Annotated in this window: 108 protein-coding genes, 3 tRNA genes, 1 other RNA gene and 1 pseudogene (1 of these 113 running past the window's edge); 86 read left to right on the top strand and 27 right to left on the bottom strand. The window is 64.8% G+C overall.

Annotated features, from left to right (window positions below; all coding sequences use genetic code 11):
- The 18 genes from C7389_RS11935 to C7389_RS11850 all read left to right on the top strand — a co-directional run.
- Positions 1-413 carry the 3' portion of a phage tail tape measure protein gene (locus C7389_RS11935; RefSeq protein WP_133591658.1) on the top strand. The gene continues 1,357 nt to the left of window position 1, outside the view, so only the last 413 of its 1,770 coding nucleotides appear in the window; the start codon falls outside the window, past its left edge; the stop codon is at positions 411-413.
- Positions 414-1,652: a DNA circularization protein gene (locus C7389_RS11930; protein ID WP_133591656.1), complete on the top strand. Its 1,239-nt coding sequence runs from the start codon at positions 414-416 to the stop codon at positions 1,650-1,652. It begins immediately after the preceding gene.
- 8 nt (positions 1,653-1,660) lie between these two features.
- Positions 1,661-2,776, top strand: a complete 1,116-nt coding sequence (locus C7389_RS11925) for a phage baseplate assembly protein (RefSeq protein WP_133591653.1) — start codon at positions 1,661-1,663, stop codon at positions 2,774-2,776.
- On the top strand, positions 2,773-3,300 hold the full coding sequence (locus C7389_RS11920) for a phage baseplate assembly protein V (protein ID WP_133591651.1): 528 nt from the start codon (positions 2,773-2,775) through the stop codon (positions 3,298-3,300). Before C7389_RS11925 ends, C7389_RS11920 begins: the two co-directional genes overlap by 4 nt.
- Positions 3,301-3,303: 3 nt before the next feature.
- Positions 3,304-3,708 (top strand): phage GP46 family protein, encoded by a 405-nt coding sequence (locus C7389_RS11915; RefSeq protein ID WP_133591649.1) that lies wholly within the window; start codon positions 3,304-3,306, stop codon positions 3,706-3,708.
- Positions 3,698-4,735, top strand: coding sequence for a baseplate J/gp47 family protein (locus tag C7389_RS11910; RefSeq protein WP_133591648.1), 1,038 nt, complete (start codon positions 3,698-3,700; stop codon positions 4,733-4,735). Before C7389_RS11915 ends, C7389_RS11910 begins: the two co-directional genes overlap by 11 nt.
- Complete coding sequence (locus C7389_RS11905) at positions 4,726-5,331, top strand: YmfQ family protein (RefSeq protein ID WP_133591646.1); 606 nt, start codon at positions 4,726-4,728, stop codon at positions 5,329-5,331. The genes C7389_RS11910 and C7389_RS11905 overlap by 10 nt, the downstream gene beginning before the upstream one ends.
- A gap of 3 nt (positions 5,332-5,334) precedes the next feature.
- Positions 5,335-6,555 carry a hypothetical protein gene (locus C7389_RS11900; protein WP_133591644.1) on the top strand — a complete coding sequence of 407 codons (1,221 nt, stop codon included), beginning with the start codon at positions 5,335-5,337 and terminating at the stop codon, positions 6,553-6,555.
- Between the two features lie 23 nt (positions 6,556-6,578).
- Positions 6,579-7,022: a hypothetical protein gene (locus C7389_RS11895; protein ID WP_211342511.1), complete on the top strand. Its 444-nt coding sequence runs from the start codon at positions 6,579-6,581 to the stop codon at positions 7,020-7,022.
- Complete coding sequence (locus C7389_RS11890) at positions 7,019-7,345, top strand: hypothetical protein (RefSeq protein WP_133591642.1); 327 nt, start codon at positions 7,019-7,021, stop codon at positions 7,343-7,345. The genes C7389_RS11895 and C7389_RS11890 overlap by 4 nt, the downstream gene beginning before the upstream one ends.
- Entirely contained in the window at positions 7,345-7,587 is a 243-nt protein-coding gene (locus tag C7389_RS11885) for a hypothetical protein (RefSeq protein WP_133591640.1), read from the top strand. The genes C7389_RS11890 and C7389_RS11885 overlap by 1 nt, the downstream gene beginning before the upstream one ends.
- On the top strand, positions 7,584-8,084 hold the full coding sequence (locus tag C7389_RS11880) for a hypothetical protein (protein ID WP_133591638.1): 501 nt from the start codon (positions 7,584-7,586) through the stop codon (positions 8,082-8,084). Before C7389_RS11885 ends, C7389_RS11880 begins: the two co-directional genes overlap by 4 nt.
- Complete coding sequence (locus C7389_RS11875) at positions 8,077-8,676, top strand: lysis system i-spanin subunit Rz (protein WP_162851723.1); 600 nt, start codon at positions 8,077-8,079, stop codon at positions 8,674-8,676. Before C7389_RS11880 ends, C7389_RS11875 begins: the two co-directional genes overlap by 8 nt.
- Before the next feature lie 172 nt (positions 8,677-8,848).
- Positions 8,849-9,265, top strand: coding sequence for a hypothetical protein (locus tag C7389_RS11870; protein WP_133591634.1), 417 nt, complete (start codon positions 8,849-8,851; stop codon positions 9,263-9,265).
- A gap of 229 nt (positions 9,266-9,494) precedes the next feature.
- Entirely contained in the window at positions 9,495-9,695 is a 201-nt protein-coding gene (locus C7389_RS11865) for a helix-turn-helix domain-containing protein (protein ID WP_133591632.1), read from the top strand.
- A 109-nt stretch (positions 9,696-9,804) separates the two neighbouring features.
- A complete protein-coding gene (locus tag C7389_RS11860; RefSeq protein ID WP_133591630.1) occupies positions 9,805-10,077 on the top strand; it encodes a hypothetical protein in 273 nt (90 codons plus the stop codon).
- Positions 10,078-10,131: 54 nt separating this feature from the next.
- A complete protein-coding gene (locus C7389_RS11855) occupies positions 10,132-10,383 on the top strand; it encodes a hypothetical protein (protein ID WP_133591628.1) in 252 nt (83 codons plus the stop codon).
- 8 nt (positions 10,384-10,391) lie between these two features.
- Positions 10,392-11,429 (top strand): AcrVA2 family anti-CRISPR protein, encoded by a 1,038-nt coding sequence (locus C7389_RS11850; protein ID WP_133591626.1) that lies wholly within the window; start codon positions 10,392-10,394, stop codon positions 11,427-11,429.
- A gap of 232 nt (positions 11,430-11,661) precedes the next feature.
- On the opposite strand, the gene nhaR is transcribed toward C7389_RS11850, so the two are convergent.
- Complete coding sequence (gene nhaR, locus C7389_RS11845) at positions 11,662-12,603, bottom strand: transcriptional activator NhaR (RefSeq protein ID WP_133591624.1); 942 nt, start codon at positions 12,601-12,603, stop codon at positions 11,662-11,664.
- A 129-nt stretch (positions 12,604-12,732) separates the two neighbouring features.
- Between nhaR and C7389_RS11840 the strand changes: the two genes are divergently transcribed.
- The 3 genes from C7389_RS11840 to C7389_RS11830 all read left to right on the top strand — a co-directional run bounded on the left by C7389_RS11840 (position 12,733) and on the right by C7389_RS11830 (position 16,076).
- Complete coding sequence (locus tag C7389_RS11840) at positions 12,733-13,080, top strand: HPF/RaiA family ribosome-associated protein (protein WP_133591622.1); 348 nt, start codon at positions 12,733-12,735, stop codon at positions 13,078-13,080.
- Positions 13,081-13,172: 92 nt separating this feature from the next.
- Positions 13,173-13,841, top strand: a complete 669-nt coding sequence (locus tag C7389_RS11835) for a Bax inhibitor-1/YccA family protein (RefSeq protein WP_133591620.1) — start codon at positions 13,173-13,175, stop codon at positions 13,839-13,841.
- Between the two features lie 510 nt (positions 13,842-14,351).
- Positions 14,352-16,076: a cation:proton antiporter domain-containing protein gene (locus tag C7389_RS11830; protein WP_133591618.1), complete on the top strand. Its 1,725-nt coding sequence runs from the start codon at positions 14,352-14,354 to the stop codon at positions 16,074-16,076.
- A 72-nt stretch (positions 16,077-16,148) separates the two neighbouring features.
- Here the strand turns inward: C7389_RS11830 and C7389_RS25450 are convergent, their stop codons facing one another.
- The 3 genes from C7389_RS25450 to C7389_RS11815 all read right to left on the bottom strand — a co-directional run bounded on the left by C7389_RS25450 (position 16,149) and on the right by C7389_RS11815 (position 19,366).
- Positions 16,149-17,660, bottom strand: a complete 1,512-nt coding sequence (locus tag C7389_RS25450; protein WP_246034729.1) for a universal stress protein — start codon at positions 17,658-17,660, stop codon at positions 16,149-16,151.
- Between the two features lie 6 nt (positions 17,661-17,666).
- Positions 17,667-17,972, bottom strand: a complete 306-nt coding sequence (locus C7389_RS25445) for a hypothetical protein (RefSeq protein ID WP_281275380.1) — start codon at positions 17,970-17,972, stop codon at positions 17,667-17,669.
- Positions 17,973-18,040: 68 nt separating this feature from the next.
- The gene (locus tag C7389_RS11815; protein ID WP_133591616.1) at positions 18,041-19,366 is read right to left on the bottom strand and encodes a hemolysin family protein; all 1,326 of its coding nucleotides are present in this window, start codon (positions 19,364-19,366) and stop codon (positions 18,041-18,043) included.
- Between the two features lie 660 nt (positions 19,367-20,026).
- Between C7389_RS11815 and C7389_RS11810 the strand changes: the two genes are divergently transcribed.
- From C7389_RS11810 to tilS, 3 genes are all read left to right on the top strand, one after another.
- Complete coding sequence (locus tag C7389_RS11810) at positions 20,027-20,983, top strand: TerC family protein (protein WP_133591614.1); 957 nt, start codon at positions 20,027-20,029, stop codon at positions 20,981-20,983.
- Positions 20,984-21,082: 99 nt separating this feature from the next.
- Complete coding sequence (locus tag C7389_RS11805; protein ID WP_133591612.1) at positions 21,083-22,051, top strand: acetyl-CoA carboxylase carboxyltransferase subunit alpha; 969 nt, start codon at positions 21,083-21,085, stop codon at positions 22,049-22,051.
- Positions 22,052-22,095: 44 nt separating this feature from the next.
- Positions 22,096-23,415 (top strand): tRNA lysidine(34) synthetase TilS, encoded by a 1,320-nt coding sequence (tilS, locus tag C7389_RS11800; RefSeq protein WP_246034726.1) that lies wholly within the window; start codon positions 22,096-22,098, stop codon positions 23,413-23,415.
- A 10-nt stretch (positions 23,416-23,425) separates the two neighbouring features.
- Here the strand turns inward: tilS and C7389_RS11795 are convergent, their stop codons facing one another.
- Both C7389_RS11795 and C7389_RS11790 read right to left on the bottom strand, forming a co-directional pair.
- On the bottom strand, positions 23,426-24,028 hold the full coding sequence (locus C7389_RS11795; protein ID WP_133591608.1) for a response regulator transcription factor: 603 nt from the start codon (positions 24,026-24,028) through the stop codon (positions 23,426-23,428).
- Positions 24,025-26,007, bottom strand: a complete 1,983-nt coding sequence (locus tag C7389_RS11790; RefSeq protein WP_211168271.1) for a sensor histidine kinase — start codon at positions 26,005-26,007, stop codon at positions 24,025-24,027. Before C7389_RS11790 ends, C7389_RS11795 begins: the two co-directional genes overlap by 4 nt.
- Before the next feature lie 195 nt (positions 26,008-26,202).
- Here C7389_RS11790 and C7389_RS11785 point away from each other — a divergent pair, with 195 nt between their 5' ends.
- The 20 genes from C7389_RS11785 to C7389_RS11690 all read left to right on the top strand — a co-directional run bounded on the left by C7389_RS11785 (position 26,203) and on the right by C7389_RS11690 (position 45,630).
- The gene (locus C7389_RS11785) at positions 26,203-27,207 is read left to right on the top strand and encodes a TRAP transporter substrate-binding protein (RefSeq protein WP_133591606.1); all 1,005 of its coding nucleotides are present in this window, start codon (positions 26,203-26,205) and stop codon (positions 27,205-27,207) included.
- Positions 27,208-27,272: 65 nt separating this feature from the next.
- Positions 27,273-27,977: a TRAP transporter small permease gene (locus tag C7389_RS11780; protein ID WP_133591604.1), complete on the top strand. Its 705-nt coding sequence runs from the start codon at positions 27,273-27,275 to the stop codon at positions 27,975-27,977.
- Entirely contained in the window at positions 27,974-29,260 is a 1,287-nt protein-coding gene (locus C7389_RS11775; RefSeq protein WP_133591602.1) for a TRAP transporter large permease, read from the top strand. The genes C7389_RS11780 and C7389_RS11775 overlap by 4 nt, the downstream gene beginning before the upstream one ends.
- A gap of 142 nt (positions 29,261-29,402) precedes the next feature.
- On the top strand, positions 29,403-30,056 hold the full coding sequence (locus C7389_RS11770) for a DedA family protein (RefSeq protein ID WP_133591600.1): 654 nt from the start codon (positions 29,403-29,405) through the stop codon (positions 30,054-30,056).
- Between the two features lie 85 nt (positions 30,057-30,141).
- Positions 30,142-30,567 carry a nucleoside-diphosphate kinase gene (gene ndk / locus C7389_RS11765; protein ID WP_133591598.1) on the top strand — a complete coding sequence of 142 codons (426 nt, stop codon included), beginning with the start codon at positions 30,142-30,144 and terminating at the stop codon, positions 30,565-30,567.
- Positions 30,568-30,651: 84 nt separating this feature from the next.
- Positions 30,652-31,782, top strand: a complete 1,131-nt coding sequence (gene rlmN, locus C7389_RS11760; protein WP_133591596.1) for a dual-specificity RNA methyltransferase RlmN — start codon at positions 30,652-30,654, stop codon at positions 31,780-31,782.
- Positions 31,779-32,582, top strand: a complete 804-nt coding sequence (gene pilW, locus C7389_RS11755) for a type IV pilus biogenesis/stability protein PilW (RefSeq protein WP_133591594.1) — start codon at positions 31,779-31,781, stop codon at positions 32,580-32,582. The genes rlmN and pilW overlap by 4 nt, the downstream gene beginning before the upstream one ends.
- 5 nt (positions 32,583-32,587) lie before the next feature.
- Positions 32,588-33,526, top strand: coding sequence for a RodZ domain-containing protein (locus tag C7389_RS11750; RefSeq protein ID WP_133591592.1), 939 nt, complete (start codon positions 32,588-32,590; stop codon positions 33,524-33,526).
- A 1-nt stretch (position 33,527) separates the two neighbouring features.
- On the top strand, positions 33,528-34,775 hold the full coding sequence (gene ispG / locus C7389_RS11745; protein WP_133591590.1) for a flavodoxin-dependent (E)-4-hydroxy-3-methylbut-2-enyl-diphosphate synthase: 1,248 nt from the start codon (positions 33,528-33,530) through the stop codon (positions 34,773-34,775).
- A gap of 36 nt (positions 34,776-34,811) precedes the next feature.
- Positions 34,812-36,125 (top strand): histidine--tRNA ligase, encoded by a 1,314-nt coding sequence (hisS, locus tag C7389_RS11740; protein ID WP_133591588.1) that lies wholly within the window; start codon positions 34,812-34,814, stop codon positions 36,123-36,125.
- Positions 36,112-36,756 (top strand): tetratricopeptide repeat protein, encoded by a 645-nt coding sequence (locus C7389_RS11735; protein WP_133591586.1) that lies wholly within the window; start codon positions 36,112-36,114, stop codon positions 36,754-36,756. The genes hisS and C7389_RS11735 overlap by 14 nt, the downstream gene beginning before the upstream one ends.
- Positions 36,757-36,759: 3 nt before the next feature.
- Complete coding sequence (bamB, locus tag C7389_RS11730; RefSeq protein ID WP_133591584.1) at positions 36,760-37,902, top strand: outer membrane protein assembly factor BamB; 1,143 nt, start codon at positions 36,760-36,762, stop codon at positions 37,900-37,902.
- 20 nt (positions 37,903-37,922) lie between these two features.
- Positions 37,923-39,251, top strand: a complete 1,329-nt coding sequence (gene der / locus C7389_RS11725) for a ribosome biogenesis GTPase Der (RefSeq protein WP_133591582.1) — start codon at positions 37,923-37,925, stop codon at positions 39,249-39,251.
- Positions 39,252-39,360: 109 nt separating this feature from the next.
- A complete protein-coding gene (hfq, locus tag C7389_RS11720) occupies positions 39,361-39,606 on the top strand; it encodes an RNA chaperone Hfq (protein ID WP_133591580.1) in 246 nt (81 codons plus the stop codon).
- A 54-nt stretch (positions 39,607-39,660) separates the two neighbouring features.
- Positions 39,661-40,806, top strand: a complete 1,146-nt coding sequence (gene hflX, locus C7389_RS11715) for a ribosome rescue GTPase HflX (protein WP_133591577.1) — start codon at positions 39,661-39,663, stop codon at positions 40,804-40,806.
- 14 nt (positions 40,807-40,820) lie between these two features.
- Entirely contained in the window at positions 40,821-42,077 is a 1,257-nt protein-coding gene (gene hflK, locus C7389_RS11710) for an FtsH protease activity modulator HflK (RefSeq protein ID WP_133591575.1), read from the top strand.
- Complete coding sequence (gene hflC / locus C7389_RS11705; protein ID WP_133591574.1) at positions 42,077-42,958, top strand: protease modulator HflC; 882 nt, start codon at positions 42,077-42,079, stop codon at positions 42,956-42,958. The genes hflK and hflC overlap by 1 nt, the downstream gene beginning before the upstream one ends.
- A 9-nt stretch (positions 42,959-42,967) precedes the next feature.
- The gene (locus tag C7389_RS11700; RefSeq protein ID WP_133591572.1) at positions 42,968-43,153 is read left to right on the top strand and encodes a DUF2065 domain-containing protein; all 186 of its coding nucleotides are present in this window, start codon (positions 42,968-42,970) and stop codon (positions 43,151-43,153) included.
- An 8-nt stretch (positions 43,154-43,161) separates the two neighbouring features.
- Complete coding sequence (locus tag C7389_RS11695) at positions 43,162-44,316, top strand: ATP phosphoribosyltransferase regulatory subunit (protein WP_133591570.1); 1,155 nt, start codon at positions 43,162-43,164, stop codon at positions 44,314-44,316.
- 3 nt (positions 44,317-44,319) lie between these two features.
- Positions 44,320-45,630: an adenylosuccinate synthase gene (locus C7389_RS11690; protein ID WP_133591568.1), complete on the top strand. Its 1,311-nt coding sequence runs from the start codon at positions 44,320-44,322 to the stop codon at positions 45,628-45,630.
- 140 nt (positions 45,631-45,770) lie between these two features.
- Here C7389_RS11690 and C7389_RS11685 read toward each other — a convergent pair.
- Both C7389_RS11685 and C7389_RS11680 read right to left on the bottom strand, forming a co-directional pair.
- A tRNA-Leu gene (locus C7389_RS11685) sits at positions 45,771-45,855 on the bottom strand.
- A 202-nt stretch (positions 45,856-46,057) separates the two neighbouring features.
- Positions 46,058-46,142 (bottom strand) — tRNA-Leu (locus C7389_RS11680).
- 164 nt (positions 46,143-46,306) lie between these two features.
- Here C7389_RS11680 and rnr point away from each other — a divergent pair.
- The 6 genes from rnr (at position 46,307) to C7389_RS11650 (ending at position 54,725) form a co-directional block, all read left to right on the top strand.
- Positions 46,307-49,108: a ribonuclease R gene (gene rnr, locus C7389_RS11675; RefSeq protein WP_133591851.1), complete on the top strand. Its 2,802-nt coding sequence runs from the start codon at positions 46,307-46,309 to the stop codon at positions 49,106-49,108.
- Positions 49,101-49,859: a 23S rRNA (guanosine(2251)-2'-O)-methyltransferase RlmB gene (gene rlmB, locus C7389_RS11670; protein ID WP_133591566.1), complete on the top strand. Its 759-nt coding sequence runs from the start codon at positions 49,101-49,103 to the stop codon at positions 49,857-49,859. The genes rnr and rlmB overlap by 8 nt, the downstream gene beginning before the upstream one ends.
- Before the next feature lie 80 nt (positions 49,860-49,939).
- A complete protein-coding gene (locus C7389_RS11665; protein ID WP_133591564.1) occupies positions 49,940-51,235 on the top strand; it encodes a nitrate regulatory protein in 1,296 nt (431 codons plus the stop codon).
- Positions 51,236-51,673: 438 nt separating this feature from the next.
- A complete protein-coding gene (locus tag C7389_RS11660; protein ID WP_133591561.1) occupies positions 51,674-52,933 on the top strand; it encodes a CmpA/NrtA family ABC transporter substrate-binding protein in 1,260 nt (419 codons plus the stop codon).
- Between the two features lie 38 nt (positions 52,934-52,971).
- Positions 52,972-53,919 carry a nitrate ABC transporter permease gene (gene ntrB, locus C7389_RS11655; protein WP_246034724.1) on the top strand — a complete coding sequence of 316 codons (948 nt, stop codon included), beginning with the start codon at positions 52,972-52,974 and terminating at the stop codon, positions 53,917-53,919.
- An 11-nt stretch (positions 53,920-53,930) separates the two neighbouring features.
- Positions 53,931-54,725: an ABC transporter ATP-binding protein gene (locus C7389_RS11650; protein ID WP_133591559.1), complete on the top strand. Its 795-nt coding sequence runs from the start codon at positions 53,931-53,933 to the stop codon at positions 54,723-54,725.
- Positions 54,726-54,841: 116 nt separating this feature from the next.
- Here C7389_RS11650 and C7389_RS11645 read toward each other — a convergent pair whose 3' ends face one another.
- Positions 54,842-55,735 (bottom strand): choice-of-anchor L family PEP-CTERM protein, encoded by an 894-nt coding sequence (locus tag C7389_RS11645; RefSeq protein WP_162851722.1) that lies wholly within the window; start codon positions 55,733-55,735, stop codon positions 54,842-54,844.
- Positions 55,736-56,345: 610 nt separating this feature from the next.
- Here C7389_RS11645 and cobA point away from each other — a divergent pair.
- The 3 genes and pseudogenes from cobA to C7389_RS11630 all read left to right on the top strand — a co-directional run bounded on the left by cobA (position 56,346) and on the right by C7389_RS11630 (position 61,293).
- Positions 56,346-57,128, top strand: a complete 783-nt coding sequence (cobA, locus tag C7389_RS11640; RefSeq protein WP_133591555.1) for a uroporphyrinogen-III C-methyltransferase — start codon at positions 56,346-56,348, stop codon at positions 57,126-57,128.
- Positions 57,129-57,158: 30 nt separating this feature from the next.
- Positions 57,159-58,373: pseudogene (locus tag C7389_RS11635) on the top strand (NAD(P)/FAD-dependent oxidoreductase); the annotation flags it as partial.
- A gap of 109 nt (positions 58,374-58,482) precedes the next feature.
- Positions 58,483-61,293: a nitrate reductase gene (locus tag C7389_RS11630; protein WP_133591847.1), complete on the top strand. Its 2,811-nt coding sequence runs from the start codon at positions 58,483-58,485 to the stop codon at positions 61,291-61,293.
- Between the two features lie 46 nt (positions 61,294-61,339).
- Here C7389_RS11630 and C7389_RS11625 read toward each other — a convergent pair whose 3' ends face one another.
- A complete protein-coding gene (locus C7389_RS11625) occupies positions 61,340-62,008 on the bottom strand; it encodes a cation efflux transmembrane domain-containing protein (protein WP_133591551.1) in 669 nt (222 codons plus the stop codon).
- Between the two features lie 107 nt (positions 62,009-62,115).
- On the opposite strand from C7389_RS11625, the gene cadR reads away from it, so the two are divergent.
- Genes cadR through C7389_RS11610 form a run of 3 tightly spaced genes read left to right on the top strand, consistent with a single transcriptional unit; the run spans position 62,116 to position 63,352 of the window.
- Positions 62,116-62,553: a Cd(II)/Pb(II)-responsive transcriptional regulator gene (gene cadR / locus C7389_RS11620; RefSeq protein WP_133591549.1), complete on the top strand. Its 438-nt coding sequence runs from the start codon at positions 62,116-62,118 to the stop codon at positions 62,551-62,553.
- The gene (locus tag C7389_RS11615) at positions 62,550-62,924 is read left to right on the top strand and encodes a cupin domain-containing protein (RefSeq protein WP_133591547.1); all 375 of its coding nucleotides are present in this window, start codon (positions 62,550-62,552) and stop codon (positions 62,922-62,924) included. Before cadR ends, C7389_RS11615 begins: the two co-directional genes overlap by 4 nt.
- A complete protein-coding gene (locus tag C7389_RS11610; RefSeq protein ID WP_133591545.1) occupies positions 62,921-63,352 on the top strand; it encodes a DUF6491 family protein in 432 nt (143 codons plus the stop codon). The genes C7389_RS11615 and C7389_RS11610 overlap by 4 nt, the downstream gene beginning before the upstream one ends.
- Positions 63,353-63,783: 431 nt before the next feature.
- Here the strand turns inward: C7389_RS11610 and C7389_RS11605 are convergent, their stop codons facing one another.
- The 3 genes from C7389_RS11605 to C7389_RS11595 form a co-directional block, all read right to left on the bottom strand.
- Complete coding sequence (locus tag C7389_RS11605; protein WP_133591543.1) at positions 63,784-65,193, bottom strand: TonB-dependent receptor; 1,410 nt, start codon at positions 65,191-65,193, stop codon at positions 63,784-63,786.
- Between the two features lie 76 nt (positions 65,194-65,269).
- Positions 65,270-66,091 carry a nitroreductase family protein gene (locus C7389_RS11600; RefSeq protein WP_133591541.1) on the bottom strand — a complete coding sequence of 274 codons (822 nt, stop codon included), beginning with the start codon at positions 66,089-66,091 and terminating at the stop codon, positions 65,270-65,272.
- 181 nt (positions 66,092-66,272) lie between these two features.
- Positions 66,273-66,806 carry a flavodoxin gene (locus C7389_RS11595; RefSeq protein WP_133591539.1) on the bottom strand — a complete coding sequence of 178 codons (534 nt, stop codon included), beginning with the start codon at positions 66,804-66,806 and terminating at the stop codon, positions 66,273-66,275.
- Between the two features lie 247 nt (positions 66,807-67,053).
- On the opposite strand from C7389_RS11595, the gene ffs reads away from it, so the two are divergent.
- Positions 67,054-67,152: signal recognition particle sRNA small type (gene ffs, locus C7389_RS11590), an RNA gene on the top strand.
- Between the two features lie 84 nt (positions 67,153-67,236).
- Here ffs and C7389_RS11585 read toward each other — a convergent pair.
- From C7389_RS11585 to C7389_RS11575, 3 genes are all read right to left on the bottom strand, one after another.
- Complete coding sequence (locus tag C7389_RS11585) at positions 67,237-68,127, bottom strand: ZIP family metal transporter (RefSeq protein ID WP_133591537.1); 891 nt, start codon at positions 68,125-68,127, stop codon at positions 67,237-67,239.
- A 130-nt stretch (positions 68,128-68,257) separates the two neighbouring features.
- Entirely contained in the window at positions 68,258-69,451 is a 1,194-nt protein-coding gene (gene cfa, locus C7389_RS11580; RefSeq protein WP_133591535.1) for a cyclopropane fatty acyl phospholipid synthase, read from the bottom strand.
- A 132-nt stretch (positions 69,452-69,583) separates the two neighbouring features.
- On the bottom strand, positions 69,584-71,023 hold the full coding sequence (locus C7389_RS11575) for a catalase (RefSeq protein WP_133591533.1): 1,440 nt from the start codon (positions 71,021-71,023) through the stop codon (positions 69,584-69,586).
- Positions 71,024-71,285: 262 nt separating this feature from the next.
- On the opposite strand from C7389_RS11575, the gene dnaX reads away from it, so the two are divergent.
- From dnaX to C7389_RS11535, 8 genes are all read left to right on the top strand, one after another.
- Positions 71,286-73,295: a DNA polymerase III subunit gamma/tau gene (gene dnaX, locus C7389_RS11570; RefSeq protein WP_133591531.1), complete on the top strand. Its 2,010-nt coding sequence runs from the start codon at positions 71,286-71,288 to the stop codon at positions 73,293-73,295.
- A gap of 48 nt (positions 73,296-73,343) precedes the next feature.
- Positions 73,344-73,667, top strand: a complete 324-nt coding sequence (locus tag C7389_RS11565) for a YbaB/EbfC family nucleoid-associated protein (RefSeq protein WP_133591529.1) — start codon at positions 73,344-73,346, stop codon at positions 73,665-73,667.
- Positions 73,668-73,671: 4 nt separating this feature from the next.
- On the top strand, positions 73,672-74,265 hold the full coding sequence (gene recR / locus C7389_RS11560; protein WP_133591527.1) for a recombination mediator RecR: 594 nt from the start codon (positions 73,672-73,674) through the stop codon (positions 74,263-74,265).
- 186 nt (positions 74,266-74,451) lie between these two features.
- Positions 74,452-75,045 carry a ubiquinol-cytochrome c reductase iron-sulfur subunit gene (petA, locus tag C7389_RS11555; RefSeq protein ID WP_133591525.1) on the top strand — a complete coding sequence of 198 codons (594 nt, stop codon included), beginning with the start codon at positions 74,452-74,454 and terminating at the stop codon, positions 75,043-75,045.
- 3 nt (positions 75,046-75,048) lie between these two features.
- Complete coding sequence (locus C7389_RS11550; protein ID WP_133591523.1) at positions 75,049-76,317, top strand: cytochrome b; 1,269 nt, start codon at positions 75,049-75,051, stop codon at positions 76,315-76,317.
- The gene (locus tag C7389_RS11545; RefSeq protein WP_133591521.1) at positions 76,314-77,066 is read left to right on the top strand and encodes a cytochrome c1; all 753 of its coding nucleotides are present in this window, start codon (positions 76,314-76,316) and stop codon (positions 77,064-77,066) included. Before C7389_RS11550 ends, C7389_RS11545 begins: the two co-directional genes overlap by 4 nt.
- A gap of 109 nt (positions 77,067-77,175) precedes the next feature.
- Positions 77,176-77,772: a glutathione S-transferase N-terminal domain-containing protein gene (locus C7389_RS11540; RefSeq protein ID WP_133591519.1), complete on the top strand. Its 597-nt coding sequence runs from the start codon at positions 77,176-77,178 to the stop codon at positions 77,770-77,772.
- A 65-nt stretch (positions 77,773-77,837) separates the two neighbouring features.
- Positions 77,838-78,284 carry a ClpXP protease specificity-enhancing factor gene (locus C7389_RS11535; protein ID WP_133591516.1) on the top strand — a complete coding sequence of 149 codons (447 nt, stop codon included), beginning with the start codon at positions 77,838-77,840 and terminating at the stop codon, positions 78,282-78,284.
- Positions 78,285-78,296: 12 nt separating this feature from the next.
- On the opposite strand, the gene C7389_RS11530 is transcribed toward C7389_RS11535, so the two are convergent.
- Positions 78,297-79,478 (bottom strand): glycosyltransferase, encoded by a 1,182-nt coding sequence (locus tag C7389_RS11530; RefSeq protein WP_133591514.1) that lies wholly within the window; start codon positions 79,476-79,478, stop codon positions 78,297-78,299.
- Positions 79,479-79,614: 136 nt separating this feature from the next.
- On the opposite strand from C7389_RS11530, the gene C7389_RS11525 reads away from it, so the two are divergent.
- Positions 79,615-80,112, top strand: a complete 498-nt coding sequence (locus C7389_RS11525; RefSeq protein WP_246034720.1) for a hemerythrin domain-containing protein — start codon at positions 79,615-79,617, stop codon at positions 80,110-80,112.
- Positions 80,113-80,131: 19 nt separating this feature from the next.
- Here the strand turns inward: C7389_RS11525 and C7389_RS11520 are convergent, their stop codons facing one another.
- A complete protein-coding gene (locus tag C7389_RS11520) occupies positions 80,132-81,391 on the bottom strand; it encodes a D-amino acid dehydrogenase (protein ID WP_133591512.1) in 1,260 nt (419 codons plus the stop codon).
- 209 nt (positions 81,392-81,600) lie between these two features.
- Here C7389_RS11520 and C7389_RS11515 point away from each other — a divergent pair, with 209 nt between their 5' ends.
- The 14 genes from C7389_RS11515 (at position 81,601) to grxD (ending at position 95,756) form a co-directional block, all read left to right on the top strand.
- Positions 81,601-82,602: a class 1 fructose-bisphosphatase gene (locus tag C7389_RS11515; RefSeq protein ID WP_133591510.1), complete on the top strand. Its 1,002-nt coding sequence runs from the start codon at positions 81,601-81,603 to the stop codon at positions 82,600-82,602.
- 6 nt (positions 82,603-82,608) lie between these two features.
- Positions 82,609-84,360 (top strand): autotransporter assembly complex protein TamA, encoded by a 1,752-nt coding sequence (locus C7389_RS11510; RefSeq protein ID WP_133591508.1) that lies wholly within the window; start codon positions 82,609-82,611, stop codon positions 84,358-84,360.
- A 68-nt stretch (positions 84,361-84,428) separates the two neighbouring features.
- The gene (locus tag C7389_RS11505) at positions 84,429-85,019 is read left to right on the top strand and encodes a chemotaxis protein CheD (protein ID WP_133591506.1); all 591 of its coding nucleotides are present in this window, start codon (positions 84,429-84,431) and stop codon (positions 85,017-85,019) included.
- Positions 85,020-85,186: 167 nt separating this feature from the next.
- Positions 85,187-85,477: a co-chaperone GroES gene (gene groES, locus C7389_RS11500; RefSeq protein WP_110528817.1), complete on the top strand. Its 291-nt coding sequence runs from the start codon at positions 85,187-85,189 to the stop codon at positions 85,475-85,477.
- A 49-nt stretch (positions 85,478-85,526) separates the two neighbouring features.
- The gene (gene groL, locus C7389_RS11495) at positions 85,527-87,170 is read left to right on the top strand and encodes a chaperonin GroEL (protein ID WP_133591504.1); all 1,644 of its coding nucleotides are present in this window, start codon (positions 85,527-85,529) and stop codon (positions 87,168-87,170) included.
- Between the two features lie 274 nt (positions 87,171-87,444).
- Positions 87,445-88,131, top strand: a complete 687-nt coding sequence (locus C7389_RS11490; RefSeq protein WP_133591502.1) for a response regulator transcription factor — start codon at positions 87,445-87,447, stop codon at positions 88,129-88,131.
- Positions 88,106-89,593, top strand: a complete 1,488-nt coding sequence (locus C7389_RS11485) for a sensor histidine kinase (RefSeq protein ID WP_133591500.1) — start codon at positions 88,106-88,108, stop codon at positions 89,591-89,593. Before C7389_RS11490 ends, C7389_RS11485 begins: the two co-directional genes overlap by 26 nt.
- Positions 89,594-89,778: 185 nt before the next feature.
- Positions 89,779-90,087, top strand: a complete 309-nt coding sequence (locus C7389_RS11480) for a DUF485 domain-containing protein (protein ID WP_133591498.1) — start codon at positions 89,779-89,781, stop codon at positions 90,085-90,087.
- Complete coding sequence (locus C7389_RS11475; protein WP_133591496.1) at positions 90,084-91,799, top strand: cation acetate symporter; 1,716 nt, start codon at positions 90,084-90,086, stop codon at positions 91,797-91,799. Before C7389_RS11480 ends, C7389_RS11475 begins: the two co-directional genes overlap by 4 nt.
- A gap of 72 nt (positions 91,800-91,871) precedes the next feature.
- Positions 91,872-91,947, top strand: a tRNA-Phe gene (locus C7389_RS11470).
- A 140-nt stretch (positions 91,948-92,087) separates the two neighbouring features.
- The gene (gene hemA / locus C7389_RS11465) at positions 92,088-93,341 is read left to right on the top strand and encodes a glutamyl-tRNA reductase (protein ID WP_133591494.1); all 1,254 of its coding nucleotides are present in this window, start codon (positions 92,088-92,090) and stop codon (positions 93,339-93,341) included.
- Between the two features lie 61 nt (positions 93,342-93,402).
- Entirely contained in the window at positions 93,403-94,482 is a 1,080-nt protein-coding gene (gene prfA, locus C7389_RS11460) for a peptide chain release factor 1 (protein ID WP_133591492.1), read from the top strand.
- A 72-nt stretch (positions 94,483-94,554) separates the two neighbouring features.
- Complete coding sequence (gene prmC, locus C7389_RS11455) at positions 94,555-95,331, top strand: peptide chain release factor N(5)-glutamine methyltransferase (protein ID WP_133591490.1); 777 nt, start codon at positions 94,555-94,557, stop codon at positions 95,329-95,331.
- 92 nt (positions 95,332-95,423) lie between these two features.
- Complete coding sequence (gene grxD / locus C7389_RS11450) at positions 95,424-95,756, top strand: Grx4 family monothiol glutaredoxin (protein WP_133591488.1); 333 nt, start codon at positions 95,424-95,426, stop codon at positions 95,754-95,756.
- Between the two features lie 72 nt (positions 95,757-95,828).
- Here the strand turns inward: grxD and C7389_RS11445 are convergent, their stop codons facing one another.
- The 7 genes from C7389_RS11445 to argH all read right to left on the bottom strand — a co-directional run bounded on the left by C7389_RS11445 (position 95,829) and on the right by argH (position 102,600).
- Positions 95,829-96,896 carry a nucleotidyltransferase domain-containing protein gene (locus C7389_RS11445; RefSeq protein WP_133591486.1) on the bottom strand — a complete coding sequence of 356 codons (1,068 nt, stop codon included), beginning with the start codon at positions 96,894-96,896 and terminating at the stop codon, positions 95,829-95,831.
- Positions 96,896-97,840: an HprK-related kinase A gene (locus tag C7389_RS11440; protein WP_133591483.1), complete on the bottom strand. Its 945-nt coding sequence runs from the start codon at positions 97,838-97,840 to the stop codon at positions 96,896-96,898. Before C7389_RS11440 ends, C7389_RS11445 begins: the two co-directional genes overlap by 1 nt.
- Complete coding sequence (locus C7389_RS25855; protein ID WP_162851721.1) at positions 97,807-98,016, bottom strand: HPr-rel-A system PqqD family peptide chaperone; 210 nt, start codon at positions 98,014-98,016, stop codon at positions 97,807-97,809. Before C7389_RS25855 ends, C7389_RS11440 begins: the two co-directional genes overlap by 34 nt.
- Positions 98,017-98,103: 87 nt before the next feature.
- Positions 98,104-98,718: a hypothetical protein gene (locus C7389_RS11430; RefSeq protein ID WP_133591479.1), complete on the bottom strand. Its 615-nt coding sequence runs from the start codon at positions 98,716-98,718 to the stop codon at positions 98,104-98,106.
- A gap of 267 nt (positions 98,719-98,985) precedes the next feature.
- Positions 98,986-99,876: a fructosamine kinase family protein gene (locus C7389_RS11425; RefSeq protein ID WP_246034719.1), complete on the bottom strand. Its 891-nt coding sequence runs from the start codon at positions 99,874-99,876 to the stop codon at positions 98,986-98,988.
- On the bottom strand, positions 99,873-101,159 hold the full coding sequence (locus C7389_RS11420) for a serine/threonine-protein kinase (RefSeq protein ID WP_133591477.1): 1,287 nt from the start codon (positions 101,157-101,159) through the stop codon (positions 99,873-99,875). The genes C7389_RS11425 and C7389_RS11420 overlap by 4 nt, the downstream gene beginning before the upstream one ends.
- Positions 101,160-101,166: 7 nt before the next feature.
- Positions 101,167-102,600 (bottom strand): argininosuccinate lyase, encoded by a 1,434-nt coding sequence (gene argH, locus C7389_RS11415; RefSeq protein ID WP_133591475.1) that lies wholly within the window; start codon positions 102,598-102,600, stop codon positions 101,167-101,169.
- A gap of 90 nt (positions 102,601-102,690) precedes the next feature.
- Here argH and C7389_RS11410 point away from each other — a divergent pair, with 90 nt between their 5' ends.
- Positions 102,691-103,722 (top strand): sensor histidine kinase, encoded by a 1,032-nt coding sequence (locus tag C7389_RS11410; protein WP_133591473.1) that lies wholly within the window; start codon positions 102,691-102,693, stop codon positions 103,720-103,722.
- Positions 103,719-104,480 carry a LytR/AlgR family response regulator transcription factor gene (locus C7389_RS11405; protein ID WP_133591471.1) on the top strand — a complete coding sequence of 254 codons (762 nt, stop codon included), beginning with the start codon at positions 103,719-103,721 and terminating at the stop codon, positions 104,478-104,480. The genes C7389_RS11410 and C7389_RS11405 overlap by 4 nt, the downstream gene beginning before the upstream one ends.
- 109 nt (positions 104,481-104,589) lie before the next feature.
- On the opposite strand, the gene ppc is transcribed toward C7389_RS11405, so the two are convergent.
- Both ppc and C7389_RS11395 read right to left on the bottom strand, forming a co-directional pair.
- A complete protein-coding gene (gene ppc, locus C7389_RS11400) occupies positions 104,590-107,340 on the bottom strand; it encodes a phosphoenolpyruvate carboxylase (protein WP_133591469.1) in 2,751 nt (916 codons plus the stop codon).
- Between the two features lie 28 nt (positions 107,341-107,368).
- Positions 107,369-107,887 carry a thioredoxin domain-containing protein gene (locus tag C7389_RS11395; protein WP_162851720.1) on the bottom strand — a complete coding sequence of 173 codons (519 nt, stop codon included), beginning with the start codon at positions 107,885-107,887 and terminating at the stop codon, positions 107,369-107,371.
- Between the two features lie 54 nt (positions 107,888-107,941).
- Here C7389_RS11395 and hemC point away from each other — a divergent pair, with 54 nt between their 5' ends.
- The 4 genes from hemC to C7389_RS11375 all read left to right on the top strand — a co-directional run bounded on the left by hemC (position 107,942) and on the right by C7389_RS11375 (position 112,270).
- Positions 107,942-108,895 carry a hydroxymethylbilane synthase gene (gene hemC, locus C7389_RS11390; RefSeq protein WP_133591465.1) on the top strand — a complete coding sequence of 318 codons (954 nt, stop codon included), beginning with the start codon at positions 107,942-107,944 and terminating at the stop codon, positions 108,893-108,895.
- A 30-nt stretch (positions 108,896-108,925) separates the two neighbouring features.
- On the top strand, positions 108,926-109,723 hold the full coding sequence (locus tag C7389_RS11385) for a uroporphyrinogen-III synthase (RefSeq protein ID WP_342773504.1): 798 nt from the start codon (positions 108,926-108,928) through the stop codon (positions 109,721-109,723).
- 293 nt (positions 109,724-110,016) lie between these two features.
- Positions 110,017-111,078: a uroporphyrinogen-III C-methyltransferase gene (locus C7389_RS11380; RefSeq protein WP_342773503.1), complete on the top strand. Its 1,062-nt coding sequence runs from the start codon at positions 110,017-110,019 to the stop codon at positions 111,076-111,078.
- 10 nt (positions 111,079-111,088) lie between these two features.
- Complete coding sequence (locus C7389_RS11375; RefSeq protein ID WP_133591461.1) at positions 111,089-112,270, top strand: heme biosynthesis HemY N-terminal domain-containing protein; 1,182 nt, start codon at positions 111,089-111,091, stop codon at positions 112,268-112,270.
- The last annotated feature ends 145 nt before the right edge of the window (positions 112,271-112,415 follow it).

Here is a 112,415-nt window from a genome sequence, read left to right as displayed (position 1 = left end):
AGCAGTGGGACAGGATTACCGGCGTGGTTAGCGCCGGCTATGACATGTTCCTGGCGACAGCCGGTTTCAACCCGCTTGCGATGATCATCAAGAACTGGGAGCCCATTGTGGCCTGGTTCAGCGGGCTGTGGGAGCGCATCCGGCCCTATGTCGATCCGATCATCAACGGCGCCGCGGCGGTGGGTAAGCGCCTCGGCCTGGTCAGCGACACCGCCCAGGCAAGCACCGGCGTCGGTTACGAAAACCTGGTGCAACAGACTGCCAGCACGCGTTCGCGGATTGAGGGCGATATGACGGTTCGCTTTGAGGGCGCCCCGCCGGGCATGCGCGTCGAACCGGCGGAAACCAATCAACCAGGCTTGTCGATAACCCCGCGCGTGGGCTATCGCAGCCTTGCAATGGGAGGGGCATAAATGGCGACATGGCGCGAGCGCCTGCTGTCCGCATCGTTCCGCGGCGTGCCCTTCGGCGTGGAACGCGAATCCACGCCGGTGGGGCGCCGCACGCAAGTGCATGAGTACCCCAAGCGGGATGAGGCCTATGTAGAGGACATGGGCCTGCGCCTGCGGCAATACAGTATTACCGGCTGGGTGGCTGGGGATGATTGCTTCGACCGCCGCGACGCCCTGCAAGCGGCGCTGGAGCAGGCCGGCGAAGGCGAGCTGGTGCATCCCTGGTACGGCCGGATGATCGTCACCGCCACGGACTGCACCGTCTCGCATGACAAGCGCGAGGGCGGGGTAGTGCGGTTCGACATGGTGTTCGTGTTCGGCCGGTCTAAGCCGGCCACGCCGACCGCAACAACGAACACGCAGAAGCGGGTGGAAACCGCCCGCTCCGCCGCCTGGGAAAGTGCCCTGGCGCGCTATCGAAAGGTGATGGACGCGGTGAATACCGCGCGCATCAACATCAACGCGGCCCGGAATGCGGTGTCGCGCATCGAAGCGGTGATCGCCCGCGAGTTCCGGCCGGTGGCGGATGTGATCAAGGGCGCGCAGGCGCTGGTGGATACCCTCATCAACGCGCCCGGCAATCTCTCCACGCTCTTTGTCAGCTACTTCGACACGTTGGACGGAACCACCTCCAGCAAGGGTTACGCCGGCGGGGTGGCGGCCATCGCGGCCAGCGCCATCGCTGCCGGCGAGCTGGAAGGCATCGCCGTTGCCGGCGGCGCCGACACGGTGGCCGCGGTGCAGGCCGCGGCCGACCTGGTGCAGGCCGCCACCTTCGCCGCCGCGGCGGCCGAGGTGGCGCTGCTGGAAGTCACCACGCCCCCGGCCGAGCTGGAGCCGGGCGGGCTGGATCAGCAGATCCTGCGCCCGCCGGAGCGCCCGGAAGTGCCGGTGGCGGATGACGTGATTGCCGCCCGCAACGCCCTGCGCGCCGCGATCTGGTCTGCCGCCCTGCGGGCGGATCACGGCCACTACCCGGCCCTGGTGGAGCTGCGCGGCCAAGTAGATCGCCACCTCACCGCCGTGGCCGCCTCCGGCGTGCGGCTGCAGCAGATTACCCCGCTCGATACCGTGCCGGCCCTGGTGCTGGCCTATCGGCAATACGGCGATGCAACCCGCGGCGGGGAGATCGTCACCCGCAACCGCATCGCCCACCCCGGCTTCCTGCCGTCCAGGGCGCTGCAGATCGCATCACGCTGAGGTGCCCCATGGCAGAGCTGGACCCCAACGCTGTCACCCTCACAGTGGACGGCATGGATTACGCCGGGTGGAAGGACGTCAGCATCAGCGCCGGTATCGAGCGCCAGGCGCGGGACTTTACGCTGTCGATCACCTGGAAGTGGCCGGGGCAGGATATCGAGATCCCGATAGAGCAGGGCGCCCGCGCGGAAGTGCGCATCGGCGCCGACCTGGTGCTTACCGGCTGGGTGTTCGCCACGCCCCGCCGGTACGACGCCCAGTCGATCACGCTGGGCATCAGCGGCCGTTCGCTTACCGCCGATCTGGTGGATTGCTCGGCCATCAACAAGTCCGGCCAGTGGCGTAATCAGAGCGTGCAGCAGATCGTTGCCGCGCTGGCCGGGGAGTACGGCGTCAAGGTGCGTAGCGAGGTGGCCGAGACTGCCGCCCTGGTCGATCACACCATAGAGCCGGGCGAAACGGTGTTCGAGTCGATCGACCGGCTGCTTACGCTCTCGCGCCTGCTATCGAGCGATGACGGCGCCGGCCGCTTGGTCATTGTCGAGCCGGGCAGCGCCGGCCTGGCGCACGACAAACTGGAGGCGGGAAAAAACATCCTGACCGGCGATGGCCCGCTGGACTTCTCCGGCGTGTTTTCCGAGTACCGGGTGATCGGCCAGCAGCGCGGCACCGACGAGGTATTCGGTGCCGCGGCCAGCGAAGTGCAGGCGTCTGCAACCGACCCCCGCACCGCTCGCCGCCGGGTGCTGGTGATCAACCAATCCGGCCAGCTCACCACCGCCCTGGCGCAGGGCCGGGCGAACTGGGAGCGGGGCAACCGCATCGGCAAAGCGCTGGCGTTTACCTACACCGTCCAGGGCTGGCGGCAGAGCAATGGCGCGCTGTGGGTACCCAACCTCATCGTCCGCGTGGTCGATCCGCTGATGGGGCTGGACAGGGACATGCTGATATCCGAGGTCACCTACGCGCAGAGCAGCGGCGGCACTATCGCCACGCTCACAGTAGCGCCGCCGGACGCCTTCCTGCCCGAACCGAAAGACCCGTACCGCAAGCGCAAGCTAAAAAAAGGCGGCAAGGCGGACAACTTCGAGTATCTGCTGCCGGCGGACTGGGACAAGGAATGAGCAGACTGCAAACCATGCTGACCCGCGGTGTCGTTGTGCTGGCCGCCGCCGGCCGCAAGCTCCAGGAGCTGCAGCTGCGGTTGATGGCCGGCGAGCCCAAGGGCGGTATCGAGCACCTGGAGGCCTACGGTCTCACTGCCCACCCGCTGCCCGGCGCCGAGGCGCTGGCGGCCTTCATGGGCGGGGACCGCTCGCACGGCGTGGTGCTGGTGGTGGCGGACCGCCGCTACCGCATCACCGGCCTGGAAGCCGGCGAGGTGTGCCTGTATGACGACATCGGCCACCGCATCCACCTCACCCGCGCCGGCATCGTGATTGATGGCGCCGGCCAGGCCATCACGCTGACGAATGCACCCGAGGTGCGAATGGAAACCGAGGTGCTGAAGGTCACCGGCGACATCCGCGACCGCTGTGACGCTGCAGACGGCCGGACGATGGCTGCGATGCGCGACATCTACAACGGCCACGACCACGCCGAAAACGACAGCGGCGGCCCCACGGACGAGCCCAATCAGAGGATGTAAGCCATGCAATTGGCAACGGAAACCGACCAGCGCACGTCGCTGGGTCGGGCGGTCGCTATCAGCCTTTTTACCTGGCGCCGGGCCAGTGCAGACGACCCGATAGACGACGCCGAGCGCTACGGCTGGTGGGGCGACAGCGTGCCCCGCGGCGCCGGAGATCGCATCGGCTCGCGACTGTGGCTGCTCCGCCGCCGCAAGCTCACTGCCGAGACTCTGCGCGACGCCGAAACCTACGCCCGCGAGGCGCTGCAGTGGCTGATTGACGACGGTGTGGCTTCAGCGGTGGAAATACAGACCGAGCGCTACGGCACAGACCAGCTACGCATGCGGGTAGTGATCCACGTTACCGCCAGCGGCCGGCTGGAATACAGCTTTGACGATACCTGGGGGGTAATCCATGCCGTTTGATACGCCTACGCTGCCGGTGCTGGTCGGGCGCGCGGCGGATGATCTGGCCGCCTCGGCGCTGCGCCAGTCTGATGCCGAGGTCATGGCCCGTGTGCATGCCGGCGCGGCCTATGGTCTGTATGGCTACCTGGACTGGATTGCCGCTCAGATCCTGCCCGACACCGCCGACGAGGAAACGCTGGAGCGGCAGGCGCTGCTGCGCCTCAAGGTGCCTCGCATTGCCGCCGTTGCCGCCTCCGGCGCCGCACTCTTCACCGGCGCGGCCGGCGCGCTGCTGCCGGCCGGCGCGCTGCTGCAGCACACCGATGGCCGGCGCTACCAGTTGGTGGCGGATGTCACCCTGGCCGGCAGCAGCGGCACCGCCGAGCTGGTGGCGGTGGATGCCGGCGCCGTGGGCAACCTCGGCGCGGGCGAAGCCCTCTCGCTGGTGTCGCCGGTTGTCGGCGTAGCAGATGCCTTCACGGTGGCTGCCGGCGGCCTGGCGGGCGGGGTGGATCAAGAGTCGGTGGAGTCCCTGCGCCAGCGCGTGATTCGCTCATATCGAGTGATCGCGCACGGTGGCGACGCTGATGATTACGTGACCTGGGCGGGCGAGGTGTCCGGCGTTACGCGCGCCTGGTGCGTCCGCCGCTGGATGGGGCCGGGCACGGTGGGGGTGTTCGTGATGCGCGACGACGATCCGGACCCTTTCCCGGATGCCGCCGCCCTGGCCGAGGTGGAAGCCTACATCCAGGCCGAGCGCCCGGTTACCGCGGAACTATACGTGCTCGCCCCGGTTGCCAAGCCGGTCACCTTCCAGCTGTCAGTCACACCCAACACGCCAGCAGTGCGCGCGGCCGTGGAGCGGGCACTGGCGGCGCTGATTGACAGCGAGTCCGACCTGGGCGGCTCGCTGCTCTGGACGCACATCCATGAGGCCATCAGCAGCGCAGAGGGCGAGACTGACCACACCTTGCTATCCCCCTCGGCCGATGTCACTGCCGCCGCGAATGAGCTGATTACATATGGGGGCGTCACATGGCTGTGAGGCGCACCGCGGCGGACTACGCCGCCCAGCTGCTCGACCTGCTGCCGCCCGGTCCCGCCTGGGAAGGGGAGGCCGGCGCCTCGGTGGCGCTGGTGCTCGCCACCCTGGCACAGGAGTTCGCCCGGGTGGATCAACGCGGCTACGACGCCCTGCAGGAGTCGGACCCCTGGTCCGTGCGCGAGCTGGTGCCGGACTGGGAGCGGGTGATGTCCCTGCCAGACCCCTGCCTGGGCACCTCGCCGGCCTTTGAAGATCGCCAAGCCTCGGTGCGCCAGCGCCTGGTCGCGGTCGGCGCGCAAACCCCGGCCTACTTCGTCGGCCTCGCCCAGCAGCAGGGCTACCCCAACGCGCGGGTGATCGAGCGCCGGGCGCCGCGCTTCGGCCATCGGCGTGGTTTCGGGGCCGCTCGCTGGGGCAACTGGGATGCGCAATTTGTTTGGGTGCTGCAGACCGGCGGCCGGCTTCAGGCGGGCCGCCGGTGGGGCGCCGCCAACTGGGGTGAGCGCTACGGCGCCAACCCCGCCAGCGGCTTGGAATGTTTGATCCACCGGTATGCGCCCGCGCACACCGTCCCGCAAATCGACTACACGGAGTAGCACATGGATTACCCCGCAAGCGTGCCAGGCGTCGGTCTGGTGGGCGGCAAATTTGTTGATGAGGATGCCGGCACCGGGCAGGTAGGGTCGCTGATCCCGGCGGCCTGGGGCAACGCGGTCACCGATGAGATTCTGTCGGTGATCCAGGCGGCCGGCCTGGACCCCGATGAAGGCGATGTGACCCAGCTGCTGGCCGCGATCACGGCCTTCCTTCGCGGCCGGGTAGTGCTCGGCGGCACCACCACCGGCGCTGCGCCAAGCTTCGCCCTTGCCCTGGCGCCCGCCCTCGCTGCTTACGCCGAGGGCGTTCGGCTGCGCGTCAAGTTCCACGCGGCTGGCAGTGGCGCGGACGTGCTCAACGTCAACGGGCTGGGCAACAAGTCAATCAAGCAGTACGACGCCGCCGGCACGAAGCAAGCGGCGGTGATCGCCGCCGGGCTTGTCGCGGATGTCGAGTATGACGGCGTGGATTTTGTTGTGCTTGATGCGCTGGCGCCTGGCGCTATACAAGGCGCGTTTAGCAATCTGAAGCTCTCTGCCGCCGGCACCGGCCCATCTATCGCAGTCAGTTACGACGACCTGGTGCTCGGAAATGGGAGTGGAGGCTACGTCTCAGAGCACAACGTAGCCGGGACGATTACGACGACAACAGTCGGAGCTGGAGGACTAGATGCTGGAGTGCTCGCCGCGTCGACCTGGTATTCGATCTGGCGTATCGGGAAGGCGGACGGCGCCCGAAACTGGTTGTTCTCGCTGTCTGCGACCTCGCCGACGATGCCGGCCGGATACACGCTAAAGGCCCGGATCGGGTGGTTCCGGACTGACTCCACCGCGAACAAGTATCCGCTGTCGTTTATTCAGAGCGGCCGCAGCGTCCGTTACAAACCCGCTGCCGGCTCAAATCTAACTTTGACGCCGCAAATGGCATCGGGCGTCGCCGGCACGATCGGAACAACACTTGTCGCTGCCGCTGTCGGGGCTTTCGTGCCTCCCACTGCATCAATCATAAAGTTGCAGACATACACCGGAGGGGGAGGCGCTGTCCAGGTCAATAGCAGTTCGGTTGCATCGATTACCGGCACAACGGGGTTTGACAATACGGTGCCCACCGGGGCAACGCCATCCGTGCAGGGTGAGTTGATGCTGGAGTCTACGAATATTTATTGGGCATCAAATTTCGCATCCAGTGCGATTTATTGTTCGGGTTGGGAGGACAATCTGTGAGTTATGCAATCCGGAAAGATGGTATGGGCTGGCGATCCGTTGCCGGCCCGGATGACGTTGGGGCTGATGAGCTTTTCAGCGAAACACTTCCGCCGCCCGATCTTGCGGCGGATCTGCGCCGGGCCGCCCTGGCGGCTCTGGCTGTGGAGTACGAGCGGCGCGTCAGTGTCATCGCCGCCCCGTATCCCGCAAGCGAGCGGGAAAGCTGGCCGATCCAGATCAGCGAAGCCCGCGCCCTGCTCGCCGATGCCGGCGCCGCAACGCCCTGGATTGATGCCGCCGCCGCCGCCCGCGAGCTGGACCGCGCCGAGCTGGCCGCCCGCATCGTCGCCAAGGATGAGGCCTACCGCCTTGTACACGGCGCACTCACCGGCGTGCGCCAGCGCATCGAAGATGCCATTACCGCCGCCGGCGACGACGTGGCCGCGCTGCAGGCAATCGACGTGACTGCCGGGTGGCCTGCATGACCCCGCCGGGCGAGTGGGACGGCCAGGAGCACCGCCGCGCACCGCCCCACACCCTCGCCGAGGCGGTGGACGTGATAGACCAGCAGCTGGCCAGGCGGCTGGATGAGCGCCTGGGCTCAATGGAAGACCTGATCCGGAGCGGCTTCCCGGACGGCGACCCCGCCGGCCACTGCCGCTACCACGAAGCCGAGATGGCGCGGATCGAAGCCCGTGCGGCCTTCTGGTCCAAGCTGCGTTTCGAGCTGGCCAAGTGGGGGCTGCTGGGCTTCCTCGGCTGGTGCGTGTTTGCGTTGTGGCGCGCCGCGCTGGTGGGGCCAAAGTGATGGACCAGGAACCCATAGAGCAAGTCAATCTGCGGTGGCGCTACCGCCGCCGCATCGCCTTCCAGTCCCTCTATGCAGTCTTTGCGCTGACGGCGGCCGTGCTGACGCTTGCCGTCAGCGACCGCGCCGGCCGCCTGGCTGACTTTGAGGGCTTTCTTGTCACCGTGGTCTGCGGCCTGCTCACCCTCACCGGGGCATACATGGGCGTGGCGACATGGTACGACGTCAAAGGACGACAATGAGTGAGTTCGGAGTGCCGCCGTTGGCGGCCATCAATCAAGCCCTGGCGCTGCTGCCGGCGGTCATGGACAGCCCCGCCGCGCGCGTGATGCTGCACGCCATCGGCTACCAGGAGTCCGGCTTTGTCCATCGCCGCCAAGTGCGCGGCCCGGCGCGCGGCTACTGGCAGTTCGAGCAGGGCGGGGGTGTGGCCGGCGTGCTGCGCCACCGTGCCAGCAGTGCCCTGGCGGCGGCCGTGTGCGCCGCTCGATGCGTGCCGACCACGGCCAGCGGCGTCTATCTCGCCCTGGATCAGGATGACGTGCTGGCTGCTGCTTTTGCCCGCTTGCTGCTGTGGACCGATCCGGCGCCCTTGCCTGCAATCGGCGACATCGATGCCGCCTGGGCGCTGTACGCCGCGCCCAGGCGAACCTGGAGCCCCGGCCAGCCGCATCCCAAGCGCTGGCCGGCGTGCTACCGGCAAGCCCTGGCCGACGTCGGCGCCCCCGCCCATGCTTGACGCCCTGGAACCCTACCGCACCGCCGCCCTGGCCGTTGCCGCTGGCCTCGCCCTGGCGGCGGCAGGCGCGGCCGGCTGGGCGGCCAACGGCTGGCGGCTGGGGCAAGCCCTCGCCGAGCAACGCGCCGAGGTTGCAACCGAGCGCCAGGCCGCGGCGGATGCGCGCACCGCCGCAAACCTCGCCGCCCGCGCCTGGGAGGCCGACACCCAGGCGCGCATCGCGGCAATCGATCAATCCGGATACCAGGAGCTATCCCAGCATGAGCAAGCCAATGCCGATCTGCGCGCTGCTCGCAGCGCTGGCGCTGTCCGCCTGCGCGTCGCAGCCGTCTGCCCCCCGATCCCAACCGCAGGAGTGCCCGGCACCGCCGACCGTGCCGGCCTGGGTGATGGAGCCGGAGCCGGACCCGCTGCCGCTGCTGGACAAGCTGATAACCCCGGTGCCGTCCTCGCCCCCGAAGCAGAGCCCGCTTACGACGCCCTCCGCGCCAGCCTCGGCCGGCACGCCGTAAAGCTGGCGGCCTGCCAACGCATCATCGCGGAGATGGGGCGGGGATACGCCCCGGTGCAGACGTCTGCAGCCGTCGATTAATGCGTGGGAGAGTAGGGCGCGAGTCCGGCCGCCAGCGCGGCACATGGCAGTGCCGTGTGAATATAAACGTCTTGCGCACGAACAATGTTCGTGTATAATTCAGTTCATGGATGCGCCACATCCACCACCAGCCGGCGGTGAGTAGCCGGAGAAGCCTCGAAAGGAGAATGCAATGTCGCTCATATCTGATTTCGCTATTTCAAAAAACGTGCGCGCAGCCGTTGAATATTTCGATGCCGCCGCCGACCTCGCCGCACACAAGTTGATCATTGATGGCCGCCTGGTTGGATTTGAAGATGGTTTTGTGCCGCCGTTTGAATACAAGGCTGCGGTGATCGAGCTGTATCGGGGGCTTGCTTACCAGATTTCTCTAGCGCTAGACCGCCCTGAATTCTCCGCATGCGAATCCTTCAGGGCTTGGCGCGAAGCTAGGGATAATGAAAAATTTGCGCCCTGTGGCTGGGTGCATAGGATCGTGAATCTTATGATGTATGCGCGCATTCAAGAGGATGGCGCGGACCTTATGGGTGATATTGAGTTCAAGTTGATAATGGGTTTTGTGCGGGAGTGGATGGAGAAATTTGAGTGATGAACAGAATATCGATATCGATTACTCAATACCCGTCAATGCCAGGGCGGTACCGTTGGTCCTTTGCGGTCGGGAAGAAAAAGTACGCAGGAGACGTTGCCGGCGGGGGGCCAGAGGCGGCAGCGGCTGAGGCGATCGACATCGCAAATCAGTACGGCACTAACGGCTATGCAATCTTTGCCCCAAAGGAAGTCCTGTGTCTAATACCGGCCGACATGCAGAGACGCGCGTGAAGCCATCCCCAGGCGAAGTGAAAGCCGCGCGCGAAGCGGCCGGGCTGACGCAAGCGCAGGCCGCTGAGCTCGTGCATGCGACGCCACGAAACTGGCAGCAGTGGGAAGATGCGACGGGTGGAACGAATGCCCGTCGTATGCACCCAGGGCTGTGGGAACTGTTCTCGATCAAGGTCGCTGGGAAAGGGGGAGGCTGAAAACATCTTGCATACGAACAATGTTCGTGTATAATTCAGTTCATGGATGCACCGCATCCACCACCAGCTGGCGGTGAGTAGCCGGAAAAATCTCGAAAGGAGATCGAAAATGGAAGGTACCGAAAAGCAAGTTAAGTGGGCGCAAGCAATCAAGGCTGAGCTGATGCCGGCAATCAATGCGCTGGCCGAAAAGTCCCGCAAAGCGGCTGCAGGAAACCCCGCCAATCTTCAGATCGTCGAGCAGGTGCTTGCTTGCCTCGAAGCCAAGCCGGCCAGCTGGTGGATTGACCGCCGCCCGTTTAAGGGTGATGGCAATGTCAATGCCGGCGCCTTCATAGACTGCTGGCGCGAAGCTGCTACCGAGATCATCAAGGGTAAGTAGTTTCTCGCCGCCCGGCGAGAGTCGGGCGGTCTTCTAACGATTAGGAGAAGATCCATGCAGGAAGCCACCATCATCGATCCCGACGGCGTTACGCGCAGGTACGCGCTAGACAGCTACGATGGCCGTCTTTTCGTCCATGCCGGTAAAGCGACAAACCGCCCGTACAAGCCTGTCTTCGCTGCCGGCTCCTACGACAACCCCTTTATCCTACACGGCGCACATGCCGCGTTTTGGCGCGATCCCGAAGCGGCTGCAAAAGCGCTGGCGGCCATGCCCCCTGACATCGCCTGGCGCGGTGCTTGGTGAGGTCGCGCATGCCGTCGCAATTCGAAAAGCGCACTTGTCGCCCCCGCGACCACCTCGAAGCCATCGGACGGCGCTACCCCGGCGCCTGGAAGGCCGCGGACGATTTTCGCGTCGACCGAGGTCAGGGCCTCCCGGACTGGGCGGACTGGTGCTACCTGCCGCTTGCCGCTGCCTACGCTATCGTCAGCGGCGGCGGCCCGAACAGGGTGCCGATCCGTCTCATGGCAGATGTCGGCGCCCTGGGGGCGCTCATGGCATGGCGCGTCACGCAGGGCATCTATCGGTTCGACCCGGCGCTGTATGAGCGTCTCATCGACACCCCGGTCAGCGGCGACATCCCGCACGAAATCCTTTACCGGTTGCCGGAGTGGTGCGTGTATGTCGAGACGCCCGGCTTGCAGATTGCAGCCAATCCGCTCCACGGATTTTTCGCGCACTTGGAAGATGACCCAAACAACGGGCGGGTCGAGCTGCGGCTTGTGCTCGATGCTGCGTCGGGGCTTGCCCCGCTGCCGCTGCATCTTGGCGCATGGTCGCTCGCCGAATCCATTCAGCGCATGATCGATACCGCCAGCGTGCAGGCGCTGGGTCTTGGTATGGGTGCGCTACCAGTCGGACAGGCTGATGCATTGCGGCCCGTCGTCGAGCCCATCATTTCGTTATTGCTGTACCTGTGCGCCGAGGCGGCAGAAATTGGCGCTGGTGACCGTCGGCCAGCCAACCCCATCCCCAAGCGGACTAAGCGTGGCTGGCGGCTTTTTGCGGCGGACAAGCCTACAAGTTGGGATGTCGGCGTCCGCATGGGCGCTGCGCTGCGTGCCGCTTATCATGCTGCAGAAACCGATGGCGGCGCCGCTCATGCCGGCCCGCGCGGCCATGTTCGCCGCGCGCACTGGCATACATTCGTGAGCGGGCGGCGGATTGATGATGAGGGTACGCCAATTCCGGCTGACCGTCGCCGGCGCGACGTCCGATGGGTGCCGCCGATCCAAGTAAATCTGCCTAATGTTGATGACATGCCTGCGGTGATCAAGCCGGTCAAGTGAGTCAGTCGTCGAGTGCGGTCAGATAAGACCTAGCCAATCACTCGCTGCTCTTGCGATTGATGGGCAGCATGCGGCCGCACTGCCCTTTGCCCTGATCAGTCCGTACGATCCCCGGCAAGCGATCTCCCCAAAAACTCCCCATCACTTCGTCAAATCCAATTGATAAAGGGGTGTTCGGTTCCCTCTCCCGGCACCATTTTCCCCTGCTTGTTTCCTCGGCGTTGTTGTGCCGTTAGCCAGCGCTCCGCTTGTTCGTCCGGTGCTGTTGCTCGCCGCTGGGCGGGTTTCCTTCCAGTTTTGGTGTGGCGGTGCCGATCGCGACAACTGCCGGATGCCTCAGTCGGCGCTCGACGGAAATCGCGTAGTAGGACTCGGTGACGTCCTCCGCGTCCCCGATGCGTTGCAAGCCGTGCTTGCTGCAGATCTGCTCGGCGAGCAGCGAGGCGGTAGGAAAGAGGCCGACGCCGGCTTCACCGAAGGCCAGCATCAGGGCGCTGTCGTCGAATTCGCCGGCGATGCGGGGCCTGACCCGTTGGGTTTCCATCCAGCGCATCAGCGGTCCGCGCACCGCTGCCTCCATTCCCGGAAGCAGCATGGGCGCGCCATCCAGACAGGCGGGGAAGGAGCCGTCCAGCGTTGCGGCCAGTGCGGGAGAGGCGAAGAAGCTGATGGAGGATTCGCCCAGGCGGTGGCTGTAACCGCGCACGTCCGTGTTGGCCGGCATCGGTGAGTCTGCCAGCACGACGTCCAGCTTGTGGATGGCGAGTTCGCCCAGCAGCCCATCCAGTTTGCCCTCCCGGCAGACGATGCGCAGCGGGTCGGTCAACGCCATGGAAGGGGCCAGCAAGAGATACGCGATGGCCTTGGGAACCACGTCCGCAATGCCGACACGAAAGGGAATGGCGCGGCCGGTAGAGCGGTTGCTCAGCGCCTCCTCAAGTTCGCTGCCGAGCCTGAAAATCTCCTCGGCGTAGCCGAGCACCATCTGGCCGGTTTCGGTGAGTGCGAGCCGCCGACCCTGGCGGCGGAAGAGGGTAATGCCCAGCGTGCTCTCAAGGGCTGCGATCTGGCCGGAAAGTGTTTGCGGCGCGAGGCCGGTACGTTCGCTCGCGCGCACGATGCCGCCGGCCCGGGCGACATTCCAGAAATGGTGAAGCTGCTTGTAGTTGAGCAATTTCTTAAAGTTCTATGAAAACGGATAAAGATTCTGTTGAACCTGGGTTTTGCCGAACAGTCTGAGACCCTAGCATCCGACAGGTTTTTCGGCCTGTTGGCAACTGCATCAGACATATAGGAGCTTCCCATGCGAATCGATCTGCGCTGTGACGGTTTCGACGAAACCTCCGGAATGCGGGATTATGTGGCGCGGCGGATGCGTTTTGCGATCGGCCGCTTTCGCGATCACATCCAGTGGGCCCGCATCAAGGTGGCCGATGTGAACGGTCCGCGCGGCGGCGCTGACAAGCGTTGCGTGGTTCAATTGCGGCTGCGCAATCTGCCTGACGTGGTTTTTGCGATCACCCAGATCGACGTGCGTTCTGCGGTGGATGAAGCGGCCGACCGCGTGGCCCGGGTCCTGGCCCAGCGCTTGCGGCGGCATCAGCGCGGTGAGCGCCCCCGGGCGCCGGCCTTGGCCTCCAGTGGTGTCTGAATGTTTTTTTAATGTTTCCTGAATCATATTTCCCGATCGGGGCGTCTCAGCTAGACTGAGGGCCTCAAATTCGCACAGGAGGTATTCCCGCCATGGAAAACCGTATGGCAACTCCCATGACCCGCGGCGAAGCCGCCGTCGTCTCGACGAACAAGGTCATCCGCAACACCTACATGCTGCTGGCCGCGACGCTGGCGTTCTCCGCTGTGGTCGCCGGTGCCTCGCTTGCCCTTCAGTTGCCTCACCCCGGGCTGATCATCACGCTGGTAGGCTACTTCGGCCTGCTGTTCCTGACGACCAAGTTCCGCAACAGCGGCCTGGGCGTGCTCTGCGTATTCGCGCTGACCGGCTTCATGGGCTATACCCTGGGGCCTATCCTGTCCGCCTATCTGTCGCTGCCCAACGGCAGCATGATCGTGATGCAGGCGATGGGCGGCACCGCGGCGATCTTCCTGGGCCTGTCCGCCTATGCGCTGACCACCCGCAAGGATTTCTCCTTCATGGGCGGCTTCCTGATGGTGGGTATCCTGGTGGCCTTCCTGGCTGGTCTGGGTGCGGTGTTCTTCAACATGCCGGGCCTCTCCCTCGCGGTATCGGCGATGTTCGTGCTGCTGATGTCCGGCCTGATCCTGTATGAGACCAGCAATATCATCCATGGTGGCGAAACCAACTACATCATGGCGACGGTGACGTTGTACGTCTCGATCTACAACCTCTTCACCAGCTTGCTGCACCTGCTCGGCGTGTTCAACAACGATTGATGCCGGCGTTCAGGTTTGCTGAATGAGAAGGCGGAAGTCCCTTGGGGCTTCCGCTTTTTCTTTTGGGCGGGCGACAGCAACGGCGCCCCCTTCTGGCCGGCCGGTCTCATCTCCGAGATTTCCGGTTCATGAAGGCAATTTCTGTGCGAACCCTTTTCGAGATGGTACTGTCTGGGAACCATCGCCAGGATGTATGAGCGTGTTGCTGCGGTCATGGGAAGGCCGGCCGCAGCGGGCCAAGCAACGTCGATAAGCGATTCGAGCGGTATCGAGGCGGGCATTCAGCTTCATGTTCCGTCGAGCCCTTGAAGGATTTTCTCCACCCAGGGCGCCGTGTCTGTTTTTCCTGCCGCCCGATTTCCAGTTACTGGCAAATTTCGCGCTGGCAGCGCCGGAAACCCCGAATTTGGTCCTCTGGGAGTTGGTTCTCCCGCGGCATGGATGCCGGTTCGGCATCCATCCTCTTGTCGTGTCCTGGCGTGGCCGATCACAACATTGGGAAAGCACTGAATGGAGCACAACATATCCCTGATCACTACGCTGGCTGCGGGTTTTGGCCTTGCGTTGATCCTTGGGTTCGTGGCCGAGAGCCTGAAACTTCCGGCCTTGGTCGGCTATTTGATGGCCGGTATCTGCATCGGACCGGCGACGCCGGGTTTCGTGGCCGATGTCGGTATCGCCTCGCAATTGTCGGAAATCGGCGTGATGCTGCTGATGTTCGGCGTTGGCCTGCATTTTTCGCTGGATGACCTGCTGGCGGTGAGGCGCATTGCCCTGCCAGGCGCTGTGGTGCAGATGGCGGTGGCGACCGTGCTCGGCATGGGTATGGCATGGTGGTGGGATTGGAGCCTGGGCGCCGGGCTGGTATTCGGCTTATCCCTGTCGGTGGCGAGCACGGTGGTGTTGCTGAAGGCGCTGGAGGCGCGTGGTGTGCTGGAGTCGATGAACGGGCGCATCGCCGTCGGCTGGCTGGTGGTCGAGGATCTGGCAATGGTGCTGGTGCTGGTATTGCTGCCGCCGTTGGCCGGGGTGCTCGGCGGCCACGCCAGCGGGGCGGCGGACGTTCCACTGTGGCGCACCATCGGCCAGACCCTGCTGCAGGTGGCGGCCTTCATCGCCTTGATGCTGCTGGCGGGGCGCCGCATCCTGCCATGGCTGTTGTGGCAGGTGGCGCGTACTGGGTCGCGTGAGCTATTTACGCTGTCTGTGGTGGCGGCGGCGGTCAGCATTGCCTTCGGTGCGGCCGAACTGTTCGGTGTGTCTTTCGCGCTGGGCGCCTTCTTCGCTGGCATGGTGATGCGCGAATCTGAGTTCAGCCACCGGGCGGCGGAGGAGTCGCTGCCGCTGCGCGATGCTTTCGCGGTGCTGTTCTTCGTCTCGGTGGGCATGCTGTTCGATCCCAAGGTGCTGGTCGAGGAGCCGGTGCACGTGCTGGGCGTGGTGGCGATCATCATCGTCGGCAAGTCGATCGCGGCGGCGTTGCTGGTGCTGGCTTTCCGCTATCCGTTGAACACGGCTTTCACCGTGGCGGCCAGTCTGGCGCAGATCGGCGAGTTTTCCTTCATCCTGGCCGGTCTGGGCATGCACCTGGGGCTGCTGCCGGCGGAAGGGCAGAGCCTGATCCTGGCCGGGGCGCTGATCTCGATTGCGGTCAATCCCTTCGTCTTTGCTGCGGTCTCGCCGCTGCGCCGCTGGGTGCTGAAGCGCTCGGAGCTGGCGCGCAAGCTGGAACAGCGTCAGGACCCGCTGGCCGAACTGCCGATGAGCACCGAGCGCAAGTACCTGGAAGGGCAGGTGGTGCTGGTCGGTTTCGGCCGTGTGGGACGGCGCATTGCACAGGCGCTGGACGCGCGCAGCATCCCGTATGTGATCGTCGAGCAGAACCGCGAGCGGGTGGAGGACCTGCGCAAGCAGGGCGCCATCGCGGTGTCGGGCGACGCGGCGGAGCCGGCGGTGTTGATCCAGGCGCACATCGCCCATGCGGCGATGCTGGTGGTGGCGACGCCCGATACCCTGAACGTGCGCCAGATGGCGGAAACCGCGAAGACCTTGAACCCCGGCATCGAGGTGGTGCTGCGCACCCACAACGAGGAAGAGGCGGTGCTGCTGGTGAAGGAGAAGATTGGCCAGGTCTTCTTCGGCGAAGAGGAACTCGCTAAGGGGATGACCGGCTACGTGCTGCAGCGTTTTGCGCCGCCGATTCCGGCGCATTCCGGCCGTTCCGGGCACAGCTGAGCACGGCTGGCTCAGCAACATGAAAAAGGGAGGCCCAGCCTCCCTTTTTGTTTCCAGCCAGGCGTTACCGGCTCAGCTTTCCTTGGGCTCGCGCACGATGAGGGTGTCGCAGGGCAGCCATTCGAGCAGGCGTTCCGCGGCGCTGCCGAGCAGGAGCGCAGTGAGGCCGCTGCTGCCGTGGGTGCCGAGCACCACCAGGTCCGCCGACTGCTTGCGCGCATAATGGGCGAGGCCGGTTTCCAGCGGCTGGTGTTCTATGGTGATGTCCAGCCGTGCGCGGTCCTCGGTCGTCAGCCCGCAGCCGTCGAGGAACTGGGCGCAGGCGCTGCCTTCAATTTCGCGGGCCATCTGCCGGTAGTCGATGCGGTCGGCAATGGCGCTCATCGGCACCTGGAAGGCGTGGTAGAGCGTCAGCGGCGTGTCGGGGAACAGGCGCAATGCGGTGAGCAGGGCGTGGCGGGACGAGTTCGAGAAGTCGCTCGCCACGACGATGCGCCGGTAGGATGCATGCGGCCGCTCCCGTACCACCAGCAGCGGTGGGGTGGTTTTGCGCGCCAGCCGTTGCACCGTGGAGCCAAGCAGGAAACGGCCGAAGGTTTCGTTGCGGGCAAGGCCTGTGATGATGAGGCCGCAGCCCTCCTGCTCGGTAGTGGCGTGGATGGCGTCCAGTGCGTCGCCGCGGGCGATGCGGATGTGCAGGCGCACTTCGCCCTGGCCGAGGTCCTGCTTGAGCTGGCGGTAAGCCGCCTGTTCGCGCCCGGTGTCGTTTTCGTCTTCCTGTGGACGCAGCAGCAGGTCTGGCGCCTGCTGAGGCTCCAGCACATTGAGGGCGATGAGTTCCGCATCCCAGTGCCTGGCGAGGAGAGCGGCGCGGTCCAGCGCCCGGTCGCAGCGGGCGCTGAGGTCGGTGCAGAGCAGCAGGCGCGTCGGCAGGCCGGTGGTCCGGTCTTGTTGTGGGTTCATAGTGTTCTCCTGGGTCCGGGTTGTCAGTGGCGAGAGAGGCGGGCGGCGAAGCCGTTTCTGCGCAGTATCCATTTCTCCAGTTCGGCAACGCAGAAGACCAGCATGCCGGCGGCGATGACCTTGCTCCATTCCTGCAGGCTGAGGCTGGCTGAGCCGAAGGTGGCCTTTGAGCGCCGGCGCATCGTTTACGCCGTCGCCGGTCATGGCGACGCCCTGGCCATCCTCCTGCAGCGCCTGTACCAGCCGCAGCTTGTGCTCTGGGCTGGCGCGGGCGAAGACGTCCACCTCCATCGCTACCCGGCGTAGTTCCGCCTCGTCCATCACCGTGACCTCGGCGCCGGTGAGGGCCGGCTTGCCCCCGCCTATCGCCAGCTGGGCGCCGATGGAGCGGGCGGTGTCCGCATGGTCGCCGGTGATCATCTTTACCCGGATGCCGGCGCGGTGGCATCCGGCGACCGCCTGGATGGCTTCCTCGCGCGGTGCGTCAATGATGCCGACCGGGGCGAGCAGAGTGTAGCCCCCGGTGACGTCGCCCATGCCCGGCGGGGCGGCCTGCGGTGGAGCGCGCTTGAGCGCCAGCGCTACAAGGCGCAGCCTCTGGGCGGCGGTATCGGTCGCCATGTGGCGTCAGTAATCGGCATCCAGCGGGCCTTTGCCCTGCTGCCCAGCCTGCCGGCCGCAGAGGTCCAGTATGCGCTCTGGCGTGCCCTTGACCAGGATGAGGTCTTCATCGGTGCCGATCCGGTGCAGGGTGGCCATGAAGCGGTGTTCGGATTCAAAACGAATGCAGTCAATGCGCGGCAGGGCGGCGGCTCCGGTGCCTTCCTCCATGCCGGCCTTGCGACCCATGACCAGCGGCGCGCCTTCGGTTGGGTCGCCTTCCACCCGCCAGGTGCCTGCCTCGTCGATCAGCCTGGCATCGTTGCATAGCAGCCGGTACGGATGGCCTCCGTCAGCACCCGCTTAATAAAACATTAAGATTTTGGAGCGGGGTGTCAGCGCTAGCTTTCGCGCGCCGGGCCGGGGTCTTCCGCGGCTGACTCCAGATCCGGCAGGCGGGTGGCGAGGATCTTGTCGATGCGCTTGCCGTCCATGTCCACCACCTCCAGGCGCCATTGCTCCCAGACGGTGATGTCGCCGGTTCGCGGCAGGCGGCCGAGCAGCCACAGAACCATACCCGACAGGGTGTGGTAGCGGCCCTTCTCCTCTTCCGGCACCGTCTTCAGTTCCAGCCGGTCCTTGAGTTCCGGCAGTGGAATCAAGCCATCCAGCAGCCAGGAGCCGTCTTCGCGCTGCACTGCCCAGGCGTCTTCCAGGTTGTGCGGGCGGAACTCGCCGGTCACTGCTTCCAGCACGTCCTGCAGCGTCACCATGCCCAGCACTTCGCCGTATTCGTCGATGACGAACATCATATGGGTGCCCGAGGTGCGGAACTGGTCCAGCAGCTCCATGCCGGTTAGCGATTCCGGCACGTACACCGCCGGCTGAAGCTGCGAGGACAGGTCGATCGAGCCACCGCGCAGGGTCTGGTTGAACAACTGCTTGGCGGCGACCACGCCGACGATGTTGTCCAGCCCGCCCCGGCAGACAGGGAAGCGGGAGTGCTCGGATTCGGCCACCCGCGCGAGGTTGGCGTCCAGCGGATGGTTGAGGTCCAGCCACAGGATGTCGGCGCGCGGCACCATCAGCGAGCCGATCTGACGGTCGTCCAGGCGGAACACATTGCGCACCATCTCGTGCTCGTGCTTCTCGATCACGCCAGCCTCCGAGCCTTCCTCCAGCATGGCGTGGATTTCTTCCTCGGTCACGCTGGGGCCGCCCTGGTCGCGTTTGCCGAGCAGGCGGAGCAGGGTGTCGGTGGAGATGGAAAGCAGGATCACGAAGGGGCGGGAAACGATGGCCAGCGCATTCATCGGGCGCGCCACCAGGCGGGCGATGCCTTCCGGCGAGATCTGGCCGATGCGCTTGGGTACCAGTTCGCCAACGACAATGGAGATGTAGGTGATCACCAGCACGACCAGGATGGTCGAGCCGATTTCGCTCGGGCGCTGGGGCAGCCCAAACTCCTGCAGCCAGATCGCCAGCGGTTTGGCGAGCGCGGCCTCGCCCACGATACCGTTGAGGATGCCGATGGAGGTGATGCCGATCTGGATGGTGGACAGGAAGCGGGTTGGTTCTTCGCCCAGCTTCATTGCGACAGCAGCGGCGGTATCCCCTTCCTCCGCCCGTTTCGCCAGCCGCGCCCGGCGCGCGGTAACCAGCGCGATCTCGGACATGGCGAAGACCCCATTCAGGATGACGAGGACGACGAGAAACACGATTTCCATCTGTGATTATCCGAAGTAAGGCTTCAGGGCATGGCGAGCCGCAGGCGCACCGGTGGTGCGGTCAACGAGTGAGGCGCGATGCATGGCGGGAGCGCTGGCGGAACGACGCAGCTGCGCAAGGGAGAGCACAGGCGAAAGACTGCCGCAGAGAGAAATCGCAGAGGACTTGCGGGGGCTACATCGCCCCGGCGTGTCGGAATCGGAGTATTTCGCAGAGGCCGCGATGGGGGCGGGAGGGGCGTCGACAACTGCCTTGACGCTGGCCATGGAGGGGGCCGGAGAATATGCCGCCGAGGGCGAACTTCGACTACTCATGGGGCGGGATCGGGGTATCCCGCGGCTCCTTTGTGTTGTTAAAGCTGCAAGCATCATGCCGTATCCGTTTTCCGCTGTCACCGTTCGGGGAGGATAGTTCTTGACGGCGCCCAGGGCTGCGGCGCTACACTCTCGACCGTTCAAGGGGAGTAGCTTTTCGCCGCAGTATCGTCATCACGGTGGCGCCGCGCCAGTTTCGCGGCCCCCCGGTACTGTGGGCAACGTGGTTGGTTGCGAGCAAGACCTTGCCGTAGGGCAAGGTGCGCGCGTCGATCCGTAACTCCTTCGACGAAAACGGCCTGTGTCCTCCGGACCCGGCCGTTTTTTCTTTCGTCGAGGTGTTGCATGGAATCGATAGGAACGTGGTGGATGTGGGCGGTGTTTGCCGTCGTGGTGCTGGCGATGCTGGCGATAGACCTGTTTCTCTTCAAGGGCGGGCATCAGCACAAAGTGTCGCTGAAAGAGGCGGCGGGCTGGTCCATCGCCTGGGTCTGCGTGGCGCTGCTCTTCAATGCCGGCCTGTGGTGGTATCTGGACGCCGAGGCCGGTCGCGCGCTGGCCAACCAGAAGGCGATGGAGTTCTTCACCGGCTACCTGCTGGAGAAGTCTCTGGCAGTGGACAACGTCTTCGTCTGGATGCTGATCTTCGGTTTCTTCTCGGTGCCGATCGAACTGCAGCGCCGGGTGCTGCTGTACGGCATCGTCGGCGCCATCGTGCTGCGTACCGGCATGATCTTCGCGGGCAGCTGGCTGATCAGCGAGTTCCACTGGATCCTTTACATCTTCGGCGCTTTCCTGGTGGTGACCGGGGCGAAGATGCTGTGGCTGGCCGACCACGATCCCGATCTCGCGAGCAATCCCGTCATCCGCTTCATCCGCAACCACTATCCGGTGACGCCGACGCTGGAAGGCGAGCGCTTCTTCGTGATGTGCGATGGAGTGCGCTACGCCACGCCGCTATTGCTGGCGCTGGTGCTGGTCGAGATCTCGGACGTCGTGTTTGCGGTGGACAGCATCCCCGCGATCTTCGCCATCACCGCCGATCCCTTCATCGTGCTGACCTCCAATATCTTCGCCATCCTTGGCCTACGAGCGATGTATTTCCTGCTGGCTGACCTGGGCAACCGCTTCTCCCTGCTCAAGTACGGTCTGGCGGTGATCCTGATCTTCATCGGCGTGAAGATGCTGATCGTGGAATGGTTGAAGATCCCGATCTTCATTTCTCTGGGGGTGGTCGCGGTGATCCTCGCCGTGTCGGTTTGGCTCAGCCTGCGCCGCAGCGCGGGCGAGGCGGCGCACTAAGCCGGGGCCGCGGGCCGTTCCGCCGCGCGCCGGTCGAGTTACACCGGCGCGCGGCAACGGCAGGTTACAATGGCCGACTTTCTTGCTGGGAAAGGTCAGATGAAGACCACCTTTCTGGATTTCGAACAACCGATCGCCGAGCTCGAGGGAAAGATCGAGCAACTTCGTTTCGTGCAGGACGATTCCGCTGTCGATATCTCCGAAGAGATCGCGCGCCTGGAGGCCAAGAGCCAGGCGCTGACCAAGGAACTGTACGCCAAGCTCACGCCGTGGCAGATCGCCCAGGTGGCGCGGCATCCGCAGCGCCCCTACACGCTGGACTACGTGCAGCACATCTTCACCGGCTTCGAGGAACTGCATGGCGACCGCGCCTTCGCCGATGACAAGGCTATCGTCGGTGGCCTGGCCCGCTTCAACGGCCAGAGCTGCGTGGTGATCGGCCACCAGAAGGGCCGCGACACCAAGGAAAAGATCGCCCGCAATTTCGGCATGCCGCGCCCCGAGGGCTATCGCAAGGCGATGCGCTTGATGAAGCTGGCGGAGAAGTTCGGCCTGCCGGTGTTTACCTTCGTCGACACGCCGGGCGCCTATCCGGGGATCGGTGCCGAGGAGCGTGGACAGTCGGAAGCGATCGGCCATAACCTGTATGTGATGGCCGAGCTCAAGGTGCCGCTGATCTGCACGGTGATCGGCGAAGGCGGCTCCGGCGGCGCGCTGGCGATCGCGGTGGGCGACCAGACGATGATGCTCCAGTACTCCACCTACTCGGTGATTTCGCCGGAAGGTTGCGCGTCCATCCTATGGAAGAGCGCGGAGAAGGCTTCCGAGGCGGCTGAAACCATGGGCATCACCGCGGCGCGGCTCAAGTCGCTGGGGCTGATCGACAAGATCATCAACGAGCCGGTGGGCGGTGCCCATCGCGATCATCGCGCCATGGCCCAAAGCCTGAAGCGGGCGCTCGGCGAGGCGCTGCGCCAGGTCGATTCCCTGTCGCCGGCCGAGCTGATCGAACAGCGCTTGGAGCGCTTGATGGGTTACGGGCGCTTCAAGGAACAGCAGGCAGCCTGACCGTAGCCGGGACGATGGCAGTGCTTGCTCCTCTGCCTGCACAGGTGCAGCGGGCGCTGGTGCAGGCCGGTGTCACCGAAGGAAGCAGGCTGTGCTGCGCCTTGTCCGGCGGGGTGGATTCCCGTGTTCTGCTCCATATCCTGACGGGCCTGCGGGCCCGTCTGTCTTTCCAGCTGACCGCGGTGCATGTGCATCATGGCCTCAGCCCACATGCCGATGCCTGGGCCGCCTTCTGCCGGGAACTCTGCGTCGCTGCCGGGGTGCGGCTGACAGTGCACCGGGTCGATGTAGCGCGCGACGATCCGGCCGGGCTGGAGGCGGCGGCAAGGCGAGCCCGGCACCGAGTGCTGATGGCCAGCGAGTGCGACTGGCTGGTCTTTGGCCACCATGCGGATGATCAGGCGGAAACCGTGCTGTTCCGCCTGCTGCGGGGTGCCGGGGTGCGCGGCGCCGCCGGCATGGCGGCCTGGGAAGCGCCCGCCGGACAGCAGCCGGGCCGCCTGCGCCCGCTCCTGGACAGCCGCCGTGCGGAGATCGAAGCCTATGCGCGCGAGCACGGACTGCAATGGGTCGAAGACGAGAGCAACGAGGATAGGCGCTACACGCGCAACGATCTGCGCCACCGCCTGCTTCCGGCGATGGAGGAGGGCTTTCCCGGTGCCGCCCGTACGCTGGCGCGTGCTGCCGCCAACTTCCGTGAAGCGAGCGTGCTGCTGGATGAGCTTGCCGCGATGGACGAGGCGGCATGTGGAGGCCAGTCCCTAGAGAGGGCGCAACTGCTCCGGCTTAGCGAAGCGCGCTGCGCCAATCTGCTGCGCTGGCAGGCGGGCCGCCTGGGCGCGGAGATGCCGGCGCGGGCGCGCTTGCTGGAGGTGCTCCGCCAGTTGCACGGCGTTGAGGCGGCGCGGGGTTTCCGGGTGGCGCTGGGCGCGCTTGATTGTTGCTGCTACCGGGGCAAGGTATGGCTGGAGCCGTCGGCTTCGCTGGCGGGGGCGACAGCCAGAGCGTGGGCAGGCGAGGCTGAGGTGCCGTGGCTGGGCGGGGTGCTGCGATTCTCACCGGCCCGGGGTGAGGGGCTTTCCGCGGCACGCTTGCAGGCTGCCCAGGCTTTGCGGCTGTTGCCTCGCTGGCCGGGGATGCGCATGCGCCTGGTTGCCGGCCGGCCCAGCAGGAGTTTCAAGAATCTGTGCCAGGAGGCGGGTATTCCCGTGTGGCAGCGGGAGCGTTTGCCGGTGTTGCAGGTGGACGGCTACGCCGCCTGGGTGGGCGGCATCGGCACTGCGGCGGAATTCGCCGCGGCAGCGGACGAAGACGCCGTCGCCGTTGAATGGCTGCCGCTTGTTCCGCCTGCAGGGGGGGGCTAAGCCCCGGGCCTCAGCGCAGGGCGGTCAGCATTTGCGCAAGCTCTACCGCCGAGCGCACTTTCATCTTGTCGAACACGCGGGAACGGTGGGCTTCCACCGTGCGCATGGAAATCGCCAGCTCGTCGGCGATCACCTTGTTGAATTTGCCTTCCAGGATCAGATCCATCACTTCGCGCTCGCGTGCCGTCAGTGTGGCCAGCCGGGCTTCGACGGTGCCGCGGTCGGCGGCGGCCTGGCGGTTCTCGTCGTCATGCGCGATGGCCTGCTCGACCAGGTCGACCAGGTCGTTGTCGTTGAAGGGCTTCTCGATGAAGTGATAGGCCCCCTTCTTCAGGGCGGCCACCGCCATAGGCACATCGCCGTGGCCGGTGACGAAGATGACCGGCAGGCGGTTGCCCCGCGCAAGCAGCGCCTCGAAGCACTCCAGGCCGCTCATGCCGTCCATGCGGATGTCCAGCACGATGCAACCGGGCCAGTCCGCCTGCCAGGCTTCCAGGAAAGCCTCGGCGCTGGGCCACAGCCGGGTGGCGACGCCGCGGGTCTTGAACAGCCATTGCAGGGCATCGCGGATGGCTTCATCGTCATCGATGATGTGCGCGCAAGCTTGGGTCATGTGGGGTCTATGGGAAGCGACAGGGTGAAGATGGTACCGCCCTCCGGGTTAGGCTCAAAAGCGAGGCGGCCATGATGGAGTTCGGCGATGGAGCGGCAGATGTTCAGCCCCATGCCCATTCCTTCCTGCTTGGTGGTGAAAAAGGGCTGGAACAGGTGGCTGGCGGTTTCGCTGTCGATGCCGCTGCCGCGGTCGGATACCCGCACGCTGACCATGCCGTTGGCGGTATCAGTGGAGACGGTGACGACGCGTTTGCCCGCGGGTGTCTCCCGCATTGCATCCATGCCGTTGCGGACGAGATTGACGATGATCTGCTCGATCATCACCGGGTCGGCGGCGACCTGGGGTAGCCGCGGCGCCAGTTCGGTGGCGATGCGCATGCGCCGCTTGCGTGCGTCCGCCTCGATGAGGCCGACCGCATCGCGGATTACCGCGTTGAGGTCCAGTTGCTCGCGCTTGGGCTCCGAGCGGCGGACGAAATCGTGCACCCGGCGGATGATTTCCCCCGCCCGGCGCGCCTGCCGGCCGAGCTTCTCGTGGATGTCGCGCAGCTCGCCACGGTCCACCTCGCCGGCGGAGAGGCGGTTGATGCAGCCGCTGTTGTAGCTGGCGATGGCGGCCAGTGGTTGATTGAGCTCATGGGCCAGCGTGGAGGCCATCTCGCCCATGGTGACCAGGCGGGAGGTGGCCTGCAGGCGCTCTTCCTGCTGATGGGCGAGGGCATGGGCGCGCTTTTGCTCGGTGATGTCCAGCACCGAGCCCATCCAGCCGGTGTGGCGGCCCTGGGCGTCGATCAGCGGCGCCTCGAACAGCAGCACGTCCAGGCGCTCGCCATTCTTGCGCCGGAACTTGATCTCGACGCCGTCCGGGGTCGAGCCCTTGTTCTGGATGCGCTCGTAGAGTTCGCGCCGGCGCTCGATGTGGTCCGGCTCCCAGTACGGCATCGGCGGCGGCTTGCCCAGCAGTTCGCCCGCGTCGTAGCCGGTCATGCGGCAGAAGGCGGAGTTGACGTAGGTGAGCCGGCCTTCGAGATCGCGGGCGCGCAGTCCGGTGATCAGCGAATCCTCCATCGCCTTGCGGTAGGCGGATTCCTCCAGCAGCGCCTGCTCTGCCGCCTGCCGTTTGGCGAGCTGGCGGCGAACCTGCCAGAAGCTCCACACCACGATGCCGCCCAGCAGCACGATGGAGGCGGTCAGCAGCACTGGAATCCAGCGGGTTTCCGCCTTGTACGGGGTGATCTGCAGTGTCAGGCCGTGGCCCGGCGGGTCGAAATTCATGCTGTAGCTGCGGCGGGCTTCCAGCGGCGCGATCTTGGACTTGGCTGCGATCTCGCGGCCGTCCGCATCCAGCACCGCCACCCGATAGCGCTCGGAGAACCACCAGGGCAACTCACGCACCACCAGGTCGGAGAGCGAGTACACCCCCACCACCATGCCGAGGAAGGCTTCGTCGGACCAGGCGGGAACATCCACCTCGAAATGCGTCTTGTCGCCCATCACCGTGTACGCGGGGCCATACACCGGGCGGCCGACCGCGCGGGCAAGGCGGAAGATGGTCTCGGAGGACATGGCGCCTGCGGCTTCGCCGACCAGGTGTTCGTCCGCCGCTGGCGGCAGGGCGCCGCGCAGCTTGCCCTCCTGGTCCAGCCACAGGATGCGTACGAGTCCGCGCTCCTGGCTCAGCAACTGGCGCAGCTGCGCCTCGGTCTGCGCCGACATGCGTTCCTCGCGCAGCAGTTCCGGGCCGATCTGCTGCAGCTGCGCCTCGTTGCGGTCGAGTTGGAAGCGCAGGTTCTGCTCCATCCACAGGGCGTCGTTGATCAGGATGGCCTGTTGCTCGTCCGCGTCATATTCACGCGTCAGCCAAACCAGTACGGCGAGCGCCGCGAGGAACAGGGCGAGGCTGAGAATGGGCAGAATGTGCAGCCATTTGCCCCGGACTGGCGGCAGGGGCGGCTGCCCGGCGTCGGGATGATTCATGCGGGTGAGTGCCGGATGGGGGCGATCTTGCGGTATTCCACAATAGCGACGCTTACAAAGCTGAAAGGATACTCGAACGATGCCTGTGCGTTGTTCGTCCGCCCAGGTTGTCCGGCGTCCGCAGCCCATTGCGGTGCGGGGGCCAAAAAAGCAGTCAATAGCAAAAAGCGAACATTTCATTAATTGGAGGAGAGTATGAGACTCCGTGCACTTCTGCTCGGACTGGTCGCCGTCGGCCTGTCTGCTGGCGCCATTGCCGCCGACCCTGTCGTTATCAAGTTCAGCCACGTTGTTGCCCAGGACACCCCGAAGGGCAAGGCGGCAGAGCGATTCAAGGAGCTTGCCGAGAAGTACACCAGCGGTGCGGTGAAGGTCGAGGTCTACCCGAACAGCACGCTGTACAAGGACAAGGAAGAGATGGAGGCCCTGCAACTGGGCGCCGTCCAGATGCTCGCCCCCTCGCTGGCCAAGTTTGGTCCCCTCGGTGTGCGCGAGTTCGAAGCCTTCGACCTGCCCTTCATCTTCGATAACTACGATGCGCTCCACAAGGTGACCTACGGCCCTGTCGGTCAGCAGCTGTTCGCCAAGCTCGAACCCAAGGGCATCAAGGGTCTGGCTTACTGGGACAATGGCTTCAAGTCCTTCTCCGCCAACACCCCGATCAAGAAGCCGGACGATCTGCGCGGCAAGAAGATGCGCATTCAGTCGTCCAAGGTGCTGGAAGAGCAGATGCGTGAGCTGAAGTCGCTGCCGCAGGTGATGGCCTTCTCCGAGGTCTACCAGGCGCTGCAGACTGGCGTGGTGGACGGTACCGAGAACCCGATCTCCAACCTCTACACCCAGAAGATGCATGAGGTGCAGAAGTACCTGACCATCACCGATCACGGTTACCTGGGCTATGCGGTCATCGTGAACAAGAAGTTCTGGGACGGCCTGCCGACCGAGCTGCGTACCCAGCTCGACAAGGCGATGAAGGAGTCCACCGAATACGCCAACAAGATCGCCAAGGAAGAGAACGACCAGGCGCTCGAGATGGTGAAGAAGTCCGGCAAGACCGAGGTCTATGTGCCCACGACCGAAGAGCGTCTGGCCTTCAAGACGGTGCTGGTTCCGGTGCACAAGAAGATGGAATCCCGCATCGGCGGCGATCTGATCAAGTCCATCTACGAAGCCACCAGCTTCGATCCGAACAAGCTCTGATCCGCCATCCCTTGAACGCCCGCCGGCCCTCAATCCGGCGGGCGTTTTCGTGACGGGAGAATTCCATGCTCAAAGTACTCGACCACCTCGAGGAATGGCTCATCGCCCTCCTCATGGGGGCGGCGACAGTCATCATCTTCGTCTCCGTGTTGCACCGCTATGGCACAGGCATCGACTACCCTGCGCTGCAGGACATGCTGCTGTCCATCAATATGGGCTGGGCCCAGGAGCTGACCATCATCATGTTCGTGTGGATGGCGAAGTTCGGCGCCGCCTATGGCGTGCGCACCGGCATCCACGTCGGCGTCGATGTGCTCATCAACCGTCTGAGCACAGAAAACCGCGGTCGCTTCATCCTTTTCGGTCTGGGCGCTGGTGCGTTGTTTACTGCAATCGTCGGCACCCTGGGTGCGACCTTCGTCTGGGAGAACGGCGCTCATTATCAGATCTACCACTGGTTCGGCATCGCGCAGGATGGTCTGTATGAAGGTCCGGTCACGCCTGACCTGGAATGGCCGACCTGGATGGTCTATGCCGCGGTGCCGCTGGGGTCCTATCTGATGTGCTTCCGCTTCCTGCAGGTCATGTGGAGTTTCTGGAAGACCGGCGAGTTGCCGCATCACGACCACGGTCATGTGGATGGCATCGACGAGGAGTACCTGCCGGCCGACGCCAACCCCTATGACATGAGCGACAACCTGCACCCGCACGACCTCAAGCACAAGCAGATCGGCGAAGACAAGGATGCCGGCAAGGGAGACAAGCAATGAGTGCCGCCATCATCTTCATCATCCTCCTGGTGCTGATGCTCACCGGGATGCCGATCTCGATCTCGCTCGGCCTCACGGTGCTGACTTTCCTCTTCACCATGACGCAGGTGCCGATCGAATCAGTGGCCCTGAAGCTTTTCACCGGTATCGAGAAGTTCGAGATCATGGCGATCCCGTTCTTCATCCTGGCGGGTAACTTCCTGACGCATGGCGGCGTGGCGCGGCGGATGATCAACTTCGCCACTTCCATGGTCGGCCACTGGCATGGCGGCCTCGGCCTGGGTGGCGTGGTGGCTTGCGCCTTGTTCGCAGCGGTATCTGGCTCCAGCCCGGCGACCGTGGTGGCGATCGGCGCCATCATCCTGCCGGCCATGGTGAAGCAGGGCTTCCCGAACAAGTTCGGCGCTGGCGTCATCACCACCTCCGGTGCGCTGGGCATCCTGATTCCGCCGTCCATCGTCATGGTGATGTACTCGGTCTCCACCAATACCTCGGTGGGCGCCCTGTTCATGGCGGGCGTGATTCCGGGCCTGATGCTGGCCGCTTTCCTCGGCTTCACCACCTGGAACCGGGCGCGCCGATTTGGCTACCCGCGGCTGCCGAAGGCGAGCTGGGGTGAGCGGGCGAAGGCGTTCAAGGATTCCGCCTGGGGGCTCTTCCTCATCGTCGTGGTGATGGGCGGGATCTACACCGGCATCTTCACGCCGACGGAGGCGGCCGCGATGAGCGCGGTCTATGCCTTCATCGTCGCGGTGTTCATCTACAAGGATCTGAGTCTCTCGGATGTGCCCAAGGTCCTGCTGAACTCCGCGAACATGAGCGCGATGCTGCTGTACATCATCACCAACGCCACCCTGTTCTCCTTCCTGCTGACGCACGAGAACATTCCGCAGGCGATGACGGATTTCATGATGAGTACCGGCGTGGGCATGATCGGCTTCCTGATCATGGCCAATATCCTGATGCTGGTGATGGGCAACTTCATGGAGCCCTCGTCCATCGTGCTGATCCTGGCGCCGATCCTGTTTCCGATCGCGATCGCGTTGGGCATCGATCCGGTGCACTTCGGCATCATCATGGTGGTGAACATGGAAGTCGGTCTGTGCCATCCGCCGGTGGGTCTGAACCTGTACGTGGCGAGCGGCATCACCAAGATGGGGATCACGGAGCTGACCGTAGCCGTGTGGCCGTGGCTGTTTTCCATGCTGGTGTTCCTGGTGCTGGTGACCTATGTGCCGGCAATCTCCCTGTGGCTGCCGAGAACCCTGGGAATGATTTCCTGACGGACGGTCTTGGATCTCTGAGCAAGCCCGGTCTCGTGCCGGGTTTTTTCTTTTCCGGAGCGATACGTTCGGAGAGACATGTGGTAGCGGGGCGCAGGGGCTGTTGGGATATGATCAGCCAAATTTTCCTCGGCTCTCCTACATGGAAATCGTCACCTTCTTCATCGATCTTCTGCTCCATCTGGACGATTATCTGGCCATGCTGCTGGAGCAGTACGGCGTCTGGCTCTATGGCATCCTGTTCCTGATCGTCTTCTGCGAGACCGGTCTGGTCGTCACTCCTTTTCTGCCGGGCGACTCCCTGCTGTTCATGGCTGGCGCGCTGGCGGCCGGCGGCGGGCTGGATCCGGTGCTGCTGATACCGCTGCTGTTCGTTGCCGCGGTGCTGGGTGACACCCTCAACTACATGATAGGAAAGCATTTCGGCTCGCGGATGTCGAAATGGGAGAACAGCCGCTTCTTCAACAAGAAAGCGCTGGAGCGCACCCAGGCCTTCTATGCGCGGCACGGCGGCAAGACCATCGTGATCGCACGCTTCATGCCCATCGTCCGTACCTTTGCCCCCTTCGTGGCAGGCATGGCGCGCATGGAATATCGCCGCTTTGTGATGTTCAATGTGCTGGGTGCGGCACTGTGGGTGGGACCACTGGTGATGATCGGCTACTGGTTCGGCAACATCCCGGTGATCAAGAACAATCTTTCAACCGTGGTGATCGGCATCATCGTGCTCTCCATCCTGCCAGTGGTGATCGCCTGGCTGAAGGAGCGCAATGCGCCGGCGGAGGGGAGGGCCTGAAGGCTGCGCATGCTCCGGCCGCTCACTGGCATTGAGCGGAAATCTGCTAAAATTCCGCGTTTTGTCAAACACCCCGGAGTTTTTCATGGCCATCGAACGCACCCTCTCCATCATCAAGCCCGACGCCGTCGCCAAGAACGTCATCGGCAAGATCTACCAGCGCTTCGAAGACGCCGGGCTGAAGATCATCGCCGCCAAGCTGGTGCAGCTGTCCGAGCTGGAGGCCGGCCAGTTCTACGCCGTGCACAAGGAGCGCCCCTTCTTCAAGGATCTGGTGTCCTTCATGGTTTCCGGCCCGGTGATGATCCAGGTGCTGGAAGGTGAAAACGCCATCGCCAAGAACCGTGAGCTGATGGGTGCCACCGATCCGAAGAAGGCCGCGCCGGGCACCATCCGCGCTGACTTCGCCGACTCCATCGACGCCAACGCGGTGCATGGCTCCGACGCTCCCGAAACCGCTGCCGTGGAAGTGTCCTTCTTCTTCCCCGGCATGAACGTCTATTCCCGCTAAGCGACTCATCCCGGCGGCCCGTCTCGGCTCCCCTGCGGAGTGCGAACGGGCCGTTTGCGTTGGGGTCACAAGGTGCTGACGAAGATGAATACCCCGGTCAATCTCCTCGACTTCGACGTGGATGGTCTGATCGCCTGGTTCGCGGAACGAGGCGAGAAACCCTTTCGTGCGCGCCAGGTGATGCGCTGGATGCACCGCGAGGGCTGCAAGGATTTCGCGGCAATGACCGACGTCGCCAAGGCGTTGCGCGCCCGCCTGGCCGAAGAGGCCTCCATCCGCCCGCCAGTGCCGGTGCGCGATTCGGTTTCCGCCGATGGCACCCGCAAGTGGCTGCTGGACGTGGGTAACAGCAACGCGGTGGAAACGGTCTTCATCCCCGAGACCAACCGCGGCACCCTTTGCATTTCCTCGCAGGCCGGTTGTGCGCTGGACTGTGCTTTCTGCTCCACTGGCAAACAAGGTTTCAACCGCAATCTTTCTGCCGGAGAAATCATCGGCCAGTTGTGGCTGGCCAACCACCTCCTCGGTGCCGCCCGCGAGGCGGAGGCCGGCCTGGAAGCCGGCGACAAGGACAACGGCCGCATCATCAGCAATGTAGTGATGATGGGTATGGGCGAGCCGCTGGCCAACTTCGACAATGTGGTGACCGCGCTGCGGCTGATGCTGGACGACCACGCCTATGGGTTGTCGCGCCGCAGGGTCACGGTATCCACTTCCGGCATCGTGCCGGCGATGGACAGGCTGCGCGATGAATGCCCGGTGGCGCTTGCAGTGTCGCTGCATGCTTCCAATGATGCGCTGCGCGACCGGCTGGTGCCGATCAACGTCAAATACCCGCTGGTCGAGCTGATGGCGGCCTGCCGGCGTTATCTCGACAAGGCGCCGCGGGATTTTGTGACCTTCGAGTACGTAATGCTCGAAGGCGTGAACGACGAACCGGCGCACGCCAGGGAACTGATCGAACTGGTGCGCGAGGTGCCGTGCAAGTTCAACCTGATTCCCTTCAATCCTTTCCCGAACTCCGGTTTCCAGCGCTCCGCGCCGGAACGCATACGGCGCTTTGCGGGTATCCTGATTGACGCCGGCATCGTTACCACGACGCGCAAGACGCGGGGGGACGACGTCGATGCCGCCTGCGGCCAACTGGCCGGCCAGGTTCAGGACAAGACCCGGCGCACCGTGCGCCTCAAACAGACGCTGGAGGTTCGTTCATGACGCGCTTTGCCGCGATCGTGTCAATCGCTGCTGTCGCCTTGCTGGCCGGCTGCGCCACGGGGCCCGGCCAGATGGGCGACTCGGCGGCCGCACCTTCCCGGCCGATGGCCGATACCACACCCGCCAACCAGGGCGAGGCGCGCGCTCGCGCGCATGTGGAATTGGGGCTGGCCTACATCGAGATCGCCCGCTACGACGTCGCGCTGGACGAGGCCAAGACGGCCCTCTCGGATAGCCCAGGCTACGGCCCGGCCTATCACTTGATGGGGTTGATCTACATGCTGCTGGATGAGCGGACGCAGGCGCAGGACAACTTCGAACGCGCGCTGCGGGCGGCGCCGGGCGATCCGGATTTCAGCAACAGCTATGGCTGGTTTCTCTGCCAGCAGGGGCGAGAGAGCGAAGGGCTGGCCTATTTCAACCGCGCCGCACGCAACCCCTATTACCGGTATCCTACTCGGCCCTATACCAACGCCGGCCTGTGCCTGCTGCGCCTGAAGAACGACAGCGCGGCGGAGGCCCAGTTCGCCTCGGCGGTGGAGGCGGATCCGACCAATGGGCGGGCGATGTATGAGCTGGCGGGCATCGCTTACCGCCGCGGGGATTACGAACTGGCGCGCACCCGGCTGATCCGTCTCCACCAGGCCCTGGAGCCGACGGCTGCGTCCGCCTGGCTGGGGTTGCGGACCGAACGCCGCCTCGGTCACCGCGATGCCGAGGCGAGCTACGCTGCGCAGTTGCGTAGCCGCTTTGCCGATTCACCCGAATATCAGTTGATGTTGCAAGGGAAGTACGAGTGAGTGCCATGCAGTCTCCGCCCGAGCCCTCGGGCGTTACGTCCGAGATGACGCCTGCCGAGTTTGCCGGGGCACAACTGCGGCAAGCGCGCGAGGCGCGCGGCGAAACCCTGTCCGACGTTGCCCAGGTGCTGAAGCTGTCTCGCAGGCAAGTCGAGGCGCTGGAGAACGGCCGCCACGACGCGCTGCCGGGGCCGGCTTTTGCGCGCGGTTTCCTGCGCAATTACGCCCGTTACCTCGGTCTGGATCCGGCGCCCCTGCTGGGCGGTGTGGAGCAGCGCGGATCGGCGGGGACGGTGGAGTTGGCGCCGGTTTCGAACGCAACCGGGGAAATGCCCGTTGGGATGGGGCGGCGCACCAGCAGCAAGCCGGTGACAGTGCTTTTCTTCGTTTTGTTGGCGGTGGTGCTGGCGGGCTGGTATTTCGACTGGTTCCAGACGGAGCTGCCGGAAGAGGCGACCGTGGCTCCTGAGTCCGCCGAGGTGGCGCCGATCGAAGGAGGTGTGGCAACCGAGCCTATCGAGGCGCCGGCTGCCGAGGCGCAGCAATCCGCAACGCCCGCTCCGCTCCAGGCCCCGGCGTCCGGTGCCCCGCAACCGCCGGTGGCTGCGTCGCCGGAACAGGGACAAGGGGTGGTGGCAACCCCCGCTCCGGCTGTCCCTGCGACGGCAACTCCGGCGCCAACTGCATCGGCCGCAGCGCCGACGGATGCAGCCAGCTTGGTCTTCAGTTTCAGCGGTGAGTCCTGGGTAGAGGTCAGGGATGCCGCCGGTGCGGTGGTCTATTCTGGCACCAACGCAGCCGGCGTCACCCGCACCGTGCAGGGCAAGGCACCTTTCACGCTGGTGGTGGGCAATGCCAAGGATGTCCGCCTCGAATATCAGGGCAAGGCGGTCGACCTTGCCCCTCACACCCGGGTCACGGTTGCCCGCCTGACGGTTCAATAAGATGACGCATCAGATTTTCCAGGCCGGTGCCGAGCAACGCCGGGCTACCCGCCAGGTCCGCATCGGCCGTGTCATCGTCGGCTCGGATGCGCCGGTAGTGGTGCAGTCCATGACCAACACCGATACCGCCGACGTGCTGGGGACGGCGATGCAGATCGCAGAACTGGCCCGGGCCGGTTCAGAGTTGGTACGGATCACGGTGAACAATGAGGCAGCCGCCAAGGCGGTGCCCCACATCCGCGACCGCCTGCTGGCGCTGAACATGGACGTGCCGCTGGTGGGCGACTTCCATTACAACGGCCACAAGCTGCTGTCCGACCACCCGGCTTGCGCCGAGGCGCTGGCCAAGCTGCGGATCAATCCCGGCAACGTGGGAGCCGGAACCAAGCGCGATCCACAGTTCGCCGCCATCGTCGAGATCGCCTGCCGCTACGACAAGCCGGTGCGCATCGGCGTGAACTGGGGCAGCCTGGACCAGTCGGTGCTGGCCCGCATCATGGACGAGAACGCGGGGCGCGCCGAACCGCGTGACGCTGGTGCGGTGATGCGCGAGGCTTTGGTGGTGTCGGCGTTGGAATCGGCCGCCAAGGCGGAGGAATATGGTCTGGGTGGCGACCGCATCATCCTGTCAGCCAAGGTCTCCAGCGTTCAGGATCTGATCGCGGTGTACCGCGACCTCGCCCAGCGCTGCGATTACCCGCTGCATCTGGGCCTCACCGAGGCTGGCATGGGCAGCAAGGGCATCGTCGCCTCCACCGCGGCTCTGTCGGTGCTGCTGCAGGAGGGCATAGGCGACACCATCCGCATCTCGCTGACGCCGGAGCCGGATGGCAGCCGGACGCAGGAGGTTGTCGTCGCCCAGGAAATCCTGCAGACCATGGGACTGCGTGCCTTCACTCCGATGGTGACTGCCTGTCCCGGCTGCGGCCGCACCACCAGCACCTTCTTCCAGGAACTGGCTTCCGGCATCCAGACCTATGTGCGCGAGCAGATGCCAGTCTGGCGCGAGCAGTACGACGGCGTGGAAAACATGACCTTGGCGGTGATGGGCTGCGTGGTGAATGGTCCGGGCGAGAGCAAGCATGCCAACATCGGCATCTCGCTGCCTGGCACCGGCGAAAGCCCGGCGGCGCCCGTGTTCGTCGATGGCGAGAAGACGGTGACCTTGCGTGGCGACACCATCGCCGCCGAATTCAAGGCCATCGTCGATGACTATGTGAGCACGCGATACGCGAAGAAGGCGGGCTGAGGCCCCCGGCAACGAAACAGAGCGAAACGGATACAGATGAGCCAGACCTTGCAGGCGCTGCGCGGGATGAACGACATCCTGCCGGACGAGGCCGAAACCTGGGAACACTTTGAAGACATCGTGCGGGACTGGCTGAAGAGCTATGGCTACCGGCCCATACGCATGCCCATCGTTGAGCCGACGCCGCTGTTCAAGCGCGCCATCGGTGAGGTGACCGACATCGTCGAGAAGGAGATGTATTCCTTCGAGGATGCGTTGAACGGCGAGCATCTGACGCTGCGTCCGGAAGGCACCGCTTCCTGCGTGCGTGCCGCCATCCAGCACAACCTCATCGCCGGCTCCGGCCCGCAGCGGCTTTACTACCACGGCCCGATGTTCCGTCATGAGCGGCCGCAGAAAGGCCGCTATCGCCAGTTCCACCAGATCGGTGTCGAAGCACTGGGTTTTGCCGGCCCGGACATCGATGCCGAACACATCATCATGTGCGCCCGGCTGTGGGACGACCTCGGGCTGGAAGATGTGTCCCTGGAGCTCAACTCCCTGGGCTCGGCGGAAGAACGTGCCCTGCACCGGGCGGCGCTGATCGCCTACCTGGAACAGCATGTGGACCGGCTGGACGAGGACGGCAGGCGCCGCCTCTATACCAACCCCTTGCGCATCCTGGACACCAAGAACCCGGAGCTGCAGCAGATCGTGGAACAGGCGCCCAAGTTGGCCGACTACCTTGGCGAGGAGAGCCTGACCCATTTCGCCGCGGTGCAAACCCTGGTCAAGGATGCCGGCATTCCCTTCCGGGTGAATCACCGCCTGGTGCGCGGGCTGGACTACTACAACCGCACCGTCTTCGAATGGGTCACCACCCGTCTGGGTGCGCAGGGCACCATCTGCGCGGGTGGGCGCTACGATGGGCTGGTTGCCCAGTTGGGCGGCAAGCCGCAACCCGCTGCCGGTTTCGCGATGGGTGTCGAGCGTCTGCTGGCTCTGTGGCAGGAAAGCGGCGGCGAGGCGGAGAAAGTGCAGCCAGATGTCTATCTGGTGCACCAGGGCGAAGCCGCGATGCGCTTGGCCTTCCGGGCGGCGGAGGCGCTGCGCGGCCATGGTTTTGCCGCGCTGCTCCATTGCGGGGGCGGCAGCTTCAAGTCGCAGATGAAGAAGGCCGACGCCAGCGCGGCTGCGGTAGCCGTGATCATCGGCGAAGACGAAGCAGCGGCGGGCGAAGTCGGCGTGAAGCCGTTGCGTGGCGCGGGCGCCCAGCAGCGGGTTTCCCTGGAAGGCTTGCCAGAAGCGGTCGCTGACCTGCTTTTTACCGACGAATCGACGAACGAAGAGGGTAACGATGGCGGTGTATGACCTCGAGGAGCAGGAGCAGATCTCCGCGCTCAAGGGTTGGTGGGAGGACTACGGCAACTGGGTGACTGGCCTGATCGCCGTGGCGGCGCTGGCTGCGGTCGGCTGGCAGGGCTGGCAGTGGTACCAGGGCAAGCAGGCCGGCGAGGCCGGTGTGCTCTACTTCGCGGTCCAGCAGGCGGTGGAACATGATGATGCGCAGAAGGCGCGCGATGCCGCCGGTCAGTTGATCGGCCAGTATCCCGGCACCACTCATGCCCAAATGGGTGCGCTGCTCTCCGCGGGCGTGCAGTTCCACAAGGGGGAACTGGACAACGCCAAGGCGCAATTGGCGTGGGCGGCCGAGAAGGGTGCTGATCCGGCTCTGCGCGATCTCGCGCGCCTGCGCCTGGCGACAGTGCTGCAGCAGCAGGGCGCGCTGGATGAGGCGCTGGCCCGGCTGCAGCCGGTTCCCGCTGGCCAGTACAAGGCCCGCTTCGAGGATCTGAAGGGCGATGTGCTGGCCACACAAGGCAAGTCTGCCGATGCCCGCGTTGCCTATCAGGCCGCCATGGATGCCATCGGCCAGGATGACGAACGAGCCGCTACCCTGCGCGAAGTCGTGCGCGTAAAACTCGAATCGCTGGAAGGTTGATCGATGTTCCCCGTCTCTCTGCGCTCTCTTTCCCTTGCTGTGCCGGTGGCACTGCTGACCGCATGCTCCTCGCTGAACCCCTTTGCCAGCGATGGTCCCAAGCCCGCACCGCTGGTGGATTTCACCCAGTCGGCCCAGTTGGCGAAGACCTGGAGCGTGGATATCGGCAAGTCCAAGAACTATGTGTTCCAGCCGGCGGTGGTTGGCTTTGCCGTCTATGCAGCGGCGGAAGGTGGCGAGATTGCCCGCTATGAAGACGGGCGCGCGGTCTGGAAAGTGAGTGCGAAGACGCCGCTGTCCGCCGGTGTCGGTAGCGATGGCAAGCTGGCGGTGGTGGCCACGGCCAGCGGTGCCGTCATTGCCTATGATGCGTCCAATGGCTCGGAGCGCTGGCGTTCGCAGATCGGCGCCGAGGTGTTGGCGCCGCCTGCGGTCAATGATGATGTTGTGGTGGTGCGTTCCTCGGATCATCGCCTGATTGCCCTGTCGGCGAAGGACGGTGCGCGGCGCTGGATCTATCAACGCAACAATCCGCCGCTGGGGCTGCGGACCTATGCTGGCGTGCTGCTGGAGAGCGGCGTTGCGCTGGCCGGTTTTCCCGGCGGCAAGCTGGTCGCGATAAGCCTGGCCAACGGCGGCGCGCTGTGGGAGCTGACGGTGGCGACGCCCAAGGGCTCTACCGAACTGGAGCGGGTTGCCGACGTGGTCGGCCCGCCGGTGATCGGCCGACGTGAAGTGTGCGCCGTGGCCTACCAGGGGCGGGCGGCCTGCTTCGACGCTTCCAACGGTAATTCGTTGTGGTCCCGCGAACTTTCCAGCAGCGTGGGCATGGATAGGGATACTCGCTTCGCGGTGATTACTGACGACAAGGATGCAGTGAATGCACTGGATGTCTATAGCGGCGCCAGCATCTGGAAGCAGGACGCGCTGGCGCGCCGTGCGGTCGGGCGTCCGCTGATCGTGGGCGACTATGTGGCGGTGGGCGATCTGGAAGGCTATGTCCACCTGTTGAAGCGCGAAGATGGTGCTTTCGCCGCCCGGGTGCGGGTCGACAGCAGCGCGGTCACCGCGGATCTACGTCCCTATGGCAATGGATTCATCGCTCAGAGCCGCGACGGTGAAATCGCCGCCTACGAGTTGCGCTGAGCGGAAACGGATACAAGAACGTGAAACCTACCATCGTCCTGGTCGGGCGTCCCAACGTCGGCAAGTCCACCCTGTTCAATCGGCTGACGAAGACGCGTGATGCCTTGGTGGCTGATCAGCCAGGTCTTACCCGCGATCGCCATTACGGGGTCGGGCGCGTCGGCGACCGGGATTACCTGGTCGTTGACACCGCGGGTTTCGACCCGGTGGCCAAGGACGGCATCATGCACGAGATGGCCAGGCAGGCGGAGCAGGCGATTGCCGAGGCGGATGTGTTGCTGTTCCTGGTGGACGGCCGGGCAGGGCGGACGCCGCACGATGAGCAGATCGCCGCCCGACTGCGACGCGCAGGACGGCCGGTCCACCTGGTGGTGAACAAGGCGGAAGGGTTAGAGCGCGCCATCGTCTCGGCGGATTTCCATGCGCTCGGCCTGGGTGCGCCGTTGCCGGTGTCTGCGGCTCATGGCGATGGCATCAAGCAGCTGGTTGAGCTCGTACTGGCGCCTTTCCCAGAAGATGAAGACGTCGAGGACGCCGCCGAGAAGGGGCCCAAGGTGGCCATCGTCGGCCGTCCTAATGTCGGCAAGTCCACGCTGGTCAATACGCTGCTGGGGGAAGAGCGCGTCATTGCCTTCGACATGCCCGGTACGACTCGCGATGCCATCGCGATACCCTTCGAGCGTGGCGGGCGGCCCTATACGCTGATCGATACGGCGGGCTTGCGGCGTCGTGGAAAGGTCTTTGAGGCGGTCGAGAAATTCTCGGTGATCAAGACCTTGCAGGCCATCCAGGAGTCGAATGTGGTCGTACTCGTGCTGGATGCGGCGCAGGACATTTCCGATCAGGATGCGCACATCGCGGGTTTCGTGCTGGATACCGGTCGCGCGCTGGTGGTGGCGGTCAACAAGTGGGACGCGGTGGACGATTACCGCCGGGAGCGCTTGAAAGAGGATATGGCGCGCAAGCTTGGCTTCCTGTCATTTGCCCGCTTCCATCAGATTTCTGCGCTCAGGGCGGAGGGCATCAATGGCCTGCTGAAGTCGGTGGATGGTGCTTATGCCGCAGCGATGGCAAATCTGTCCACCCCGCGGCTTACGCGTACCATGCAGGCGGCCGTAGCCAAGCAGGCGCCGCCGCGTCATGGCAGCGCTCGTCCCAAGCTGCGATATGCTCACCAGGGGGGAATGAATCCGCCGGTGATCGTCATTCACGGTAATGCTCTGGAGAATATTCCAAACTCGTATGTGCGTTTTCTGGAGCGTACCTTCATGGAGGCCTTCAAGCTCCAGGGTACGCCCTTGCGGATACAGTTCCGGACCGCGCACAATCCCTACGCGACCAAGAATTGATTGCGGAAAAACCCGATTCCCACACCGGGATTTCGTTGCATACTGCTATGTGGCAGTGCAGCAAGAAATCCGATACATTCATATAAACACAAAATAAAGAGGTTTAACGATGAGCAATAAAGGGCAACTTCTACAAGACCCCTTTCTGAACACCTTGCGCCGGGAGCATGTCCCGGTCTCGATCTATTTGGTCAATGGCATCAAGCTGCAAGGCCAGATTGAGTCTTTTGACCAGTACGTCGTGCTGCTCAAGAACACTGTGACGCAGATGGTATACAAGCATGCCATCTCCACCGTTGTACCTGCCCGTCCGGTAACCATTCAGCAACAGGAACCGAGTGAGGGCGGCAACTGATCGCCCCTCCTCAAAGTCGTGGCCGACCATCCGCGTCGGCCAGGATTCTTTTCCATGTTTGAGCGCCCGGCATCCGGAGAGCGCGCGGTTCTCGTTCAACTGGACTTTGGTCAGGGTGCAGTAGACGAGCGTCTGTCCGAGCTCAAGCTGCTCGCGGCCAGTGCGGGGGCAAGCGTCGAGGCAGTTGTCCAAGGGCGGCGATCGGCTCCCGATCCAGCGCTCTTTGCCGGCCGCGGCAAGGTGGCAGAAGTGGGAGAGGTCTTGCGTGCCAATGCCGCGGACCTGGTCATCTTCAATCACGCCTTGTCTCCCGCCCAGCAGCGGAACCTAGAGCGGGAACTGAGTTGCCGCGTCATTGATCGCACTGCACTGATCCTCGACATCTTCGCGCTGCGTGCGCGCAGCCATGAAGGCAAACTTCAGGTCGAGTTGGCGCAACTCGATCATCTTTCTACCCGTTTGGTGAGAGGCTGGACCCACTTGGAGCGGCAGAAGGGCGGCATTGGTTTGCGAGGCCCGGGGGAAACCCAGCTAGAGACGGACCGCCGTTTGCTGGGTAACAGAGTCAAGCTGCTGAAATCCAGGCTCCAGCAGATGGAAAAGCAACGCAAGGTGCGCCGCCGTGCGCGGGAGCGGCGGGATGTCCTATCCGTATCCCTCGTCGGCTACACCAATGCTGGCAAATCCACACTGTTCAATGCGCTCACCAAGGCCGGCAGCTACGCGGCCGACCAGTTGTTCGCGACCCTTGATACGACGTCACGCCGACTTTATGTCGGCGGTGGGAACGTTGTGCTGTCGGACACGGTCGGATTCATCCGTGACCTACCCCACGCTCTTGTGGCGGCCTTCCGCGCGACGTTGGAAGAAACCGCGCACGCAGATCTGCTGCTTCACGTGGTGGATTCAGCGAGTGAGGACAGGGACGCACAGATCGCCGCGGTGAACCAGGTGCTGGCCGAGATCGGCGCAGCCGAGGTTCCGCAGATCATGGTGTGGAATAAGATAGACCTCACCCATGCCGGCGCGGCGGTCGAGAGGGGCGACTGTGATAGAATCAGGCGCGTTTTTTTGAGCGCAAGAACCGGCGAAGGGCTTGATCTGCTTCGAGAAGCGCTGGCCGAGATGGCTGGCCAGGCATCTGGTCCGAATGCGGGCGACATGCCGGGGTTTGTGCCAGACAATCCATTACAACAGTGATAACAGGCATTCTCATGTCCCTAAACGACCCGCGTTGGGGGGGCCAGGGCAACAACGGCGATCGCGGAGAAGGCAATCGCGGTAACAATCAAGGCCCTCCGGATCTCGAAGAAGTGTGGCGTGATTTCAACCAGCGTCTCTCCAGCCTGTTTGGTGGCAAGCGGCAGGGGCACGACGGCGGTTCCGGCGGCGGCCGCGATGGTGGCGGCCCTCAACTTCCCGGCTTCTCGTTCAAGCAGTTTGGCGGTGGTATCACTGCGCTCGCAGCCCTTGTCTTGGTCGTTTGGCTGGCCAGCGGTTTCTACACGGTAGACGCCAACCAACGGGGTGTTGTGCTCCGTCTCGGGAAATTCATCGAAGTAACCGAGCCCGGCCTGCGCTGGCGTTTGCCCTTTCCCTTCGAAAGCCATGAGTTGGTGGACCTGACCGGCGTGCGTACCGTCGAAGTCGGCTATCGGGGCTCCGAGCGGAACAAGGTGCTGCGCGAATCGCTGATGCTGACTGATGACGAGAACATCATCAACATCCAGTTCGCCGTGCAGTACGTGTTGAACAGCCCGGAAAGCTATATCTTCAACAACCGCTATCCGGACGAGTCCGTCGCGCAGGCGGCGGAAACCGCGATGCGCGAGATCGTGGGCAAGAGCCGCATGGACTTCGTGCTCTACGAGGGGCGTGAGGAAATCGCTGCCACAGCCCACGAGTTGATGCAGCGCATCCTGGATCGTTATCAGACCGGTATCCAGATCAGCCGGGTGACCATGCAGAATGCGCAGCCGCCTGAACAGGTCCAGGCTGCGTTCGACGATGCGGTGAAGGCGGGCCAGGACCGTGAGCGCCAGAAGAACGAAGGCGAAGCCTACGCTAACGACGTCATTCCGAGGGCGCGTGGTACTGCTTCCCGCTTGATCGAGGAGTCGCAGGCCTACCGTGATCGTGTGGTTGCAAACGCGGAAGGTGAGGCGAGTCGCTTCAATCAGGTCTATGCGGAGTATCGGCGTGCGCCGGATGTGACGCGCGAACGCCTGTATATCGAGACCATGCAGCAAGTGCTGTCCAATACTTCAAAGGTGATGATCGACGCGAAGGGCAATGGCAACCTGCTGTTCCTGCCCTTGGACAAACTGATGCAGGCGGCCGGAAGCGGTTCCACGGCCGCGCCGCAGAACGAGGCGGCGCCTCCCGCCCCGAGTTCCTCGTCTGCGCAGTCCGGCATGTTCGATCCGCGTAGCCGTGAGCTCATGCGTAACCGCGAACGGGGAGATCGTTAATGCGCGACAAGCTTTCCTTGATTGCCGGCGTTGTCCTGTTCCTGTTGGTGCTGGCATCCATGTCGCTGTTCACGGTAGATCAGCGTCAATACGCTGTGGTGTTCCAGTTGGGCGAGGTGAAGGAGGTCATCGAGACTCCGGGCCTCAACGTCAAGCTGCCGCTGATCCAGAACGTGCGTTACTTCGACAAGCGCATCCTGACCATGGATACGCCGGAGCCGGAGCGCTTCATCACCTCCGAGAAGAAGAACGTATTGGTGGATCACTTTGTGAAGTGGCGCATCATCGATCCGCGTCTGTATTACGAGTCTGTTGCAGGTGACGAAACCCGGGCCCGTACCCGCTTGAATCAGACGGTGAACGCGGGGTTGCGCGAAGAGTTCGGCCGCCGTACGGTGCATGATGTGGTTTCGGGTGCCCGCGACCAGATCATGGAGGACATGCGGACCAAGGCTGACCAGGACGCACGCAAGATCGGTGTGCAGATCGTTGACGTCCGCCTGAAGCGCGTCGACCTCCCGACCGAAGTGTCGGAATCGGTCTACCGCCGCATGGAGGCCGAGCGTAAGCGGGTGGCCAATGAGTTGCGCTCCCAAGGTGGTGCTGAAGCCGAGAAGATCCGCGCGGATGCGGACCGCCAGCGCGAGGTCCTGATTGCGGAGGCTTATCGTTCTGCGCAAGAGGTCAAGGGTGAGGGAGATGCCAAGGCAACCGCCATCTATGCTCAGGCATTCGGTCAGAACCCGGAGTTCTATTCCTTCTACCGCAGTCTCGAGGCCTACCGCTCGAGCTTCAACGGCAAGGATGATGTGCTCGTGGTCGATCCCAGTTCGGACTTCTTCAAGTTCATGAAGAGTTCCGGAGGCCCTCGCCGGAACTGAGCTTTCCCCATGGGTAACACCCTGTTGACTGCCTTCGCGCTGATGTTGATCATCGAAGGCATTCTTCCCTTTGTCGCGCCAGCTGCCTGGCGCGAAACTTTTTCGCGTCTGGCAAGCATGGCGGATGGTCAGGTCCGGTTCATCGGACTGTCTTCCATGCTGCTTGGCGTTGTCCTTCTTCTGATTTTCAACTGAAGTTCCTCATGCGCTGGGTATTGCCCGACTACATACAGGACGCTTTGCCGTCCGAGGCTGAACAGCTGGAGTCCCTCCGGCGCAAGCTGCTCGATGCGTTCCGGGTCCGGGGTTACCAACTGGTCGCCCCGCCGATGCTCGAATACCTGGACTCGCTCACCACCGGTGCAGGGCATGACCTCGAGCTGCGTACCTTCAAGCTGGTCGACCAGTTGTCTGGCCGGACCATGGGGGTCAGGGCAGACATGACGCCGCAGGTAACGCGCATTGACGCCCATCTGCTCAACCGGACCGGCGTCTCGCGGCTTTGCTACTGCGGCAGCGTCCTGCATACCCTGCCTTCCTCGGCTACGGCGACACGGGAGCCGCTGCAACTCGGCGCGGAGTTGTACGGCCACGGTGGCATCGAGGCAGACGTGGAGATTCTCCGTCTGCTGGCGGAGGTGCTCCGTCTTGCTGATGTGCCGGCGAGCAGGATCGACATCGGCCACATGGGCCTGTTCCATGCGCTGGCTGCGCGTGCGGGGCTGGTGCCGGGGCGCGAGGAAGAATTATTTGGCCTGCTGCAGGCCAAGGATGTGCCGGGGCTGCGGACATTGGTGGCTGATGTGGCTGAACCGGTGAGGGCCGCCTTGCTGCTTCTGCCCGAGCTGTATGGCGGTCCGGAAGTCATCGAGAAAGCAGCGGCGCTGCTGCCGCAGGATGCGGAGATTGCTGCTGCGCTGAAGGATCTGCGCGCACTGGCGCAGAGCTTGTCCGGTTTGCCGATCAGCTTCGACTTGGCCGATCTGCGCGGCTACCACTATCACAGCGGTGTGGTGTTCGCGGCTTATGGCGGTGGTTCGCCGGCAGCGCTTGCGCTGGGCGGACGCTACGACCATGTGGGTGCGGCATTCGGGCGGGCACGCCCGGCAACCGGCTTCAGCCTGGATCTCCGGGAATTGGTCTTGCATCTGTCAGGACGCGCCGTGAATGGTGCCATTCTGGCGCCGATTTCGGACGAGGCCGGTCTCGCTGCCGAGGTCGAGGCTCTGCGTGGGCGCGGCGAGATCGTTGTGGATGCCTTGCCGGGACATGAAGGAACGTGGAACGAAGCTGGTTGCGACCGGCAACTGGTGCTGCGGAGCGGCCGTTGGACGGTTGAGCCGCTTCAGGGAGAGTAAGGAATGGCAAAGAATGTGGTAGTTGTCGGTACCCAGTGGGGCGACGAAGGCAAGGGCAAGATCGTCGACTGGCTGACCGACCACGCGCGGGGTGTGGTGCGTTTTCAGGGTGGGCACAACGCCGGTCATACCCTGGTGATCGGTCAGACCGAGTACAAGCTGAATCTGGTGCCGTCCGGCATCGTGCGTGAAGGTGTGGCCTGCTATATCGGCAATGGCGTTGTGCTGGACGCGCATCATCTGTTGAGCGAGATCCGCAAGCTGGAGGAGGGCGGTCTGAAGGTGCGCGATCGCCTGCGGATTAGCCCGGGGTGTCCGCTGATCCTCGGCTATCACGCTGCGCTGGATCGTGCGCGTGAGGCAGCCAAGGCGGCTGGCGACAAGATCGGCACCACCGGTAAGGGCATTGGCCCCACCTACGAAGACAAGGTGGCGCGACGTGCGCTGCGCGTTTATGACCTGTTCGACCGTGAGCGTTTTGCGGAGAAGCTCAAGGCCAACTTGGAGTATCACAATTTCGTCCTGACCCAGCATCTGGGGGCAGAAGCGATCGAGTTCCAGGCTGTATTTGATGAAGCGATGGCTGACGCCGCAGAGATCCTGCCGATGGTGGCAGATGTCTCGGCCGAGTTGTATGCGGTCAACAAGGCGGGCGGAAGCCTGTTGTTCGAAGGCGCGCAAGGCACGCTGCTCGACATCGACCACGGGACCTATCCTTTCGTGACCTCCAGCAATTGCGTCGCTGGTCAGGCGGCGGCGGGCTCCGGCGTCGGTCCGGGGCGTCTGCACTATGTGCTGGGCATCACCAAGGCTTATTGCACCCGGGTCGGTGGCGGTCCGTTCCCCACGGAGCTGGACATCGAGACTGCCGGTACGCCGGGTCAGCAGATGTCCTCCAAGGGACGCGAGTTCGGTGTGGTTACGGGGCGCAAGCGGCGCTGCGGCTGGCTGGATCTCGCTGCGCTGAAGCGCTCCATCATCATCAATGGCGTGACCGGTCTGTGCATCACCAAGCTGGACGTGCTGGATGGCCTCGAGGAGCTCAAGCTCTGCACCGGCTACCAACTCGACGGCAAGCGCACCGACCTGCTGCCGATGGGGGCCGAAGAGGTGACCCGCTGTGAGCCGATCTACGAAACGATGCCGGGCTGGAGCGGCAGCACCTTTGGGGCGCAGACTTGGGATGCGCTGCCGCAGGAGGCGAGGGCTTATCTGCACCGTATCGAGGAAATCTGCGAGATTCCCATCGATGTGATTTCCACCGGACCTGAGCGGGATGAAACCATCCTGCGGCGCCATCCTTTTGGCGCCTGATCGCGGCTTCGCTTGGACCGGCCGCAAGGCCGGTTTCTGTATCGAGCGCGCGAAACTGGCGGTTGCGGGCGAGTTCCGCTTGGGCGGAAAGTGGTCGCTCAATGCAAAAAGCCGACTCGAAGTCGGCTTTTGCTTGAAACTGGTGCCCAGAAGAGGACTCGAACCTCCACGCCTCGCGGCGCTAGTACCTGAAACTAGTGCGTCTACCAATTCCGCCATCTGGGCAAGGACCGCGATTATACGGGGCTTCCGCTTGCTTGGGAAGTCGTGGATCGAAAAAAGTGCGCAGTCGTATCCTGATTGCGCGGAGGTGAAGCCGACGCTCGGTCGAGCGATGACATTCACCCTCAAGGCTGCAGCAGCCGGTAATACCGAATGTGGCCGGAAAACAAAAAAGCCGCTCTGGAGAGCGGCTTTCCTGCGAAACTGGTGCCCAGAAGAGGACTCGAACCTCCACGCCTCGCGGCGCTAGTACCTGAAACTAGTGCGTCTACCAATTCCGCCATCTGGGCAAGAGCCGCGCATTATAAGTACGAAAAGAAGAATGTCAATGAGTCGAAACACGAAAAAACGAAACGATAGAAACAAACCCCACGGCCAGGCGCCAGCCCGTTCCAGGCAGGCCACAGAGCGGCGGCAGCCGGCCAAGAGTGGTGGCTTCAAGAGCACTACCCAGATGAGCCCGGTCCGTCGGGCGGATCCCTTCTTTGAACGGGAGTCGGCCAAGTACGACTATCCACTGCCCAGCCGGGAGTACATCGAGCAAGTGCTGGCAGAGCGGGGCGTGCCGCTGTCCTTCCCGGCGCTGGTCGATGCGCTGGATATCCAGGGCTCCGAAGTCGAACATTTCGAGCGCCGCCTGCGGGCGATGGAGCGGGACGGGCAGTTACTGCGCAATCGGCGCGATGCCTATCTGTTGCCGGACAAGGCGGATCTCATCCGTGGCCGGGTGGAGGGGCACCCGGATGGCTATGGCTTCCTGGTGCGCGACGACGGCGGTCCGGACGTTTTCCTCGGCCCGAAGGAGATGCGGGAAGTGCTGCATGGCGACCGCGCCATCGTGCGCATCGCCGGACAGGACCGTCGAGGCCGCCCCGAGGGCAAGCTGGTCGAGGTGCTGGAACGTGCCAACCGTCGGGTGGTGGGGCGGGTGCTGAACGAGCATGGTGTGTTGCTGGTTGTGCCGGAGAATCGCCGCCTTGCGCAGGACATCCTGATTGCACCCGGCGGCAAGAAGCCGGAGCCTGGTCAGGTCGTCACCGTGGAACTGGTGGAGCAACCAACACGCTATGCGCAGCCGATAGGGCGTGTCGTCGAGGTGCTGGGCAACTATGCCGACCCGGGCATGGAAATCGAGATCGCGTTGCGCAAGCATGAACTGCCCTTCGATTTCAGTCCGGAGGCAGTGGCCGAGACCCGCAAGCTGCCGACCACGGTGCGGAAGAAGGATTGGGCAGGCCGAGAGGACCTGACCGCTCTCCCGCTGGTGACCATAGACGGCGAGACGGCGAAGGACTTCGACGACGCGGTGTATTGCGAGCGTCAGGGCGGCGGCTACCGGCTGATCGTCGCCATCGCCGATGTGTCGCACTACGTCGTCGCCGGCAACGGCCTGGACAAGGACGCCTACGAGCGCGGCAACTCGGTGTATTTTCCCCGCCGGGTGATCCCGATGCTGCCGGAGAAGCTCTCGAACGGTCTGTGTTCCCTGAATCCACAGGTCGAGCGCCTGGCGATGGTGGCGGACATGAACATCTCCGGCAATGGCGCTGTTGCCAACTATCGCTTCTATCCGGCGGTGATCTTCTCCCACGCCCGCCTCACCTACACCAAGGTGGCCGCAGCGTTGTACGAGAAGGACGCGGCGACACGCGCGGAACTCGAGCCCCTGCTGCCGCAACTGGAGAACCTGGATCAACTGTTCCGGGTCTTGCTCAAGGCGCGGGCGAAGCGCGGGGCGATCGACTTCGAGACCACCGAAACACGGATGATTTTCAATGACAACGGCAAGATCGAACGCATCGTGCCGGAGGTGCGCAACGATGCCCACCGCCTGATCGAGGAGTGCATGCTGGCGGCCAACGTCTGCGCTTCCGATTTCCTCGCCAAGAACGAGCATCCGGCGCTCTACCGCATCCACGAGGGGCCTACCCCGGAAAAGCTGGAGAAGTTGCGTGGCTTCCTCGCCGAATTCGGCCTCAGCCTGGGGGGCGGCGACGAGCCGCGTGCCGCCGACTACGCCAAGCTGCTGGAAAAAGTGAAGGACAGGCCGGATGCGCAACTGCTGCAGACGGTGATGCTGCGTTCGCTGCGGCAGGCGGTCTACAGCCCGGACAACGTTGGGCACTTTGGCCTGGCCTACGAGGCCTACACCCACTTCACTTCGCCGATCCGCCGCTACCCGGATCTGCTGGTCCACCGTGCGATCAAGGCCGTGCTGGCACGTTCGGAATACCACCCGGGAGACTGGGAGGACATCGGTCTGCACTGCTCGATGACCGAGCGGCGTGCGGATGAGGCTACCCGCGATGTTGTGGCATGGCTAAAGTGCTACTTCATGCAGGATCGCGTCGGCGAAGAATTCACCGGCAGCGTCTCGGCAGCGGTACCCTTTGGGCTCTTCGTGGCACTGGACGACATCTTTATCGAAGGTCTGGTGCATATCTCGGAGCTCGGTAGCGACTATTTCAATTACGACGAAACCCGGCACGCGCTGGTGGGGCAACGGACGGGCAAGCAATTCAGGCTTTCCGACCGGGTGCGGATACAACTGATGCGCGTGGATATGCAAACGACGAAAATCGACTTCCGCCTTGTGGAAGGCCCCTTGCTCGCTCAGGAGAAAGCTGAAGTGGCACAGCAGGAAAAAGGAACGCAGAAAGCCGTCGCCGCCGTGGGCGGCAAGGCGGCCACCAAGCCCGCGGCCACCAAGCCCGCGGCCACCAAGCCCGCGGCCACCAAGCCCGCGGCCACCAAGCCCGCGGCCACCAAGCCCGCGGCCACCAAGCCCGCGGCCGCCAATTCGAAGAAGCCCGTCAAGGCATCTGCGGAGAAGGTGTCGGATAAGGCGTTCGCCAAGGAAATGGCCGCGGAAGTTGCTCGGCTTCCGGAAGCGGTCAGCAGTGAACTGGTGGTTGCCGAGGTCGTGCGTCAGCCTGCGGCGAAGAGCGCCAGAAAGACGAAGGCGGCGGCCCCGGGGGCCGTCGCCGAGAAGGCTCCGGCCAAGGCCGAGAAGGCGCCGGCCAAGGCCGAGAAGGCGCCGGCCAAGGCCGAGAAGGCGCCGGCCAAGGCCGAGAAGGCTCCGGCCAAGGCCGAGAAGGCTCCGGCCAAGGCCGAGAAGGCTCCGGCCAAGGCCGAGAAGGCGCCGGCCAAGGCTCCCGCCAAGGCTCCCGCCAAGGCAACAAAGGCTGCTAGCAAGCCCGCTGCGACGGAATCCGCCGCGGCCAGCAAGTCGAGGAAGGGAAGCCGGGGTGGTTAACAAGAGTTCCGAAGGTGCAGCTTCCCGTCTGATCTATGGCTTCCATGCGGTGTCCGCCAAGTTGCGGCACGCGCCGGAGGCCGTTTTCGAGGTGTATCTGTCGGGAGACCGCAAGGACGCCCGGGTCAAGAAGTTTGTCGCGGCCGCGGAGGCGGCCGGGGTCAAGCTGGTTCCCAGCGAAGGGGATCGGTTGGATGGCATGGTCGGAACCCGCCGCCACCAGGGGGTGGTGGCGCGGATCGACGCCACCCGGCGTGAGTTGAAGCTGGCCGATATCCTGGATGGGCTGGATGAGAACGCGCTCATCCTCGTCTTGGATGGGGTGCAGGATCCGCACAATCTGGGTGCCTGCCTGCGGGTGGCGGATGCCGCCGGTGCGCATGCGGTGGTTGCGCCCAAGGATCGCGCGGTGGGCCTGAACGCCACTGCGGTGAAGGTGGCCAGCGGCGCCGCCGACACGGTGCCTTACATCACTGTGACCAACCTGGCCCGCAGCCTGCGTGAGATGCAGGAGGCGGGGGTCTGGGTGGTGGGGGCGGCTGGCGAAGCGGAGAAATCCGTCTACCAGGTGGAGCAGAAAGGCCCGCTGGCCTGGGTACTGGGTGCGGAGGGCGACGGCCTGCGTCGCCTCACCCGCGAAACCTGCGACGAACTGGCGCAGATTCCGATGCACGGCAGCGTGGAGAGCCTGAACGTCTCGGTTGCGAGTGGCATCTGCCTGTTCGAAGCCCGCCGTCAGCGCAGTCTTTGACCGTTCCCTGTTGCGATGATGTGCATGATGTTTGCTTCTCCGGTGCCGGGTTGGCCCGGCTTCAAGGGGAGAGCAATTAGATGAAATCAGCGCTGGAATTCCTCGTTGCAGCCAAGCGCTGCGAAATCCACGGGCTGGACCAACTCGCCGTCACCAGCCAACTGGTCGGCAGCATCGGTCGGCTGGTGCATTTACTGCAGAAGGAGCGCGGTGCCTCCAATATCTTCCTCGGCTCGGCTGGCGCACGCTTCGGCGAGCAGCGCCAGCGGCGGGCGGCGGAAAGCGTCGAGGTGGAAGCTGCAGTCCGGGCCCGTTTTGATGAACTGGAGACCGACTCCGGTCGTTTGAGCGGCGGTGTGCGCTTGTTTAGTCGCATTGCCTATGTGCTGCATGGGCTGGACGCCTTACCTGAATTGCGCGCGCGTATCGCCAAACTGGCCTTGCCGCCGGCTCAGGCGACCGCTGCTTTCACCGAGCTGATCGCCGGCCTGCTGGCAGTAGTGTTCGAGGCGGCCGACACGGCCAGCGATCCGGTAATCTCCCGCGCCCTGGTAGCCTTGTTCAACTTCATGCAGGGCAAGGAGCTGGCCGGGCAGGAACGCGCCACCGGTGCGACCGCCTTTGCCGGGGGGCGTGCCGACGCCACCCTGCAGCAGCGGCAACTGCATCTCATCGAAGCGCAGGACCGCTGCTTCCAGATCTTCTCCGACTTCACCGAGGGCGACATCCTGGCCTACTGGCGTACGGTGGAAGCCTGCGGTGAGATGGCGGAGTTGGAACGGTTGCGTCGGGTGCTCTGTACTGCCCCCGCGGGCGGGCCGCTGGATCCGGAGCTGAGCGATGCCTGGTACGACTGTTGCACCCGGCGCATAGACGGCATGAAGGCGGTGGAGGACAAGCTCGCCGCCAGCCTGCAGTCCCTGTGCGCCGCCAAGTCGGCGGAAGCGCATGCCGATCTGAACGATCAGAAGGCCTTCCTCGATTCGCTGTCCGCGGGCGTCCCCACACCGGCGGCCTCCTTCGCGGTGTTCTTCGACAAGCCCCTCAACGGCGAGGCGCCGCAGGCGCTGATAGCCGCCGACGGCTTCGGTCCGCAGTTGGAGCGCTCCATCCTTGACATGGTGCAGGCCCAGTCCCGCCGGCTGCAGGCGATGAGCGACGAGCTCAATGCGGTGCGCGGCGCGCTCAACGAGCGCAAGGTCATCGAGCGCGCCAAGGGCTTGCTGATGGCGCACAAGGGGATGACCGAGGACCAGGCCTACAAGCTGCTGCGGCAGACTGCGATGAGCCAGAACCGCCGCCTGGTCGAAGTGGCGGAGGCCACCCTCTCACTGGCCGATTTCCTGCCCGGAGCGCGTAGCGGACGCGTAGTTTAAGACCGGCCGGCCGGGGGTGACCGGCCTTTTGCCCGCGGGGTGGTTGCTGCCGACACGGCAAGGCCTTCCCTGAATCGCCGACATAGAAGGCCACCTGGAATCAGGGGGGCTTTTTGTTTGCCCGAAATCCGTTCTCGGAGTCTGCACCGCTCGCGTGCGCCTGCCTCGCATGCTGCACTGCGTCAGTGCGTTGAGAGGACTGCCCCCAATCCCCTGAACACCTTGCTCTCCAGCAGTGGCAGGCCATTCCGCCCGGTCAAGGGTATTGGCACGGCTCATGCTATTCAGAAGCCGAAGCTGAACCAACGGCGGTTCGGCGTTCGTTGAAGCAAGACCTACCGAACATTGGACAACGGCGTCCATTTCCCATCCGTGCTGACGCGCGGAGCGGAGATGGGCGCCGTTTTCGTTTTCCGGACCGCATTCAAGGAGTCGAGCATGTCGAGTGAAAGCACATTGGTACCGGCGCTATCCCGCCGCGATTTCATCAAGGCCGGTGCCGCCCTGGGTGGCAGCGCCCTGTTCGGCAGTGCTTTTCCGGGTGGTGCCTGGGCAGCCGGTTCCGATGCGCCGGAGAAGAAGGAGATCCGCGTCGGCTTCATACCGCTGACCGACTGTGCCTCGGTGGTGATGGCCTCGGTGCAGAAGTTCGACGAGAAGTACGGCATCAAGATCATCCCCAGCAAGGAGGCGAGCTGGGCCGCGGTGCGGGACAAGCTGGTATCCGGCGAACTGGATGCCGCCCATGTGCTCTACGGTCTGGTGTATGGCGTACACATGGGCATAGGCGGCAGCCAGAAGGACATGGCGGTGCTGATGACGCTGAACAACAACGGCCAGGGCATCTCGCTGGCGACGCAGATGAAGGACAAGGGCGCGGTGGACGGCCCCTCGCTGAAGAAGGTGGTGGCCGCCAGCGCGCCCGGCACCTATACCTTCGCCCAGACCTTCCCCACCGGCACCCACGCCATGTGGCTGTACTACTGGCTGGCGACGCACGACATCCACCCCTTCAACGACGTCAAGACCATCGTCGTGCCGCCGCCGCAGATGGTGGCCAACGTGCGGGTGGGCAATATGCATGGCTTCTCGGTGGGCGAACCGTGGAACCAGCGCGCCATCATCGACAAGGTCGGCTTCTCGGTGGCGACCAGCCAGGACGTGTGGCCGGATCACCCGGAGAAGGTGCTCGGCACCACGTCGGACTGGGTGGCGAAGAACCCCAACAGTGCGCGCGCGCTGACCGCCGCCATTCTCGAGGCCTCGCGCTGGATCGATGCCTCCCAGTCCAACCGCCGTACCACCGCCGAGACTATCGCCGCGCGTTCCTATGTGAATACCGACATGGACGTGATCCTCGGTCGCATGCTGGGTCGCTACGAGAACGGCCTGGGCAAGACCTGGGACGACGCTCACCCAATGCAGTTCTTCAACGACGGCGCGGTGAACTTCCCCTACCTCTCCGACGGCATGTGGTTCCTCACCCAGCACCGTCGCTGGAAGCTGCTGGACAAGGAGCCGGACTACCTCGGCGTGGCCAGGGCGATCAACCGCATCGACATCTACAAGCAGGCGGCGACGGCGGTGGGGGTGTCCCTGCCCAAGAGCGAGATGCGCACGTCCAGGCTGATCGACGGCGCGGTCTGGGATGGCAAGGAGCCGGCCAAGTACGCCGGCGCCTTCAAGGTCCGCGCCTGAACGGCCGGACGGACGGCAGCGACTAGGAGAACGACATCATGAGCGCAGCAGCGATGACGGATCAGCCGGTGAAGGAACTGGGCGAGGGCGAGGCCGGCAAGGCGGTTGAAGCCGGACGGGTGGCAAGTTACAAGCCGGCGGTTGTCGGCGCGCCGGTGATGGCGGCCGCCCCGGCACCGACGGGTGCCGGCCTGGGAGAGCGCCTGCAAGTGGCGCTGCAGGCCTTGCTGCGGGCGTTTGTACCGCCGGTGGCTGGTCTGGCCCTGCTGATCGGCCTGTGGCACCTGGCGACGTTGAACGGCGGCGGCATCCCCAGTCCGGGCAAGACCTGGGACGCGGCAGTGGTGCTGTTCTCCGACCCTTTCTACCGCGAGGGCCCCAACGATCAGGGCATAGGCTGGAATGTGCTCGCCTCGCTGCAGCGGGTGGGCATGGGCTTCGGCATCGCCGCGCTGGTCGGCATTCCGGCGGGCTTCCTGCTCGGCCGCTTCGCCATCCTGTCGCGCATGCTCAACCCCATCATCAGCCTGCTGCGGCCAGTGAGCCCGCTGGCCTGGCTGCCCATCGGCCTGCTGGTGTTCCAGCGCGCCGACCCGGCCGCCACCTGGACCATCTTCATCTGCTCCATCTGGCCGATGGTGCTCAACACCGCCCAGGGCGTCACCCGCGTGCCGCAGGACTATCTAAACGTTGCCCGCGTACTCAAGCTGTCCGAATGGAAGGTGTTCACCAAGATACTGTTTCCGGCGGTGCTGCCCTACATGCTCACAGGCATCCGGCTCTCCATCGGCACCGCCTGGCTGGTCATCGTCGCGGCGGAGATGCTCACCGGCGGTGTCGGCATCGGCTTCTGGGTGTGGGACGAATGGAACAACCTGAAGGTGGAGCACATCATCATTGCCATCTTCGTCATCGGTATCGTCGGCCTGGCGCTGGAGCAAGCGCTGATGCTGCTGGCCCGCCGCTTCAACTACGAAAGCCGCTGAGGAGCCGCACCATGAGCAAGAAGATCGTCCAGATCGAAAACGTCGGCCAGACCTTCGCCACCAAGAAGGGCACCTTCACCGCGCTGCGCGACATCCACCTCGACATCCACGAGGGCGAGAGCGTGAGCCTGATCGGCCACTCCGGCTGCGGCAAATCCACGCTGCTCAACCTCATCGCCGGCCTCACCCTGCCCAGCACCGGCGTGATGCTGTGCGAGGGCCGCGAGATTGCCGGCCCCGGCCCGGAGCGGGCGGTGGTGTTCCAGAACCACTCTCTACTGCCCTGGCTGACCTGCTTCGACAACGTCTACCTGGCGGTGGAGCGGGTGTTCTCGGCCAAGGAAGGCAAGGTGAAGCTGAAGGAGCGCACCCGCGAGGCGCTAGCGCTGGTCGGCCTCAGCCACGCGGAGAGCAAATACCCGCATGAAATATCCGGCGGCATGAAGCAGCGCGTAGGCATCGCCCGGGCGCTGTCCATGCAGCCGCGCATCCTGCTGATGGACGAGCCCTTCGGTGCGCTGGACGCGCTGACCCGCGCCAACCTGCAGGACGAGCTGATGAAGATTCTCGCCGCGACCCGCGCCACCATGGTGATGGTGACCCACGATGTGGACGAGGCTGTGCTGTTGTCCGACCGGGTGGTGATGCTGACCAACGGCCCGGCGGCCACCGTAGGCGAGATCCTGGACGTGAAACTCGAGCGGCCGCGCGACCGGCTGGCGCTGGCGCATGACCCGGTGTTCGGCAACTGCCGCGCTGCCATCATGGAGTTCCTGTACCAGAAGCAGCTGAGGGTAGCTGCCTGACGAAGCCGAGCGGAGACCAGCCGGTGGATGGTCGCTGGTTTGACCGGGCAGAAATGAAAAACGCCGGACCGCCTTGCGGGCGATCCGGCGTTTTTTTATCCGGCAAGCCGGACTTCTCAGTCCTTGCGGCGACGGGCGCGCAGCGCACCCAGGCCGGCGAGGCCGACACCCAGCAGACCGAGAATGGAGGGCTCGGGAACCGGGTTGATGATGCCGCCACCGCTGCCGGTGCCGGCGCGCAGGCCGCCAATGAACACCGCGCTGTCGTAGATGTTGTCGCTGGTGTCAGCGATGGCGATGGTCAGCGTGTGGGTGGTCAGCGTGGGATCGAGCAGGCCCTGCACGAGCAGGCTGGTGGTGAGGCCGTTGTACTCGATCGGGTAGCCGTCGGCGCCAACCGGGTTGTTCTGGAAATTGGCTTGCGGAATGTTGGAGACCAGCGCGCCGCCCGGGAAGAAGGCGTAGTTAATGCCATCGACGAAGAAACCGAAGATGTCGGTCACCGTCTGTGTAGGAAACTCATCACTGGCGAACACGAAGTTGGCCAGGATGGCATTGAAGCCGGCCTCGACGGTGAACTCGAAGGTGAGGTAGTTCTGGTCGTGGGTGCTCTGACCAGACAGCGCGCTGAGTTGGGCGTTGGAGCCGGTGCCTGGCTGGCTCAGTGCGTTGGAGTAACTGTTGGTGGTGTTGCTGGTGGGCAGGTTGGCATTGCCGGTGGTCAACAGGATGCCGTTGGGGTTGGTAATGGTGGCGCCGGGACCGGAGTTGGGCGACAGGTTGAAGTTGGTATAGGTCGCCGATTGCTCCTGACCAACAGTGGTGCGGCCGACGAAGCTGGCGCTGCCGGCAACCACGTTGATGCCGCTGTTCGCGCCGAAGAGCGCGGAGACCAGGGTGTTGGCCGGATCGGGATCGTTCACCACGTTGATGAACAAGGCGTGAGCCGGAGCGGTGGAGAGCATGGCGGCGGCGCCGATGCTGAGCGATGCGAGAAGCTTGGTCTTCATGAATTTGCCTCGATGCAGAACTGACGGTTTGTACGCTTGGGGTAGAACGGCATGCTTTTTTGTATCAAATGCGAAGCATTTCACGCCGCCTCTAAGCATTAACTGTGCTAGCCATGGGGGGCAAATTTTTTATCGTTTTAAATCAGTTGATTGCGAGATTTTCGCGGCCGATTTGCCCGGCCGGGAAAGGGGCGTTGCAGTGGCACCGTAAAAATTCCCGACAGCTACCCCATTGGAATCAGATGGGAGACCGGTTTGGCGGAGGACTTTCTGCCGTGACGGCGGGCCGGACGGTAGGCTGAACGCGGCCGGATTTGCGAGGTCTTGGTGCGTCAGCCGCCTTGGATGCACCGCAACAGTGCCGGACCCTGGGCCAGAGAGTGTTGTATTTTGATAAAAAAGTATATAAATCAAAGCTTTATTTTTATGAGGGCGAGGCTGGCTCCCAACTTGCTATGTCTGGGCTGCAGCACCAGGGCTGACGCAAAGAGGCGGCAGGTCCCGCTGTAAAGAATACGGACAACGGCGTCCGTCGCATTCCGGGTAGATCCGGGCTGCGGCGCGACGCCGTTTTTTATTGCTGGTCGAGATTGAGTCGGAGGAGGCAGCCATGCCCAAGGTGTCATTGGTCGGAGCCGGCCCGGGAGCCGCGGACCTGCTGACGGTGCGCGCGGCGCGGACCATTGCCGCAGCGGACGTGTTGCTGGCGGATGCACTGGTGGCGGACGAGGTGCTTGCACTGGGACGACCGGGTGTGCGCATCGTGCGGGTAGGCAAGCGCGGCGGCATGCGTTCCACGCCGCAGGATTTCATCCACCGCGCGATGGCGCGCTACGCCAGGCGGGGGCTGAAGGTGGTGCGGGTGAAGGGGGGCGATCCCTTCGTCTTCGGCCGTGGCGGCGAGGAACAGGCCTACCTGGAAGCGCTGGGCATGGAAGTGGAGGTGGTGCCGGGGCTCACCGCCGGGCTTACCGCGGCGGCGGCAGTCGGTATTCCGGTGACCCACCGCGCCTACACCCACGGCGTCACCCTGGTCAGCGGCACCGCCGGTGATGGCTGTAGCGAGCCGGACTGGGCGGCGCTGGCCAAGGGCGGCACCACGCTGGTGATCTACATGGGCCTCAGCCGGGTGCTGAACATCAGCGCGCGCTTGATCGCCGCAGGCCTGCCGCCGGATACGCCGGCCGCCGCCATCGCCTCGGGCACGCTGCCCGGCCAGCGCCACCTCAAGACCACGCTGGCGGAGCTGCCGGCGCGGGTGCAGGCGGAAGGGTTGGCCTCGCCGGCCATCATCGTCGTCGGCGCGGTGGCCGCGCTGGCCCTGCCGGAAACCCGGGCACTGGTCGATGCGCAGCCCGGGCCGGGTGCCGCGCTGCGCGTGCTGGCGGCCTGAGCGCGGCGCGAACGGACGCGGGGATACGAGATGCGCAGGCAGAGACTCGTCATGGTGGGCAACGGCATGGCTGGGGTGAAGACCCTGGAGGAGCTGCTGAAGCACGCCCCGGAGCGCTACGACATCACCGTGTTCGGCGCCGAGCCCCACGGCAACTACAACCGCATCATGCTGTCGCCGGTGCTGGCCGGAGAGATGAGCCTGCCGGACATCATGCTCAACGACCTGGCCTGGTACCGCCGGCATGGCCTCATGCTGCATGCCGGCCACACGGTGACGGCGATAGATCGTGTGCGCCGCCGGGTGCGGGCGGAGGGCAAGGACGGCGAGGTGGTCGAGGCCGCCTACGACCGCCTGCTGCTGGCCACCGGCTCCACGCCTTTCATGCTGCCGGTACCGGGCAGGGATCTGCCGGGTGTGATCGCCTACCGCGACATCGCCGACACCGAGGCGATGATCGCCGCCGCCCGCCGCCATCGCCATGCGGTGGTCATCGGCGCCGGCCTGCTCGGACTGGAGGCCGCAAATGGATTGGCGCTGCGCGGCATGGACGTCACCGTGGTGCATATCGGCGGCTGGATCATGGAGCGCCAGCTCGACCTGCCCGCGGCCAGGTTGCTGCAGGCCACGCTGGAGAGCAGGGGGCTGAAGTTCCGCCTCGGCGCCCACACTGGCGAACTGCTCGCCGGCGCCGATGGCCGCGTCGCCCGTCTGCGGCTGAAGGACGGCGGCGAGCTGCCCGCCGACCTGGTGGTGATGGCCGCCGGCATCCGCCCCAACACTGCGCTGGCCGAAGCCGCGCGGCTGCGCTGCGAGCGCGGCGTCGTCGTCAGCGACACCCTGCAGACGGTAACCGATCCGCGCATCTACGCGGTGGGCGAATGCGCCAGCCACCGCGGCGTCGCCTACGGGCTGGTTGCGCCGCTGTTCGAGCAGGCCAGGGTCTGCGCCAACCATCTGGCCGGCTTCGGCATCGGCTGCTATCAGGGCTCGGTGACCTCCACCAAGCTCAAGGTGACCGGCGTGGACGTGTTCTCCGCCGGCGACTTCATGGGCGGCGAGGGCTGCGAGGAAGTGGTGCTGCACGACCGCGCCGGCGGCGTCTACAAGAAGCTGGTGCTGAAGAACGGCAGGCTGGCCGGCGCGGTGATGGTGGGCGACACCGCCGACGGCGCCTGGTATTTCCGCCTGCTGCGCGAGGGCGGCAGCGTTGCCGCCATGCGCGATCACCTGCTGTTCGGCCAGCAGTTTGCCGAATCGCAGCGCGCCGCGGCTGGCGGGCTTGATCGAGCCGCAGCCGAGGCGCTGTGCGCCTGAGCCCCCCGGACATGCCGAGGAAAACCCAGCGATGGACATGAGCGAAGCAGGGCGGGCCACCCCGGCTGGCGGAGAAAACGGAAAGGGGCGCAGCGAACAGGCCACGGTGTGCTGCTACTGCGGCACCGGCTGCGGTGTGCTGGCGAGCGCCGAGGGCGGGCGCATCACCGCGGTGCGGGGCGATCCGGCGCATCCGGCCAACTTCGGCCGGCTGTGCACCAAGGGCTCGACGCTGCACCTCGCGGCGGCCCCCGGCGGCCGGGCGCTGTACCCGAAGTTGCGTGACGCGCGTGCCATCGTGGGTATCACTGCGGCTACCACCCCTCGCCGCCGCGTCGGCTGGGATGCTGCGCTGGACACCGCCGCCGAGCGCTTCGCCGACATCATCCGCCGCCATGGCCCGGACGCGGTTGCCTTCTACATCTCCGGCCAGCTGCTTACCGAGGACTACTACGTCTTCAACAAGCTCGCCCGTGCCCTGGTCGGCACCAACAACATCGACTCCAACTCGCGGCTGTGCATGTCCAGCGCGGTATCAGGCTACAAGGCCACGCTCGGGGCGGACAGCGTGCCCACCTGCTACGAGGACATCGCCCTCGCCGACCACCTGCTCATCGCCGGCGCCAACCCCGCCTGGGCGCACCCCATCGTGTTCCGCCGCATCGAGGACGCCCGCCGCGCCAACCCGGACGTCAGCCTCACCGTGGTCGACCCGCGCCGTACCGAGACCGCCGAACTGGCCGACTTGCACCTGCAGATCGCTCCCGGCAGCGATGTGCTGCTCTACAACGCCATGCTGCACGTGTTGCTGGCCGAAGGGCTGGTGGACCAGGATTTCATCCGCGACCACACCAGCGGCTTCGAGGCGCTGCAGGCGCAGCTCGGTAGCTGCACGCCAGGTGAAGTCGCCGCCGCCTGCGGCCTGCCGGCGGCGCAGATCGTGGAAGCCGCCCGCCGCTTCGGCCGCGCCCGCGCCGCGCTGTCCCTGTGGTGCCAGGGGCTCAACCAGTCGCACCACGGCACCGCCAACAACGCCGCGCTGATCCACCTGCACCTGGCCAGCGGCCATATCGCCCGCCCCGGCGCCGGCCCTTTTTCCCTCACCGGCCAGCCCAACGCGATGGGAGGGCGGGAGGTGGGGGCGCTGGCCACCCTCCTGCCCGGCCACCGCAACGTCGACGATGCCGCCGACCGCGCCGAGCTCGCCCGCCTGTGGAACATCCCGGCGCTGCCGGCCGCCCCCGGGCTGGCGGCGGTGCAACTGTTCGAGGCGCTGGCCGCAGGCCGGGTCAAGGCGGTATGGATCGCCTGCACCAACCCCGCGCAGTCGCTGCCCGACCAGGCGCGGGTGCGCGCCGCGCTGGCCCAGGCGGAGTTCGTCGTGCTGCAGGAGGCCTTTGCCGACACCGAAACCGCCGCCTATGCCGACCTGCTGCTGCCGGCGGCGAGCTGGGGCGAGAAGTCCGGCACGGTGACCAACTCCGAGCGCCGGGTGAGCCGGGTGCGCGCGCTGGTGCCGCCGCCGGGCGAGGCGCGGCCGGATTGGGTCATCGTGGCCGACTTCGCCCGCCGCCTCGCCACCCGCCTGGGGCGGGATGCTGCCGCCTTCGACTGGCGCGACGAAGCGGCGGTCTTCGCCGAGCACGCCAGCCTCACCGCCGGCCGCGACTGCGACATGAGCGGTTTGTCCCACGCCGTGCTGGAACGCGACGGCCCGCAGCAGTGGCCTTTCCCCGCCGGCGCGCAGCGCGGAACGGCACGGCTGTTCCAGGACAAGCGCTTCGCCACCGCAGACGGCCGCGCCCGCTTCGCCCCCATCGGCTTCCCGGTGGCGCATGCGCTGCTGCCGGAGCCGGTCGATGCCCGTCATCCCTTCGTTCTCACCACCGGCCGCCTGCGCGACCACTGGCACGGCATGAGCCGCACCGGCAAGGTCGCCGCGCTGTGGGGCCACACGCCGCGCGCCGAGGTAGTGCTGAACCCGGCGAACATCGCCGCCCACGGCCTGGAGGTTGGCGAACTGGTGCGCATCGCCAATCCGCGCGGCGAGCTGGTGCTGCCGCTGGCGGCGGACACCGGCATCGCCGCCGGCCAGGCCTGGATTCCGATGCACTGGGGCAGCGCCAGCCTGGCCCAGCCGGGCGCCAACGCGCTGACCTCGCCGGCGGTCGATCCTGCCTCGCGCCAGCCGGCGCTGAAGCAGGCCGCGGTCGCCATCAAGCCGGCCCGGCTGCCGTGGCGGGCGGCCTGGGCGAGGCTTGCGGATAGCCCGGCTGCAGCCTGCGCACTATTGGAAAACCTGCGCCCGCGGCTGGCCGGCTTCGCTTACGCGGCGCTGTCGCTCACTGGCCGGGAGCGCAACGTGGTGCTGCTGGAAATCGCCGCCGAGGCGACAGTGGACGCGGCGGTGATCGCCGCGCTGGATGCCGCTTTCGACTGCGGCGCCGACGATGCCCAGGTGATGACTTTCGACGACGCCGCCCGCGGCATCGCCAAGCGCGCCCGCGTCGCCGGCGACGCCTTGGTCGCGTTGCGGCTGGTGGGCGAGGTGCAGGCCTTCGGCTGGCTGGCCGCCGCCATCGCCCAGGCGGAATCGCTGGCGCCGCTGCGGCGCTGGTTGTTCGCGCCGCTGGCACAGCCGCCCTCGGGGCTGGCGGCGGCCGAGCGCACGGTGTGCAACTGCTTCGGCGTCGGCGAAGGCCGCATCCGCGCCTGCCTGGCCAGCGGTGCCGGCCTTGAAGGGCTGCAGCAGGAATTGAAGTGCGGCACCGCCTGCGGCTCCTGTCTGCCGGAACTGCGGCGCATGGTGGCCGAGGTGGGCCGCGAGCCCGCGACGGCGGCGGCCTGAGGGCGGTAAAGGGGCTCGCCTTCTGCCGTGCAGACTGTTGTCTGCCCTAGAGCTGCCGCGACCTGACCAGCTGCACCGTACCCGCCGCCGGTGCCGTCTTCAGCGAGGCCAGCTCCTGCCGCGCCTGCCGCACCACCGTCACCGCGGCGGTGAGCGCCAGCGCGGCCATGATGGCGGCCACCAGCAGGTCCGGCCAGGCCTGGCTGGTGCCGAACACGCCCAGCGCGGCGGCGGCCACCGCCAGGTTGCCGATGGCGTCGTTGCGGCTGCACAGCCACACCGAGCGCATGTTGGCGTCGCCCTCGCGCCAGGCGTAGAGCATCACCGCCACTGCCACGTTCACCGCCAGCGCCAGGATGGCCACCGCGCCCATGGTGTAGGGCTCCGGCACGTCGCCGGCAGCCAGGTTCCAGGCCGTCTTGCCCAGCACCAGCACGCCATAGGCGCCCATGGTCAGGCCCTTCACCAGCGCGGCGCGGGCGCGCCACCTCAGCCCCATGCCCAGTACCGCCAGCGACAGGCCGTAGTTGGCGGCGTCGCCGGCGAAATCCACCGCGTCCGCCAGCAGCGAGACCGAGCCGGAGCGCATGCCGCCGACGATCTCGACGAGAAACATCGCCGCGTTCAAGACCAGGGCGATCCACAGCACCCGGCGATAGCGCGGGCCGGCGGGCGGGGTGGAGGATGAGGCGCAGTTGCCGTTGCAGCAGGCCATGGCGGACTCCGGAAGAAAAGACGATGCGGCCATTGCAAACCTTGTAGCCACTACAGGGTCAAGCGCCTATAGTCGGAACATCGGTCTGTTTGATCAGGGAGAGCGCAATGCGCATCGGCGAACTTTCGCGCGCCACCGGCGTGGAGGTGGAAACCATCCGCTATTACGAGAAGGCCGGCCTGCTGCCGCCCCCTTCGCGCGCCGACAACGGCTACCGCGCCTACAGCTCCAGCCACCTGGAGCGGCTGGCCTTCGTGCGCCACTGCCGGGCGCTGGACATCTCGCTGGCCGACATCGGCCGCCTGCTCGATTTCCTCGACCATCCGGAGGCCGCCTGCGGCGACATCAACCGCCTGGTGGAGGCGCAGCTGGACCGGGTGCGCGCCCGCATCGTCAGCCTGCAGGCGCTGGAGCGGCAGCTGAGCGCGCTGCGGCGGCACTGCGACGAGGATCTGCAGGTGCGCGACTGCGGCATCCTGCAGGAGCTGGTCGGCGCCGCCCGCGGCGAGGCCTGCGCCTGCCATGAACGCGGAGCCCCGGCATGAAGACGGCCTACGCCGGCTGCCCGCCCTACATCACCAAGGACGGCTCGGAGATCCGCGAGCTGATGCACCCCGCCCGCCACGGCAACCGGGCGCAGAGCCTGGCGGAGGCGCGGGTGCCGCCGGGCGGCCGCACGCTGCTGCACCGCCACTCGCGCACCGAGGAGCTGTACCACGTCACCGCCGGCTCCGGCCTGATGACGCTGGGCGAGGCGGTGTTTCCGATCGCGGTCGGCGACACCGTGCTGATTCCGCCGGGCACGCCGCACCGGGTGGAGGCCGGGCCGGACGCGGTGCTGAGCATCCTGTGCTGTTGCAGCCCGGCCTATGCGCATGAGGATACCGAGCTGCTGGAACAGGCGTTTCCGTCATGACTCAGAAACCGCATCCCACGGCTTCCGGCCGTCTTCCCGTGCTGGCCCTGCTGGCGGCCAGCACCCTGCTCGGTGCCTGCGCCGGCATGGGCGAGGACATTGCACCGGAGCCGCTGGACCAGCGCCTGCTCAAGCTCGGCTATCGCCAGGGCGAGGCGGTGAACACCGTGCCGGGCTTCGGCCTGTCCGGCTGGAACTACGTCGATGAGTACCACATCCAGGTGGAAGACGGCCCCGGCCGGGAATACCTGCTGAGCTTTGCCATCTCCTGCCGCGAGTTGGCCTATGTGGAGCGCATCGGCTACACCACCACCGCCGGCATCTTCGGCCGCATGGAGCGCATCCGCGCTCATTCGACCGGCATGCCGGTGGATTGCCCGGTGAGCCAGATCCACAAGCTGGAACGGGTGGAGCGCAGCCGCAAGTAAGGCCGCGGTTCGGCGCTGGAGTGAACAGCGGAACGGATGGGTTCGGGGGGCAGCCCCGTTCCCACCCGTTTTCGCTTGTGGCCAGGATGCCCGCAGGCCCCGCACCGGCTTAGAACTTGCCGCGCACCGTCAGCAGGAAGTTGCGCGGTTCGCCGACGTGGCTGGCGAAGTAGTTGGCGCGGATGAAGGAGTAGTAGTGCCGGTCGAACAGGTTCTGGATGTTCAGCGCGGCGGCGCGGCCAGTCTTTCAAAGCGCTGATGATCGGCGTACAGGGAGGTGAGCTGCGGAGGGCGGCGTCGGCCATGAGGAGGGCCGCCCGGCACGGGCGTTAGCGATTTTTCACGAATGGTGGCCATTCTCACTAATGCTGTGCAATGCGAAGTGCCGCAGTTGCTGCCGTGGCTCCCTGCATGGGGAGCCACGGCGGGAGTCATTCGCTGTCGAAGCCCAGCAGCCGGCGTTCGCGGATCAGGCGGACGACTTCATCCGGCACTTCCTGCTCCCACTCGCCGGGGCCGTGGCGCAGGGCGGCGAGTACTTCGCTGGCATCGATTTCCAGGTGGGCGATGTCCAGCGGCTGGATCTCGATCAGCTTGCCGTTTTCGATCAGGTGGGCGAGCAGGTGGCGCAGGTGGGGCGGTACCGGCACATTGGACAATGTCTTCAATTCGCTTTCGCCGCGCCGGCGCGAGGGATAGACGTAGACGTGGGTGTTGTCCGGGAAGAGCTTGCCGAAGGCTTCGAGGATGCCGCCTTCCAGGCCGTCGTAGTACTTCTCGTCGAACAGGGCGAGCAGGTCGCGCACGCTGAGGACGATGCCAATGGGCTTCTGCGAGTAGCGCCGCAGGTAGGCGCGCAGGCGGAAGAAGCGGACGTAGTCCGAGATCATCACCGTGTAGCCCTGGGAGGCGAGCAGATCCATGCGGGCGAGGAAATCGGCGCCGTCCAAGGTGTCGCCGCTTACCAGGGTGTTCATGGTGATCTCGGCCAGGGACACGATCTCCTGCTCGTCCACCGCGGCGATCTGGCTGAACTGGCGGCGGCCGGCCAGCATCATGTCCATGTTCACCCGGGTGACCGGCTTGAAGGTGCCGCGGATGACCATCACCGGCTTGCGGTAGAACAACTCGCCCGGCACCACCACCTCGCCGGCCGGGTTGAAGATCACCGCTCGCGTCAGCCAGCTGCGGATCAGGTGCAGGTTCATCAGCCGGTTCTCCACCTCCTCGAAGTAGGGGCCGGAGAAGTGGATGAGGTCGACCTCGATGCGGTCGGAGCCGAGGTTGTCGCCCAGGCCTTCGACGATCCATTCCGGATAGTCGTGGTTGAAGAAGGCGCCGTAGATGAGGTTCACGCCGAGGATGCCGAGCGCCTCCGACTGCAGTGCGTTGTCGTCGTCCTGCATGCGTACGTGCATCACGATGTCGCTGGGCGCCGCGCCCGGATGCAGCTGCAGGCGGATGCCGATCCAGCCATGGCATTCGTTCTTCTGCTTGAAGCTGCGCGCGGTGACAGTGGCGGCGTAGGCGAAGAAGGTGGTGTTGCGCGGGCGGATGGCGCTCAGGCGATCCACCACCTGGGTGAATTCCTTGTCCAGCATCTGCATCAGCCGGGCGCGGCTGACGTAGCGGTCCACATGGCCGTAGATGTCGTCACTGACCGCCATGTCGTAGGCGGACATGGTTTTTGCGATGGTGCCGGCGGCAGCGCCGACCTGGAAGAAACGGCGGGCGACCTCCTGGCCGGCGCCGATCTCGACGATGGAGCCGTACTTGAACTTGTCGAGATTGACGGCGAGGGCTTTCTGGTCGGTGGTCAGCGTGTTGTCACGTTTGCGCATGGCGATTGTCGGGCCGGCAGTCGGGGGGGAAGGATGCGGGGCGGCGGGCGCCGCCCCCGGGCTCAACTGGCGAAGTTCATTTCAGCGGGAAGCCGCGCTTGTGCAGCGCCTCGACCAGGCGATCGCGGCCAGAAAGGCTCTCCGGGCCGGCTACGCGCTTGGCCGAATGCACCGCCCAGGTGCCACGCACGTCCATGTTCTGCCGGCTGTAGAAGGCGGCCATCGCGTCGTTGTAGGCGGCGATGCCGGCATCCTGCGCGGCCAGCGGGGTGTAGCTTTCGTGGTGCAGCACCACCGACTGCGGCGGGCGTGGCTTGATCTCCGCCGGCTTGGCCGGGTCCGGCGTGCCGACGCACATGCCGAACACCGCAACGACTTTGGGCGGCAGCTTGAGCAACTCGGCGACCTTCTCCGGCTGATTGCGCATGCCGCCGATGTAGACGGTGGCCAGGCCCAGCGATTCGGCGGCAGCCGCGGCGTTCTGCGCCGCCAGCGCGGCGTCGATGACGCCTACCAGGAACATTTCCAGGTAGTCCAGCCCGGCGGCCGGCCGCTGGTTGGCCTGGGCGAGGTGGTCCAGGCGGGCGAGGTCGGCGAGCCACACCAACTGCAGTGGCGCCTCCTTGACGTGGACCTGGCCGCCGGCACAGTCGGCGAGCGCTGCACGGGTGGCCGGATCGCGCACCGCGACCACGCTCCAGGCCTGGAGGTTGGAGGAACTGGCGGCGGACTGGGCGGCGGCGATGATGGCGCTCAGCTGGTCGTCGCTCACCGCGTCGGGCAGATAGCTGCGCACCGAGCGGTGGCCGAGGAGGTGCTCGATGATGGGGGACCAGGTTTCGGGCGCGGCGTAGGCCGGGTCGCCGTAGCGGGCCCGGTAGAGGTCTTGGGCGTTCATGGAGGCTCCGTCTGGGTGCGGCCCCGGGGGAGGGCGCGGGACCCCGCAAGTATACGCCCAGCCGTTTTGCCTGGCCGTTGGCGGGCGAGGGCAGAAAACAAAAACGGGAGCCGGCCGGTTTCCCGGCGTGGCTCCCGTTTCGCGCTGGCGAGCTGGACCAGCGGCTGGCTTCAGCCGATGTTCAGGCCTCTTCCGCTTCCGGCAGCACTGCCTGCAGGCTGGCAACCCAGCGCTCCAGGCGCTCGGCGGTCTTGTCGGCTTCGTTCACATCGTCGAAGGGCAGGCCGACGAACTGGCCGTCGCGCTCGGCGAAGGAGTATTTGTAGGTGTAGCCCTCGGTTGGGAAAGCGCCGACCAGGGTGGCGCCGCGGGCCTTGAACTTGTCATGCAGGATGCCCAGCGCGCTGACGAACTGCTCGCCGTGGGAGACGTAGTCGCCGGCGCCGAATACCGCGATGGTCTTGCCGGAGAAGTCGGGCTTGTCGTTGTCCAGGTCCAGCAGCGGGTCGCGCCAGTCGTTCTGGACTTCGCCGGAGCCCCAGGTGGAGCAGCCGAACAGCAGGAAGTCGTAGTCGAGCATTTCGTCGAAATCGACGAAGTCCTCTTCCATGCTGTAGAGGTCGCAGCGATCTTCGCCCAGGAGTTCCGCCAGTTTTTCCGCCGCCGACTTGGTGACGCCGGAACTGCTGCCGTAGAAGATGCCGATTCGGGACATGATGTTTCCTTTCGAGGTGGATGACGACAAATCCGCGTCGGAAGACAGGGGCGACGCGTTCTTGTGGCCCTCGAAGCAAGCCCCTTGCCATTGCTGCGGCAGCCGCAAATGGCGGCACAGCGTGACCTTGGGGGGCGTGATGTGTTTCGCCTGTCATCTTTGCGACAGCATTGGAGGAAACCGGACGAGGCGATAGCGCAAGCATGCGGCGCCCGCGGCTGGCGATAGCTGCTACAATTCGCGCCGTGGCGGGTCTCCCCGCATTGCAGCGCGGTGAACCTGGTCAGGGCCGGAAGGCAGCAGCCACAGCCGTTCCCTGCAAGTGCCGGGGGTCGGGCTCGCCACCCCGAACACGAAGAACGGGCGTCCTTCTACAAGGACGCCCGTTTTGCTTTTGTGGGCGGCTTCCACGGTGAAGCGTCCCGCGTTCTCAGCCGAGCAGCGTGTCCATCAGCAGCATGGCGGCGAAGCCGGCGATGAGTCCGCTGGTTGCGAGGGTCTCATGGCCGCGGCGGTGGGACTCGGGAATGATCTCGTGGCTGACCACGAAAAGCATCGCACCAGCGGCGCCTGCCAACCCCCAGGGCAGGAGCGCGGAGGACAGCGACACCATGGCCGAACCGGCAATGGCGGCAACGGGTTCGATCAGGCCGGACAGCGCAGCGATGGTGAAGGCGAATAGCCGTGTGTAGCCGGCGCTGGCCAGGGCAATGGCAACGATCAGCCCCTCCGGCACGTTCTGCAGCGAGATGCCGGTTGCCACCGCATTACCGCTGCCCGCGGTACCCGCTGCCACACCAATGGCGAGGCCTTCCGGGATGTTGTGGACTGCGATGGCGAACACGAACAGCCAGACAGCGGTGGCGGAGCGTTTCGAGTCCGGCGCATGGGTGTGCGGCAGGGCGCGGTCCATGGCCAGCAGCAGCGCGGCGCCTGTCGTCATGGCGAGGGCCACCAGCAGGGTTGCGCTCGTGTCGCTGTAGCCCTGCGCCAGTGCGGTCTGGTGGCCGGGAAGCAGCAGCGAGAACACGCTGGCTGCGAGCATGATGCCGGCGCTGAAGCCCAGCAGGCCGCTTTGCACGCCGTCGCCGATGCGCCGCATTGCCAGCATCGGCACGGCGCCCAGCGCGGTTGCGGCGCCGGCCATAGCGCCGCCGAGCAGCGCGTCGTGCAGCGGCGAGTTGGTGCCGTTCAGCCGCCCCAGTACTTCATTCCCCAACAAGGCGCAGCCGGTGAGGACAATGGTCCAGCCGCCGAATACCCGCAGCATGCCGCCGAGATTGGCGGGGACCCGGTGCAGCTTCGCAACTTGAGCAACCATGCTCCAACTCCTTTCAAATGCCCCCGTCCTCCGGGGGCCGTCCATGAAGTCCAGTATGGAAGCAGGATCTTCATAGTTCAAATTGAAAGAAAGAAAGAACGTGATTTGTTGAGTTAATGATTGCTGGCTCTCAGCTGGGGCGCCGGTAACCTCCCGGGATGCCCATGGGCGACAGCATCACCTGCCACAGCTGCGTGGTCCGCGCCCGGAAAGTGCCGGCGCAGGCCTGCAGGTAGTAGGACCACATGCGGCGGAAGCGCTCGCCATACTGGCTGGCGAAGCGCGGCCAGGCGGCTTCGAAGTTGCGATGCCAGGCCATCAGCGTGCGATCGTAGTCGGCGCCGAAGTTGTGCACATCCTCGACGACGAAGATGTCTTCCGCTGCGTCGGTGATCTGGCCCAGCGCCGGCAGGTCGCCGTTGGGAAAAATGTAGCGGTCTATCCAGGGGTCGGTGTGGGTGCGGCGGAGGTTTTTGCCTATGGTGTGGAGCAGGAACAGGCCATCGTCCGGCAGGCAGCGGCGGGCCACTTCGAAGTAGGTGCGGTGGTTCTTGCGGCCGACGTGTTCGAACATGCCCACTGAGGCGACACGGTCGAAGCGATCGTCCCTGTCCTTGCCCAGCTCGCGGTAGTCCATCAGCCGGAACTCAACCGGCAACCCCTCGCAGCGGGCACGGCCGCGTTCAGCTTGTTCGCGCGAGATGGTGACGCCGACGCAGGAGACGCCGTAGCGCTCAGCGGCGTACTTCATCAGGCTGCCCCAGCCGCAGCCGATGTCCAGCAGGCGCATGCCAGGCTTCAGGCCGAGCTTGCGGCAGATGAGATCCAGCTTGGCGGTCTGGGCGTCTTCCAGGTTCTTGGCCTCGGCCCAGTAGCCGCAGGTGTAGGCCATGTGGCCGTCCAGCATGGCTTCGAAGAAGTCGTTGCCGGTGTCGTAATGCACCTGGCCCACCTGCCAGGCGCGGCGCAGGCTCTGCAGGTTGAGCAGCCGGGCGCGCAGGCTTTGCAGCGCCATGCCCGCGGTGACCTTTTCGTCCAGCCGGGCGTAGAGGATGCGGCTGAAGAATTCGTCCAGCCGGGGGCTGTCCCACCAGCCATCCATATAGCTTTCACCCAGGCCCATGCTGCCCTGGGCGAGGATGCGGTCTGCGGTGCGCGGGTCGTGGATGATCATGTCCCAGGGTCTGCCGCCGCCTATCCTCACATCCGCTTCCGCCAGCAGCTTGGCGATCGCGCGCAGGGCGCTGCTGCTTTCGCGCCGGGGGCTGGCGCTGCTCTCTGTGGTGCCGTCGGAGTGGGGGAAATCCGTGTGAGCCTGGTTCATCGTGTCCTCATGCCTTGTGATCGGTTGAGGCCGCTGGTCGGGCGGCCGACAGGCGGGCGGCGGCAACGCCGCCCGCCTACTGTCAGCGGGTAGGTGGTCCTACCACTATAGTTTTACGCTCCCATTTTCACTCTAGCCCTTTAGTGCATTCCGCACCCCGGCGCCGTATCCGGGATGGACTTTGTCGAAGTGCACAAGTTGCCGTTCGACGATGAAGTCCGGCACGCCCTGCATGGCGGCGGCGATGTTGGCGTGAAGGCGGCTGCGCTCGTCTTCGGTGAGCAGATTCCACAAGGCGCGCGGCTGACCGTAGTCGTCGTTGCCTTCGCGGTGGTCGTAGCGGTCGGCATCGCCCGCGATGCGCAGCGGCGGTTCCTTGGCTTCTGGGTTGGCTACCGGGCCAGCAAAGGAGTTCGGCTCGTAGTAAGCGTCCGGATTCGGGTTGTTGGCGAAGAAACGCATCGCGCCGTCCTTGTGGTAGTGATGCACCGGGCACTTGGGTGCGTTCACCGGCAAGGCTTCGTAGTGGGTGCCGAGGCGGTAGCGGTGGGCGTCCGCGTAGCTGAAGATGCGTGCCTGCAGCATCTTGTCCGGTGAGAAGCCGATACCGGGGACGATGTTGGAGGGCGACATCGCCACCTGTTCGATCTCGGCGAAGTAGTTTTCCGGGTTGCGGTTGAGTTCGAGTACGCCCACTTCAATCAAGGGGTAGTCCTTGTGCGGCCATACTTTGGTGAGGTCGAAGGGGTTGTAGGGCGTCTTCTCCGCATCCAACTCCGGCATTACCTGTACGAACAGCGTCCAGCGCGGGTAGTCGCCGCTTTCGATGGCGCCGTAGAGGTCTTCCTGGGTGGATTCGCGGGTCGCGCCGACGACCTGAGCCGCTTCGGCGTTGGTCCAGTAGCGGTGGCCCTGCCGGGTCTTGAAATGGAACTTGACCCAGAAGCGTTCGCCGTTCGCGTTCCAGAAGGAATAGGTGTGCGAGCCGTAACCGTTGATGTGGCGTACATCGGTGGGCAGGCCGCGGTCGGAGAAGAGGATGGTGACCTGGTGCAGGGATTCCGGCGACTGCGACCAGAAGTCCCACATTGCCGTCGGCGAGCGCAGGTTGGTGCGCGGATGGCGCTTCTGGGTGTGGATGAAGTCGGGGAACTTGAGCGGATCGCGGATGAAGAACACCGGCGTGTTGTTGCCGACGACATCCCAGTTGCCCTCCTCGGTGTAGAACTTGAGGGCGAAGCCGCGCACGTCGCGCTCGGCATCCGCCGCACCGAGTTCGCCAGCGACGGTGGAGAAGCGGGCGATGAGTTCGGTGGTCTTGCCCACCTGCTCGAAGATGCGGGCGCGCGTGTAGCGAGTGATGTCGTGGGTGACGGTGAAGGTGCCGTAAGCGCCCCAGCCCTTCGCGTGGACGACGCGCTCCGGGATGCGCTCGCGGTTCTGGTGGGCGAGCTTCTCGATGAGCTGCCAGTCCTGCATCAGCACCGGGCCACGCGGGCCGGCAGTGAGGCTGTTCTGGTTGTCGGCGATGGGCGCGCCGGCGGTGGTGGTGTGGTACGGGCAGTTGCTCATGGCGGTCTCCTTGGCCTTGAAGATAGGGGGCTAGTGGGCGAGGGCGAAGTCGGCAAAGACAGCTATCAAGGCAGCGGTGAAGGAAAGCTGAGGGGCTTGCATGGCTGTCTCCAGTTACGCTTGGCGGCACTCGATGGGGCTAGCGTAGATGGCTGGTTTCGATAGGGCTAATTGATTGATCGAATAAACGGGATTGGTTTGCTCAATTGGCCTCCTGCCATGGACGGAAAGGGAAGCGGTGCGCCTCTGCTAGAATCCGCGCATGAGTTATCAAGTCCTTGCGCGTAAGTGGCGACCCAAATCCTTTGGCACGCTGGTGGGCCAGGAGCATGTCGTCCGGGCCTTGAGCCACGCGCTCGCCACCGGCCGCCTGCATCACGCCTATCTCTTCACCGGCACCCGCGGGGTGGGCAAGACCACCATCAGCCGCATCCTGGCCAAAGCGCTCAATTGCGAGACCGGGATCACCGCTGAGCCCTGCGGGGTCTGCGATGCCTGTCGGGCGATAGACGCCGATCGCTTTCCGGATTACGTGGAGATGGACGCCGCCTCCAATCGCGGGGTGGAAGACATGGCGGCGCTGCTCGACAAGGCCGTCTATGCGCCGGTGCAGGGCCGCTACAAGGTCTACATGATCGACGAAGTGCATATGCTCACCGGGCATGCCTTCAACGCCATGCTCAAGACCCTGGAAGAGCCGCCCGAGCATGTGAAATTCATTCTGGCGACCACCGATCCGCAAAAAATCCCGGTGACGGTGCTGTCGCGCTGCCTGCAGTTCAACCTGAAGCAGATGCCGCCGGGCCACATCGTCGAGCACCTCACCCGGGTGCTGGAGGCGGAGGCCGTACCCTTCGAGGCGGGCGCGCTGCGCCACCTGGCCAAGGCCGCCGGCGGCTCGATGCGGGACGCGCTGTCGCTGCTGGACCAGGCGATCGCCCATGGGGCCGGCAAGGTCGAGGAGGAGCAGGTCACCCATATGTTGGGCACGGTGGGAGACGACCACCTGTATGCAGTGCTGGACGCGCTGGCCGCCGGCGATGTTTCCGGCTTGCTGGCCGTGGCGGATGGCATGGAGGCCCGCAGCCTGTCCTTCGACGCGGCGCTGCAATCCCTGGCCTCGCTACTGACGCGCCTGGCTCTGGCGCAGTTCGCGCCGGCGGCCGTCGACGACGAGGCGGAGCGTCAGCGGCTGGCGCCCCATATCGCCCACTTCGATGCCGAGTATCTGCAACTGGCCTATCAGATCGCCATCCATGGAAGGGATGAGCTTGCCCTGGCGCCGGACGAATACAGCGGCTTTACGATGACCTTGCTGCGGCTGCATGCCTTCCGGCCGGAGCAGCCACCGGCTCTGGGCAGCCCGGCTGCGGAAGGTGGCGGTGGGGGCGTGGCTCGCGCGCTGCCAATGGGAGGCGCCCCGGCGCGACCGGCACCTGTTCCGCCTGTCGCGACGCCCGCAGCCCCAGCGGCGACGGCTTTCACCCCGGTCGTCCCGACGGGGGCTGCGGTTGAGGTCCTGGCGACGGCAACCGCTGTGGCGGCGCCGTTACCGATGGCAAGCGCGGCCAAGGAGCCCACCGTGGCGAAGCCCGTTGCAGCGCCCGCCGCGGACTCAGCACCGGTTGCGGCGCCAGCGGCACCCCGCCCCCAGAGTGACATACCTCCGTGGGAAGCCTTGCCGCCTGAGGCCATGCTGGACGATGCGGACATGGTGCCGTCCGGGCGGATGGACGACGAACCGGTTTTCATGGAGCCGGCTCCGGCTGCTGCCCCTCCGATTCAACGCGCCGCATCACCCACTCCTTCCCCCGCCGCTGCGGAACCTGCTGCGGATGAGGCTGCGGCCGATGCGCCTGCATCCTCCGCGGCGGCGGAGGCGGCTCTGGCGGCGCGGGACTGGCGCAGTCTGCTGCGGGCGCTGGGCGTGGGTGGCTTGGTGCGCGAACTGGGTCAGCACTGCGAGTGGGCGGCCTGCGACGGGGAGGTGTTGTCGCTACGTCTGTCCAGTACCCACAAACATCTCTTCGAGATGAATCGCGGCGCCGTGGAGCGGTTGCAGGAGCAGCTTTTCAGCGTGCTCGGCAGGCCGATGCGCTTGCGCATCGACATCGGCGCGATCGAAGGGGAGACACCGGCGCAGCGCGACGAGATCGAGCGCCGGGTCCGTCATGCCGCTGCGGTGGCTGCGCTGGAGAGTGATCCTTTTGTTCGCGAGCTGATCGAACGCTTCGATGCCACCCTGGTCGAGGAGTCGGTCAAGCCGCTCTGATCCGCCGCAAGCGGATTCCGTTTTCAATTCAATTCTTGGAGAAAGATCATGATGAAAGGCGGTATCGCGGGCCTGATGAAGCAGGCTCAGCAGATGCAGGACAACATGAAGAAAATGCAGGACCAGTTGGCCAGCGTCGAAGTGGAAGGCCAGTCCGGCGCCGGCATGGTCAAGGTCGTGATGACCTGCAAGTACGATGTGCGCCGTGTCGCCATCGACGACTCGGTGATGGACGACAAGGAAATGCTGGAGGATCTGGTAGCCGCCGCGTTGAACGATGCGGTACGCAAGGTCGAGGCGACTACCCAGGAAAAAATGGCGGGCTTCACCTCCGGGCTGAATCTGCCGCCCGGCTTCAAGCTGCCCTTCTGAGCCCATGCAGCCTTCCAGCCTCGACGAGTTGATTGAAGCCTTGCGCTGTCTGCCGGGCGTCGGCCCCAAATCGGCGCAGCGTATGGCCTATCACCTGCTGCAGCGTGATCAGCGCGGGGCCGCAAGGCTCGCCGGGGCGCTAGGGCATGCGCTGGACGTATTGCAGCATTGCGAGCGCTGCAACACCTTCAGCGAAACCGAGGTCTGTCAGCGTTGCGCCAACCCCCGGCGCGATCCAGCGCTGCTCTGCATCGTCGAGATGCCGGCCGATCTGGCCATGATCGAGCAGACGCAGTCCTACAACGGTCTCTACTACGTGCTAATGGGGCGCCTTTCCCCGCTGGACGGGATCGGGCCGCGCGAGCTCAAGCTGGACAAGCTGATCGCGCGTGCGGCCGACGGCGTCGTCCAGGAAGTCATCCTGGCTACCAACTTCACCAATGAAGGCGAGGCCACAGCCCATACGGTCGCCTCGCTGCTCGCTCCCCGTGGCCTGCGCATCAGCCGCCTCTCACGCGGCGTGCCGGTTGGCGGTGAGCTGGAGCATACCGATACCGGTACCATCGCCCAGGCTTTGGTGGAGCGTCGAACGGTGTAACGGCTCGATTGTGCATCGCATAAAAATCGGGCCTGAATTTCCGCATTTTTTCTGAGGCTATCGGGGTGAAAGCCTTGTGGCGCTTGGTTGACGCTGGTTTCGTCTTTCCTCAGGCGAAGTGAATCCGCTATAATCAAAAGGTTTTTTGCATTCGGGTCTTTCGTTTTCCTTTCTGGGAAGAGGGTCATGAGCGTTGATCATAAAATGGACAGTAGTCGCCGGCAGTTGCTGGTGGCGACGTCCGCCGCGGGAGGAGTCGCCGCGGTAGCAACGGCGGTGCCGTTCGTTGCCAGCCTCACGCCGTCCGAGCGTGCCAAGGCTGCCGGGGCGCCTGTCGAGGTGGATGTGGGTAAGCTCGCACCGGGCGAGATGATGACGGTGGAGTGGCGCGGCAAGCCGGTGTGGATTCTTCGCCGCACGCCGGAAATGCTGGCTTCCCTCGACAAGACGGCTGGGCTGGTGAGCGATCCGGAGTCGGAAAAGCCCCAGCAGCCTGAGTACGCCAAGAACAAGTTCCGCTCGATCAAGCCTGAATACCTCGTTACCGTCGGTATCTGTACGCACCTCGGCTGCTCGCCCTCGGAGAAGTTCAAGGCAGGGGCCGAAAGCGGAATGGGTCCGGATTGGGTGGGTGGCTTCCTGTGCCCCTGCCATGGGTCGCAGTTCGACCTCGCCGGCCGTGTGTACAAGAGCATGCCGGCCCCGGACAACCTCGAGGTGCCGCCGCACAAGTACCTCGCGGACACCACCATCATCGTCGGTGAAGACGGAAAGGCCTAAGCGATGACGACCAAATCACAGGCTTTGCTGAACTGGATCGACGAGCGCTTCCCGCTCACGTCCAACTGGAAGGCGCACCTCTCCGAGTACTACGCGCCCAAGAACTTCAACTTCTGGTACTTCTTCGGTTCGCTGGCGCTGCTGGTGCTGGTGATCCAGATCGTCACCGGCATTTTCCTGGTGATGCACTACAAGCCGGATGCTTCGCTGAACGCGGCCGGCGTGCCTGTGGCCTTCGCCAGCGTCGAGTACATCATGCGCGACGTGCCAGGCGGGTGGCTGATCCGCTATATGCACTCCACTGGCGCTTCGGCCTTCTTCATCGTGGTCTATCTCCACATGTTCCGCGGCCTGCTCTACGGTTCCTACCGCAAACCGCGCGAGTTGATCTGGATCTTCGGTACCCTGATCTTCCTGGTGCTGATGGCCGAAGCCTTCATGGGCTATCTGCTGCCTTGGGGCCAGATGTCCTTCTGGGGCGCGCAGGTGATCGTGAACCTGTTCTCCGCCATTCCGCTGGTCGGTCCGGATCTGTCTCTGGTGATCCGCGGCGACTACGTGGTGTCGGATGCGACGCTGAACCGCTTCTTCTCCTTCCACGTCATTGCGGTGCCGCTGGTGCTGATCGGCCTAGTGGTGGCGCACATCCTCGCGCTGCACGAAGTGGGATCGAACAACCCGGATGGCGTCGAAATCAAGAAGAAGAAGGATGAGAATGGCATTCCGCTGGACGGTATTCCCTTCCATCCGTACTACTCGGTGAAGGACATCGTCGGCGTCGTCGGCTTCCTGTTTTTCTTCAGCGCGGTAGTGTTCTTCGCGCCGGAGGGTGGCGGCTACTTCCTCGAGTTCAACAACTTCATTCCGGCCGACCCGCTGAAGACCCCGCCGCACATTGCGCCGGTGTGGTACTTCACGCCCTTCTATTCGATCCTGCGCGCGGTAACTTATCCGCTGTTCGGGCTCGATGCGAAGTTCTGGGGCGTGGTTGCAATGGGCGCTTCGGTGGTCATCATCGCCTTCCTGCCCTGGCTGGACCGTAGCCCGGTGAAGTCCATCCGCTACAAGGGCCCGATCTTCAAGGGCGCTGTCGCGATCTTCCTCGTCTGCTTCTTCATCCTCGGTTACCTGGGTGTGCTGCCGCCGACCGCTGGCCGTACCCTGGTGTCGCAGATCTGCTCGGTGCTCTACTTCGCCTTCTTCCTGCTGATGCCGTGGTACAGCAAGCTCGACAAGTGCAAACCCGAACCGGAAAGGGTGACTTTCAAATGAACTCGCGTGTAATCAAGCTAATCAAGCGCGCTGCTGCCGTCCTGCTGCTCGCTCCTGCGCTGGCGTTCGCTGCCGGCGCGGAGTTGCACCTGGACAAGGCGCCGGTGAGCAAGGATCCGGCCGCTCTGCAACACGGCGCCAAGCTGTTCGTCAATTACTGTCTGAACTGCCACGGTGCTTCCTACGTGCGCTACAACCGGCTGCAGGACATTGGCCTGTCGGAGCAGATGATCCGCGACAACCTGATGTTTACCGGTGACAAGGTCGGCGATCTGATGAAGATCTCGATGCATCGGGAAGATGGCAAAGCCTGGTTCGGTGCGGCGCCTCCGGATCTGTCGCTGATCGCTCGTTCCCGCGCTTCCGAGTTCGGCAGCGGCGCAGACTGGCTCTATACCTATTTGCGTCAGTTCTACCGCGATCCGGCCCGTCCGACTGGCTGGAACAATGTGGTGTTCGAGAACGTGGGCATGCCTCATGCGCTGTGGGAGCTTCAGGGTGAGCAAGTAGCGAAGATCGCTGAAGGCGAGCATGGCAAGAAGGTCGAACTGAGCTTGGCCAAGCCGGGCAAGCTGTCGCCGGAGGAATTCGACAAGTCAGTGGCTGATCTCGTATCCTTCCTGGTCTGGATGGGCGAGCCGGTCGCGGAAAAGCGCAAAGCCATCGGTGGTGTTGTGCTGATCTTCCTCGCTGGCCTCTTCGTGCTGTCCTACGCTTTGAAGAAGAACTACTGGAAGGACGTTCATTGAACGAACAGGTGAGCGGCCACATCAAGGCCTAGCACCGCTTTCCTCCCCAGACGCACCACGTGCTTTGTCGCGTGGTGCGCTTTTGCTTTTGTATCGGGAGTCGTAACACATGATGAACCTGTATTCCGGCACGACCGATCCCTTCAGTCACCGTTGCCGGATCGTGCTCTACGAGAAGGGCATGGATTTCGAAGTGATCGATGTCGATCTCTACAACAAACCTGAAGACATCGCCGTCATCAACCCCTACAACCGGGTGCCGGTACTGGTGGACCGTGATCTCGTTCTTTACGAGTCCAACATCATCAACGAGTACATCGACGAGCGCTTCCCGCATCCGCAGCTGATGCCGCCTGACCCGATCATGCGAGCGCGCGCCCGCCAGCTGCTGCATACCTTCGAGCACGAGCTGTTCTCCCATATTGAAGCGCTGGAAGCCAACCAGAAGGGTGTAGACAAGAACCGCGCTCACGTGCGCGACCACCTGACCCAGCTCGCGCCCATCTTCACCAAGCAGAAGTTCATGCTGGGCGAAGAGTTTTCGATGCTGGATGTGGCCATCGCGCCGCTGCTGTGGCGCCTGGAACACTATGGCATCGAACTGCCGAAGGCGGCTGCGCCGCTGGCGAAGTATGCCGAGCGTATCTTCAGCCGGCAGGGCTTCATCGATGCCCTGACGCCGTCCGAGAAGGTGATGCGTCGCTGACACGGCGCTCCGGCCGTCCGGTAGGGCTGAACTTGAGGCCCGCCGGCGCCGGCTACAGGATTCCCATGACGACCGTATCGACCAAGCCCTATTTGATTCGTGCCATTTATGAATGGTGCGTGGACCAGGGGTTCACCCCCTACATCGCCGCCATGGTCGATGAGCAGACGCGCGTTCCGCCGGGTTATGCGCGCGACGGCCAGATCGTGCTGAATGTGGGTGCCGACGCGACCCATCAGCTTGTCATGGACAACGAGTCCATCTCATTCCAGGCGCGCTTCAACGGTGTTGCGCACTCACTGCTGGTGCCCGTCGGCAACGTGGTGGCGATCTACGCTCGCGAGAATGGCCAAGGCATGGCCTTCGAGGTGGAAAAGACGGAGATTTCCGCCCCTGCCGGCGTCGATGAGGAATTGGGAGAGGCTTTGTCGGAAGGCGAGGGTGGCGATGATCGCGGCGGTAACGACGACAAGCCACCACCACGTGGCGGTCATCTCAAGATCGTGAAGTAGGCATTCCGCCATTCAAGCGGGGCGCAGACTGCGTGCAGGAAAGTGGTCGGAGACGGCGTCGGCGTAGATGCATTCCAGTCGGGCCGCCATTTCTTCCGCTCTCCACTTCAGTGCGGTTTCCCGCGCCTCTTCTCCCAGTTGCTGCAAGGCGGGGCCATCGGCGAGAAGCTGGTTGATAAGCTCCGCAAACCGGCCGGCATGGGGTGGGGCGATCCGACATCCGCGTTCGCCGCTTAGTATGTCTCGTGCGCCCATGTCCGCGAGAGCGACAACCGGGGTACCCAGCGCCATCGCTTCCAGCAGCACGAGCCCCTGGGTTTCGGTGCGTGAAGCGAAGACGAAGAGATCCGCAGCCCGGTAGCAATCGTGAAGCTCACTTCCTCTGTCCAGGTACCCCAGGAAACGCACATGGGTATTCAGACCCCTGCGCTCCGTTTCCGCCTGCAGGCCGGAGAGTGCCGGCCCTTCGCCGGTAACGAGCAGCAGGACGCGGGGATTGCTGCGGCGCAGGTGATCCACCATCTCCAGCAGGAAACCGATGTTCTTCTCGTGGGCGACTCGGCCGACGTAGAGCAGCAACTGCCTGTCCTTGCCTATGCCGTAGCGGTTGCGGAAGTAGCAGCCATCGCCGCCGTGGAATTGTTCGTCCGGGATGCCGGTGGGCAGGACCTGGAGCGGGCGATTGACGCCATAGTTGGTCAAGGCGTCCGCCATGGCACGGGAGGGAACGATGACTCTGTCCATCGCATTGCACTGGCTGCGGGAAAAGCGGCGGGCGAACGCGCGCAGCCAGGGCTTGGGTAGGATCGGGATGTAATGGAACAGATATTCCTCGAAGAAGGTGTGATAGGTCGCGAGGCAGGGCAGGTTGAGCTTGCGAGCGATTTCCAGGCCGGCGTAGTGGGCGACGAAAGGTGTGTGGATGTGCACTGCATCGAAGCCTCGCGTCTGGAGGTCCGCATGGCGCAGGCGTATGGCGCCGCTGCGCATCATCCTGTCCTCCGGGTCTAGAGGAATGTAGCGGGAAGGAATGCGCAGCAGTTCCATGTCGTCACGCTCGGCGCCGGGATAGGCGGGGGCGATGAGGGTGGAACGTACGCCGCGCTCGGAAAGGGCACGGCGGAAGGTCTCGATCGAGGTGCTGACCCCGTTGATGCGGGGAAAGTACACGTCGGAGATCATGAGGATGTTCATGGGCGGCCATGGCTGGGCAATGCCGCCAATCTAGGGGATGGGGGTGACGGTTTCGTTTCACTCCGGTCCAGGGGAATTGATCAGGATCAGGGTTGCCGGGTGGCCGGTCGGCTATAAGCGCGGAACCCTCTTCCGGATGTTCATGGAGACAGAAATGCCAGTGATGCAATGGAGCGAGCAACTCGAGCTTGGTCTGGGCAGGATGGACGATACCCACCGCGAGTTCGTCGAGTACTACAACGCGCTGGCTTCGGCGTCGCCGGAGACCTTCCTGCAAAGGCTCGACGCTTTCATTGAGCACACGATTGCCCATTTCGACCAGGAGAACCGGTGGATGGAGCAAGTGGGTTTTCCTGGCTGCCATCGTGCCGAGCACGACCGCGTGCTGGCGGTGATGCATGAGGTAAGGGCGCGGGTGGAGAAGGGGGACAAGGTGCTGGGGATGCGCCTGGTCGAGGAGTTGCCCCCCTGGTTCGAGAACCACGCCGGTGGAATGGACGCCGCGCTGGCCTTCCATCTGCAGAGCATTGGCTTCGATGTGGAGAAGGAAGGCGGTGGGATCGAGCCTGGAGGTTGTGGGCCGGCCTCTTGCACCTGCGGCGGTGCTGCTTCCAAGGAGAGTGCGGCCGTTTGAGCCGTGTTCGGGGAAACCGTCAGGCGCCTGGGCGGAAGGGAAAGTCGGGGGCGGGGCGTCTGCCCTGCATCAATTCTGTAAGGGCAGCGGCCGAGCCGCAGGATAGCGTCCACCCCAGCGTGCCGTGCCCAGTGTTGTACCAGAGGTTCTTTCCCCAACCCTTGCCGATGAGCGGGATGTTGCCCGGAGTAGCCGGTCGCAGACCGGCCCAGAGTTGAGCCTGAGCCGGGTCTATGGCACCCGGCAGCCTGTCGTTTACCCAATCCAGGATGGCGCGGCCGCGCTCCGGCCTCACGTTGGCATCGAAGCCGTTGAGTTCAGCCGTGCCGGCGATGCGCAGGCGGTCGCCGAGGCGGGAGCAGACGATGCGGCGGGATTCGTCGGTCAGGCTGACTTGGGGTGCAAGAGCCGTTTCCACGATGGGTGCGGTGACGGAGTAGCCTTTCACCGGATAGATGGGTAGCCGCTGCCCCAATGGCGCCACGATGGCCGGGCTGAAACTGCCGAGGCAGAGCACATAGGCCTCCGCCGAGAGGGTGCCGGTGCGGCCGGCGGAGTCCCTCACTTCAATTCCGCTTATCTGTTCGCCGCTGCGGTCCAGCCGTTCTATCGTCGTGCCGTAGTGGAAGCGGACGCCCACGCTGCGCAAGTGCCCCGCCAGTGCCTGGGTGAAACGGAAGGCATCCCCGGATTCGTCATCCTGTGCGTAGATGCCGCCAGCTAGCCGGCCCGCCAAGCGCTGCAGCGCGGGCTCCACAGCGAAACATTCATCCGCGGTGCATGCCCGCGCAGCAATGCCCAAGTGATTCAGTTCAACAGCACGGACTGGGGCGTGGCGGAACTCCGCTGCCGAGAAAAAGAGATGCAGGATGCCGCGCTGCAATTGGTCGTAAGTAATACCCGTCTCTGCCCGCAATGCCCGTAGATGGCTGGCGCTGTAGATGGCCAGGGAGGCGATGGCGCGGGTGTTGCGACGGCTGCGCCAGGGCAGGCACTCGTGCAGGAAGGAGAGTGCCCAGCGCCATTGCGCCATGCGCGCCCGCGGGCGGAACAGCAGTGGTGCGTCCTCGCGGCCCAGCCAGCGCAGGGCGAGCAGGGGCGCTGAGGGGTTGGCCCAGGGTTCGGGGTGGCTTACAGAAATCTGGCCGCCATTGGCGAAGCTGGTTTCAAGCCCGGCTTCCGGTTGGCGGTCAACGATGCTGACTTCGAAGCCCGCCTTGTGCAGAAACCAGGCGGTGGTGACGCCGGTGACACCGGCGCCGAGGACCATCACATGCATAGAAAGGATGTCTTGTCCGCAGGAACTCCGGTACGAGTACTAGCGGGAAGTAGTAGTTCCACCGGAGATGGGATGATAAGCGCTGGGTCGAGTTTGGTGGAAACGATGTTGGCGCGGTCCTGATACCGGCTGTTTCGAGTGGTGCGCCTGGGCGCAGGAAGCGGGATAATCCGCCGATCCGCCATCCAATCACTCCAGGGAGCTGTTTCATGCGTCGAGTCACCCTCACCCAGTTTTTGATCGAGCAGCAGCGCGCCGGCCGCATTACCGCCGACCTTCGCTTGCTGATCGAGGTCGTGGCCCGCGCGGTGAAGGCCATCAGCGTGAATGTCTCCAAGGGGGCGCTGGCCGGCATCCTCGGCGAGGCTGGAACTGACAATGTGCAGGGCGAGGCGCAGAAGAAGCTGGATGTGATCGCCAACGAAATCCTGTTGCAGGCGAATGAATGGGGTGGGCATCTGGCGGCGATGGCTTCGGAGGAAGTGGAGGAGGTGCATCACATCCCCTTCGACTACCCCAAGGGCGGCTACCTGCTGCTGTTCGATCCGCTTGATGGCTCCTCCAATATCGATGTGAACGTTTCCGTCGGTACCATCTTTTCGGTGCTGCGCCATGACAAGGAAGCCGGCGAGGCTACCGAGCAGAGTTTCCTGCAGCCCGGAACCAGCCAGGCTGCGGCGGGATATGCGCTTTATGGTCCCTCCACCCTGCTGGTGCTGACCGTGGGCAGTGGTGTGCATGGCTTCACGCTGGATCGGGAGATGGGCAGTTTCGTCTACACCACGCCTTTCATGACCGTGCCGGAAGAAACGCAGGAGTACGCGATCAACGCGTCCAACCAGCGCTTCTGGGAGCCGCCGGTGCAGCGCTACGTCGAAGAGTTGCAGCAGGGCAAGACCGGTCCGCGCGGCAAGGACTTCAACATGCGCTGGGTAGCGTCCATGGTGGCGGATGTGCATCGCATCCTTACCCGCGGCGGCATCTTCATGTATCCAATGGACGAAAAGTGCCGTGACAAGGGCGGCAAGCTGCGCCTGATGTACGAGGCGAACCCGATGGCGATGCTGATAGAGCAGGCCGGCGGTGCCGCCACCACCGGCCGCAAGCGCATCATGGCGTTGCAGCCCGAGAGGCTGCACCAGCGCGTGCCGGTCATCCTGGGCTCGAAGCAGGAAGTCGAACGCGTCACCGCCTATCACCAGGAAGGCTGACGCGGTTTGCGAGGGCCCGCCTTCCTGCACGGCGCGCGCACCGGCCTCCTGGCGCTGCTGTGTAGCACGGCGCTTGTGTGCGGCGAGGCTGCGGCCTTCGAGGTCGTGCTGGAGGCGCCGGACGAGTTGCGTGCCCTGCTGCAGCAACATGTGCGTCTCCTCAAGCAGGAGGAGAAAGTACTGCCGGCTGCGGGGCCCGACCGCAGGGCCTTGATTCGTCGCACGCGCCGGGAAGTCAGCGACCTGCTGGCGACCGAAGGCTACTTTTCGCCGGAAATCGACATCGACCAGCAGGATCGCGAGCGCTGGCGCCTGCGTGTAGCGCCGGGGCCGCGAACGACGGTGCGCAACGTCACCCTGTCCTTCGAGGGCGAACTCGCCGACGGGGCTCCAGAGCGTACAGCGCGGGTCGCAGAACTGCGCAAGGGCTGGCGCTTGCCGGCCGGCAAGCCTTTCCGCCAGGGCGACTGGGACGGCGCGAAGCAGGCGCTGATGGACGAGGTGGGCGCTCGCCGCTATGCGGCGGCGCGGGTGGTGCAGAGCCGGGCGAGGGTGGATGCCGAGGCTGCAACGGTGGATCTGAGCGTGACCGTCGACAGCGGCCCGCCGTTCTTCCTTGGCCCCCTCGAAGTCAGTGGCCTGCAGGCGCTACCGGGAGACTTCGTCGCCCGCTTCAGTGGCCTGGAGGTTGGCGCCGAGTATGACCGCAACGCGCTGCTGACCTTGCAGCGCACGCTGCAGAATGCGCCGCAGTTCGCCTCTGTGGTCGTCGACGTGGAGCGGGATGCCGCCAAGGCCGCCGCGGTGCCGGTGAATGTGCAGGTGGTTGAGGCGAGGTCGCGCAGGCTGGGGTTTGGCGTCGGCTTCTCCAGCAATACCGGCTACCGGGTCGAGACCACCTACCGGGACGTGAACCTCTGGCAGCGCGGCTGGGAGCTTTCCTCCGGCCTGCGTCTGGAACAGCGCCGGCAGTCTGCCTATGCTGACATCTTCCTGCCGCCGGAGCGGGGTCACCGCGACAGCATAGGCGCCTTGATCGACCGCAGCGACCTGGAAGGCCTGAAACTGGAGAACCGTGCCGTCGGCGTGGCGCGGACCACGGTGCGGGGTGACATCGAAACCAAGCTGGCCCTGCGGCTGCAGCATGAAATCCTGGAGCCGGACGGCGCCGAGAAGAGCACGCAGAACGCCCTGACGTTGAACTGGACCTGGGTCCAGCGCGCGGTGGATGACCTGCTCGATCCGCGTGCCGGCAACGTGCTGGAATTCCAGATCGGCGGTGGTTCCAGCATTGCGCTGGCCGAACAGGATTTCGTCCGCCTCTACAGCCGTTACGTCCATTACCGGCCAATGGGCGAAACCGATAGCCTAATCCTGCGGCTGGAAGGCGGCGCCACGTTGGCCAAGACGCGGGAGGGCATCCCACAGGATTTCCTCTTCCGCGCCGGCGGCGCGCAATCCGTGCGTGGCTATGCGTACCAGAGCCTAGGTGTGTCCGAGGGCGATGCGACCGTCGGTGGTCGTTACCTCGGCATTGCCAGCGCGGAGTATGTGCGCTGGTTCCGCCCGGCCTGGGGGGCAGCCTTCTTCGTGGATAGCGGCGACGCGGCGGATTCGCGCGAGTCTTTCCGTCTGCATACCGGTTACGGGGTGGGTGGGCGCTGGCGCAGCCCGGCCGGGCCGCTGGCGGTAGACCTGGCCTGGGGGCAGCAAGACCGTCGACTACGTCTCCATTTCGGTGTCGCCATCGCTTTCTGAAGGTGGGTTTGGACTATGCTGGCGGGGCATCGCCGATCGTCGTTGGCGTGCATTTTGGCCGTCTTTTCATGAGTACCGAATCCAATCTCACCGGCCGCGAACTGGAACGGCGCGCCCGCGTCATTCTGCCGGGAGGCTGGGCCGTGGATCAGCAACTGCCGATCGCCACGCTGCTGGGCTCCTGCGTGGCGGTGGCCTTCTATGATCCTCATCTGCGCCTGGCTGGTATGAACCACTTCATGCTGCCGCATTTCGATCGCGTGGCAGAGCGCGCAGAGGAAGATGCCCTGCTGGCAGGCGACTACGCGATGGAGGCTTTGCTCAACGGCATGCTGGCGCGCGGAGCCAAGAAGGCGCGCCTGTTCGCCAAGGCCTTCGGCGGCGGGGCGGTGGTCTCCTCGCTGGATCGCTCTCCCATCGGCGAGCGCAATGTCCAGTTTGCGCGCGAGTGGCTGGTGCGCGAGGGCATTCCGCTGCGTGCTTCGGATTTCCTCGGCCCCTGGTCGCGCAAGGTAGTGGTGGATCCCGCCAGTGGCGATGTGTTCTGTAGACGGGGCGGCGGCTCGCTGGCCGTCGCCCGTCGCATCGAGAGCGCCGAGCGCGCCTACGCCGAAGAACTGGCGCAACGCCGGCGCAAGAGCGACATCGAGCTTTTCTGATTTGCTGCGATTCAAAGCTGCGCTCTTGAAATCGCCCAAGTGCGTCCCTATTATTAGCACTCGTTGGCAGTGAGTGCTAACGCACCCCGGGGTGACTCCGGGGACCTTGAGAACATCCCAGCGGGTTTGGCCCGCGCAAGTTGAATCCGTAAGAAGGAGAAAACTCGATGAAGATTCGTCCCTTGCATGATCGCGTGATCGTCAAGCGTCTGGAAGCCGAGCGCAAGACCGCCAGCGGTATCGTGATCCCCGACTCCGCCGGCGAGAAGCCCGACCAGGGCGAAGTGCTGGCCGTCGGTAACGGCAAGATCCTGGACGATGGCAAGGTTCGCCCGATGGCCGTCAAGGCTGGCGACAAGGTACTGTTCGGCAAGTACGCCGGCCAGTCCGTCAAGGTCGATGGCGAAGAACTGCTCGTCATGCGCGAAGAAGACATCATGGGCGTGGTCGAGGCCTGAGCCTCCCTCCCATCCTCATCCGCAATCGAATTTCAAGGAGTTCTGAAGAATGGCTGCTAAAGAAGTCAAGTTTGGCGATTCCGCCCGCGAACGCATGGTTGCCGGCATCAACGTGCTGGCCAACGCGGTCAAGGTGACCCTGGGCCCGAAGGGCCGCAACGTGGTGCTGGAGCGCTCCTTCGGCGCCCCCACCGTGACCAAGGACGGCGTGTCCGTCGCCAAGGAAATCGAGCTGAAGGACAAGTTCGAGAACATGGGCGCCCAGATGGTCAAGGAAGTTGCTTCCAAGACTTCCGACATCGCCGGTGACGGCACCACCACCGCCACCGTGCTCGCCCAGTCCATCGTCCGCGAAGGCATGAAGTATGTGGCCGCCGGCATGAACCCGATGGACCTGAAGCGCGGTATCGACAAGGCTGTCATCGCCACCATCGACGAGCTGAAGAAGCTGTCCAAGCCCTGCTCGACCAACAAGGAAATCGCCCAGGTCGGCTCCATTTCCGCCAACTCCGACAGCGACATCGGCGACATCATCGCCAGCGCCATGGACAAGGTCGGCAAGGAAGGCGTCATCACCGTTGAAGACGGCAAGAGCCTGAGCAACGAACTGGATGTGGTCGAAGGCATGCAGTTCGACCGCGGCTACCTGTCGCCCTACTTCATCAACAACCCGGACAAGCAGGTTGCCATTCTGGAAAACCCGTTCGTCCTGCTGTTCGACAAGAAGATCTCCAACATCCGCGACCTGCTGCCGGTGCTGGAGCAAGTCGCCAAGGCCGGCCGTCCGCTGCTGATCATCGCCGAAGACGTGGACGGTGAAGCGCTGGCCACCCTGGTGGTGAACAACATCCGTGGCATCCTGAAGACCTGCGCCGTCAAGGCTCCGGGCTTCGGCGACCGTCGCAAGGCCATGCTGGAAGACATCGCCGTGCTGACCGGCGGCCAGGTGATCGCCGAAGAAGTCGGCCTGAACCTGGAAAAGGCCACCCTGGCCGAGCTGGGCCAGGCCAAGCGCATCGAAGTCGGCAAGGAAAACACCATCGTGATCGATGGCGCCGGCGACGCTTCCCGCATCGAAGCCCGCGTGAAGCAGATCCGCGTGCAGATCGAAGAAGCCACCTCCGACTACGACCGTGAAAAGCTGCAAGAGCGCGTGGCCAAGCTGGCTGGCGGTGTTGCGGTGATCAAGGTTGGCGCTGCCACCGAAGTCGAAATGAAGGAAAAGAAGGCTCGTGTGGAAGATGCGCTGCACGCCACCCGCGCTGCGGTGGAAGAAGGCATCGTCCCCGGTGGCGGTGTCGCGCTGCTGCGTGCCCGTGCCAACCTGGGCGGCCTGAAGGGCGACAACCACGATCAGGACGCCGGCATCAAGATCGTGCTGCGCGCCATGGAGCAGCCGCTGCGTGAAATCGTCGCCAACGCGGGTGACGAGCCTTCCGTCGTGGTGAATAAGGTTGTCGAAGGCAAGGGCAACTTCGGCTACAACGCCGCGACCGGCGAGTACGGCGACATGGTGGAGATGGGTGTGCTGGATCCGACCAAGGTCACCCGCACCGCGCTGCAGAACGCCGCTTCCGTGGCCGGCCTGATGTTGACCACCGACTGCATGGTTGGCGAACTGGCCGAAGACAAGCCCGCCATGCCCCCGATGGGCGGCATGGGCGGTATGGGTGGCATGGACATGGGTATGTAATACCCGTCCGGTCTCCCAGACCAGAAACGGCCCCGCCACGGCGGGGCCGTTTGCCGTTTACGGCGCATGGACGCGCACGCCGACGGAATGGAAGCGTGGGATAATCCCGTGATCTGCAGAGGGGAAAAAGCGGCAGGGAGCGTCCGTTGCGGAAGCCGGACACTCCCCGGAACCCGTCGGCGTAAGCCGTCGTGTTCCCGAAGACCGAGCAAAAGGAGAACAGCGGTTGCGACTCTAGGGCTGGCCGCTTACGTACAACTTACATCCACATCCTATGCGCATTCTGCTGGCTGAAGACGATGCGATGATTGCCGATGGCATTGGCCGTACATTACGGCGCAATGGCTATGCGGTGGACCATGTGGGCGACGGCGCGGATGCCGATGCCGCGCTGGCTTCGCAACCATATGACTTGCTGATACTGGATCTCGGCCTGCCCCGTTTGCCCGGCATTGAAGTGCTGAAGCGTTTGCGGGGGCGCAAGTCGGTGCTGCCGGTCCTGATCCTGACTGCCCAGGATGGGGTGGAAGACCGCGTGCGCGGGCTGGATGCCGGTGCGGACGACTATCTGACCAAACCCTTCGCACTGCCGGAACTGGAGGCCAGGGTGCGTGCCTTGACCCGGCGCGGCACCGGTCAGCCGCGTTGCATCGAGATCGGGCGGCTGAGCTATGACCAGGCGGACCGGGTGGTGAAGATCAATGGCCAGGTGGTGGACTTCTCCGCGCGGGAGGTCGGTTTGCTGGAGGTCTTCGCCCTGCGCGTCGGTCGTTTGGTAAGCAAGGATCAACTGGTGGATCACCTGTGTGGCTGGGGGGAGGAGGTGTCCAGCAACGCTATCGAGGTCTATGTCCATCGCTTGCGCAAGAAGCTGGAGGACAGCGGGCTTCGCATCGTCACCGTGCGCGGTCTTGGTTACTGCCTGGAAAACCCGGATGCGCCCCCGGCGACGAAGGGCTGAAAAGCCGGCGAGAACGCCGGGCGCGCGCTACCAGCCGAACTCCCTGTTCGGCGAGATCCTGGATTGGATGCTCGCGCCCCTGCTTTTCCTGTGGCCGATCTCCATCATCGTCACTCACAACGTCGCCGACAACATCGCCAACCAGCCGTATGACAGAGCCCTGGCCGACAGTGCCCGCTCGCTGGCGCGCCTGGTCACGATGGAGGGGGGCGCAGTCACCGTCCATTTCCCGGCTCCGCCGCGCGCACTTTTCCGCGCCGACCAGGACGACACCGTCTATTACCAGGTCGCCGACCGTGCCGGCGAGGTGATTACCGGGGATCGCGAGATTCCCTGGGTGCAGGCGCCGCCGCGGCCGCTGGCGGAAGAGGTGCTGTTCCGGGATGACGTCATCCATGGGGAGGAGGTGCGCATCGCCTATCTCTATCTGCGGCCGGAACTGGAGCCAGACAGCCCGCTGACCCTGGTGCAGGTGGCAGAGACGCGCAACAAGCGTTCTGATCTGGCATCGCGGGTGGTAACCGGTGTGCTGCTGCCTCAGTTCGCCATCATTCCGCTGGCGGTGGTGCTGGTATGGGTTGGCCTGAGCCGCGGTATCGCACCGCTGAATCGGCTGCAGAGCCTGATCCGACGTCGCCGCCCCACCGATCTGTCGCCGGTTCCGCCGGCCAGCGTACCCGAGGAGGTCCGGCCTCTGATCGTCGCCTTCAACGACATGATGGCGCGGCTGGAAGAGAACCTCCACGCCCAGCAGCGCTTCATCGCGGACGCGGCCCACCAGATGCGGACACCGCTGACCGGGCTGAAAATGCAGACGGACCTGGCATTGCGGGAAAGCGATCCAGAGCAGTTGCGCGAGTCCCTCGCCCGCATCGCCGAGAGTACCGACCGCGCCAGCCACTTGATCAGCCAGTTGCTGTCGCTTGCCCGGGCGGAAGCCAGTTTCGAGAAGCTCTACGCCGTGGAGCCGGTGGACCTGAATGCGGTGGTCCGGGAGGTGGCCCAGGATCTTTTCCCGAGGGCGCTGGAGAAGGGCATAGACCTCGGAGTCGAAGGGGCGGGGCGGCCCCTGCAGGTGGACGGCAACCTGGTGCTGCTGCGGGAGATGATCAAGAACCTGGTAGATAACGCCATCAAATACACCCCGCGGGGCGGCAGCGTCACCGCGCGGACCCGGTTGGCCGGAGCGCCCATCCTGGAGGTCGAGGACAGCGGCATCGGGATTCCGGAAGCGGACCGGGAGCGGGTGTTCGAGCGCTTTTACAGGGTGTTGGGCAGCGGGGCGGACGGTTCCGGTCTCGGCTTGCCCATCGTGCGCGAGATCGCCGACCTGCATCGCGCCTCAGTGACGCTCAACCCCAACCTGGCGGGGGGCGGCACCATGGCCAGGGTGGTTTTCCCGCGAGGCCAGCACCAACCTGCGCCGCCCGCCTTGCAGAGCACCTACTTTCCGCTGGGCTAAACCGCGCAACCAATAAATTAATTGATTGCGAAAATTTAATTAATCTTTTTGACAAGCGATCACCAATTTCGTCTTTTTTGCATTCGATCCCCTTCCGTAAGCAGGTCGTAAGGCTCTGGGAATATTTTGCTGGTGCGACCCCGGGGGCTTGTCCCGGCTGTCCATAGCAAAACAAGGAGGGAGACATGCAAGAGAACCTGGCAGCAAAGATTGCAGCCAACCCGAAGTACCAGCGGCTCGTCGGTACGCGCTCGCGCTACGGTTGGACGCTCACGGCCATCATGATGGTCGTTTACTACGGCTATATCGCCATCATCGCCTTCGACAAGGAACTGTTCGCGGAGCGCCTCGGTTCCGGGGTCATGACCTACGGCATCCCGGTGGGCTTGGGCGTGATCATCTTCACCGTGCTCATCACCGGCCTGTACGTGCGGCGTGCGAATTCCGAGTTCGACTCACTGACCCAGGAAATCGTCAAGGAGAGCGGCAAATGAGCGGTCGTAACCTGAAACTTGCTGGTGGCCTGGGGTTGATCGCGCTCTCGGCTGGTGCTTTCGCCGCCGGTGGTGACATTGGCGAAACGGTAAAGCAGGCGACGAACTGGACGGCTATCACCATGTTCTCCGTCTTCGTGCTTGCCACGCTGTGGATCACCAAGTGGGCGGCGGCCAAGACCAAGTCTGCGGCTGACTTCTACACCGCGGGCGGCGGCATCACCGGCTTCCAGAATGGCCTGGCAATTGCCGGTGACTACATGTCCGCGGCCTCCTTTCTGGGTATTTCCGCTGCGGTGATGGCCAGCGGCTACGATGGCCTGATCTACTCCATTGGCTTCCTGGTCGGCTGGCCGGTCATCACCTTCCTGATGGCCGAGCGCCTGCGCAACCTCGGCAAGTTCACCTTTGCCGACGTGGCGGCCTACCGTTTCAAGCAGACCCCGATCCGCGCCTTTGCGGCCTCAGGCACGCTGGTTGTGGTCGCCTTCTACCTGATCGCGCAGATGGTGGGTGCCGGTCAGTTGATCAAGCTGTTGTTCGGCTTGGAATACTGGATGGCGGTGGTCATCGTCGGCGTGTTGATGATGGTCTACGTGCTGTTCGGCGGTATGACTGCCACCACCTGGGTGCAGATCATCAAGGCTTGCCTGCTGCTCGGCGGGGCTTCCTTCATGGCCTTCATCGTCATGTGGAACTACGGCTTCTCTCCTGAACAACTTTTCGCCGCTTCGGTGAAGGTTAAGGCCGATGCCGCGCTGGCTGCCGGCAAGTCGCCGGAGGAGGCCGGGGTGATTGCCCAAGCGATAATGGGACCAGGGTCCTTCATCAAAGATCCGATCTCCGCCATCTCCTTCGGCATGGCGCTGATGTTCGGTACGGCGGGGCTGCCCCACATCCTGATGCGCTTCTTCACCGTGCCGGATGCCAAGGAAGCGCGTAAGTCTGTGTTCTGGGCGACCACCTGGATCGGCTACTTCTACATCCTGACTTTTATCATCGGCTTCGGCGCCATCGTGTTCGTCTCCACAAACCCGCAGTTCCTGGATGCCAACGGCCTGATCGGTGGCAACAACATGGCGGCGATCCACTTGGCGAACGCGGTGGGCGGCAACGTCTTCCTCGGCTTCATGTCCGCGGTGGCCTTCGCGACCATCCTGGCGGTGGTGGCTGGGCTGACGCTGTCGGGCGCATCTGCGGTATCGCATGACCTCTACGCCACGGTGTTCAAGAAGGGCAACGCGGATTCGGCTTCGGAACTGCGCGTGTCCCGCATGACCACCATCGCCCTGGGCATCGTCGCGGTTGTGCTCGGCATTGCCTTCGAGAAGCAGAACATCGCCTTCATGGTCTCGCTGGCCTTCGCTATCGCGGCATCTGCTAATTTCCCGGTGCTGTTCATGTCTGTGCTGTGGAAGGATTGCACCACCCGCGGCGCGTGCTGGGGCGGCTTCCTTGGTCTGATCACTGCGGTGGGCCTGACCATCGTGTCGCCCTCGGTGTGGGAGGCGACGCTGGGCAATCCGAAGGGCTCCGCGCTGTTCCCCTATACCTCGCCGGCGCTGTTCTCCATGGCGGTGGGTTTCGTGGGCATCTGGCTGTTTTCGATCATGGATCGCAGCGAACGTGCTGCCGAGGATCGTGCGGGCTACCTGGCTCAGAAAGTGCGTTCCGAGACTGGCATAGGTGCTGCTGCTGCGTCCAGCCATTAAGAAGAAAGTGGGGCGCGCGGGTGATGAAATGTTTGACTCCAGCCACCGATTCGCTATAATGCCCGCTCCTTAGGCCAGTTAGCTCAGTTGGTAGAGCAGCGGATTGAAAATCCGCGTGTCCGTGGTTCGATTCCGCGACTGGCCACCAGAACAGAAAGCGGACCGATGTAAAGTCGGTCCGCTTTTTCCGTTTACGCGGTCTGCCCGGAAGCTGCTGATTTTGCTCAAAACTTTGGGGGAAGGGCGCGGTGCTATAATTCCGCTCAATCCGCTTGCCCGTTTCAACGCATGCAACTTTATGCTCTCGGTCTGAATCACCATACCGCGCCGCTCGCAATCCGCGAACGCGTGGCGTTTCAGCCCGAGCTGCTGGATCAGGCGCTGCATGATCTCACCCGTAGCGATCTGGTGCGTGAGGCGGCGATTCTCTCTACTTGTAATCGAACGGAAGTTTACTTTGCCGCGGAGCAGGCGCAGCACGCGGCAGATTGGCTCGCTTCCTTCCACCGCTTGAATCTGGATGATGTCTCTCCCTATCTGTATGCCTATCCGCAGCGCGACGCGATCAGGCATATGTTCCGGGTGGCGAGCGGACTGGATTCGATGGTGCTGGGGGAACCGCAGATCCTTGGTCAGGTAAAGGAGGCGGCCCGCAGGGCGGAGGAGGCGGGAACGCTGGGCACCTTGATGCACAAGCTGTTCCAGAACACCTTTGCGGTTGCCAAGGAGGTGCGCTCCACGACCGCGATCGGCGCCAACATCGTTTCTATGGCTGCGGCTGCGGTGCACCTGACCGAGCGCATTTTCGAACGGGTCGCTGACCAGCATGTTCTGTTCATCGGCGCCGGCGAGATGATAGAGCTCTGTGCGGCGCATTTCGCCGGCGCAGGGCCGAGGTCGATCACCATCGCGAATCGCACCGAGGCCCGCGGCCATGCGCTGGCGGCGCGTTTCGGTGCGCACACCATGCGGCTGGATCTGGTGGGCGAGATGCTCTCCCGTTTTGACGTGGTGGTGTCCTGTACGGCCGCGCCTTTGCCCATCGTCGGGTTAGGCATGGTGGAGCGGGCTGTGAAGGCGCGTCGTCACCGCCCCATGGTGATGGTGGATCTGGCTGTGCCTCGTGACATTGAGCCCGAAGTCAGCGGCCTGGATGACGTGTTTCTCTACACCGTTGATGATCTGGCGCAAGTCGTCGACGCTGGCCTTGAATCTCGGCAGCAGGCGGTGCTGGAGGCGGAGCAGATCATCGACAGCCGGGTCGATGGATTCATCCACTGGATGCATGCCAGGGATGCGGTACCGACCATCCGTGCGCTGCGGCAGCATGCCGAAGCCCTGCGCCAGGCCGAGTTGGAGCGCGCTCTGCGTTTGCTAGCTCGCGGTGACGATCCCAGGCAGGTGCTGGAGAGTCTTTCCCATGGGCTTGCCAACAAGCTCATGCATGGCCCGACCCGCTATCTCAATCAGGTTGATGGCGAAGAGCAGTCTGAAGCCGGACTGCTGGTCCAACGCTTGTTCAATCTTTCCCGTCATCAATAGGCGGCAAGTCGGATCTCGCGGGCGCCGCACGGTGCCCGCGTTTTTTCATTATTGAGACGCCATGAAGCAGAGCATCCGAGACAAGCTCGAACACCTGAGTGCCCGCTTGCAGGAACTCGACCGGGCCCTGGCTTCCGAGGACGCTGCCAGAGATATGAACGCGTTCCGCGATCTGTCGCGTGAGCGAGCCGAAATAGAGCCTGCGGTCGAGCTTTACGCTGCTTATCGGCAGGCGGAGGCCGATGGCGAGACTGCCCGGGAGTTGCTCGGCGACCCGGAAATGCAAGAATTTGCCGGCGCGGAACTGCAGGCTGCACAGGCCCGTATCGGCGCCCTCGAGCATGATCTGCAACGGGCCTTACTGCCGCGGGATCCTAACGACGACCGCAATCTTTTCCTCGAGATCCGCGCGGGCACAGGTGGAGATGAGGCGGCCCTGTTCGCTGCAGATCTGCTGCGCATGTATACCCGCTATGCCGAGCGCCAGCGCTGGAAGGTGGAGATCGTTTCGGCCAGCGAGTCGGACCTCGGGGGCTACAAGGAAGTCATCGCCCGGCTGATGGGCGCCGGGGCTTATTCGCAGCTTAAGTTCGAATCGGGTGGCCACCGCGTGCAGCGCATTCCGGTCACCGAGACACAGGGCCGTATCCATACCTCGGCGTGTACCGTTGCGGTGATGCCGGAGGCCGATTCGGTGGCGGAGGTGGAGATAAATCCCGCCGACCTGCGTATCGACACTTTCCGGGCATCGGGCGCAGGCGGCCAGCACATCAACAAGACCGACTCCGCCGTTCGCATCACGCACCTGCCCACCGGCCTGGTCGTCGAGTGTCAGGATGACCGCTCCCAGCACCGAAACAAGGCACAGGCAATGGCCGTACTGGCCGCCCGTTTGCAGGACGCCGAATTGCGCGAGCGTCAGAGCGCCGAGGCGGCGACTCGTAAGAGCCTGATCGGCAGTGGTGATCGTTCTGAGCGTATCCGCACCTACAACTTTCCACAGGGGCGCGTCACCGATCACCGCATCAATCTCACCCTCTATAAGTTGGATGCGGTGATGGAAGGCGAACTGGACGAACTCATCGCAGCCCTCGTGCTCGAACACCAGGCCGAGTTGCTGGCGGCGCTAGGGGAGGAGTGAGTCGTGGCGGACGCAGGACTTCATCCAGATATAGCAGGGGCCCTTGCCTGGGCCCGTGAGCGGGCAGACCTGATGGATGCCCGCGTGCTGCTGCGCCATGTGCTGAAGTGTACCGCGGCGCGCCTGGCAGGTTGGCCGGAACAGCGCTTGTCGGCCAGGGAGTGGGAGGACTATCGCGCCTTGGTCGAGCGCCGGGTCGCCGGAGAGCCTGTCGCCTATCTGGTCGGCGAGCGTGAGTTCTTCGGTCGGAACTTCATGGTGACGCCTGCCGTACTGATTCCCCGTCCTGATACTGAACTGTTGGTGGAGCTGGCCTTGGCGCATTTCTCGGGGGAGCCGAGGCTGAGATTGCTGGATATGGGCACTGGCAGCGGTGCTCTGGCGGTGACGCTGGCGCTCGAACTGGAAGGGGCTGACGTTACCGCGCTGGATCGTTCTCGCGAGGCGCTGTGGGTGGCAATGGCCAACGCGGCCAAGTTGGGAGCCAGCGTCTCCTTCGTTCAGAGCGATTGGTTTTCGGGGCTGGGTGAGGAGCGTTTCCAACTGATTGTCGCGAATCCCCCTTATATTGCAGCTGCCGACCCACACCTGGAGGAGGGCGATCTACGCTTCGAGCCTCGTACCGCGCTGGCAGCAGGCCCTGCGGGATTGGACGATCTGGCAGAAATCATCGCCGGGACCCCGCATCACCTTGAGCCGGGCGGCTGGCTGTTCCTGGAACACGGTTACGACCAGGCGATGTCGGTACGTAGCTTGCTTGCCGATGCAGGGTTCGCCGCTATCACGTCATGGAAGGACCTCGGCGGGATAGAGCGGGTTTCCGGTGGTCGTTGGCTGGGCAGGGCTTGAAATTGCTTTCCTTGCCCCCAGATTGACGCTCAGGCGGGCGAGGCGTAGTCTTTTCCGACTGTTTCACTCAACTTTTTGCAGGGCGCAAGAGCATGGATATCCAGGATGTCATCCGCGAGCAGGTTTCTTCCAACCCGGTCGTTCTCTATATGAAGGGCGTGCCGCAGATGCCTCAGTGCGGCTTCTCTGCGACCGCGGTCCAGATACTGAAGGCCTGTGGCGTCAGTCAGGTTTTCGCAGTAAACGTACTGGCTGATGACGCCATCCGTCAGGGCATCAAGGAGTTCTCCAATTGGCCGACGATTCCGCAACTCTATATCGGCGGTGAGTTCGTGGGGGGCGCGGATATCCTGCGCGAGATGTACCAGAACGGCGAACTGCAGCAAATGCTGGCCGACGCCGGCGTCGTCACTGCCCAAAGCTGACCGCGCAGCGCTGGTGGCCGCGGCCCCCGGCGCTCTTTTCATCCAGTAAGGGCCTCGCCGGATCCTTGCTGTTCAAGACGTGTTTTCCTGCGCTGGCCGCAAGGCCTTGCGCAGCAGATGAGCCGCCAGCAGGTGCGGCGGCATCCTCAGCCAGTGCGCCCTCAAATAGAGCAGCGGCGCGGCCCAGCGCCGCTCCGGCGTTTTCGCGTCGGCCTCTCTTGGCATCAGGACCTCACCCATCAACATGCTGGTGACGCGTTCGCTCACCCGGATGGGGCCGCGTTGGGCAGTGATTTTCAGCGCCGGCGACAGAGGCGTGGGGAAGATGCGTTTGAGCTGATGCAGGGTTTGCCGTAGTGGCATCTCCAGGCCGAGTTCATGGCTTCTGTTCAGGAGCGCATCGCCGAAGCCTGCATCCTTGCTGAACTCTTCCAGCAGCCGGTGCAAATCCAGCAAGTCCCGAAATCCATTGGCCCATTCGCCTTCCATGAAGCGATGGACCACGGCATGCAGCACCATGTCGGTATTGCTCAATGTATGGCAGTTCGGGAGGGTGGTCAGGCTGTTTAGGGCGCCCAGCAGCTTCGCACCCTGGACAGGAAAGCGGCATGTCGGCGGGGTTATGGTGTGGTGCAGGTCGACTATCGTTCCACGGTGCAAATGTCGCAGGGGCGGAATTTCGTGCATCCATTGACGGTAATAGCGTTGATCGTAGGCGTCGTGATGGGAACTCACCCATCCGGCCCGGATCAAGCGGTCCTCGGCGGCCGTGATGGCCTCCTTGGGTACTAGCAGGTCCAGGTCCGAGAAGACTCTGCCGCGCGCGGCGGAGAGCTCGCGCAGGACATAGGCGCCGCCTTTGAGGAAGACGACCGGGATGTTCAGTGGCTGAAGGGCAGTGGAGATGCGCTCCGCCTCGCGATGAACGTCCAGTGCTAGCCGCTCGGCAATCCGGCGGGCAGATTCGAAGTGGCGTGAAACCTCTGAAGGTATTCCGGTAGTGTGATCGTATAGCCGTGCGAGTTGAGGCAGCACATTGAGGATGCGCGCCTGGCGTAGCAACTGGGTCCACTCCGTCGCGCTGCGCTCCGCTGTAGGGGGGTAGGCTGTGAGAGCCGTGACGATCAGTGATCGCTCCATTACGCTATGCCCGCCAGCGAGTCGAAGTGGGCGATGGCGTCGTCGGCATCCTGATATTCGAAGTCATAGGCGGTAACGCGTGCGATTAGTTCGCCCATAGCCGCAAATCCAGCTTGCCCCAACAGGTCGTAGTTGAACGTGTTCTGTGCCATTCGCATGAAAGCCGAGCCTCGGCTCAGCGGCATGGACGACGTCGACGCTCCACTGCGATAGTGTGGAAAGATGACGTGAGTGGGCGTTCCAGGCTCTCCGCTCCTGGCGACGCTATCCGATGGCGGCCGAAAATGCCCAACCGTGCCTTTGACGGTGTCCTTCACTAGCGAGCCGAGTTGCAAGTCCGGGTAGCGTTGCCGGATCAGTCCGATGGAGGCGTTCTTGAGGCTGATCGGGCGCGGGATCGGAGTCAGCAGGCCGGTGTGTGGGTCCAGCAGGGCCAGTTCATCAGAAAGCAAACGCCAGCCGTGGCCGACGAGCAGGGCGCACAGGGTGCTTTTTCCGGATCCGGGCGGGGCCGGCAGGATGATGGTGCAGCCATTGCGCTCGATGACCGCCGCATGGGTGATCATGTAATTGTGGCAGTGGGAGGAGATGCACCAGTTGAAGCCCCACTCCAGCATAGGAAAAGCCTGTGCCAGGGGCAGGGGTTCGAAAGGTTGGCCACCATCGCTTTCGAAGTGGACCTTGGGGCGAAACGGCCGGGCTTTCCTCAGCGTGACGGTGAAATCGTCGAAACCCTGTTCGCTGCCTAGTGGAAAGTCGGCGTACAGCGCGCGCAAGGTCGCCGCTAGGCCAGCCACGTTTGATCGTATCCGGAAGCGGAAAGGTGGGGTCAAGAGTGCCAGCCCGCCATTCTCTAGCCGCTCCTGGATCTCGGCTTCGGTCAGCGCGGAAAGCGGCAGTGCGGGGCAATTCAGAGGTGTCGGCTGATCAATCCGAGCCGGCATAGGTCATCCAGCGTCTCATCTATCTGACCGCTCAATATGCCACGATCCTTATCGTCGTCAAGGAGCGGGCTGCTCAGCGTCTCGGACGAAGCGGGGCTGTGCAGCAATTCACCAAGCAGATAGCTTGCCAGCGGTGGTAGATGATGAGTTGCGCCACTCGCCTTGTGGAAGAGCACGGCGTCTTCCTCGAAGAAGCGAACGACGAAAGCGTCTGAGTTGCAGCGGTAGAAGGGCAAGGAAAGCCGGAGGTCAGTGAGCGGGAATCAAAGGCTGCTGCTGCCTACCAGCACGTCCAGGTAGGCGCGTGCATCTGCGCGCCCCCAGGTGCTGCCCCAAGGTGTGGACCAGGTACCAGTCACAATGGCGAAGCGCCACATGTCCTGCAGGACGGCAACCGTGTCTGCGGTGCCGGTGCCGATCTTCAGGTTGCCCGCCAGAGCGTCCAGATAGGCGCTAACGATGTCCCGGGTGTAATCGGTGGTGATGCTCTCGCCGGCGCCGCCCTGGAGGTTCAGGGCCTGAGAGAGCGTAAGCGTGCTGAAGGAGACCGCAGCCTTGCTGACCTTGCCCGCAGGACCGCTAGCTGCAGTGAAAACCGTGGAGAAAAGCGTGCCCTGGCTCGCGCCGAACGGCCACGTATGGGTTTTCCAGTAGCCGTGCGAGTGACATTCGCTCAAGGTCTCCGGGGCATTGCTGGTCAACGCGTTGGCACGGACCGAGGCGAAAGCGGAGGGGGACACGCAGGTGCCTTGGGCCAGCGCCGACTTCGCCGACAGGCTCATGATCACCGGAGCGGAGGCGGCTCCCGCCTTTAGGAGACGGCGGCGCAAATCCTGAGGAGACTGCTTGGCTTTCAGGTGTTGCTCATGCTCGGTCATGGTGTCAGCCTGCGAAAGTGTTCGTTTTGACGCGAATCGTAGCGGTTTCCGGAAGACTTGAGCTGTGCGGATTGCCACGCTTGGTCTATTGCACCAAGTTGGAGCAAAAAGCGCGCCCGTTTTGATGCTGTTGTTAGTCTATTGAACTGAAAGGGTTTTTATTTTTTTCAGGCGGGGTGGAATCAGGAGTGTAAAAACGCTCGACACCCGTAGCGGAAGGATAACAGTAAAACAGGCGGGCTTTTCTGATGATGCTCTCATCTCCGCTCAGGAAAGCTCCCTGAGCAACTGGGCGAGTAGCCGTTGAACCTGTCCTGCATAGGTTCTTCCGAAAATGTGCAGATGGTTGAGGAGGTGATGCAGCTGATAGACCAGTTTCCGGACCTCATAGTCCGCGGACAGCGGTGCAAGGCGGCGATAGGCAGCGTAGAAGGCGCTCGGGAAACCACCGAACAGCTCGGCCATGGCTAGATCCGCTTCCCGGTCACCATAGTGGCAGGCGGGATCGAAAAGGGTCGGAGTGCCATCCTCCGTCATGGCTGCATTGCCATGCCAGAGGTCGCCGTGCAGGAGCGATGGGGCCGGGCGGTAGTCTAGGAAGAGGGCGGGCAGGCGTTCGAGCAGACGAAGGCCGGGGCGTTCTATTTCCTGGATATAACCGGCCTTGCCCGCCAGGGTCAGCAGGGGGGCGAGGCGGTGTCGGCTCAGGAAGATCACCCAGTTGTCCTGTCTGTCGTTGAATTGGCGGGTGGGGCCCAGGTAGTTGCTGCGATGCCAGCCGTAGCGCTCGCCCGTGGTTGCATGGAGGGCGGACAGGGCCTGAGCAAAGCGTTCGCCCTCTTTTGCTGAACTCACCCGGTGCAGGGAGAGGTGCTCCAGCACGAGGAAGGCCTGGTCGCCGACGCGTCCTTGCGCAAGGACATCCGGTACGCGGAAAGCGCCCGTGGCTGCAAGGGCCGCAAGGCCCTCTGCTTCGGCGTCCAGGCGCTCGGCGACCGTGATGTCGGCCAGCTTGACAAAGTACCTCACGCCTTTGCCCTGCACGTCCAGTGCTGGAGTGCTCCCTCCGGCCGGTCTCGCCGAGGCCAGCTGGACAGCTTTGCCGCCGGCCTGGTGGAGTGCTTCCGCTATGGCCGGAAGCAAGTCTTCGATTTTCACAGATTGGCGATCCGGGAACTGGCTAGCGAGAGGCGGGTGGACAGCACTTCGAGGAAGGCCTTGTAGAAATGCATGCGGCAGGTGTCGGAGGCTCGTTGCAGGGAGCGGCCACGGATGGTGACGACGGCACATTCCGTGGTGGCGTCGACCGATGCGGAGCGCACGCCGCCACCGGCGGAAAACAGCGCCATCTCGCCGAAGCATTCGCCTGCGGTCAGCACGTTCAGCAGGCGGCCGCGCTTGCGCACCCGCGCTTCGCCTTCCGCCAGGAAGCAGAAGTGGTCGCCTGCTTCGCCTTCCTTGATCACCACGGTGCCCGGCTGCACGCGGCTCCATTGCGACAGGCCGATGACCTCCCAGATCTCGGCGTCGGCGAACTCGCGGAAGAAAGCCATGCCGCGCAGGGTCTGGAACTTCTCCGCTTCGGGAATGGCTTGGTGATCGCTGGCGACGCTGCGGTTGCGGAAAGCAAGGGCGAGATCGTGGGAGAACTCGGCCCAGGTCTGGTAGCGGTTCTCGATCTCTTTTTCCATTGCCCGGCGCACGATGGTGTCCAGGGCTTCGGGTACCTCCGGCCGGTACTCCGAGGGGGGCGGAGGAATCTCGTGGGCGATGCGGTAGAGCAGGCTGTAGTTATTGTCCGATTCGAAGGGCAGGTGGCCGGTCAGTAACTGATACATGACCACGCCCAGCGAGTAGATGTCGGTGCGATGATCCAGCGGCATCTCCCGGACTTGTTGCGGCGACATGTAGGCCGGCGAACCTATGCCCGAGATCTGCGTGGTGTCGCTGGCGGTATGCAGCGCGGCGCCGAAGTCGGTGACGCGGATGTCGGTGCCGGCCGCATCGGCCAGCAGGATATTGGCGGGCTTGATGTCCCGGTGGGTGACGCCGCGGTGAAAGGCATAGTCCAGTGCGCGCGTGCATTTGAAGACGATCTCGATCACCCGGTCGAAGGCGGGCAGCGAGCCGGGACAGGTCAGCGCCTCCAGCGTGCCGCCGGGCACGTACTCCATGACGACGTAGGCTTCTTCGTCGCTGATGACCGCATCGTAGATACCGACGATGTGCGGATGGGTGAGCTTGCCGGCCAGCGCCGCCTCGTTGAGCAGCAGATGACGGTAGAGCCGGCCGCGGTCCTGGTCGCGCAGGACTTCCGGGTAGAGGCGCTTGACCGCGACGTCGCGCTGGTTGAAGGGGTCCCAGGCCAGGAAGACGGCGCTGGTCGCCCCTTCGCCCAGCAGGCGGCGGATCTCGTACTTGCCGATGCGCTCCGCCGCCATCGGCGTGTCAGCCGAGCTGGGCGCGTGCGCGCGCCACCGCGGCGCGCACTTGCTCCGGCGCGGTGCCGCCGATGTGCCTGCGCGAGGCGAGGGAGCCTTCCACCGTCAGCACCGCAAACACGTCGTCTCCCAGGCGGTCGGCGGCACCTGGCACTTCTGCCATCGCCACCTTCAGTTCGGCCGCGCTGAACTGCGGCAGATCGCAACCATGGCGCTCGGCGGCGCGCACCGCCAGGGCAACGGCTTCGTGGGCGTCGCGGAAGGGCAGGCCTTTCTTGACCAGGTAATCGGCCAGGTCGGTGGCGGTGGCGTAGCCCTGGGACAGGGCACCCAGCATGGCGTCCGTCTTCACCCGGATGCCGGTGATCATGTCGGCGTAGATGCGCAGGGTGTCGATGACCGTGTCGGCGGTGTCGAACAGCGGTTCCTTGTCCTCCTGGTTGTCCTTGTTGTAGGCCAGGGGCTGCCCCTTCATCAGCGTGAGCAGGGCGATCAGGCTGCCGTTCACCCGGCCGGTCTTGCCGCGGACGAGTTCGGGAACGTCCGGGTTCTTCTTCTGCGGCATGATGCTGGAGCCGGTGCAGAAGCGGTCGGCGAGGTCGATGAAGCCGACGCGCGGGCTCATCCACAGGATGAGCTCTTCAGACAGGCGGGAGAGATGCGTCATCAGCAGTGCTGAGGCGGCGCAGAATTCGATGGCGAAGTCGCGGTCGCTGACCGCGTCCAGCGAGTTGTAGCAGACCTCGTCGAAGCCCAACTCCGCGGCGACGGATTCGCGGTCTATCGGATAGCTGGTGCCGGCCAGCGCGGCGCTGCCCAGCGGCAGGCGGTTCACCCGCTTGCGGCAATCGGCGAAGCGTTCGGCGTCGCGCCGGCTCATCTCGTAATAGGCCATCAGGTGGTGGCCGAAGGTGACTGGCTGGGCAACCTGCAGATGGGTGAAGCCGGGCATGGGCGTGGCCGCGTTCGCTTCGGCGACGTTCAGCAACTGGCGCTGGAACTCCCCGATCAGGGCAAGGATGGTATCGATGGCGTCGCGCAGCCACAGGCGGATGTCGGTGGCAACCTGGTCGTTGCGGCTGCGGCCGGTGTGCAGGCGCTTGCCGGCGTCGCCGACCAGCGCGGTCAGGCGCTTCTCGATGTTGAGATGTACGTCTTCGTCGTCCAGGTTCCAGGCGAACTCGCCGCGCTCGATCTCGCCCAGTATCTGGCTCATGCCGCGTTCGATGTCGGCGAGGTCGGTCGTGCCGATGATGCCCTGGCGCGCCAGCATGCGGGCATGGGCGAGGGAGCCGCGGATGTCCTGGCGGGCCATGCGCTGATCGAAGTTGACCGAGGCGGTGTAGCGTTTGACGAGGTCGGAAACCGGCTCCGAGAAGCGGCCGGACCAAGCCTTGCCCGGCTGCGCGGCGTTGTCGGGCGACGAGGTGGTATCTGTCATAATGTCCGTACTGAGGAAGGAGGGCCGGGGCGGAACCGTCCGGCCGGTCGTGCGATGTCGCTGCGGGCGTATCGTCGCCTCGCGTAAGCCATGGAAAGTATAAAGCAAAAGCCACGCTCGCCTGCCGTGCCCACCGTGCCGGATTTCCGTAATCTCGGCGTCATCTTGCGTGTGCTGCTGTTGGTCAATCTTCTTGCTTTGCTCACTGTGCTGCTACGGGGCGAGATGGCGTCTGAGGTACTGGCAGACCGCCTGATCGTAATGGCCGGCCAGGTCGAGCCGCCGCTATTCCTCGCGGTGCTGTTGCTTTACGCGCTGGGGCCGGCCCTGCAGCTTGCCGGGCCGCGCTGGGCGCCCGGCATTGTGCTGGCTGCCGCCCTGGGTGCGGTGCTGCTGGCCTGGCCACTGTTCTCGACCGACGGCGCTTTCCCTGGTCAGGAACTGGCGTGGGCGGCGGGCGCGGCGGTTGTTGCGCTGCTCTACTTCGATTACCGCCAACGTCTGTATTCGCCTGCCCTGACGGAGGCCCGTCTGCTGGCGCTCACTGCGCGCATCCGCCCCCACTTCCTGTTCAATAGCATCAATGGTGTGTTGGGTGTGATCCGTTCCGATCCGCGGCGTGCGGAACGTGCGCTGGAAGAGTTGGCGGATTTGTTCCGGGTGCTGATGCGGGACAATCGGGAACTTGTTCCCCTCGCAGAAGAACTGTTGCTATGCGAGCGTTATCTGGACCTGGAGCGCTTGCGCCTGGGGGATCGCCTGAATGTGCGCTGGGAGATCGACCCGCCCTCGGGCGATGGCACCGGCCCCGAGCAGGCGCTGGTGCTGCCGCTCCTGCTGCAGCCCTTGCTGGAGAACGCGGTGTATCACGGCATCGAGCCTTGCGAGGAGGAGGGCGAGATCGTGGTGCGCGTGCAGCACCGCGGCAAGGAATTGCGGCTGGAGGTGGATAACCCACTGTCGGACACCGCCCGCCAGCGTGCAGGCAACCAGATGGCGCTGGACAACATTCGTGAGCGGTTAACACTCTTTTTCGACATTGAAGCCGGATTGCATATACAAAGTGGTGAGGGGCGCTACCGCGTCCGCCTGCATCTACCCTTCAGGAGCGTTACCCCATGAGCGATCTTCCGCTGCGTGTCCTGATCGTCGACGATGAAGCGCCGGCGCGCTCGCGCCTTCGCGACCTGCTCGGCGACATCGCTGCAGTCCAGCCCAACGTCGTTGCCGGCATGGCGGCCAATGGTGTTGAGGCACTGCGCCTGGTCGAGGCTGGCGGCGTGGACGTGGTGCTCGCCGACATCCGCATGCCGGTGATGGACGGCGTGGAACTGGCGCGGGAACTGGGGCGCCTGCCGCAGGCGCCGGTGGTGGTGTTCACCACCGCCTATGACCAGTACGCGGTGCAGGCTTTCGAGCTGGCAGCGACGGACTACCTGGTGAAGCCGGTGCGGGCCGAGCGTCTGGCGGCGGCGCTGAGCAAGGTCCGCGGTCAGCGTCCCCTGCAGGCCGAGCTGGCCACCACCGCTGCTTCCGGTGAGCGGCGCCACTTCGGCGTCAGCGAGCGCGGCCGCATCCTGCTGCTGCCGGTGGAGGACGTGCGCTACCTCAAGGCGGAACTGAAGTATGTGACGGCGAAGACGGTTGAGCGGGAGTTCGTGCTGGACGAATCGTTGGTGCAGATCGAGCAGGAGTTTTGCGACCGCTTCCTGCGCATACACCGCAACTGCCTGGTGGCCCGTACCGCGATCCAGGGGGTGGAGCGGGTGGGCGACACCGATGGTGAGGCACACTGGGAGGTGCTGCTGGCGGGGTTGCCCGAGCGTCTGCCGGTCAGCCGGCGGCAGTGGCCAGCGGTGCGCCAGGCGCTGGGGCTTTGAGGCGTCCTCTGCGATAACAGGCCTGCGGGAGCAGCGGGAAAAAGGGGAAAAAGTCCTGGCCGCGGTATAAAAACCGCGGCCAGGACTTTTCATTGCCCTCGGCGAGACTTCAGCCGCTGTTGCGCAGGCCGGCGGCGATGCCGTTGATGGAGATGTGGATGCCGACACGCAGGCGCTCGTCGTCCCCATGCTCGCGGTGGCGTCGCAGCAGTTCCACCTGGACGTGGTTGAGCGGATCCAGGTAAGGGAAGCGGTTGCGGATGGAGCGCTTCAGCAGTGGGTTGTCGGCCAGAAGTTCCTGCTGGCCGGTGATGGCGAGCAGGGCGTCCACCGTGTCCTGCCATTCGCCGCGGATGCGATTGAAAATGGCTTCGCGCAGTTCGGCGTCCTTGACCAGTTCGGCGTAGCGGGAGGCGATGGCGAGGTCGGTCTTGGACAGAACCATGTCCATGTTGGACAGCAGGGTGGTGAAGAAGGACCAGTCCTTGTGCATCGCCTGCAGGCGGGCGAGGCCGTCCTTGGGATGGCCGGCGAGGTACTGCTTCACCGCGGTGCCGAAGCCGAACCAGCCCGGCAGCATCAGCCGGCACTGGGACCAGGAGAACACCCAGGGAATCGCGCGCAGATCTTCGATGCTGGTGCCTTTCTTGCGCGAGGCCGGGCGCGAGCCGATGTTGAGGCCGGCGATCTCGGCGATCACGGTGGATTCCCAGAAGTACTGCTCGAAGCCCTCGGTTTCATAAACCAGGCCGCGGTAAGCGGCGAAGGCTGAGTCCGACAGCGCCTGCATCGCATCGAGGAATTCCGGCGGTGTGGGGGCTGCGCTCTCAGGCCGCCGGCTGGCTTCCAGCGTGGCGGCAACCAGCACTTCCAGGTTGCGATGGCCGACTTCCGGGTTGCCATACTTGGCGGCGATCACTTCGCCCTGCTCGGTCAGCCGGATCTGGCCCTGCACTGCGCCGTCCGGCTGCGCCAGGATGGCCTGGTAGCTGGGGCCGCCGCCTCGGCCGACCGAGCCACCGCGGCCATGGAACAGGCGCATGCGCACGCCGTGGCGGGCGAACACGTCCACCAGTTCGCCCTCGGCCTTGTACAACGCCCAGCCGGAGGTGAGGAAGCCACCGTCCTTGTTGCTGTCGGAGTAGCCCAGCATCACCTCCTGGGTGTTGCCGGCCGCTTCCAGCAGCTTGCGATAGAGCGGCAGCGAGAACAGGCGCTCCATGACGCCGGCGGCGTTCTCCAGGTCGCCTATGGTTTCGAACAGCGGCACCAGATTCACGTCCAGCGCGGATTCATGCGGCCGCAGCAGTCCAGCTTCCTTCAGCAGCAGCGCGAGTTCCAGCACATCGGAGACGTCGTCGGTCTTGGAAATGATGCAGTTGCGGATGGCGTTGCGGCCGTAGCGGCGGTGGGCTTCTCGGGCGGCGCGAAAGATCTCCAACTCGGATTCCGCTTCCTCGCTGTAGTGCACATGCGGCGAGGCGAGTGGCCGCGGTGTGGCCAGTTCCTCCAGCAGTAATGCGCAGCGGGCGGTTTCGTCCAGGTTGAGGTAGGCGCTGCCGGGGCGGGCGACTTCCAGCAGTTCGGCGACGGTGCGCTCGTGCACATCGGAGTTCTGCCGCAGATCGATGGGCGCGAGGTGGAAGCCGAACACCCGTACAGCGCAGCGCAGGTGGCGCAGCCGGCCGCGCGCCAGGGCGGCGGAGCCGTTGGCGACCAGCGAGCGGTGGATGACGTCGAGGTCGTCCAGCAGGGCCTGGGCGCTGTCGTACGGTTGGGCGTGGTCGGCGGCGTGGCCGATGGGCTCTGTGCCGATCAGCGCGCGGTGGGTGGCGGCGACGCGGGCGTGGATGCCGGCGAGGGCCAGGCGATAGGGTTCGTCGCTGCGGTGCGGCGAGCTGTCCGGTGAGCCCTGGGCGAGTGTCAGCAGGGCGTCGGAGGCGCTGACCAGGCCGAGGGCGAGCGACAGCTGGGAGCCCAGCGTGTGCAGTTCGTCCAGGTAATGGCGGAGGGCGACGCTGGCCTGCATGGCCAGCGCCTGCTCCAGGATATCGGCGGTGACGAAGGGGTTGCCGTCGCGGTCGCCGCCTATCCAGTTGCCCACCTGCAGGAAGGCGGGAAGTTCCTGCTTGCCCAGTGCCGGGTCGGCCGCGGCCAGGCGGTCTTCCAGGTTGGCGTAGAGCCGCGGCAGCTCATGCAGGAAGGTGGTCTCGAAATAGGAGAGGCCATTATTTACCTCGTCGACCACCGACAGCTTGGCGGGCCGCAGCATGCGGGTCTGCCACAAGGTGAGCACCGCGCGGCGCAGGGCCTCGTCGTTGGCCTCGCTTTCTTCCGGCGTGAGTTGTTTGCGATCGCGCTCGTCCAGCAGGCGGGCGATCACCGTCTGGCAGTTGAGGATGCTCTTGCGCTGGACCTCGGTGGGATGTGCGGTGAGCACCGGCGAGATCAGCGCTTCGCCGAGAAAACCGGCAAGGGTGGCCGGCGTGGTCTTGCCGTCGGCGAAGGCCAGCGCGAGCGCATGCGCCAGGCTGCCTTCGCGCGGTGCCGAGCCGGCGATCAGGTGGGCGCGGCTGCGACGGATGTGGTGCTGGTCCTCGGCAATGTTGGCGAGGTGGGAAAAGTAGCTGAAGGCGCGCACCACCTGGATGGTCTGCTCGCGGGAGAGGGCGTCCAGCGTGCCTTCGAGTTCCTTTCGTGCGGCATGGTCATCGTCGCGGCGGAAGCGCACCGAGTTCTGGCGGATGCGTTCCACCAACTCGAAGCTGGCGTCGCCTTGCTGGTCACGCACGGTATCGCCGAGCAGGCGGCCGAGCAGTCTGATGTCTTCGCGCAGCGGCGCGTCCTTGTCCTGGGTCATGGGTCTGAGCGGGAGGGGGGGAGGGAAGTCAGTGTTCGGTCCGATGCAGGCGGGTTGCGGCGGCGTGTAAGGCGTCGGCCAGATACTGGCCATAAAAGTCCGGCAGGCGCATGCCCACGATGTTTTCTCCGAGCAGGCTGCCGTCCGGGGCGTAAAACGCAACCGTGGGGGCAAGGCGCACCGCCCGTTGCGCGGCGAAGGCGCGGTGGGTGGTGGCGCGGCCATCGAAGCCGGTGAGCGTGCGGTCCGAATCGATGTCGATCTGGCGATACCGGGCGAGTCCCCGCGTGGCGGCCTCGTCATCCATCGGCGCCAGATAAGCCCTGGCCTGTTCGCACCAGTGGCAATCCGAACGGCTGTACAGCACGACCAGGACCCGGCCTTCGGCATGCAGGGCCGCGGCGTCGCGGTTGAAGTCGGTGGCGGGTGGCAGGCTGGGCGCCGCGGCGAGGGCAGCGGGCACGCATGCTAGAATCCACGCCAGCTTCCGCACTATTGGTGCGAACCCTGATGCCACCGTTTCGCCGGGCCGGGCGGTCTGTTTCATGACCGCGCATGTTCCGTTCGGCGCCAGATTCCTATCCCGCATGAGTTCCTTATCGTGAGCGTTGCCCAATCCGGTTCCACTTCCGCCGCGCCCGAGCGTATCGTCATTGCCACCCGAGAAAGCCGTCTTGCGTTGTGGCAGGCGGAGCATGTCAAGGCCCGGCTCGAGGCATTGTATCCCTCATGCCAGGTCGAGTTGCTGGGCATGACCACCCGCGGCGACCAGATCCTGGACCGCCCGCTGGCCAAGGTGGGCGGCAAGGGCTTGTTCGTGAAAGAGCTGGAAACCGCGCTGCTGGACGGCCGTGCCGACATCGCGGTGCATTCGATGAAGGATGTGCCGATGGAGATGGGAGAGGACTTCACCCTGGCCTGCATTTCCGAGCGTGAAGTGCCGCTGGATGCCTTCGTTTCCAACCGCTACGACAGCCTGGCCGACATGCCGCCGGGCACGGTGGTCGGCACCTCTTCGCTGCGGCGCGAGTCGCAGCTGCACGCTCACTATCCCTTCCTTGGCGTCACCAGCCTGCGCGGCAACCTGGATACCCGCCTGCGCAAGCTGGACGAAGGCCAGTACGACGCGATCATCCTCGCCGCTGCCGGTCTGACGCGGCTCGGCCTGGGCTCCCGCATCCGCGGCGTGCTGCCGGCGGAGACCTCGCTGCCGGCGGCTGGCCAGGGGGCGCTGGGCATCGAGTGCCTCGCCGGCCGGCAGGACTTGCTGCAATGGCTGGCGCCGCTCAATGACCCCGACACCTCCGCCTGCGTGCGTGCGGAGCGCGCGGTGGCGCGGGCGCTGGCGGGTAGCTGCGAGGTGCCTTTGGGCGCCTACGCGGAGGTGAAGGACGGCCAGTTGTGGCTGCGGGGGTTTGTCGCCCGGCCTGACGGCAGCGAGATCCTGCGCGCGGAGCAGTGCGGCGCGCCGGCGGATGCCGAGGCGCTGGGCGTGGCCCTGGCTGTCTCGCTGCGGGAGCAGGGCGCGGAGGCGCTGCTGGCCAGCCTGGGCTAGCCAGCGTCCGTATTTGCCGCAGCCCGGATCATGGAGATGGACTCGACGCGTTTGCCGGACCTGCCGCTGAGCGGGCGCCGCATCGTCGTCACCCGTCCAGCCGGGCAGGCGGAGTCGCTGTGCGAAGCCATTGCCCGATTGGGCGGCGAGGCGATTCGTTTCCCGGTCATCGAGATCGCCGAGCCTGAAGACACTGCCGGCCTGCAGGCGGCAACTGCGAGCCTGCAGGATTACGACCTCGCCTTCTTCGTTAGCCCGAACGCGGTTGGCCATGCGCTGGACTTCATCCTGCCGCGCCGCGCCTGGCCTGCGCATACGGTGGTGGCCACCGTGGGCAAGGGCAGCGAGGGGGCGCTCGCCCGGCGTGGCTTCCTGAATGTGGTCGCCCCCGACCAGGGCTTCGACAGCGAGGCGGTACTCAGCCTGCCAGCCTTTGCCGCGGATGCGGTGTGTGGTCGGCGGGTGGTGATATTCCGCGGCGACGGCGGCCGCGATCTGCTCGGGGAAACCCTGCTCGCGCGAGGCGCCGAGGTCGATTACGTAAGCTGTTACCGGCGCCGCATTCCGCAGTGCGATCCGGGCCCCTTGATCGCCGATGCTGCCAATGGCCGCCTTCATGCCCTCGTGCTGACCAGCAGCGAGGGCGTGGGCAACTTCTTGACTATGGTCGGTGAGCAAGGTCTGGCGGCGCTGGCGGGCGTCTGCGTGATCGCCCCCCACACCCGCATCGCGGCGGCCGCCGAAGCGGCCGGTTTCAGGCGCGTCATCTGTTGTGGTGCTGGCGATGACGGTGTTTTGGCCGCATTGCTGCGGGATGCGGCGGGCTAATGACGTTAAGATTCCGGCAGCACATGCAGGGCTATCTCGTGCCGTTCTTCGAAGTGCGGGGCTGATTGCCGCCAGCCCTGCCGAGGGCGCCGTGCGGCGGTATCCGAGCGGGCCGCGCGGGAAAAATCACTGTACATCCGGGTTAAACTCTCAGCATGAACGACGAAACCCCCGCACTCCCCCAGCCCGCGTCGCCCGGCGATGCGGCGTCTCCCCAGGCCCCGAGGCCTGCCCTTGCCGCGACGTCCGAGCCGTCCCGCAGCGGTGCCAGCGGCTGGGCCCTCCTGCTTGCCGTGATCGCGCTCATCGCTGCCGCGGTGGCAGGCTGGCAGGCTTGGGATACCCGTCAGCGTAATACCCAGACCCGCGAGGAGCTGGCGCGCCGACTCGCCGAGAGCGATACCGCGGCGACCGAGGTGCGCGCGCTGAACCGGCAGCAGCAGGAAGCCCTCGCCACCCTGCAGGGCAAGCTGGGTGCGCTGGAATCCAAGGTGGAGGCAACCGAAGGCCAGGCCGCCGCGCTGGAGGCGCTGTACCAGGAATTCTCCCGTTCCCGCGAGGACCGGGTGGTGGCCGAGGTGGAGCAGGCGATTTCCATCGCCGCCCAGCAGCTGCAGCTCGCCGGCAACCTGGAGGCGGCGCTGATCGCCCTGCAGGGGGCCGAGGCCCGCCTGGCGGCCAGTGACCGTGGCCAGCTGGCCCCGCTGCGCCGTGCCCTGTCCAACGACATCGAACAGCTGAAACGGCAGCCCGACGTGGATGTCCCGGGTGTCGCCCTGCGGCTGGAGCGTCTGCTGGAGCGGGCCGACGCGCTGCCGCTGGCCTTCGCCGGCGAAGCGGCCGTCAGTCCGGAAAGCCCGGCGGCTGCGCCGATAGACAACAGTGGTGGCAAGACCGCCGCGGCGCTGGCCTTCGTCGGCGAACTGGCGCGCGATGTCTGGCATGAGATGCGCGACTTGGTGCGCGTCGAGCGGCTGGACCAGACCGAACCGGTGCTGCTGGCGCCGGCGCAGAGCACTTTCTTGCGCGAGAACCTGAAGATCCGCCTGCTGACCGCCCGTCTGGCGCTGCTGGCGCGGGATGGCCGCACCTATGCCGCCGATCTCGCGCAAGCGCGCAACTGGATGGAGCGCTTCTTCGATCTGCGCGATCCGCGCGTCAAGGAAGCCGTCCAGGAGCTGCGCGTGCTGGAAGTGGTGCCGGTGTCGGTGCAGCGTCTCAGCCTCAATGAGAGTTTCGCCGCGCTACGCGTGCTGCAGGCCCGTGCCGGCGACCTGCGCCCGCCGGCTCCCGCCGCCGAGGCCGCGCGCCCGGCGAACGGCCAGGGCAACGGCGCTGCGGCGCCGCAGCGCTGAGGGGCGGTCCATGCGTGCCTTGATCTGGCTTATCGGCATCTTTGCGCTGGCGGTGGGCCTGGCGATGGTGGCCGGCTTCAACGACGGCTACGTGCTGGTGGTGCTGCCGCCGTGGCGGGCCCAGTTGTCGCTGAACCTGCTGGTGGTGCTCCTGCTGCTTGGCTTTCTGCTCGCCTACGTGGTGGTGAGGCTCATCAGCCGCACGCTGGGCTTGCCGCGGCGGGTTGTGCAGTGGCGTGAGCGGCGTCGGCGCGAGAAGGCGGGCCGCGCCCTGCGCGAAGCGCTGCGTACCCTCTTCGAGGGCCGTTTCTCCCAGGCGCTGAAGTTCGCTTCCAATGCCTTTTCCTCCGGCGAGAGCCCGGCCATGGCGGCGCTGGTGGCCGCACGTGCCGCGCATGCGATGCGTGACGACACCCGCTACCGCATCTGGATCGGCCACGCTGCCGACAGTGGCGAGGAGGCCCGGGTGGCACGGCTGATGACCGAAGCCGAACTGGCGGTGGAAGGGAGGCGCTTCGAGGAGGCCGCCGAGCGCCTGGAGATGCTCAAGCTGGCCGGCCATCGCCACATCGCCGCGCTGCGCCTGGCGCTGCGGGTGGCCTCCGCACTGGAACGCTGGGACGAGGCGCTGCGCCTGACCCGCCAACTGCACAAGCACAAGGCCTTGTCCGACGAGCAGGCTGCACCGCTGATCCGCCGCGCCCATGTGGAACGGCTGAAGGAACTGGCGACCGACCGCGCCGCGCTGGCTGCCTACTGGCTGGAGATCCCGGCGGACGAGTTGAAGGACCGCCGCCTGGTGGAACGCGCCATGCCGCTGCTGGCTGCGGCCGGCGAAGGCCCTGCAGCGCGGCGCACGCTGGAGCGCCTGCTGGACGAGGAGTGGGACAGCGGCCTGGCCCGTCTGTACGCCCACTGCGGCGATGGCGAGGGCGATCCGGTGGCCTGCCTGGCCAAGGGCGAGGGCTGGCTGAAGCGCCAGCCGCGGGACGCCGGCCTGCTGTTCTCGCTGGGGCGGCTATGCATGGGCGCCCAGCTGTGGGGCAAGGCGCAGAGCTATCTGGAGGCTTCGCTCAGCCTGGCGCCGACCATAGACACCCACCTGGCGCTGGCCAGCCTGCTGGAACAGCTGGAGCGGCCGGAAGAAGCGCAGCGCCACTATCGCGCGGCCGCGGTGCGGGTGGCCGGCTGAGGTAGAAGCGGCGACAAAGAAAAGGGGCGATCCGATCGCCCCTTTTTTCAGGTTCATCGCGCCTTTCCGGGGAAGGCGGCCTTGATCTTCAGGAAGAAATAGGCTGAGTCGCGGAATCCGTAGGCCATGCGCTTGATGACCTTGA

It is taken from the genome of Azoarcus indigens, assembly GCF_004361735.1.
Classification (GTDB): Bacteria; Pseudomonadota; Gammaproteobacteria; order Burkholderiales; family Rhodocyclaceae; genus Azoarcus; species Azoarcus indigens.
The sequence above is the reverse complement of the archived record's forward strand: the minus strand, read 5'-3'. Positions and strand labels throughout refer to the sequence as shown.

Bases quoted from the DNA above. Each gene is read 5' to 3' on its own strand.
- C7389_RS11930 (WP_133591656.1), top strand. From the start codon at position 414: ATGGCGACATGGCGCGAGCGCCTGCTGTCCGCATCGTTCCGCGGCGTG.
- C7389_RS11925 (WP_133591653.1), top strand. From the start codon at position 1,661: ATGGCAGAGCTGGACCCCAACGCTGTCACCCTCACAGTGGACGGCATG.
- C7389_RS11920 (WP_133591651.1), top strand. From the start codon at position 2,773: ATGAGCAGACTGCAAACCATGCTGACCCGCGGTGTCGTTGTGCTGGCC.
- C7389_RS11915 (WP_133591649.1), top strand. From the start codon at position 3,304: ATGCAATTGGCAACGGAAACCGACCAGCGCACGTCGCTGGGTCGGGCG.
- C7389_RS11910 (WP_133591648.1), top strand. From the start codon at position 3,698: ATGCCGTTTGATACGCCTACGCTGCCGGTGCTGGTCGGGCGCGCGGCG.
- C7389_RS11905 (WP_133591646.1), top strand. From the start codon at position 4,726: ATGGCTGTGAGGCGCACCGCGGCGGACTACGCCGCCCAGCTGCTCGAC.
- C7389_RS11900 (WP_133591644.1), top strand. From the start codon at position 5,335: ATGGATTACCCCGCAAGCGTGCCAGGCGTCGGTCTGGTGGGCGGCAAA.
- C7389_RS11895 (WP_211342511.1), top strand. From the start codon at position 6,579: ATGGGCTGGCGATCCGTTGCCGGCCCGGATGACGTTGGGGCTGATGAG.
- C7389_RS11890 (WP_133591642.1), top strand. From the start codon at position 7,019: ATGACCCCGCCGGGCGAGTGGGACGGCCAGGAGCACCGCCGCGCACCG.
- C7389_RS11885 (WP_133591640.1), top strand. From the start codon at position 7,345: ATGGACCAGGAACCCATAGAGCAAGTCAATCTGCGGTGGCGCTACCGC.
- C7389_RS11880 (WP_133591638.1), top strand. From the start codon at position 7,584: ATGAGTGAGTTCGGAGTGCCGCCGTTGGCGGCCATCAATCAAGCCCTG.
- C7389_RS11875 (WP_162851723.1), top strand. From the start codon at position 8,077: ATGCTTGACGCCCTGGAACCCTACCGCACCGCCGCCCTGGCCGTTGCC.
- C7389_RS11870 (WP_133591634.1), top strand. From the start codon at position 8,849: ATGTCGCTCATATCTGATTTCGCTATTTCAAAAAACGTGCGCGCAGCC.
- C7389_RS11860 (WP_133591630.1), top strand. From the start codon at position 9,805: ATGGAAGGTACCGAAAAGCAAGTTAAGTGGGCGCAAGCAATCAAGGCT.
- C7389_RS11855 (WP_133591628.1), top strand. From the start codon at position 10,132: ATGCAGGAAGCCACCATCATCGATCCCGACGGCGTTACGCGCAGGTAC.
- C7389_RS11850 (WP_133591626.1), top strand. From the start codon at position 10,392: ATGCCGTCGCAATTCGAAAAGCGCACTTGTCGCCCCCGCGACCACCTC.
- C7389_RS11840 (WP_133591622.1), top strand. From the start codon at position 12,733: ATGCGAATCGATCTGCGCTGTGACGGTTTCGACGAAACCTCCGGAATG.
- C7389_RS11835 (WP_133591620.1), top strand. From the start codon at position 13,173: ATGGAAAACCGTATGGCAACTCCCATGACCCGCGGCGAAGCCGCCGTC.
- C7389_RS11830 (WP_133591618.1), top strand. From the start codon at position 14,352: ATGGAGCACAACATATCCCTGATCACTACGCTGGCTGCGGGTTTTGGC.
- C7389_RS25450 (WP_246034729.1), bottom strand. From the start codon at position 17,660: ATGGCGACCGATACCGCCGCCCAGAGGCTGCGCCTTGTAGCGCTGGCG.
- C7389_RS11815 (WP_133591616.1), bottom strand. From the start codon at position 19,366: ATGGAAATCGTGTTTCTCGTCGTCCTCGTCATCCTGAATGGGGTCTTC.
- C7389_RS11810 (WP_133591614.1), top strand. From the start codon at position 20,027: ATGGAATCGATAGGAACGTGGTGGATGTGGGCGGTGTTTGCCGTCGTG.
- C7389_RS11805 (WP_133591612.1), top strand. From the start codon at position 21,083: ATGAAGACCACCTTTCTGGATTTCGAACAACCGATCGCCGAGCTCGAG.
- C7389_RS11795 (WP_133591608.1), bottom strand. From the start codon at position 24,028: ATGACCCAAGCTTGCGCGCACATCATCGATGACGATGAAGCCATCCGC.
- C7389_RS11790 (WP_211168271.1), bottom strand. From the start codon at position 26,007: ATGAATCATCCCGACGCCGGGCAGCCGCCCCTGCCGCCAGTCCGGGGC.
- C7389_RS11785 (WP_133591606.1), top strand. From the start codon at position 26,203: ATGAGACTCCGTGCACTTCTGCTCGGACTGGTCGCCGTCGGCCTGTCT.
- C7389_RS11780 (WP_133591604.1), top strand. From the start codon at position 27,273: ATGCTCAAAGTACTCGACCACCTCGAGGAATGGCTCATCGCCCTCCTC.
- C7389_RS11775 (WP_133591602.1), top strand. From the start codon at position 27,974: ATGAGTGCCGCCATCATCTTCATCATCCTCCTGGTGCTGATGCTCACC.
- C7389_RS11770 (WP_133591600.1), top strand. From the start codon at position 29,403: ATGGAAATCGTCACCTTCTTCATCGATCTTCTGCTCCATCTGGACGAT.
- ndk (WP_133591598.1), top strand. From the start codon at position 30,142: ATGGCCATCGAACGCACCCTCTCCATCATCAAGCCCGACGCCGTCGCC.
- rlmN (WP_133591596.1), top strand. From the start codon at position 30,652: ATGAATACCCCGGTCAATCTCCTCGACTTCGACGTGGATGGTCTGATC.
- pilW (WP_133591594.1), top strand. From the start codon at position 31,779: ATGACGCGCTTTGCCGCGATCGTGTCAATCGCTGCTGTCGCCTTGCTG.
- C7389_RS11750 (WP_133591592.1), top strand. From the start codon at position 32,588: ATGCAGTCTCCGCCCGAGCCCTCGGGCGTTACGTCCGAGATGACGCCT.
- ispG (WP_133591590.1), top strand. From the start codon at position 33,528: ATGACGCATCAGATTTTCCAGGCCGGTGCCGAGCAACGCCGGGCTACC.
- hisS (WP_133591588.1), top strand. From the start codon at position 34,812: ATGAGCCAGACCTTGCAGGCGCTGCGCGGGATGAACGACATCCTGCCG.
- C7389_RS11735 (WP_133591586.1), top strand. From the start codon at position 36,112: ATGGCGGTGTATGACCTCGAGGAGCAGGAGCAGATCTCCGCGCTCAAG.
- bamB (WP_133591584.1), top strand. From the start codon at position 36,760: ATGTTCCCCGTCTCTCTGCGCTCTCTTTCCCTTGCTGTGCCGGTGGCA.
- hfq (WP_133591580.1), top strand. From the start codon at position 39,361: ATGAGCAATAAAGGGCAACTTCTACAAGACCCCTTTCTGAACACCTTG.
- hflX (WP_133591577.1), top strand. From the start codon at position 39,661: ATGTTTGAGCGCCCGGCATCCGGAGAGCGCGCGGTTCTCGTTCAACTG.
- hflK (WP_133591575.1), top strand. From the start codon at position 40,821: ATGTCCCTAAACGACCCGCGTTGGGGGGGCCAGGGCAACAACGGCGAT.
- hflC (WP_133591574.1), top strand. From the start codon at position 42,077: ATGCGCGACAAGCTTTCCTTGATTGCCGGCGTTGTCCTGTTCCTGTTG.
- C7389_RS11700 (WP_133591572.1), top strand. From the start codon at position 42,968: ATGGGTAACACCCTGTTGACTGCCTTCGCGCTGATGTTGATCATCGAA.
- C7389_RS11695 (WP_133591570.1), top strand. From the start codon at position 43,162: ATGCGCTGGGTATTGCCCGACTACATACAGGACGCTTTGCCGTCCGAG.
- C7389_RS11690 (WP_133591568.1), top strand. From the start codon at position 44,320: ATGGCAAAGAATGTGGTAGTTGTCGGTACCCAGTGGGGCGACGAAGGC.
- rnr (WP_133591851.1), top strand. From the start codon at position 46,307: ATGAGCCCGGTCCGTCGGGCGGATCCCTTCTTTGAACGGGAGTCGGCC.
- C7389_RS11665 (WP_133591564.1), top strand. From the start codon at position 49,940: ATGAAATCAGCGCTGGAATTCCTCGTTGCAGCCAAGCGCTGCGAAATC.
- C7389_RS11660 (WP_133591561.1), top strand. From the start codon at position 51,674: ATGTCGAGTGAAAGCACATTGGTACCGGCGCTATCCCGCCGCGATTTC.
- ntrB (WP_246034724.1), top strand. From the start codon at position 52,972: ATGAGCGCAGCAGCGATGACGGATCAGCCGGTGAAGGAACTGGGCGAG.
- C7389_RS11650 (WP_133591559.1), top strand. From the start codon at position 53,931: ATGAGCAAGAAGATCGTCCAGATCGAAAACGTCGGCCAGACCTTCGCC.
- C7389_RS11645 (WP_162851722.1), bottom strand. From the start codon at position 55,735: ATGAAGACCAAGCTTCTCGCATCGCTCAGCATCGGCGCCGCCGCCATG.
- cobA (WP_133591555.1), top strand. From the start codon at position 56,346: ATGCCCAAGGTGTCATTGGTCGGAGCCGGCCCGGGAGCCGCGGACCTG.
- C7389_RS11630 (WP_133591847.1), top strand. From the start codon at position 58,483: ATGAGCGAAGCAGGGCGGGCCACCCCGGCTGGCGGAGAAAACGGAAAG.
- C7389_RS11625 (WP_133591551.1), bottom strand. From the start codon at position 62,008: ATGGCCTGCTGCAACGGCAACTGCGCCTCATCCTCCACCCCGCCCGCC.
- cadR (WP_133591549.1), top strand. From the start codon at position 62,116: ATGCGCATCGGCGAACTTTCGCGCGCCACCGGCGTGGAGGTGGAAACC.
- C7389_RS11615 (WP_133591547.1), top strand. From the start codon at position 62,550: ATGAAGACGGCCTACGCCGGCTGCCCGCCCTACATCACCAAGGACGGC.
- C7389_RS11610 (WP_133591545.1), top strand. From the start codon at position 62,921: ATGACTCAGAAACCGCATCCCACGGCTTCCGGCCGTCTTCCCGTGCTG.
- C7389_RS11605 (WP_133591543.1), bottom strand. From the start codon at position 65,193: ATGCGCAAACGTGACAACACGCTGACCACCGACCAGAAAGCCCTCGCC.
- C7389_RS11600 (WP_133591541.1), bottom strand. From the start codon at position 66,091: ATGAACGCCCAAGACCTCTACCGGGCCCGCTACGGCGACCCGGCCTAC.
- C7389_RS11595 (WP_133591539.1), bottom strand. From the start codon at position 66,806: ATGTCCCGAATCGGCATCTTCTACGGCAGCAGTTCCGGCGTCACCAAG.
- C7389_RS11585 (WP_133591537.1), bottom strand. From the start codon at position 68,127: ATGGTTGCTCAAGTTGCGAAGCTGCACCGGGTCCCCGCCAATCTCGGC.
- cfa (WP_133591535.1), bottom strand. From the start codon at position 69,451: ATGAACCAGGCTCACACGGATTTCCCCCACTCCGACGGCACCACAGAG.
- C7389_RS11575 (WP_133591533.1), bottom strand. From the start codon at position 71,023: ATGAGCAACTGCCCGTACCACACCACCACCGCCGGCGCGCCCATCGCC.
- dnaX (WP_133591531.1), top strand. From the start codon at position 71,286: ATGAGTTATCAAGTCCTTGCGCGTAAGTGGCGACCCAAATCCTTTGGC.
- C7389_RS11565 (WP_133591529.1), top strand. From the start codon at position 73,344: ATGATGAAAGGCGGTATCGCGGGCCTGATGAAGCAGGCTCAGCAGATG.
- recR (WP_133591527.1), top strand. From the start codon at position 73,672: ATGCAGCCTTCCAGCCTCGACGAGTTGATTGAAGCCTTGCGCTGTCTG.
- petA (WP_133591525.1), top strand. From the start codon at position 74,452: ATGAGCGTTGATCATAAAATGGACAGTAGTCGCCGGCAGTTGCTGGTG.
- C7389_RS11550 (WP_133591523.1), top strand. From the start codon at position 75,049: ATGACGACCAAATCACAGGCTTTGCTGAACTGGATCGACGAGCGCTTC.
- C7389_RS11545 (WP_133591521.1), top strand. From the start codon at position 76,314: ATGAACTCGCGTGTAATCAAGCTAATCAAGCGCGCTGCTGCCGTCCTG.
- C7389_RS11540 (WP_133591519.1), top strand. From the start codon at position 77,176: ATGATGAACCTGTATTCCGGCACGACCGATCCCTTCAGTCACCGTTGC.
- C7389_RS11535 (WP_133591516.1), top strand. From the start codon at position 77,838: ATGACGACCGTATCGACCAAGCCCTATTTGATTCGTGCCATTTATGAA.
- C7389_RS11530 (WP_133591514.1), bottom strand. From the start codon at position 79,478: ATGAACATCCTCATGATCTCCGACGTGTACTTTCCCCGCATCAACGGG.
- C7389_RS11525 (WP_246034720.1), top strand. From the start codon at position 79,615: ATGTTCATGGAGACAGAAATGCCAGTGATGCAATGGAGCGAGCAACTC.
- C7389_RS11520 (WP_133591512.1), bottom strand. From the start codon at position 81,391: ATGCATGTGATGGTCCTCGGCGCCGGTGTCACCGGCGTCACCACCGCC.
- C7389_RS11515 (WP_133591510.1), top strand. From the start codon at position 81,601: ATGCGTCGAGTCACCCTCACCCAGTTTTTGATCGAGCAGCAGCGCGCC.
- C7389_RS11505 (WP_133591506.1), top strand. From the start codon at position 84,429: ATGAGTACCGAATCCAATCTCACCGGCCGCGAACTGGAACGGCGCGCC.
- groES (WP_110528817.1), top strand. From the start codon at position 85,187: ATGAAGATTCGTCCCTTGCATGATCGCGTGATCGTCAAGCGTCTGGAA.
- groL (WP_133591504.1), top strand. From the start codon at position 85,527: ATGGCTGCTAAAGAAGTCAAGTTTGGCGATTCCGCCCGCGAACGCATG.
- C7389_RS11490 (WP_133591502.1), top strand. From the start codon at position 87,445: ATGCGCATTCTGCTGGCTGAAGACGATGCGATGATTGCCGATGGCATT.
- C7389_RS11485 (WP_133591500.1), top strand. From the start codon at position 88,106: ATGCGCCCCCGGCGACGAAGGGCTGAAAAGCCGGCGAGAACGCCGGGC.
- C7389_RS11480 (WP_133591498.1), top strand. From the start codon at position 89,779: ATGCAAGAGAACCTGGCAGCAAAGATTGCAGCCAACCCGAAGTACCAG.
- C7389_RS11475 (WP_133591496.1), top strand. From the start codon at position 90,084: ATGAGCGGTCGTAACCTGAAACTTGCTGGTGGCCTGGGGTTGATCGCG.
- hemA (WP_133591494.1), top strand. From the start codon at position 92,088: ATGCAACTTTATGCTCTCGGTCTGAATCACCATACCGCGCCGCTCGCA.
- prfA (WP_133591492.1), top strand. From the start codon at position 93,403: ATGAAGCAGAGCATCCGAGACAAGCTCGAACACCTGAGTGCCCGCTTG.
- prmC (WP_133591490.1), top strand. From the start codon at position 94,555: ATGGATGCCCGCGTGCTGCTGCGCCATGTGCTGAAGTGTACCGCGGCG.
- grxD (WP_133591488.1), top strand. From the start codon at position 95,424: ATGGATATCCAGGATGTCATCCGCGAGCAGGTTTCTTCCAACCCGGTC.
- C7389_RS11445 (WP_133591486.1), bottom strand. From the start codon at position 96,896: ATGGAGCGATCACTGATCGTCACGGCTCTCACAGCCTACCCCCCTACA.
- C7389_RS11440 (WP_133591483.1), bottom strand. From the start codon at position 97,840: ATGCCGGCTCGGATTGATCAGCCGACACCTCTGAATTGCCCCGCACTG.
- C7389_RS11430 (WP_133591479.1), bottom strand. From the start codon at position 98,718: ATGACCGAGCATGAGCAACACCTGAAAGCCAAGCAGTCTCCTCAGGAT.
- C7389_RS11420 (WP_133591477.1), bottom strand. From the start codon at position 101,159: ATGGCGGCGGAGCGCATCGGCAAGTACGAGATCCGCCGCCTGCTGGGC.
- argH (WP_133591475.1), bottom strand. From the start codon at position 102,600: ATGACAGATACCACCTCGTCGCCCGACAACGCCGCGCAGCCGGGCAAG.
- C7389_RS11410 (WP_133591473.1), top strand. From the start codon at position 102,691: ATGGAAAGTATAAAGCAAAAGCCACGCTCGCCTGCCGTGCCCACCGTG.
- C7389_RS11405 (WP_133591471.1), top strand. From the start codon at position 103,719: ATGAGCGATCTTCCGCTGCGTGTCCTGATCGTCGACGATGAAGCGCCG.
- ppc (WP_133591469.1), bottom strand. From the start codon at position 107,340: ATGACCCAGGACAAGGACGCGCCGCTGCGCGAAGACATCAGACTGCTC.
- C7389_RS11395 (WP_162851720.1), bottom strand. From the start codon at position 107,887: ATGAAACAGACCGCCCGGCCCGGCGAAACGGTGGCATCAGGGTTCGCA.
- C7389_RS11385 (WP_342773504.1), top strand. From the start codon at position 108,926: ATGGAGATGGACTCGACGCGTTTGCCGGACCTGCCGCTGAGCGGGCGC.
- C7389_RS11375 (WP_133591461.1), top strand. From the start codon at position 111,089: ATGCGTGCCTTGATCTGGCTTATCGGCATCTTTGCGCTGGCGGTGGGC.